Source organism: Candidatus Thalassolituus haligoni (genome assembly GCF_041222825.1).
Taxonomy (GTDB): Bacteria; Pseudomonadota; Gammaproteobacteria; order Pseudomonadales; family Oceanobacteraceae; genus Oceanobacter; species Oceanobacter antarcticus.
The window spans coordinates 3,649,834-3,765,176 of record NZ_CP139482.1 but is presented as its reverse complement, the minus strand read 5'-3'; the positions used below and the strand labels follow the sequence as shown (position 1 = coordinate 3,765,176).

Sequence of the window (115,343 nt, the reverse complement as noted above, 5' to 3'; positions counted from 1 at the left end):
TACGGCAGTTAAAAGTGAAGGGGCTGGAGAAGGTCAACAGCGCTCTTGAGATGACCATGATGGCTTACAACCTGGTGCGAATGGCAAAGTTACAGGGTCAATCTGTCTGATGAACGGAAACGGGATGGATAATCCCGTTTTAAATGGAAAACCTGGCTAGAAAACAACCAAATAAGTGTGATTGATAAGGCGGAAGAGCTTCTATCAGCGAATTAGATACGAATTTCAACGGCCTGCTAGTGAGCAAGCCAACAGTGATTTCTGACAAGCTGCGTAATAGTCGTGGGCAACTTGTACCGCCTTTATGGTTCAATACCGGCTTTTGCGCGGTGGAGTTGTGGTATGTCCAGCGGGGCCTGGCAGGTGACATTGATGTTGATGGTCGCGGGTGGTTTGTCGGCCTGCAGTCACTGGCCGGGGGCTGAGCACCGGGCGGTGACGCTGGAGGGTATTGAGGCGGTTGTTGTCCGTCATCGTCCTGATATTCAGTTGAGCTGTCCAGATATTGAAGCGGTTCTGGCGAATCAGCAAGAGCAGACGGTTCAGATGGTGGCGCTGCAGCAACAGTTACAACAGCTGGCAGATATCAACCCGGATCCGGGTCAGCCAAGTTGTCCGGCGGCTGATGCGGTCGCCGAACCTGTTGCAGACAAACTGGTGGTGGGGGCATCGGAGTGGATTTATCTGGTGCCGCCTGGGCATCACTATCGCGCCAGAGTCGACAGCGGAGCAGCGACGTCGTCGCTGAGTGCCCGTAATATCACCCGTTTTGAGCGTAATGGTCAGCGTTGGGTACGTTTTCTGTTGCAGCACGATGATGAAGCCGAGCCGCTGGAGATTGAAGCTCGACTGGTTCGTAATGTGTTGATCCGGCAAGCATCCACCAACGAAATCGATCGTCGGCCCGTGGTGGCGTTGACGGTTCATCTCGGTCAGCAGTTACAGCAGCAAGCCGAATTTTCTCTGGCCGATCGTTCCCAGATGACCTATCCGATTTTACTGGGGCGTGCGTTCTTGCGTGATGTCACCCTGATTGATGTGGGGAAAAAATTTCTGCTCGGGAAATATCAACCCGATGCGCAAGCGCCAACTGTGAGTGATGACGAATGAGTGAACATCGTTGGCCTTATGTTGCGTTGATCCTGTTGTTGCTGAGCGCCGGGATTGCCCAGATTCTGCATCGGCACTGGGTGTATGATGTACCGCTGTTACCGGGTGAGTCACAAACCGTCTGGTCGGTTGAAGCAAGAGTAGAGCTGACCGCTGATGCACAACCGGTGCGTGCCGTTCTGGCGCGGCCATCGAATCAACCCGGATTTATGTTGCTGCGTGAAAGTGGCGCGTCTCCCGGTTACGGGCTGAATTTTATCGACGGCGGTAATCCGGTGGCGGAGTGGACCAAGCGCACGGCCAGCGGCCGCCAGATGTTGTTTTATCGCGCGGATGTGTTGGAAAGCGACGCCTACGAATTGATGCCGGAACCGGAACCGGCGCTGACGGTGACCAGCTGGCCGGAACCTTACGCCAGTGCGGTGGGGCAGTTGTTGGCGTTGGCGCATCGTACGTCGGCAGATAACTTCAGTCTGACGCGGGAGTTATTAAAGGCATTTTCAGCCGTACCTCGTGCCCAGCATGTGGAGCTGCTGATCAGCGAATTCAGTCAGACTCTGCCACCGTTACTGGTGAATATGCTGAACAAGGCGGGGGTGCCTGCACGTCTGGTGTACGGCTTGCGGTTACAGGATGGTCGTCGGCAACAGCAATTGTTGCCTTATATCCGGGTATGGCAAGACGATCAGAGTCAGGTCTTTGACATTCCGCTGCAGGCCCGTAATCCGGCGCTGTTTGATCGGGATGCGCCGTTGTTATTGTGGGAGCAGCGTGGTGAGCCGGTGCTGGAGGTGTCGGGTGGCCGTGATTCACAGGTACGCTTTGCCATGATCCGGCGGGAAGAATCGACTTTTGCCAGTGTTGCCAACCGCTTGTCAGATCAACACGAGTTATTGAATTTTTCCATTCACAGTCTGCCGGTGGAAGAGCAGGCGATGTTCAAAACCATTCTGTTGTTACCCATCGGCGCGTTGGTGGTATGCCTGCTGCGGATTCTGGTGGGGATTCGTACCTCGGGCACCTTTATGCCGGTGCTGATTGCGGTGGCATTTATTCAGACTTCGCTGATCACTGGGCTGGTGGGCTTTCTGTTCGTTGTGGCAACCGGCCTGGTTATTCGCAGCTATTTATCGCGTCTCAATCTGTTACTGGTGGCGAGAATCTCGGCGGTGATTATTACAGTGATTGCGATTATCGGGCTGTTCAGTGTGGCGTCCTACAAACTGGGCCTGACGGAGGGTTTAAAAATCACATTCTTCCCGATGATCATTTTGTCATGGACCATCGAACGTATGTCGATTCTGTGGGAAGAAGAAGGTGGCCGTGAGGTGATGCGCCAGGGCGGCGGCAGCTTGTTGACGGCGGTAGTGGCGTATTGGGCCATGAGTGATCCGCTGATACGACATCTGACATTTAACTACATCGGTGTACAGTTGGTGATTCTGGCGCTGGTGCTGATGCTGGGAACGTACACCGGTTATCGGTTGCTGGAGCTACGCCGTTTTGTGTCGCTGCGTCAGGATGGATCATGAATAGCCGCGATCCTGGTGCTCATGGTCTGGCAGGAATGGGTCATCTCTGGCAGTCGTTATCGCAGCAGTTGCTGTTGCCGTTACGGTTGCAGCAAGCTGGAGTACTGGGTATGAACGCCCGTAACCGGTTGTATATCGGGCGTTATAATCCGCGCAAGCTGTATCCGCTGGTGGATAACAAACTGAAAACCAAACGACTGGCAGAACGTGCCGGAATTGCGGTGCCCGAACTGATAGGTACGATTCAGTCACAGCATGAAGTTGAGGCGTTGGGGCAACAGCTGTCTGACATTCCGGCATTTGTGATCAAACCGGCCAAAGGCTCCGGTGGTAAAGGAATTGTGGTTGTTCAGAGCCGGGAAGGCGATTATTGGCTGCGAGCCAATGGCAGCCCGGTGACTCTGAGCGATCTCAAACGTCATGCGTCGAACATTCTTGCCGGACTTTATAGCCTGGGTGGTACGCCGGATATCGCTATTATTGAGCGATGTATTGAGTTTGACGAGTCGCTGGCGCATTTCTCTTACGAAGGGGTGCCCGATGTTCGAGTGATCGTCTGTCGCGGTTATCCGGTGATGGCGATGACACGGTTGGCTACCCGAGCGTCGGATGGAAAGGCGAATCTGCATCAGGGTGCTGTCGGTGTGGGGTTGTCGCTGGCAAATGGACAAGCGTTACACGGGGTGCAGGATGGCATTCGTCTGACCCAGCACCCGGATACTGAGGTGACACTGTCGGAGCTGGTTATTCCCCAATGGCAGCCATTACTGGTTTTGGCGGCCCGCTGTTATGACATGACCGGATTAGGCTATCTGGGAGCTGATATTGTGATTGATCGCCAGCATGGCCCGCTGTTACTGGAATTGAACGCACGTCCAGGGTTAGCCATACAGTTGGCGAATGGTGCCGGGCTGTTGCCCCGACTGAGAGTGATCGACCGGCTGTCGCCCGCAGACCTCCGCCGTTCAGCGGAGGTGAGGGTGATGTTGAGTCAGCAATGGTTTGCCGGGGTCTGATCGCAATGGTGTCTTGTTAAATCGCCAAGCGTTTTCTGTGCATCATTGGAAGATCCTCTAATCGTTGAGAATGTCTTCAAAACCGGATTCCAGGTCGCGGCATTCTGCCAGTGCACTACGGATTTGACGCAGATCGAGACTGATACGGCGGGCAACCCGAACTGGAAATTTCGCCACCAGCTCTTCTTCGGTCAGATCGTTCTGATGGGCGGTATGCAAGTATTTGGCGATGTAGATCAGGCCACCGAGATTCGAGAAGGGTTGATCCAGATCCGGGTTGTTCTGGTCCTGGATTGCTTGCTGGATTTCTTCCGGGAATTTCCAGCGCTTGGCCAGTTCAGTGCCGACATCGGCAGAGGTAAAACCCAATCGTGCAGTTTCTGCGGTGTGACGATTGCCACCCAGATGTACGGATTCGTTAACATTGGCGGCATCGTCTGGCAGTACGATGTGAATCAGCATTAAACCGATGGAATGTAACATGCCGCAGGTAAAAGCAGTTTCTTTGTCGCCGTCTGGCATATAGCGAGCCAGCCATTTGGCTAGGGAGGCGACGGCAAAGGAGTCGCGCCAGAAAGTTTTTTGATCAAAACCGACAGGGGCTTTCATGGCGGATGTGACGCCGGAGGCCAGTACCATAGTGCGCAGTGTATTTAACCCCAACAGCACGACGGCATCCTGGGGGTTGGAAACGGTGCGTGACAGGCCATAGTGAGCTGAGTTGGCCAGCCGTAATACCTTGGCGGTAAGCGCCTGGTCGAGTGCTACCTTACGGCTGATATCGTCGGCATTGGCATTGTCATCCCGGAAACTTTCAATCAGCTCTTGTACAACTTTCGGGATATGCGGCAGCTGTTGGGACTCCGCAAAAATAGTGGCCATATTCATAAGACAGGTGTCCTCTGGCGGGTGGGTATTTTAAGAATAGGCCAGCTGGGAGCAAACGTCGGAAAACTTGGTTCAAAGTCAGTAAGTCTTTGATAGTATTGGCAGTTATTCTTCTCGAGGGCGGCACATTGACGATCGGATTTATCGGGATGGGCCTCATGGGAGTTCCCATGGTTATGCGTCTGCTGGACGCCGGCTACCCTGTCCGGGTCTGGAATCGTACGCCCGATAAAACCGCAGCGGTGGCGGCGGCAGGCGCTCAGCGGGCGGCATCGGTGGCAGAACTGACGCAGCAATGCGATGTGGTGATGGTGTGTGTCACCAACACTGAGGCCGTTCGTGATATTGTCTTTGGCCCTGAGGGCATCGCGACGGTTGGACATGAGGGTCAGGTACTGGTGGACTTCTCCAGTATTGAGCCGCAATCGACCCGACGGATGGCCTCTGAATTGCTAACCCGATGCGGTATGAGCTGGGTGGATGCTCCGGTATCGGGTGGCGTTACTGGCGCGGAACAAGGGACCCTGGCAATCATGGCAGGGGGCGATATATCTGTGATCGACCGGCTGAGGCCAGTGTTGGCAGCCCTGAGCCAGCGGGTTACCCATATGGGGCCAACGGGTGCTGGTCAGGTGACCAAGGTGTGCAACCAGATGTTGGTGAGTTGCAATGTTCTGGTAATGGCGGAGGTATTTGCGTTGGCTGAACGGGCAGGCGTTGATGCGCTGGCATTGCCTCAGGCACTTCGGGGTGGTTTCGCAGATTCCACGCCACTTCAGCTCACTGGCCCTAAAATGGCCGCGCGCGATTTCGAGGATATAAAGTGGCGGGTCAATACCTTGCTCAAGGATATGAATATGGCCAATGGTCTGGCGCAGTCTTTGGGCAGTGCAATTCCCATGGCAGGACTGGGTGTCGAGTTACTACGTCAACATGCTGGCCGTGGTTTTGGGGAGCAGGATCCTGCTACGTTGATTCACTTGTATATGGAGATGTTGTCAGGTGAAGGCGAGCGCTAATTTATCCACCTTATATACCGAGTTACCGTTTATGAAACGGTTTACGGCAGCCCGCCGAGACGGCTTTCATGCGGTCGAAATCCAGTTTCCCTACGCTTATCCGATCTCTGATATCAAGCGACAGCTGATCGACAATGACCTCAAATGCGTACTGATTAACGTGTCTGCTGGCGATCTGATGCAGGGCGGAGAAGGGCTGGCATGCGTACCGCGCAAGACCGCAGAATATGCCGCTGCAGTGGTGGAATGCCTGTCTTATGCGCGGGCATTAAAAATTCCCACGGTGAACGTATTACCGGGCTGCTGTCGCATTCCCGAGCGTCGCGAAGAGTATATGGCGACCTTTATTCGCAATCTGCAGGTAACCGCCGACAGTTTTGCCCCGTTTGGAATCACCACCACGTTTGAAGCGATTAATCGTTTTGATATGCCCGATTTTATGGTTTGCACCGGGCGGGAAATGTTGGCCATTATGGTGGAGCTACGTCATCCTCACATCAAGGCGCAGTTTGATGTTTATCATATGTCCCGTATGGGCGTGGATGTGATCGGGTTTATTCGCCGTCACGGTCGCAAGATCGGCCATATCCAGTTTGCCGATATGCCGGGCCGACACGAACCGGGAACCGGGCGGATCAAGTTTGATGAAGTGTTTGCCACGATCGAGAGCAGCCATTACGAGGGCTGGGTTGGGGCAGAGTACCACCCAAGCCGGGCAACTTCTGCGACGCTTGGCTGGATGAATGAATTCGAAGCAGTGCGTTTGCCTGGCTAGGAGCCTGTCGGATTTAGTCGTTCGTCGCGAGGGAAAGACTGGCTTGAGCGATTTTTGCGCAAATTTGAGGCGAATAGTGGTTCTATTTAACCAGAATTTGCTCAAAAAAGAGCCAGATTCAGCTTTTCCGCAGTAGCGCAGCCCTAAGCCCGACAGACTCCTAGTGGCCGTCTTGTTTTGAGTCAGGGTTTCCCTGGCTTTCAAACAGACCAATCTGGCTAGCTTGTTGTGGCGTTGTTCTCGATGCCGTATCCAGAGGTGGAGGCGTTGGCTCTTCTGGGGCTGATGTACGTGAGTTTTCCAGACTCTGATCCATTCTGTTGCGATCAGCAGCAAACAAATCCCCTTGTGGAATGTACTCTGGCAATGCGTCTTCGACGTGTTGTACCTGTCCTGCCTTTAACTTCAGGCGGCGGCGTTCACACAGATTGACGATCAGTTGTTTCTGGAAATTACTAAATTCGTTCCAGTGGAAGCGCTCCTGACGGCTGCGTAAACAACCTTTGCAGAACCCTTTGTTATTAACGGTACAAATTCCACGGCACGGATTGGGGATGTTAAACAGTTCGCCTTGGTCAATCATAGGGACGATACGTCGCTGAATGGCTGGGGAACGGAAATGGGCATGCAGATGCAAGAGATGGGTCTGCTGAAGCCAGAGGCTTCAGCGGACTTTTGGCCAGCGAATCTTGAAGGGTGACACGCCTGGTGAAAACACAAAGGGTGACCAAACAGATAACAGGGCCACGGCCGTAGAACGGCCCAGGATGTTACAGAGGGTTGACGTTTTCAGCCTGAGGACCTTTCTGGCCCATGGTTACTTCCATGGTCACTTTCTGGCCTTCCTGCAGTGACTTACGGCCTGCGCCGTTGATAGCACTGTAGTGAACAAAAACATCTTTACCAGATTCCTGCTCAATAAAGCCGAATCCTTTCTCATCGTTGAACCACTTAACAGTGCCCTGAACTTGATCTGCCATTTGTATTTCCTGAAATTGATGTTGGCCAAAGCCAATTTAATGCGATTTTGCTGGCACTGCGGTACTGGCCGGTCATCCGGTAAGCAATCAATGCCGATATCGACCAGTATCCTGCACACTTCGGGTGAATCTGGAGCACTCGCCAATAGAGCTTGAAACGACAAGCTCACTGCCATAGTAGCTCAGTAAGTTCTGGTGACCAAGGACTGATGCAAAATAGTTGGCCATGAATTGAGCCTGAGTGGGATGATTGTCTGTCGGCCTTATCGGATTGGCCCAATTTGCCTCAGACGGTTATTCATAAGGCAAAATAAATGCCAGTAGAACGGCAGAATTGTCTTATTTCTCGCTCTCCCATCATGGCTCAAGCTGATGCTGTTATGGTGATCGGCATACGGCTCTGTGAGTCCGTTCGTTTTAATGGTTTTGTCTGGATAAATTGTACTCATGATTCCCGATTTTCGTCTGCCTGTGTCGTGTGAGGCTCAGCGGCTGTTTCATGGCCGGGGGCACAGTGAACCCGGCTTTGAACACGTTAATATTGATTGGTATACGCCACTGGTACTGATCACCCTGTATCAGGAGCCGGTAATGGGCTGGCTCGAGCAGTTATCAGCCTGGCTGATGGCGACCCTGGCTGAGGCCACGGTAGTGGCGGTGCAGTATCGCTGTCGACCCATGGCACCGATGGAAGCCCTGGTGGGTGAACTGCCGGCCCGGTTGGAAGTCACTGAGCATGGTCTGAATTATGAACTCAGTTTTGGCCAGTTCCAGAATACCGGCCTGTTTCTCGATATGGCCAATGGTCGCCGCTGGGTGCTGGAACATGGTGCCGGCAAGCGGGTGTTAAACCTGTTTGCCTATACCTGTGGCTTTTCCGTGGCGGCGATTGCGGGCGGAGCGGCACGGGTTGTGAATGTTGATATGAGCCGCAGAGCATTGGCTATCGGCAGGGATAACCACCGCCTTAATCAACACCAGCTCGATCGGGTTGTTTTTGAGGGGGTGGATATTTTTCGTTCATTTGGACGGCTGAAAAAACATGGCCCCTACGATCTGGTGATTGCTGATCCGCCAACCTTCCAGAAAGGCAGTGTTGATATTCGCAAGGATTACCCGAGGTTGTTGCGGCGCCTGCCGGAGATGCTGGCGCCTGGAGGGGAGTTGTTACTGTGTTTGAATGCGCCAGAGTTGGGGGAGCATTTTTTGCGCGAGCAAGTTGCCAACGAGTGTCCGGACTGGTGCTACATCGAGCGCTTGCCGAATCCGGATGCTTTTGTGGAAGTGGATGATACGGCAGGACTCAAGGTTTTGCGTTATCAGTCTTGCTGACCACACTGGCTGTTTGCAACTGGCGAATCCGGCGTCGGGTTTGCCAGCGCCACCAGGAGGCTAGCAGCGCGCCGCTGAGGTTATGCCAGACGCTGAACAGGGCGGCGGGCAGGGCAGTAAGGGGGGTAAAAAACTGCAACGCCAGCGCTGCCCCCAGTCCTGAATTTTGCATGCCTACTTCGATGGCAATGGTGCGACACTCGACTTCGGTAAAGCCGCGCCAGCGCGCCAACGTATAACCCAACGCAGTACCGAGCAGGTTGTGTAACGCCACCGCCAGTAATGTCATGACGCCCACCGTGGCAATCTCATCGGCATTCAGCGCAACGACGATGGCGATAATGGCCAATATGGCGACGGTTGCGGCGTTTGCCAGCTGTTTGTTGACTGCCTGGCGTAGTGCCGGGAGGTAATGATTGATGGCGATGCCAGCAATGATCGGCAGCACGACAATTTTTGCGGTCGTCAGCAGGATCGCGAGTATATCGACACTGACGCTTGCGGAGGCATAGAAGCTCAGTAGCCATGGGGTCAGGACAACGCCCCACAGGGTGGAAAGCAGAGTCATACTGATTGACAGGGCAACGTCACCCCCAGCCAGGTAGGTCATGACATTGGATGCCGTTCCACCGGCACATACGCCTACCAGAATGACACCTAACGCCACTTCGTCTGGCAGTGCCAACAGATGCACCAGCAACCAGCCAAGCAGTGGCATCAGCAGATATTGCAAGGTGACGCCCATAGCGACCGGTTCCGGTTTGCGCAAGATACGGCGGAAGTCTTGTGCCCGTAAAGTCAGGCCCATGCAAAACATAATAAACATCAGTAATGGAATAACAGCGACGTTCCAACCCAGTAGTGGTTGGGGGTCGTTCCACGCCAGCCAGCTCACCGCTATAGCAAGAAGAGGAAAGACGCTTTGTAATGACAGCATGGTATTTACCCGAATATCGCTAACTCTGAAGTCGCGACCATATCAGGAATCCTGGCGCTGGTCTCGGGGGCAGGGCCGCAGTACCGTGGCGGCACTCAGTTGTGCCTGTGCTGGCGTTATCTGTGCAGGAATACGTACACAGCGGGGTAGATCGGGATACAGCCATGCGCGCCAGAGCCAGCCAGGCATGGCATTCACTTCGCGGTTATAGTCCATGGCGGCGGTCAGTAACTGGCGCCATTGCTGGCGGCATTGTTGTTGATCGTATTGTTGTTGATCGTATTGTTGATAGTGTTTGGTGTTTTGGCAATTGGGCCACTGATTGACCTGCCAGTTTTCTCGTTTGCTGTTCCAGGCCTGCCAATAACCGGCGGTATTCTGGCTACCATTCAGCATTAATGTGATAACGACCAGGGCGGCGATGCCGCTATGGCGAATAAAGCTCCGGGAAAAAGGTATTTCGCTCATGAGCAAATCCGGCTGGCTTTGGATGCCTGTATTAGTCCTCTGGCAAATGACATTAGAATGACGTTTGTATGGCGGCGATGTGATGTGTTTGAGTGGGGCCAGCGAACTCAGGTGACAGGTCGCTGTCTTTGACAATCCCGGTTAACCGGCAGGAGATTTCATGATTGTTGATTTTGCAGAAATTGAAGCATCCCAACGCTATTTTTTAATGACCCAAGCAGTGCTGCCGCGTCCTATCGCCTGGATTCTGACAAGAAACCCGTCGGGCAGCCTGAACCTGGCACCGTATTCTTTTTTTGCCCCTGTCTGTTCCAATCCGCCCACACTGGTGGTGTCCATGGGACAGAAGTCGGCAGGAATGGAAAAAGACAGTTATGAAAACCTGCGCAGAACCGGAGAGTGCGTTGTCCATATTCCCCGTGTCGCGGATCTGGATGCGGTTAACACCAGCTCAGCTACTCTGGGGTTTGATGAGAGTGAAGTGGATCAACAGGGGCTGGCGGTTACAGAGTTTATCGCTGGAGGCTTACCGAGACTGACTGATTCGCCTCTGGCATTTGCCTGTCATTACCAGCAGCAAGTCGATCTGGGGCCAGCGCCACAGCATCTGGTGTTTCTGCAGATCGACCAGCTTTACGTGGCTGAAACGGTACTTGAGCCGGTTAAGCAGCGTCAGCAGATCAATGCCGAAGCGGTTGATCCTCTGGGGCGGCTGGGTGGCAAAGCCTATGCTGGCTTGGGAGAACTGCTCAGTCGAATCAGACCCGACTGAGCATACGGGCTTGGCGTCAGTTAAGCTGGACTATCGGTATCAATAACGCGTCGCGGCGTTTGCCATGACGCCGCATCAGCAGCAAACAGCCAGCGATAAAACCAACGCAGCCGAGCGACCAGACCCCGGAACTCAGTGGGTGGGCGGTGATGCTACCGAGCTGATACACCAGTACGGCGGTGGTGTAGGCCAGGCCAGTACTCCAGATGGCAACAAACATCATCCATTTGATGCCAGCTTCCCGCACCATAGCACCCAGAGTGGCAACACAGGGGGTGTATAACAGTACAAACACCAGGTAGGAAAAGGCCGCCAGCTGACTGCCAAACAACAATTCCATCGCACTGAATGTTCCAGAGTGCACACCTTGCTCTTCGCCTTGGTCGGCACCAATCAGATTCAGTCCCAGAGGATCGAGCAGATTATTCGCCACATTGGCAAGGTTATCCGGAATGGTCAGAAGGGATTCCAGTAATAAATTGGGCAGGTTGTATTGACGGTCATCGGCTATTACGTCCGGACTGTAGAGGGCGTCCAGTGTTCCCACAACGGCTTCCTTGGCAAAAATACCGGTAATGATGCCGACGGTTGCGGGCCAGTTGTCAGACTGTACTCCCATCGGTGCCAATACCGGGGTCGCCACTCTGGCAATGCCGGACAATACCGACTTCTCATTATTCTGGTTGCCAAAGGAACCGTCTGTTCCAATTGAATTCAAAAAGCTCAGTACAGTAACCACAATAATAATGGTTTTACCGGCTCGCATTGAAAACGACTTCAGTCGTTCCCAGGTTTTAATCAGTACACCCTTGACGGTCGGGATATGGTAAGCCGGTAGTTCCATAACAAACGGAGTTAACTCCGGTTTGAACAGCGTGTTCTTCAGCGCCAGACCGGTAAGCAGTGCCATGGCGATGCCAAGTATATAAAGTGCAAACACCATGGTGGCACCGTTGTCTGCAAAAAACGCAGCGGCGAACAGGGCAAATACAGACAGCCGGGCACCGCAGGACATAAACGGTGCCATAGCGATGGTTAATAAACGATCTTTATGGGTGTCCATTGTCCGGGCGGCCATTACCGCAGGAACGTTACAGCCGAATCCGACAATGAGTGGCACAAAAGACTTTCCTGGCAGCCCGACTGAACGCATCAGGCGATCCATAACAAAGGCTGCCCTGGCCATATAGCCAGAGTCTTCAATAATGGATAAAAACAGGTATAAACCACCAATAATCGGAATGAAGGTGGCGACCAGCTGAATGCCGCCACCCAATCCATCGGAGAGCAAGGTGATGAGCCATTCTGGTGCGGATATGGCGTTGAGCAGGTAACGACTGCCCTCAACAAAAATAGCCGATGACGACATGTCAAAGAAATCGATAAACGCGCCGCCAAAATTAATCGCAAAGGTAAACATCAAATACATGATGCCGAGAAAGAAGGGAATACCAAGGAAGCGGTTCAGTACCCAACTGTCGATACGCTCGGTGAGTGAGCGCCCGGTATGGTGCAGGCTGACGACCTGATGGGTCAGACGTCTTATTGATGTAAAGCGGGAGTTGGCAATCAGCACATCGATTGGCTGATGTTCCTGGCTTTCTATACGTTGACGCCAGTCGGCGGCAAGTTTTACATAGGCGCTGCGATAGGCTGGCCCAACATCGGCGGCGGCCTGGCGATCACTCTCCAGTGCCCGAGAAGCCATCCAGCGCGGATTGGACAGGGTTTGCCCGGAGGCAGCAATCAATTCTTCGAGTGCCGTATGAATGTTGCCGGATGCGCGCCACATGGGGGTCGGGACGGCAGAATGCTGCAGGGCATGGCCAACGACGCGGCGTAATTCTTCAATACCATCGCCGGTCGACGCAACAATTGGTACAACCGCTACACCCAGCAGGGTAGACAGCTGCTGAGTATCAATATGTATTCCTTCCCGCTCGGCAACGTCAAGCATATTGACTGCGCATACCATGGGCACGCCCATATCCAGCAGCTGGGAAGTGAGATAAAGATTGCGCTCCAGGTTCGAGCCATCAAGAATATTAATGACCAGATCGGACTCGCCGCCGATAACAAAGTCTCGGGCGATACGCTCATCCAGAGACACGTCGTCATCCTGGCTGTCGAGTGCGTAAGTGCCTGGCAAATCGACCAGAGTCAGATTCTGGTCGCGAATAACCACGACACCTTCTTTACGCTCGACGGTTACCCCAGGCCAATTGCCAACTTTCTGGCGGGCACCGGTCAGTTGGTTGAACAGAGTGGTCTTGCCACAGTTAGGATTGCCGATCAGGCCGATTACAGCAGGTTTCACGTAATACTCTCCACCAGCAGGATGGTGGCTTCCTGTTTGCGCAGGCTCACCGAGGTTCCACGTAGCTGGATCTGAATAGGATCGCCAAGGGGGGCGACGCGACGGATTTCAATTTCTGCACCCGGTACAACGCCCAGTGCCAGGAGCTTGCGGCGGAACTGGGCTTCCGTAGCGGCAAATCCGGTTACCCGTACATGCTCACCAATACGTGCCTGATCCAGTGTCATGGTCATAGAATTTTCAGTCCGAACGAAGCTCAAGGGAAAAAATGATAATGTTTATCATTTGGATGGGCAAGTGCTGTTTGCCTTGTTTGCCTTGTTTGCGGATGTGCCGCAGATCACATCTACTGAATTGTGAGGGAGTTTTAGCGGAACTTTCTGACTGTCGATAAAATCATTTGGTATTTTTCTCGGGATCCGCTAATAAATAAATATTGTACTTATTCGGATTAAATAGAATCTCTTGCCGGGTATTCTGTGTAGTGTTCTTCTAAAAGCAGGTCTATACTTGCGTTAACATTAACCCGAATACATAGAATGTACCGTGTGTTGCACCGGATTTTTAGTTTCCGGATCATGCTGGTCGAGGTTTCTATGTGTTTACATACTGTCGCAGAGGTGAAAGTGAGCATTCTGGATAACGATATCGATAAGCGGATTCAGCAGCATCAACAAAAAATTGTTGAGCTCGAACAGATGAAAAAGGAACATGAGAAAAAGCTCAAGGGACTGGAAGAGTTTGACGTAGAGATCAAACGCCTGTGCGAACAGAATAATTTGTCTGAGTCTGAACTATATGTATCCCGTTCCGAGCAAATCGAGAATTGGGTTCTGGAAATGTCCCGGCAAGAATCGCCATTACCTATCTACAATAGCTTGCGCAAGCATTTTGAGCGGGCAGGAGTGCGTAGTGGCAAGCGTGAAAAGAAAATCGTGCAGCCAAAACCCAAGCTGGAAGTCGGTACTTATCGTAATCCGAACACGAACGAGAGCGTTGACAAAATCAAACGTAATCCTCGTCAGCTGGATCAGTGGATTGCCGAATTCGGTATGGATACCGTAAAAACCTGGAAAGAATCCTGATATAAGGCGGTAGCGAACATATTCGCTACCGCTTTTTTTATTGCACTGCGTAATATCCCAATGGCACTTCAACTACGGATCGTAATCTGCCCGGCTCGGGCGGTTGAAGCCAGTCAATCATCGCTATAACTCTCTTTTTCTCCAGCGTTTCCTGCTTGTGTCGATTGTTGCCGGAGTATGCTCACAACGTGCGTGCTCCTGCTCCCGGCAGCGTCTCTGGTCACAATCCCGCCATTGTCATATCCCCTCCAATCGTTTTGTCTTGTCGTGTTTACTACACGGTTTTTTGGTTGAAAATTTAATTAAATCAATTGGTTACATGCTGGCCCCTGGTTTGCACCTTGTCTTTCAGAGTTTTTCAGACACCGAATTTCGCAGAGAGGGCAGAGCATGAAAGCCAAAGACATCGCCGAGTTGATGGACGAGCCAGCCTGTGAGCACAACAAAAAGGAAAAGTCCGGTTGTGCCAAGCCGACGCCTGGTGCCACCGACGGCGGCTGTGCGTTTGATGGTGCCCAGATTGCCTTGCTGCCTATCGCTGATGTTGCCCATATCGTGCATGGCCCGATCGCGTGTGCGGGCAGCTCCTGGGATAACCGGGGTACCCGTTCCAGTGGCCCGACCTTGTATCGCATTGGCATGACCACTGACCTGACAGAACAGGATGTGGTGATGGGACGTGGCGAGAAGCGCCTGTTTCATTCCATCAAACAAGCGGTAGAAGACTACAACCCGCCAGCGGTCTTTGTTTACAACACCTGTGTTCCGGCACTGGTGGGTGATGATGTTGATGCTATTTGCAAAGCCGCTGAAGCGCGCTGGGGAGTGCCGGTCGTGCCGGTCGATGCCGCTGGTTTTTACGGCACCAAAAATCTTGGCAACCGCATCGCGGGTGAAGCCATGGTCAAGTACGTGGTCGGGCATCGTGACCCCGAGCCGTTACCTGAGTCGGTACAACGCCCTGGCATCAAGGTGCATGACGTGAACCTGGTTGGCGAATACAACATTGCTGGCGAATTCTGGTACGTATTACCTCTGCTGGATGAACTGGGTATCCGGGTGCTTTGCACACTGTCAGGTGATGCCCGGTTCCACGAAGTGCAAACCATGCATCATGCTGAAGTGAACATGATGGTGTGTTCCAAGGCGATGCTGAACGTCGCGCGCAAGCTGCAGGATCGTTTTGGCACGCCCTGGTTTGAAGGCAGCTTTTACGGCATTACCGATACCTCGCAAGCGTTGCGGGATTTTGCCCGTTTTATTGGTGATGACGACCTGACCCAGCGCACCGAAGCCCTGATCGAACGGGAAGAGAAACGTATTCGTGAAGAGCTGGAACCATGGCGTAAGCGGTTGGCCGGTAAGCGAGTACTTCTTTATACCGGCGGAGTAAAGTCCTGGTCGGTGATTTCTGCGCTGCAGGATCTTGGTATGAAAGTGGTTGCCACCGGCACCAAAAAGTCGACTGAAGAAGACAAGGCCCGTATTCGTGAACTGATGGGTGATGACGTCAAGATGCTGGATGAAGGCAGCCCCAAAGCCCTGCTGCAAACCGTCAAGGATTATCAAGCCGATATCCTCATTGCCGGTGGTCGCAATATGTATACCGCCCTGAAAGCCCGTATTCCATTTCTGGATATTAACCAGGAGCGTGAATTTGGTTATGCCGGTTACGACGGCATGCTGGAGCTGGTACGGCAGTTGTCACTGACCATTGAAAGCCCGGTATGGGAAGCCGTACGTCGCTCGGCACCTTGGGAAACCCCCGCCCGCCAGGGCGATCTGTTGTCAGCACAGGGATAAGGGGCAGAATATGAATAACGTTGTCAATATGGAACCGGGCAAGACCGAAGTGATCAAGAAGCGCAAAAAAGCGTTGTCGGTCAGCCCGTTAAAAACCAGTCAGACCATAGGCGGAGCGCTGGCCGTATTGGGGGTCGCCCGAGCAGTGCCTTTGATGCATGGCTCGCAAGGCTGCACCGCCTTCGCCAAAGTATTTTTTGTGCGTCATTTTCGCGAGCCGGTGCCGTTGCAAACCACCGCGATGGATCAAGTCAGCTCGGTGATGGGGGCGGATGGCAATATTGTTGAAGCGCTGAAAGTGATCTGTGAAAAAAGTGCACCGGCGTTAATTGGTCTGGTGACCACCGGTCTGGCAGAAACCCAGGGAGCCGATATCAAACGTGCGGTGGGCGAGTTTCGACGTCAGTATCCGCAGTTTGTCAGCACTGCGGTGATGGCAGTGAATACGCCAGATTTCAGTGGTTCTTTTGAAAGCGGTTTTGCTATCGCGGTAAAAGGCTTGCTGCAAACCCTGGTGCCTGCGGCCGAAGCAGACAACCCCCGTGCCGGTCTGCGTCACAAACAGGTAAATGTACTTTGTGGTGCCAATCTGTCTCCGACCGACCTGGAGTTTGTTGCCGAAAGTATCGAGAGCTTTGGCTTGCGGCCGCTGCTGATACCTGATTTGTCCGGTTCTCTGGATGGACATCTGTCTGATGAACCCTTCAGTCCGGTCACCACTGGTGGTGTCAGTGTTGCTGATATCGCCACTGCCGGTGAAAGCCTGGCGACGCTGGCTGTGGGTGAAAGCCTGCACAATTGCGGTCAGTGGCTGGAAAAACACACGACGGTACCGACACATTGCTTTGGCCATTTGATGGGACTGGATGCCGTCGACCAATGGTTTCATACCCTGTCGCAGTTAAGCGGTCAGCCAGTGCCCAACCGCTGGATTCGTCAGCGTAAACAGCTGCAAGACGCGATGCTGGATACCCATTTTATGATCGGGCTGACACGCGTCGCCATTGCTTCGGATCCGGATATGCTGGCCGCTTTTACCCGGCTGTTACAGGGCATGGGAGCCGAAGTGGTGGCTGCGGTGGTGCCAACGCAAGGGCCAGCACTGAAGACACTGTCAGGCGTTCAGTTACAGATCGGTGATCTCGAAGACCTGGAAGCCGTGGCTGCGGCAGAAGATGCGCAGATTCTGCTGACCAACAGTCATGGTGTCGAAAGTGCCGAGCGGCTGGGTATTCCGCTGTTCCGTATCGGTTTTCCCCAATACGACGTGGTTGGTGGTTTCCAGCGCTGCTGGTTTGGTTATCGCGGTACCAGTCAGGCGCTGTTTGATCTGGCCAATATTGTGTTAAGCCAACACCACGAACTGGAGCCCTATCATTCCTGTTATTCGCAGAAGACAGATGGCGTGAAAGCCGGATTCCGCCCCAGCGACGCCTCGGCTCACTGAGTCAGCAATTTGTAGAGAGGACACACTCATGAGTATTACTCGCAAGTTGGAAGTGTTGGACGACAACGATGACGACAACACCTTGCTGAAAGTCGCTTTTGCGACGTCAAATCAGGTGGAAGTTGATCAGCACTTTGGCTCAGCTCATTCATTTTCTATTTACGGCGTCAATATTGATAACGCCTATTTACTCGCCGTCAGTGAATTTGGCGACCTCAAGCAGGATGGTAACGAAGACAAACTGGCCGAGAAGCTTGAGCTGCTCAGCGGTTGTGTTGCCGTGTATTGCCGAGCTTGCGGTGCCTCGGCAGTTCGACAGTTACTCGCTCAGGGCACCCAGCCGGTCAAGGTCAGTGATGGCACCGAGATCAGCGAGATGATTGCCAGTTTGCAACAGGAACTGCGAGAAGGGCCATCGGCCTGGTTAGCGAAGGCTATTCGCAGTCAACTCGTCGTTAATCCTACTCGTTTTGACGCCATGGAATCGGAAGGCTGGAGCGAATAATTCGCCCGCCACCACTACATCCTCAGGAGAAATACCATGAACGACACCGTCATTGATGCGGACAACGCCCAGCTTGCCAACCCGCTGGTTCGCCAGGTTGTGGTGCAATTACGCGCCATGGACAGCTATGGCACCTACGACACCTGGAGTGACGACAAGGTGCTGGATCCGATGATCCTGACCAAAGCTCGTCGTCGTGAAATTCCGGTGGTAGGCGACCCGGATGAGACCACTGTGGCGCGGATCAAGGCGTACTACAACGCCCTGTCCACCACCATTGAAAAAGAATCCGGACTGATGGCAGTGCCAGTCATCAACATTACGCACGAGGGTTTCGGCCGCGCCATGATTATCGTTGGCAAACTGGTGGTGCTGGATAAAGTCCTGCGTGATGTGCACCGCTTCGGGTTTGATTCGCTCGAAAAAATGATTGAAGAAATAGAAAAAGTCAGCAGCAAGGCAGTAGCCCTGATCAATGATCACCGGGTTGTTGCCGAAATGTAAGCCATCAAGGCCACGGCATGCCGTGGCCTAACATAAGCACTTTATTTAAGCATTTTATTAACGGAGGACAATCCATGACTCCCGAAGAAATCAAGGCGCTGAAAAAAGCCGCCAGTACTCAAAAACGTATCGCCACCGAAATTGCATCAAAAATCCATGACGTGGTTGAAGATACTTACTGGACTGAGTACGAGACATTGCCCGCCCTGGCTCAGGAAGCAATTGCTGCCTGCGAAGCCTGGAAGGCAGCCCAGGCGGCGTATGACGAGGTTGCAGAAACCGCATAAACACGAATGTGTTGCGGACGTACCCAGAACCAGAATCATCCGCGAGTTTAACGGGCCAGAGAGCCTGAACCTTGTCGGTAGCAGGATTGAAGCATGTGTTTGTCGCACATGTTTGCAGAGGCGTACCTCAGGGGCGTCGAAAAAAGAACAAACAACCGTGATTAGCCATTAACCAGAGGAGATCGGCCATGACTGACACCATCGTTGGCCGCACACGGGGCGGTGAAGAGTGGACGCCCGAATTTGTTACCGCACTGAACCCGATGACCTGCATCGGCTGTGGCCGTTGCTACAAGGTATGCCCGCGCGATGTCTTCGACCTCGTTGACCGCGCTGATGTGGTTGATGCTGAAGACGACGATGACTTTTACGATGATGACGACGAGATGAAGGTGATGACCATCGCCAATGCTGATGACTGCATTGGTTGTGTCTCCTGCGCTCGTGTTTGTCCCAAAAATTGTCACACACATGAACCGCTAGCGGGGTAACCACCATGCCAAAACCGGAATTCCACGTATTTGTTTGCAGCCAGCAGCGCCCGGCGGGGCACCCTCGATCCAGCTGTGGTGAAAAGGGCGCAGGCCCGATGATGCAGGCCTTTTCCGAACGACTGATCGCCAAGGGACTGTTCAATAAAGTGTCGCTGGTGGCTACCGGTTGCCTGGGGCCATGTCGGGCTGGAGCCAATGTGCTGGTGTACCCTGGTGGTACGCTGTATATGCAGATCACGCCAGCAGATGTTGATCAGATCATTGATCAGCATCTGGTTGCCGGGGAACCCTGGCTCGACAAGGTGGCTCCGGACGAGGTGTGGCAATGAGCCTGATGGCAAGCAAGAAAAGCCCCGGGACGATCACCGGGGTGGTGGCGGAACGGCTGGCCGAGGAGGCCGACCGTATTGCCGCCATGCAGCAGGCATTGCTGGCGGAGCTGGCCAAGATTGGCTTGAAGGAACAATGTTCGGGCATTCTGGATGCCTTTGATGCCGCTGAGGTTCGTATCGATCCATTTGATCAGACCGAATCGTTGCAGTGTTATTGGAAAACGCCGCTGGGCATGAATCAGGGAACCATGCAGTTACGGCCTGGTAGCCAGTTGTTTGCCGAATACGATGTGCTGTGTGTGCATCCACACAAACCAGCCTGGTTTATTGAAGCGGTGACTGGCTGGGGCCAGCCAGGTGCGATCAAGACGGAGTTGCGGCTGATTCCGGTACCCTGAGACAACAAACAAGTCGACCGCTTCAACGGCACCCGTCGGGACAATCTGCTGTGGTTGCCTACAGCGGCGAATCCTGTCTCCCCACGCTATCGTCAACGCGGTGCGCCTTGCCCCCGAATTTGGGAATAAAACCTGGCCTGACGACACCGCGATATATTCATCAAACCACTCGCTACTCCTCACTCAACCGTGTCACCGGGAATCACTCCCGGTTTGTCTGCAGCGGTGCAGTCTGTTTGTCCACGTCATCGTGATCGCCATCATTATCGCCGTTATCTCCAATGTTATTGGCAGGTCGTCTTGCACCATGGCTTGAGAACAAAACCAGGCCTGACAACATCGCGACAACCCATCAAACGGCTACGTATTCAACACCATTGGTCAGGAAAATCTACCGGGGTTATCTGTTGCGACAGAGTCTCTGGCGAGGGTCTTGGCATGGCGGATACAGAGTTCAGGTACTGGGTACTGTGGTGCAGTGCAAACCCAACATAAGGTCTTGTCGTAACTGCGACAAAGCCTTGCATACGTGGTGTTCGCTACATCATTTCAATCCCGACATTGTCTTTAACTATATGAATTTTAAATGTTTTTTATGTGTAATTTGCGTGGCATATCGATTGCACTTTCTCTTCAGGCAACCCTTATCGCCCAGCTCCAGTCTTCGCTGGGAGCGGCCGCAGCCACAGGAGGCAACATCTCATGATCACGATGACCGATAGCGCAATTTCCGCAGTTCGCCGTTTTATGCAGTCCACTGAGGCCCCGATGGCGGGACTTCGCATCAAGGTCGAAGGTGGCGGCTGTTCTGGCTTTCAATATGGCATGAAACTGGAAGAGAGTGTGACCCAGGGCGATGAGGTACTGGATTTTTCCGGCCTTACTGTGCTGGTAGACGAAAACAGCGCAGCGCTGCTGGACGGCGTTACGGTGGATTTTATTGATGGCTTTGAAGGCAGTGGCTTTAAGTTTGAAAACCCGAATGCATCCAACAGTTGTGGTTGCGGCAAATCATTCAGCGCCTGATTTCAGCCGCTGATCCATATCCGATCCAGACCAGCCGCAATCAGGCATCGATACCAGGAGCAGAATTATGTGGGATTACTCTGAAACCGTTAAAGAACATTTCTACAACCCCAAAAACGCCGGTTCGGTCGCCGAGGCGAACGCCGTTGGCGACGTGGGTTCCATCAGTTGTGGCGACGCCTTGCGTCTGACCCTGAAAGTCGAACCAGAGACCGAGATCATTCTGGAAGCTGGCTTCCAGACCTTTGGTTGTGGTTCTGCCATCGCATCATCTTCGGCACTGACCGAGATGGTAAAAGGCAAGACTCTGGATCAGGCGCTGGAAATCAGCAACCAGGATATCGCTGACTTTCTCGACGGCTTGCCGCCAGAAAAAATGCACTGCTCAGTCATGGGCCGCGAAGCCTTGCAAGCAGCGGTGGCCAATTATCGCGGAGAAGTGTGGGCCGATGATCACGAGGAAGGCGCGCTGGTATGCAAGTGCTTCGCCATTGATGACGTGATGATTCGCGACACCATCAAGGCCAACAATCTCAGTACGGTGGAAGAAGTTACCAACTACACCAAGGCCGGTGGTGGTTGTTCTTCTTGCCACGAAGGCATTGAGAACATTCTTTCGGAAGAATTGGCTGCCCGTGGTGAAAGCTTTACTCCCGGCGCGATCGGTAAAAAAGAAGGCATCGTTAACCTGGCGCCAAAAGCCGCTCCAGAACAGCCCGGCAAATTAAGCACCGTGCAGCGCATCCTGAAAATTCAGCAGGTGCTGGAAGGTCTGCGTCCAGCCTTACAGGCGGACGGTGGTGATGTGGAGTTGCTGGATGTGGAAGGCCGGAATATCTACGTCAAGCTGGTAGGAGCCTGCTCCGGTTGTCAGATGGCTGCCATGACGCTGGGCGGCGTACAGCAAAAGCTGATCGAAGAACTGGGTGAGTTTGTCAAAGTGATCCCTCACACCGAACGTCCCGTTGAAATTGCAGGAGTCTGATCATGGCTGATATTTACCTCGACAATAACGCTACCACCATGTGCGATCAGGAAGTGGTGGACGCTGTGATGCCGTATTTCAGCGAGCAGTTTGGCAACCCGTCATCCATGCACAGCTTTGGTAACAAGGTTGGATTCGCGATCAAAGCGGCCCGTAAAAGTGTTCAGAACATACTCGGTGCCGAGCACGATTCTGAAATCATTTTCACCTCTTGCGGCTCTGAGTCGGATTCCACTGCCATTCTGTCGGCATTAAAAGCTCAGCCAGAACGCAAGGAAATCATCACCACGGTGGTGGAGCATCCAGCGGTACTGAATCTGTGTGATTACCTGGCAACGGAAGGGTACACCGTGCACAAACTGGCAGTCGATGACAAAGGCCGGCTGGATCTGGATGAATACAAAAAGCTGCTGAGTGACCAGGTGGCGATTGTTTCAGTGATGTGGGCCAACAATGAAACCGGCACTATCTTCCCGGTACTGGAAATGGCGCAAATGGCGGATGACGCCGGGGTGCTGTTTCATACCGATGCTGTGCAAGCGGTTGGCAAGATCCCGATGAACCTGCAAGACACCTGCATTCACATGCTATCGCTGTCCGGGCACAAGTTACACGCCCCCAAAGGTGTTGGTGTGTTGTACCTGCGTCGCGGAGTGCGATTCCGTCCCTTGTTACGTGGTGGCCATCAGGAACGCGGTCGTCGTGCCGGTACGGAAAACACCGTTGGCATCGTGGGCCTGGGTAAGGCCTGTGAGTTGGCGATGGAGCACATGGAATATGAAAACACTGAGGTCGCGAAACTGCGTGACCGCTTGCAGGAAGGTATTCTGGCAGTTGTCCCGCACTCCTTCGTCACTGGTGATCCAACCAATCGCCTGCCCAACACGTTGAACATTGCCTTCGAGTACATCGAAGGGGAAGCCATCCTGTTGCTGATGAATAAGGCCGGTATTGCCGCGTCGTCTGGTTCCGCCTGTACCTCTGGTTCGCTGGAGCCTTCTCATGTGATGAAGGCGATGGGCATTCCTTATACCGCCGCCCACGGCACGGTGCGTTTTTCGCTCAGTCGTTACAACACACCGGAAGAAATCGAACGGGTGATCGAAGCAGTGCCTCCCATTGTGGCCAAGTTACGCAAATTGTCTCCTTATTGGAGTGATAACGGTCCGGTGGAAAATCCTGAGCAGGCATTTGCGCCTGTTTATGCCTGAGTCAAGTTGATAGCGGGAGCGACACCATGACCACAGCACCTCCAGCCATTGTAATAGATGACACCACCCTGCGTGATGGCGAGCAGAGCGCCGGGGTTGCCTTTACAGCTGATGAAAAGCTGGCGATTGCCAGTCATCTGGCGGCGATGGGGGTACAGGAACTGGAAATCGGGATTCCTGCTATGGGGGATGAAGAGCGGGAGGTGATGCAAGCCATTGCCGAGCTTCGACTTCCCTCACGGCTGTTAGCCTGGTGTCGCTTGTTTGATCAGGATCTGGAAGCTGTTCGTGGCCTGGATGTGGATATGGTGGATTTGTCGATTCCGGTATCGGATCAGCAGATTACCCACAAACTGGGCCGGGATCGTCGCTGGGTGGAGGGACAGGTAGAGCGCCTGGTGGCCAAAGCCAGAGACGAAGGTTTTGCAGTCTGTCTCGGCTGTGAGGATGCTTCACGGGCCGATGCCAATTTTATTGCCCGGCTGGCTGATATTGCCACGCGGGCCGGGGCTCAACGTCTGCGCTTTGCCGATACCGTCGGGATCATGCAGCCATTTTCTGTACTGGAGACCATGCGTACCCTGCGCAGCCGTACAGATCTGGAGCTGGAAATGCACGCCCACGACGACTATGGCCTGGCAACGGCCAATACCCTGGCCGCAGTGATGGGTGGTGCAACCCATATCAACACCACGGTGAATGGTCTGGGTGAGCGGGCGGGAAATGCTCCGTTGGAAGAATGTGTGCTGGCCTTGAAACACTTGCATCAGATCGACAGCGGTGTGAACACCCTGTTGATGCCAGGATTGTCAGCTCTGGTGGCGCAGGCATCCGGTCGCAGCGTCAGCTGGAATAAAAGCATCGTGGGGGCCGGGGTGTTTACCCATGAGGCTGGTATTCACGTTGATGGTCTGATCAAGGATCCCTTGAATTATCAGGGACTCGATCCACTAGAACTGGGTCGTCAGCATCAGATGGTGCTGGGTAAACACTCTGGCAAACATGGATTGATCCGGGCTTATCAGGACATTGGGATTGAGTTGCTGAGCTGGCAGGTGCCACTGCTGTTGCAGCAGCTGCGGATTCTGGTGACACGCTCCAAACAGGTACCATCGGCCAGTCAGCTGATGGAATTGTATCTCGCACTGGAACCGGTAATGAGTCACAGCCGTCCGGCCAGCGGCCAGACAGAGGAGGTCAATGTATGTCAGTTGCATCCGATAGCCAGCTAACCACATCACAATCGTTATGGTCACAGTGGCGTGAAGATATCGCCAGCGTTTTTGAGCGTGACCCGGCAGCCCGTACCACTTTTGAAGTGTTGACCACCTATCCCGGTGTTCACGCTCTGATTCTTCACCGTATTTCTCACCGGCTGTGGCTGCGAGGCTGGCGCTATGGTGCCCGTTGGTTGTCGTTTTTTGCCCGACTGGTCAGCAACGTTGATATTCATCCTGGAGCCACGATCGGGGCACGTTTTTTTATTGACCACGGTGCTGGTGTTGTTATCGGTGAAACCGCCGTCGTTGGCGATGACGTCACCCTCTACCACGGCGTTACCCTTGGCGGCACCAGCTGGAACAAGGGCAAGCGTCATCCAACGCTGGGTGATGGCGTCATGGTTGGTGCAGGCGCCAAGATTCTCGGCAATATTACCGTCGGTAATGGCAGTCGGGTGGGTGCTAACTCAGTGGTGGTGGAAGATGTTCCTGATCGCTGCACGGTGGTGGGCATTCCAGGAAAAATCGTCAAATTACGCGAAGCCGGGTTACTCAACCCTTATGGTATTGATCTTGACCATCACCTGATTCCTGATCCTGTTGGCAAGGCCATCAGTTGTCTGCTGAGCCGGATTGATCTGCTGGAGTCGCGCCTCGACAGTCGCGACGCCAGTGAGCGCTACAGCCAGTGCGAAACGGATAACCAGATTTGTGAACAGGACTGTCCCGGAGGCCAGGTCGTCAAGGTGCGGCAGTCGTTGGGAAGCGTGAGGTAAACAGGATGGATTTGCAGGATTTCAAAGGTCAGGGGATGTACTTCGACGAGCCGCTGAGTGCGGACGTTGAAGAGCTGATGAACCGCGCAGCACAGGCTTATGGCGACGGTGATGCGGAAGAATATTTGCAACAAGCTTACGCTTTGGCACCTGGTCATATGACCGTGTTGGTAGGACTGTACCGGTTTTATTACTACCAACACCGACTGCCGGAAGCGATTGAAGTCGCCTACAAAGTCATGGCAGGCATTGCTCCAGGAATCGGTTTTCCGGATCACTGGGAAAAGCTGACTTTTACCCACCTGGCGAATGGCGTGCTGGAGTCCTTTACACGGGTACGCTTTTACCTGTTGGCACTGAAAGGAGCGGCTTACCTGACGCTGCGTCTGGGTGATATGGCGGAAGGTGTGCGGATGTTGAACAAGGTGGTGGAGTTTGATACCAGCGACCGGCTGGGCGCACGCTCACTGTTGCAATCCATCGGCCCGGCTGTGGTGGTGAATAACACCTCAGCAGCGACAACAGAGACAGAAGAACACGCAGCAAGCGACTGACTCGCTGTGATAACCGTTGGACATTCCTGATCCGTCAGGACAGGAGCGTTCAATCCATGCTGATTGATGATGAGAGCTACCTAACAGAGGGGTAACGCTATGGAACTGCAAGACGAACTGAGCCTGGATGACGCATTGGATGAGTTGGTGTCGGCCGAGGATTTTCTGGAGTACTTCGGCGTACCTTTTGATTCAACCGTAGTGCATGTGAACCGGCTGCACATCATGCAGCGTTATCACGATTATCTGAGTCAGAGTGAAGACTCGATGGCAACGCACCTGGGTAACGACGAGGCGTTACGCTCTGTCTACCGGACGTTACTTGAGCGCGCCTATTCGGATTTTGTTGAGTCCGATGCGCTGACGGAAAAAGTGTTCAAGGTATTCCGCATGCATGAACCGCAAACCGGCTTTGTACCATTGGACAGCCTGCTGTAATCCAAGCAGAAGGAGGGGCCTGTGAAACCTGCCTATGAATATGGCGATGAAGTAAGGCTGATTCGCAACGTCCGTAACGATGGAACCTACCCCGGCAAGGAGGTCGGGGAGATGTTGATCCAACGAGGTGCCATCGGTTGTGTTTATGACGTTGGCACTTACTTGCAAGATCAGCTGATTTATCGGGTGCACTTTCTGGACACCGGCACGACCGTCGGCTGTCGTGAGGAAGAACTGATCGCGGCCGCCGCACCCTGGATCAGTAATCGCTTTGAATTTCGTGATGCCGTTATTTCCACCGTATCGATGTCAAGTCAGGGAGAGACCATCGTGCAGCCTGGTGATCTGGGTGAGGTAGAAAAGGTGATTCGTGAAGAGGGCGCGCTGTTTTATCACGCCCGCTTTCATAGTCGTACTTTTCGGGTGCCGGAAGAGGCACTTGAAGCGCCCGAGCAGGAGCGGAGTGCAGATACTGCCGACCCACAACAGGCTGGAGGTGGAGCATGAGTGCACTGGCCCGATCTCCCCAAAACGATGGCGTAACGCTAAACGGCTATCGTGAACTGCGTATTGCGGGTGAGCAGTTTGGCTGCTCGCCACATCAACTGACTCAGGTTCAGACCCAGCAGTTACAACGTATTGCCAGCAACGAAATGGCGTTGGAACAGCTGGTACTGACCAGCCCGGAAGCAGCGCAGGTGAGTGTCCCTGCCTCACAACTTGAGGCAGCGCTGGATCAGATTCGTCAACGTTATGAATCCGATGCCCAGTTTGAAGAAGCGCTGGAACAGAACGGTTTGGCAACGGCCGATTTACGTGACGGGCTATTGCGCGAACTCACCGTCGAGGCCGTGATGGAACTGGTGGGCAGCCGTGGTGTACACGTTGATGATACCGAAGCAACGCTGTTTTATTACCTGCATCCTGAACGCTTCGAAAAACCCGAGACCCGCACCGCCCGGCATATTCTGATCACGGTGAATGACGGTTTTGCCGAGAACGAACGCGGTGCTGCTTATCAGCGTTTGCAAGATATTACCCGCCGAGTGCAACGTTCTCCCAAGCGTTTTGCCGAGCAAGCCTTAAAACATTCCGAGTGCCCTACCAGCCTGAATGGCGGTTTGCTGGGAGAAATCCGGACAGGAACCTTGTTTCCTGAACTCGACAGCGCCTTGTTTTCGATGGCGGAAGATGAGCTGCGGGGACCGATTGAAAGCGAACTGGGCTGGCACCTGTTGTGGTGTGAAAAGATACATCCCGCCACGCTGATGCCGCTGGATGAGGTACTGCCTCGTCTGCAAGAAGAATTGCAGCAGCGCCAGAACAAGCGTACCCAGAAACTCTGGCTGAAACAGCGCGCCGCCAGCGTCTGAGTCGATTACCTGCCGCTCCGGGCATTGTCGGCGCGGCGCACTGATCCAGGAGGTCACCATGGCAGACAGCCCAAGTTCCAGCTCCGCCCAACCCACATGCTCATTCTGCGGGATTGAGAAATCCCCCCAGATTCCTCTGATTGCCGGTAACTATGGCCATATTTGCGAGCAATGCGTGAAGCTGGCCTACCAGGTCGTCAGTAGCTGGGGACGGCGTACCAACAACCCGTCCGAGCCAGAATTAAAAACGCCGCTGGCGATCAAGGATTTTCTTGATGAATACATCATTGGCCAGGATGAGGCCAAAAAGACGCTGTCAGTGGCGGTCTACAACCATTACCTGCGGTTGAAATTCCAGGATGGTCAATCCGAATCCAGGATTCCGCTCAATGGCGGCAACGACATGGTGGAGTTGGAAAAGTCCAATATCCTGCTGGCAGGGCCGTCCGGTACGGGTAAAACCCTGCTGGTAAAAACTCTGGCGCGGATCATTGGCGTGCCCTTTGTCATTGGCGATGCAACCACTCTGACCCAGGCTGGCTACGTGGGGGAAGACGTTGACAGCTTGCTCAAGCGTTTACTGGAAGCGGCAGAAGGTGATGTTCAACAGGCCCAGTGGGGCATTGTCTATATTGATGAGATCGACAAGATTGCCCGTCGTGGCGGCGGTGGTGCCAGCGCTCGCGATGTGTCTGGTGAAGGAGTGCAGCAGGCGCTACTGAAAATGGTCGAAGGCAGCGAAGTACGTATTTCTAAATCCGGCCGCCGGGAAGGTGGGGAGGAAGTGGTACTGAACACCCAGAATATTCTGTTTATCGTCGGCGGAGCCTTCCCTGGACTGGCTGAATTGATCAGCAAGCGCTTGCAACCCCCCAAATCCGGTATCGGCTTCAGCGCGCCCATCAATACCGCCACCGCCATCAGTAATGAACAGTTACTGGCGGCGTTGCAGCCAGATGATCTGCTGCAGTTTGGGCTGATCCCTGAGTTTATCGGTCGTTTTCCTGTGATTACTTTCCTGCAGGATCTGGACGTAGACAGCCTGAAACGCATCCTCACGGAACCAAGAAATGCCCTGACCAAACAATACCGTCAGCTGTTTGCATTCCAGAATGTCGGTCTGGAATTTACCGATGATTCTCTGACCTTTATCGCCAAGGAAGCGGTCAAGCGTGGCACGGGTGCCAGGGGCTTGAGAGGGATGATGGAATCCATGCTGCTTTCAACCATGTTTGATCTGCCATCCCGCGCCAATCTGAAATCCTGTACTGTACAGATCTCGGGTGAGGAAGAGGCGGCGCAACTGAGCGTGCGGGAAGAGTTTGGTGATGGTGAAGTACTGCAAGAGCCGTTGCCAACGCCGGTCGTACCCGCTGAAGCCGAAGAGTTGGCTGAGCCATCAGCATCCCGTAGTGGGCAAGCGTTATCCTGAGCAGCAGTTCCGCTTCCCGTTATTTTCAGTCTGTATGCACTGGTACGGATGGGGCGTTATCCCCAGCCGTACCGGTAGCCCTCTAGCGACAAGCCCCGTCTCCTTCAAGGCAGCCTCTTATTTCTGTAATAGTAACTACAAAAAGTAACTACAAAATAGCAACTCAGATCAACTCGGTCATGGGAACTTGGCCACAGGAGAAACCAGCAATGCGGTTGCCGAGGGGAAGCAGAGAGCAGCAGGGGGTAGGCAGGGAATAGAATCGTGAGGGGATAAAGGGAATGTAAAAAGGCACGGCCAGTGGGGATTACTGACCATGCAAGGCTTCGAGGAAGGAAAGCAAACTTACAGTGGCAAGCCAAACTCAGGAGCAATCTGGCTTAACCAGGCATTCAGTCGGTCTTCGGTTAATCCGGCCTGATTATCCAGATCGAGTGCGAGACCAACAAACTTGTCATCGATGACAGCCGCAGATTGTTCAAACTCGTAGCCGTCGGTCGGCCAACTACCAACCAATTTAGCGCCACGCTCGGTGAAAAACTCGTGTAGCTCACCCATTGCGTCAAGGAACTCATCCGGGTAACCGACCTGATCACCAAGACCATAGATCGCTATGGTTTTGCCGCTGAAATCCATCTCTTCGATTTTGGGTAAAAATTCTTCCCAGCTTTCTGCATCACAGTCTGAAGACAGGCCCGGTAACTCGCCGTCACCCAGGGTCGGAGTGCCGATCAAGAGATATTCGTAACTGGCAAACGCATCCGCTTCGGATTTGTTGACGTTGAGCGGTGCGGCCATTATTTCGTCGTCGAATTTCTTTTTGATCATCTTGGCAACCTTGCGGGTTTTACCTGTGTTGCTGCCGAAAAATAGCCCGATTTTGGCCATGCGTTTTCTCCTGTTGGGACGGTAAATAGGCGCTTGCCGTTGGCCGCTTCAGATGTACAAAACGGCTGTCGCTAATAACGAGGTTTTTGCAGGCGTTGTGCCAATTTGTTGGTGCTGTAAGTAGCTGAATTTATAAGAGTTTTTTATTGGGTCTAAGTGGTTGTTGGGAATGCTACAGGCTCAGCGAGTGAATCTTCCCGGCTTTGTTGCTTTTCTTACAAATGCCCACCAGACGAGTAACGGTCAATATTGGCATCAGATATACAGAGTTATAAGGCTCTGATCCTCAAGTTAATCAGTGGTTATCCACAGATGTTGTGTATAAGTTTTAAAAGATGGCACGTTTTTTGGTAGAAAATAAGCCGATGTTAGCCGTGTTAGATAGAACGGTTATATCACTGCTTTGATCATATAAAGTATAATAAAAACAATAGGTTAATGGTTGTTTTTCAGATGTTTCTGGTAGCTTTTAAAGATTATGGAATAAGCCTGATTACGATATAACCAATGAATATTGGTATTTTGTGTTTCAGGTAGAATGGGTTTTATGAAAATAATGTTGCAGACTATCCACAGTTTTTGTGGATAACTTTGGGTGTAAGTTGACAAAAAATCCGCTCAGGCGTGATGGGAGGCCGCACAATGTCAGATTGTGCAAATTTTGATCATTTCCAGTCGGGTAACCTGTTGCCGCATATCATCGTCAGCGTTCGGTCATGCTCCTCGGCAATATGGGCTGTTGGCCGACATTGCCGAGGAGCCGTCTGGGCTCCCGGATTTTGGGCTGGGATTACGAAGGCTGCTGTTGTTTGAGAGTGGCTTTTAATGGTTCGTGCTGGCTGGCATCAAGGCGGGGTCCAAACTGGCTAACCACTTGTGCGGAAGCCGCTGCTGCCAGACGACCTGCGGCCGCAAAATCATGTCCATGGGTCAGGGCATAGAGAAAGGCTCCGGCAAACATGTCACCCGCCCCATTGGTATCGACTGCAGTGACACTGTGCGGCGTAATACGGTGCAGCTGTTCCCCATCCCAGGCCAGGGCACCATCTTTGCCACAGGTAACGGCAAAGGCATGGGCTGTGGCTTTTAGCGCCTCAATGGCTGCATCCAGCGTTGTGGTTTCAGTCAGCAATTGGGCTTCTTGTTCGTTGCAGAACAACAGGTCGACGCCGTCGCCGAGAATTTCCAGTATGCCGCTGCGGAAGTATTGCACCATGGCTGGGTCGGAGCAGGTCATGGCAACCTTGACACCGTGTTTGCGGGCCAGTTCGCGTACCTGGATGGCAGCGGCGCGGGAGGTGTCACCAGTGACCAGATAGCCTTCTATATATACGTAGTCCGAACTGGCAATAGCCTCTTCATTGATGTGGCGGGCGTGGAGATCGGAGGTGATGCCGAGGTAGGTGTTCATGGTGCGTTCGGCATCCGGGGTTACCATGACCAGACACTTGCCGGTGGTGCCGCTCTCGCGGTCGCTGCCGAGGTTGGTCGCAACACCGGCGGCCTTGAGGTCGGTGGCATAAAAATCACCGGATTCGTCGTTGGCAACGTTGCAGGTATAGAAGGTTTTGGCACCGAAGTAGCTGGCACCAATAATGGTGTTGGCGGCGCTGCCACCACAGGCGCGTTTTTTTAGCCCATAGGCTTCTGTCAGTAGCCCCAGCAACTCGGCCAGTTGCTCTTCGTCGATCAGGGTCATCAGACCTTTTTCGATGCCTGCCTTGGCAAAAAAGGCATCATCGACTTCGAATTCTTTGTCGACCAGTGCGTTGCCTATGCCGTAAATGTGATATCCCATGGTGTGTCTCATGTTGTGTCAAAGAGGCGTTCAGTGTAACAAATGCCTGGGGTGACGGGTGACGGGGCACTGTTTGCGGCGGCAACAAGATATCCGGGCCGGTGTTATTGTGGGCAAGACAAGCGTGCCGACTCCCGCCTTCCATGGTTTACGTTTATGATGCTGCGATGAATTCCGTTACCCGTTTCATTCGCCATCATCAACGCATTCGTCATGCGGTGTATCAGACCGAAGCCAATATTTTTCGGGCCATGCTCCGCACCTCATCGATTTTGTTGCTGTTTGTTGGTATCCACACCCTGGCGATGGTCTGGCTGGAGCATATGCCGCTATGGCAGGCCTTCTGGCTAACGCTGACCACACTGGCAACGGTTGGCTACGGGGATGTTGCAGCACGGACACCGATGGGACAGCTGACGACGATTGTGCTGATGTATGGTTGTGGCATCACGCTGATGACGTTTTTGATCAGTGATTATGTCGATTTTCGAATTGCACGGCGGGAGCGTATCCGCACTGGACACTGGGACTGGAACATGGCTGAACATATTCTGATTATTAACGCCCCGAAGTATAACCACGAAGCCTATTTTCTGCGGATGGTGAACCAGATTCGCGAAAGTGGCGAATATACCGATATGCCCATCATGTTGCTGAATCAGGACTTTGCCGATGGCTTGCCAGACAGTCTGCGTCGACTGGGAGTGGTGCATGTGACGGGTCTGGCGAGTCGGCCGGATGACCTGGCGCAGGCGGGAGTTGAGCGGGCGCGGCATATTGTTGTGCTGTCGCGGGATGAATATTCGTCTGACAGTGACAGCTACACCTTTGATGTTTGTTATCGCCTGTATGAACGCCATCTCGGCCCACGGGTGATTGCTGAAGTGGTGGATGATGCCAACCGGCCACGTTTGCGTGATCTGCACATCAAAACGCTGTTGCGTCCGATCCGCTCGTATCCGGAAATTATTGTCCGGGCGATGGTGGCGCCGGGAGTGGAGCTGATTATTGAAGACATGTTTACCCACGCCAATGACCATGCGGTGCGTTATCCTGTTTGGCTGGAGGGCGAACGTTGGGCCGATGTGGTGAATGCGATTGTGCAGAGTAATCTGGGTACACCGCTGGCGTTTGTGTCAAAAGATGGCGAGGTATTCACTCACCCGGATGGCGATGAGCGCATCCATGCACAGTCGATCATTGTCTTGGTTCATACCGAAAAAACCCCCTCTGTGCGTGATATTCAGCGCGCGATTGAAGTTCACTTCAATATCAAACTGGCAACTCTGGAGTAGTCGAGACGTTTGGACAGCACCTGCTGCTGGCTGTTTACAACGTGGGCCGTATTCGGCAGACTATACGAACTTTGTGATCTTATAACATTTCATTCTATTGGCCTGGCCGTGGAGGCATGTTGTTGTTTTCTAGGTCAGTCATGCCGCGTTTCCGCCGTTCATCACGATTAGCCTTGTTGCTCAGCCTGTTGGTGCTGCTGCTGGCCAGTGCCCAGAGCGTGCACGAATTGTTGCTGCACCACGCCCCGGGGGAGCAGTGTGATCTTTGTCGTCTGACTCCAGACGTCAATAGTCCATTGCCTCCCGCAGCGTTGTTTGTTCCGGCGCTGACAAGTAATCCTGCACCAGATGTGGTCATGCCACACTGGCTGCCCGCTCCTCCACCTCCTGTCGGCTCTGCCCGCGCCCCGCCTGTTGTGTGATGTCTTCTCGCAAGCGTTGTTGGAATAACCCGCAGCGCAGCTAACACCAATTCAGATTTTGTCACGCGCCAGGTGCGGTGGCATGGCTATCTCTGTGCCATCTCGATGGCACAACAACAGGAATGGGAAATGCAAAAATATCATCTTGCACGAGCGATAGTCGTCGCTTGTGGTGCGGGAGCGGGTTTGGTCACGGTGCCGTCTGCGGCAGACGAGCAGGCAAATGGCATGAATAGCATGAGTGGTGTCACTGAAGAAATCGTCGTCAAGGCCTCGCCATTACAAAAAAGCCCGGCGGAGTTGGCGCAGTCATCCCTGGTCTTGTCGGAACAGGCGTTACAACGACAGCGAGAAGCAACACTGGGAGCAACTCTGGCGAATCAGCCTGGCATCAGTGCCAGCAGCTTTGGGGCGGCGGTCAGTCGTCCGGTAATTCGTGGGCTGGGAGGATCGCGGGTACAGATACTGGAAGATGGTATGGCGGCGGTGGATGCGTCGACCATCAGCCCGGATCATGCCGTCGCTGTACATATGCACGGCGCCCAGCAGGTGGAAGTGTTGCGTGGCCCAGCGGCGCTGTTGTATGGCAGCGGTGCACTGGGTGGTGTGGTCAATGTGGTGGGTGAGGTTGCGCACGATCCGTCGCAGGATAGCGAGACCCGACTCAACGTCGATTACAGTACCGTTAACCATGGCAAAACGGTGGGGCTGGAGCACCATCAGTACTCTGAATCCCTGGACTGGCATATCGACGCTAGTCAAATGTCGGCAGATGAATACCGGGTGCCATCCGATGGTGGCGAAGTTCATCAGGAAGAGGATGGATCGCTGGAATATCACCGGGCTGAAGCGGCCACTCTGGATAACTCGGATATTGATCATAGTCGTGAACTGGGGCTGGGTGGGCAGTATCGCTTTGATAATGGCCATGTGGGTGTCTCCGTCGGGTATCTGGATTCCGCTTTTGGTTTGCCTGGGCATAGCCATGACGACGAGGATGCTGAAGAAGCAGATACCGCAGCCGAAGAAGAGGGGGATGCCAGGGTGGATCTGGAACAGTGGCGTTTGCATCTGGAGGGCTACTGGGAAAGCCCGATTGCCGCAGTCAAGTCGATCAGTACCCATCTTGCCTATACCGATTATCAGCACAGTGAAGGACACACCGGTGGTCACGATCATGATGAGGCTGATACGGGCGCGTCAGAAGAAACACCTGAGCACGGCATGACCACCTTTAAGCGCAAGGTAACGGATGTTCGTATTGAGCTGACGCTGGAGGAGCTTGCGGGTTGGCAGCAGGTTGTTGGCGGACAAGGCAGCAGCCAGGATTTTTCAGCCTTGGGAGACGAAGCGCTGGTACCGGAAACTGCGACACAAACGCTGGCACTGTTCTGGATGGGCGAGCGTATGCTGGGTGACTGGTCGGTGGAGCTGGGCAGTCGTCTGGACTATACCCGTATTGATCCGGAAGGTGGGCTGGCCTTGCAAGAGGACGATACCTCTTCGGTCTGTGGCATGACCGCTACTGACTATCAGCGTCAGGAGTTTTCGGATGTATCGCTGTCGCTGGGGTTGATCCGTGATTTCATGCTGGGCAACTCCGAAGGTTGGCAGTTTGCCAGTTCATTGACCTCGGCACGTCGTGCCCCAGCAGCTGAGGAACTGTATTCTTGCGGTGCCCATGACTCGACACTGGCTTATGAAATCGGCAACCCTGAACTGACCTCAGAGCAAGCACTGAATGTTGATCTGGGAATTCGCAAGGGGGACGGTGACTGGCAAGGCAGCTTGAGTGTCTACCGCAATCGCATCAATCATTATATTTACAGTGATGCCCAGACCGATGCTGCGGGTTGGTTGCTGGTGGATGATTTGCAGGCTTATCGTTTCGAACAGGCGGATGCCGTGTTGCAAGGTGCGGAGTTGCAAGTGTTCTGGCAGCTACAGGAGAGCCTGCGCTGGTCGTGGCTGGCTGACCGGGTGCGTGGTGAATTCCGTGCAGGCGGCTATCTGCCCAGAATGCCCGCCGATCGTTTGGGTACCGGGCTGGATTGGCAGCAAGATGCTATTAACGGTGACGGCTGGAATGGTTTTGTTTTGCTGACCCGCAACTTCCGTCAGGATCGTCTGGCGCAGTATGAAACGGAGAGCAGTGGTCTCAGTGAAACCCCTACCGCTGCCTTTACCTTGTTGAATGCCGGTGTTGGTTATGCTGCACAACTAACAGACTGGCGCTGGCAAGTGGATCTGAAGGGTAGCAACCTGTTGGATGAAACGGTTCGCTACCATACCTCCTATGTGAAAGACAAATTCCCTCAGCCCGGCAGAGGCGCGTCGCTGGGACTTACGGTTTCGTTCTGAGTCGTTGTTTCTCCTGTCACCAGGCCGATTCCGGCCTGGTTCTGTTTTTCTGCTTGTCCGTCTTGCTTCTCTGTGTGGGTCAGCGTTCTGGCGCTGCGAATCTTCTGGGATCATCTATTACTCGTGCGGAGCTGTGCAGGATTAAATAGATGATCCCTTCTGCTATAGTCGCTGCGTTATTTAGCCGGAGTTCGTGCCAATGCTCAGTCAGTTACTGGCATTACTGTCCGATGGTCGTTTTCATTCCGGGGACGATCTGGGGCAAGTGCTGGGGGTCAGTCGGGCCGCCATATGGAAACAGATGAAGAAACTGGATGAACTGGATATTCCATATTCTTCCGTCAAGGGCAAGGGCTACCGCCTGCAGGATGCCATCGAATTACTCGATCAGGCTGCGATTGAAGCCCAGCTTGCTGCCCGACTGGATCGTCTTGATATCTTGCTGGATGTGGATTCCACCAATAGCTGGTTATTTGAACGAGCGCCCGACCATCTGGGTAAACGTTATGCCGTACTGGCCGAAAAACAGCACAATGGTCGCGGCCGGCGTGGCCGTCATTGGGTGAGTCCATTTGGCAAAAATATCTATCTGTCGTTGCTGGTGACCTTGCCTGGCACTTTGGCGGAGCAGGAAGGACTCAGCCTGATGGTTGCCATTGCGCTGGAAAAGGTATTGGTGACTCTGGGCATTAATGGTGCTGGGCTGAAATGGCCTAACGATGTGTATATCGATGGCAAGAAGGTTGCCGGTATCTTGCTGGAAGGGCGTCAGACGCAACCCGGGTTTTGCCAGATTGTTATCGGCATCGGCCTTAACCTGGCATTGAGTGAGCAGGATGCCGAACGTATCGAACAGCCCTGGACGGCGTTGCATCAATATCACCCCAATTTGTCGCGTAACACCGTTGCCGCCACTCTGCTGCAACAGCTGAACTGGGCGGTGGATGAATTCCAGCGTGAAGGCTTTGGCCCATGGATGGCTTATTGGGCTGAGCGAGATATTTTTTATCGCAAGGATGTTGTGTTGAGCGGAATTGCCGAACCCCGCCACGGTGTGGTCAAGGGTGTGAATCGCAAAGGGGAATTGCTGCTGCAAACCACGCGCGGTATTGAAGTGGTCATCGCAGGAGAGTTGAGTGTCCGTCCTGTTAATTGATGCGGGGAATACCCGTATAAAATGGCGCTATCAAGGCGATGATGGCGCTGTTCATCGTGGCGGCTGTGCCCATGCCGATGTCGCTGCCCAGCAATGGCCGGCCGTTGATCGGGCATTGGTTGCCAGTGTTCATGATAATCCCGGATTGCACCGACAACTGCATCAGCAGTTTGCTGAGCGGCTGGTCTGGCTGTCGCACCCTCTGCTTGACCATGACCACTTTCGGCATTGTTACTCCCATCCTGAGCGTCTTGGCGTCGACCGCTGGTTGGCGATGCTGGGAGCTCGCAAGCACAGTGATGCCGATTTGTTGGTCGTTGATGCGGGGACTGCCCTGACCGTTGATTTTCTGTCGTCAGACAATCAGCATGAAGGTGGTTTTATTGTGCCGGGACTCACATTGGCACAGCAGGCACTCTGGCAAAATACCGAACGCGTACGCCCTTATCAGGACGAGGTTGCCAGCGAACAACTGCAACCAGGCCGTGATACTGTGCAATGTGTCACCGCCGGGATCCGGCGTCAGCAGATTGCTTTTGTTCGTAGTGTGCTGGATGACTTTACCGGCTATGTCCCCTTGTTTACCGGTGGTGATGGCGAGTGGCTGGCTGTAGCAATGGACGTGCCTTATTGGCCTGAGCTTATCTTTGACGGACTGGATACCTTATGCGCTGGATATTTTTCTGCCTGGTAGCAGGCAACTTGCTGGCTCTGATTGTTTACTGGCAACAGCAATCACCAACGCCGGTTAATACGTCTGCAGACCTTGAAATTGCGTCAGGGCAACGACTGACGCTGGTGTCGGAGGCGGCGGTCACACTGCCCAAGGCGAAGGACTCACAGAGCCGGATGAGCAAGGGTAACAAACGCTGTTTTGTGCTCGGCCCTTATCAGGATGAGCTGGATGCACGCCATGCTCGGGCTCGGGCTGAAGCGCTGGGGATGGCCGGTAGAACGACCAAAACAGAATTGCCCGGCGGGGAACCGCGTGAATTCTGGGTGCATGTACCACCGCGTGCCAGCCGGGATGCGGCAATCCGGGTGCTGAAGGAATTACAGCGCCGTGGCATCGATAGTTACATCATCACCAAGGGTGAGCTGTCCGAAGGGGTTTCGCTGGGACTGTTCCGCCAGCGTGAGTCTGCGGAACAGCTGGTGGAGCGGGTGAAAAAATACGCTATCCCGGTTGCTGTTCGGGAGGTTCGGGACATCGCAGAAGAGTTCTGGTTTGAAGTCCCGGTGACGGATGAATTTGGTGAGCGCTTGCGGCAGCGAGTCATGGCGGATGATCGCGGTGTCTCCTGGCAAATGAGCCAGTGCGAGTGATAACGCTCGCCCGTCATAACCGGAATCAACAAAAAAAATGATGTAAATAACAAAAAGTGTTGACAGGTCTGGGGTGCAGTCATATATTACGCGCCACTTCGGTGGGGTTCCCGAGCGGCCAAAGGGATCAGACTGTAAATCTGACGCGAAAGCTTCGCTGGTTCGAATCCAGCCCCCACCACCAATATTCAGAATCAACGCAATGTCGATGATTTGACAGGAGCGAGGCCTGTGGTTCCGGCTTCGGCCTGAAGGTTCGCGGGTATGGTACAATGGTAGAACCTCAGCCTTCCAAGCTGATGATGCGGGTTCGATTCCCGCTACCCGCTCCAGATTACTAGTTTTGCTGATATAGCTCAGGCGGTAGAGCGCATCCTTGGTAAGGATGAGGTCCCCAGTTCGATTCTGGGTATCAGCACCATTGAATTAAATTGCAGAAAGGTGGGCTGATGCCTGCCTTTTTGTGCATCTGTCGGTCTGAAATCTACTACCACGTAAGAGAGAGAAGGTCATGGCTAAGGCAACGTTTGAACGTTCCAAACCCCACGTAAACGTAGGTACTATTGGTCACGTTGACCATGGTAAAACCACTCTGACTGCGGCTCTGACTCGCGTATGTGCTGAAGTATGGGGCGGCGCAGCCGTTGCATTCGACGGTATCGACAACGCACCAGAAGAGCGTGAGCGCGGTATCACCATCTCAACTTCTCACGTTGAGTACGAATCTCCAAACCGTCACTACGCGCACGTAGATTGCCCAGGACACGCGGATTATGTGAAAAACATGATCACCGGTGCTGCGCAGATGGACGGTGCGATCCTGGTATGTGGTTCGACTGACGGCCCAATGCCGCAGACTCGTGAACACATCCTGCTGTCCCGTCAGGTGGGTGTCCCTTACATCCTGGTATTCCTGAACAAGGCCGACCTGCTGGCTGAAGACTGCGGTGGCGCAGACTCAGAAGAATACGCAGAGATGCTGGAACTGGTCGAAATGGAACTGCGTGACCTGCTGTCCGAATACGACTTCCCCGGTGACGACACCCCCATCATCCCAGGTTCAGCGCTGATGGCCCTGAATGGAGAAGATGACAACGAAATGGGAACTACCGCAGTACGTAAGCTGGTAGAAACCCTGGACAGCTACATTCCTGAGCCAGAGCGTGCGATTGACGGTGCTTTCATTATGCCGATCGAAGACGTTTTCTCGATTCAGGGTCGTGGTACCGTTGTTACCGGTCGTGTTGAGCGCGGTATCGTCCGTACTGGTGAAGAAGTCGCCATTATCGGCATCAAGGACACCATCAAGACCATCTGTACCGGTGTTGAAATGTTCCGCAAGATTCTGGACGAAGGCCGTGCGGGTGAAAACGTCGGCGTTCTGCTGCGTGGTACCAAGCGTGACGAAGTCGAACGTGGGCAGGTACTGGCGAAGCCAGGTTCTATCACCCCTCACACCAAGTTCGAATCCGAAGTTTACGTACTGGGTAAAGATGAAGGTGGTCGTCATACCCCATTCTTCAAAGGTTACCGTCCCCAGTTCTACTTCCGTACCACCGACGTCACCGGTGCGTGTGAACTGCCAGAAGGCGTGGAAATGGTCATGCCAGGTGACAACGTTCAGCTGACCATTACCCTGATCGCGCCGATTGCGATGGATGAAGGTCTGCGCTTCGCGATTCGTGAAGGTGGCCGTACCGTTGGTGCTGGCGTTGTAGCCAAGATCGTCGAGTAAGACCAAACGTCGGGGCTGAGTTATTCGGCCCAGATCAAAAAAAGCCCCGCTCCGTCGGGGCTTTTTTTGTGCCTGAGAAAAGCCGACAGGGTGGTTATTCAGGGCTGATTGGTGGCTATGATTATAGTGCAGGATCTATTACGACGAGACAGGACAGCTGCAGGCTGTTGGCAGTGCCGTTGTAAACAGTGCTCGTCGGGTTTTGTATGGTCTGGCCCCGTATGGTTTGCTTTCGGCTGATCTGGCTGTAACCTGCTGCTCTACTTGGCTGCGTGTTTACAGGGATTGTATGAAATCGATTACCTTTATCTGCTTGCTTGTTTCTTGCTCTCTGGCTGTTGCGGATGCGTCTGACGACAGCTATTCCCTTTTATCGCTGCTTTTTAATGACTCGGATTTTGAGCAGCGGCATGTTGATCACCTGCAGAAAATCTGGCGTAGCCAGATCGAAAACGACGCCTTGACCGGTGAAAACATTACTGATCAGTATTATACCAATGCTTTGAATATACGTGCTTATGCCAATCTTGAAGGTGGTTTTCTGCTGGATGGCTGGCGCTTGTATGGTTTTCGCTGTGGCCCTGATGGGACACATGGCAGCTGTGACAGTGCCTCAAGATCAAATGTCAGTAATCGTGACCTCAAACTGGTGACCTACGGCTACAGTATGGGTCACAAGATGTACACCCCGTATCAGCATGCCGGTGAAGGAGAGATGACTCCGGCAGGTTTTCAGTACAAGGCCAATGCTGAATATTTTGATCGTCCGTTTGCAGCCTGGGCAAATATTGCCCGTAATATCACTATTCGTGGTTTGGATGGTTATACCGAGCATGAAATGTCTGTTGGTGTCGTCGGTCCTGCGGCGGCGGGGCGGTGGGTGCAAGAAAATGCTCATCAGTATCCTTTCAAGGGAGCTTATCCGATAGATGGCTGGGAAACCCAGGTAGAAAACCGTTTAGCCTTACAGTACACCGGTAAGTACGCCAGACATCTGTTGCAGGGGGATATGTTATGGGGACATCTGGCGATCAGCCATTTTGCCAAGGCTGAACTGGGAACGATTATCGGTCGGGTGGGTTATGGGGCGGAGTTGGCGATGGTTTGGCCTCAGGCTCGCCGTTGCGAACGTTTTGCTGCCAGTAAAATGCTGTTTGTCAGTACGGTAGCTGAGCAGGGAATTCCTCTCGCGGAGAAGTTTGACGTGTATACCCGCGAGCTGCAGGCGTATTTGTCGGGTGATAACTATATTCCGAATCGTATCTATCTGCGCATCCAAACCTTGTTGGTAGCGTTGGAGAGTGTGAATGATCAGGATATGGCGGATGTTTACCGGGTATTGGAGCAAGCCCAGGCAGAGTTGCAGGCGTTAAATAGCGAGATGCAGAACCTTGCCCTGACCAGCTGCAATCCGGCCGGGTTCTATACTGAAATTAACGGTAATGTCAGCGGTCATTATGTCGCCTATAACTACCTGATCGACGATGGCATCCATGTACCTGCCGGGAGTAATCCGAACAGTACAAACCCGGTGATGCAGCAGGGTGGCACCCTCAAGGTACATCGTAATCCCTGGATTGCGTCGGCATCGTTCGGGGTCATGGTTGGCTGGAGAGATAGTTGGGGATTTGGTGCCCGCTACAATTACCGCACAGAAGAAACGCTGGAGCAAAAAGAACAGCATGCCTGGGCTGAGTTGCTGGTAGAAGGGAAGTCGGACTGGGCGGCGGCATTTATTCCGGCGCTGCTGCTTGTGGCGACCTATCACAATCGCGACAACTGGCCTGACTGATATAGCTCCGGTCGGACAATAAAAACCCCCGCACAGCGTGTACTGTGCGGGGGTTTTTAGTGTGTGCGAAGATTAACCTTCGGCTTTGCGAGCCTTGGTTTCTGCAATGACCTTCTCGGCTACCTGTGCCGGGCAAGGCATGTAGTGAGAGAATTCCATTGAGAACTGACCGCGACCAGAAGTGATGGTCCGCAGGTGTCCGATGTAGCCAAACATCTCGGATAGCGGAACGTCTGCCTTGATGCGAACGCCGGTGGTGCCTGCTTCCTGATCCTTGATCATGCCGCGACGACGGTTCAGGTCGCCAATAACATCACCCACGTTGTCATCGGGGGAGAATACATCCACTTTCATGATCGGTTCGATCAGCTGTGGACCGGCCTTCGGCATGGATTGACGGAAAGCGCCTTTTGCTGCGATTTCGAATGCGATCGCAGAGGAGTCAACGGCGTGGTAAGAACCATCATACAGTTCAACTTCAACATCCAGCACCGGGAAGCCTGCCAGGGTGCCTTCGTTCATCATGGACTTGAAGCCCTTCTCGACGGCTGGCCAGAATTCCTTCGGAACGTTACCGCCAACAACGGCTGACTTGAACTGGTAGCCAGTACCTGGTTCGCCAGGCTTGATGCGGTAATCGATCTTGCCGTATTGACCGGAACCACCAGACTGTTTCTTGTGGGTGTAGGTGTCTTCAATCGGCAGGGTGATGGTTTCGCGGTAGGCAACCTGCGGCTGACCAACGACCAATTCAACGCCGTAGGTACGCTTGAGGATGTCGACTTTAATATCCAGGTGCAGCTCGCCCATGCCTTTCAGAATGGTTTCGCCGGAGTCAATGTCCGTTTCAACCTGGAAAGTAGGATCTTCTGCCACCATCTTGCCGATGGCGATACCCATCTTGTCAACGCCACCCTTGTCTTTCGGGCTTACGGCGATGGAAATTACCGGCTCAGGGAACACCATGGCTTCCAGAGTACATTCATGCTTGGGATCACACAGGGTATGACCAGTCTGAACGTTTTTCATGCCAACGATGGCGAGAATGTCACCCGCCTGGGCACTGCTGATTTCCTTGCGGTCATCAGCCTGCATCTCAACCATACGGCCAACACGCTCGGTTTTGCCGGTGAAGCTGTTCAGGATGGTGTCACCCTTGTTCAGCGTGCCGGAGTAAACACGTATGAAAGTCAGGGCGCCGAAACGGTCATCCATGATCTTGAAGGCCAGTGCGCGGAATGGCTCGTCTGCCGATACGATGGCTTTTGCGCCAGTCGGGTTGCCTTCTTCATCGGTCAGGTCTTGTGGATCGACCTCATCCGGTGATGGCAGGTAGTCAACCACGGCATCCAGAACCAGTTGAACGCCTTTGTTCTTGAAGGCAGAACCACAATAAGTCGGGAAGAACTGCAGGGTACGAGTACCTTCACGAATACAACGCTTGATGTCTTCCATAGAAGGCTCGGTGCCTTCTTCCAGGTATTCCATCAGCAAGTCTTCGTCGACTTCCAGCGCAGTTTCGATCAGCTCGGTGCGATAGGCTTCAACGTCGTCCAGCATGTCTGCTGGCACGTCAGTGATTTCGTAATTTTCTGGCAGGCCAGAGTCATCCCATACGTAGGCTTTTTGGCTCAGCAGGTCAACAACACCAACAAATTCGTCTTCGGTGCCGATGGGCAGAACCATAACCAGCGGGCGGGCGGCCAGTACATTTTTGACCTGGTCGACAACGCGGAAGAAGTCGGCACCGAGGCGGTCCAGCTTGTTCACGAAGATAACACGGGCGACTTCGGAGTCGTTGGCGTAGCGCCAGTTGGTCTCAGACTGTGGCTCAACACCACCGGAACCGCAGAATACGCCGATACCGCCATCCAGTACTTTCAGTGAACGGTATACTTCGACGGTGAAGTCAACGTGTCCAGGAGTATCGATGACGTTAAAGCGGTGATCCTTCCAGAAGCAGGTAACAGCGGCCGACTGAATGGTAATACCACGTTCTGCCTCCTGTTCCATGAAGTCTGTGGTGGACTCGCCATCGTGTACTTCACCGGTTTTGTGAATCATGCCGGTCAGCTTCAGGATACGTTCGGTTGTAGTGGTCTTACCAGCGTCAACGTGAGCGAAGATGCCGATGTTTCTGTATTTGGATAAGTCAGTCATAGCGCACTCGATAAGCAAAGTGAAAATCGGTCGCCAATTTACAGGTTTTTCAGTCGTTTTTGATCACCCCAGGCAAAGAAATCGTAATAAAAAGCCGTTTTAGCCATTATTTTTTGTAAAAGCCGCCTGAGTTTGGTGTTTCGGGGTTTGAAATGCCGTTGGTGTTGGTCAAGCGTTGCTGTTTTGGCTAATATTGATAGTAATGATTCTTGTTTGTCTGGCAGCTGATTGCGGATGATCGTGGATAAGATCGTGGATAAGAGGTACCAGTAAAATGACGATAACAGCAGCAAGTGAAAAATAGCTCTGGTGTATCTGTGGTTGCCTATGTATTATCTGCCCTCGTCTGAAACGGACATCTTTTCGTCTCGCGTTCGCGCAGGCGTTCAGTCGTGAATTGCAAGTTTTGAACCATGTTGGGTTGCAATCTGCAGAAGGTGCTGTATAGTGCAGCGCCCTTATAAAGTGTATTAGGCCAGTAGTTCAATTGGTAGAGCGTCGGTCTCCAAAACCGAAAGTTGTGGGTTCGAGTCCCTCCTGGCCTGCCAAATATCCTGATGGTAGCTTCGGCTGCCATTTTTGGCTTCAGGGAATTGTAATGAGTACCGATAGCAAAACAGCAGGTTCGTCGATGGATGTTGTCAAGTGGTTGTTGGCTGTTGCTTTTTTGGCGGCGGCTGTAGTTGGCAATTATATGTATGCCGATGCGCCTTTTCTGTATCGGATTCTCGCTGTCGTTGTCTTGATGTTGGTGAGCGCAGCTGCTGCACTGACAACTTTTCAGGGCAAGGCATTTATGCAGCTTCTCAAAGAAGCCAACGTCGAACGTCGCAAGGTGGTTTGGCCGACACGCCAGGAAACAACTCAGATGACATTGATGGTCGTGGTGGTTGTGGTTGTTATGGCACTGGTGTTGTGGGGTCTGGATTCGTTGCTCGGTTGGGCAATTTCCGCGCTGATTGGTTGAGGTAGAGTATGGCAATGCGTTGGTATGTGGTTCACGCCTACTCCGGTTATGAGAAGCGTGTGCAGGGTGCTTTGTTGGAACGTATCGAGCGCCTGGGAATGCAGGATCAGTTTGGGGACGTGTTGGTTCCTACTGAAGAAGTGGTTGAAGTCCGCGATGGCAAGAAGCGCAAGAGTCAGCGTCGCTTCTATCCTGGTTATGTCCTCGTGCAGATGGAAATGAATGATGATACCTGGCATCTGGTAAAACAGACTGACCGGGTGATGGGCTTTATTGGTGGTACGGCAGACAAGCCTGCGCCGATCTCCCCGAAAGAGGCAGACGCCATTTTGCGTCGTGTTGAAGAAGGTGTTGATCGTCCAACACACAAGACCATCTACGAGCCGGGTGAAGTGGTCCGTGTTACCGAAGGTCCCTTTGCAGACTTTAATGGTGTGGTCGAGAGTGTTGATTACGACAAGTCTCGCGTTCAGGTTGCTGTGACTATTTTTGGTCGTTCAACCCCGGTCGAGCTCGAATTTACGCAGATCGAAAAGTCGGTCTGATTTCAGGTGATCTTCAGCGTTGCTGAAGCACAGGGGAGCCCGCAAGGGCGATACTACCCATTTGGAGTAAAACATGGCTAAGAAAGTAGAGGGCTATATCAAGTTGCAGGTTGCAGCTGGTAAAGCAAACCCAAGTCCGCCGGTTGGTCCGGCGCTGGGTCAGAAAGGTTTGAACATTATGGAATTCTGTAAGGCATTTAATGCCCAGACTTCCAGTATGGAACCTGGTGCGCCGGTACCGGTCATTATCACTGCCTACAGTGATCGTTCCTTTACCTTTGAACTGAAGACGCCTCCTGCGTCCTTCTTGCTGAAAAAAGCGGCTGGTATTACCAGTGGTTCGCCGCGTCCGAATACCCAAAAAGTGGGTACGGTCAATCGCGCTCAGCTGGAAGAAATTGCTACCACCAAAATGGCTGACCTGACGGCAGCTGATATGGATGCGGCAGTTCGTACAATTGCTGGTTCTGCCCGTGCGATGGGTTTGAATGTAGAGGGAGTTGAGTAATGGCCAAGCTGACCAAACGTCAAAAGCTGATTGCGGAAAAAGTAGAAGCTGGCAAGGTTTACTCTTTTGAAGATGCCGTGTCTGTACTGTCTTCACTGCCTGCTGCCAAGTTCCGTGAATCTCTAGATGTTGCTGTGAATCTCGGCATCGATGCCCGTAAATCAGATCAGAACGTGCGCAGCTCCACTGTACTGCCAAACGGTACTGGCAAGACCATGCGTGTTGCTGTATTCACCCAGGGTGCCAATGCGGAAGCCGCCACGGCTGCCGGTGCTGATGAAGTGGGTATGGAAGATCTGGCAGCAAAGATCAAAGGCGGCGACTTGGCCTTTGATGTTGTGATTGCTTCCCCGGATGCGATGCGTGTTGTTGGCCAGTTGGGTCAGGTTCTGGGCCCTCGTGGTCTGATGCCGAACCCGAAGGTTGGTACTGTAACACCCGATGTTGCCACTGCTGTGAAGAACGCCAAGGCTGGTCAGGTGCGTTACCGCAACGACAAGAACGGTATTATTCACACCACTATTGGCAAGGTCGATTTTGACGCCGACGCGTTGAAAGAAAACCTGACTGTGCTGCTGGCAGACCTGAAAAAGGTCAAGCCAACATCCGCCAAAGGTGTCTACATGAAGAAGGTAACCATCAGTACCACTATGGGTCCTGGTCTGGTTGTCGATCATTCTGCGCTGGACATCTAGGCCAAGAATTCGGGGTGTGTTGCACACCCCAAACCATCTTTGGGGTTGTCGCTTTTGCGGCAGCTGTCAAAGACCGCAGGAGTCGCCTGACCTTCTGGTTTTGCTACTTAATATTTCCTGCGTAGATAGTGTGTGGCCCCGTTCAGTTTTCTGAATTGTCACACCGAGACTGGCTCAGCTGAGCCCAACTTAACTTGTTAGGAGTTAATCGTGGCCTTAGGACTCGAAGATAAGAAGGCGATTGTCGCCGAGGTCCAGGAAGCAGCTCAAGGTGCTCTGTCTGCCGTTGTCGCGGATTCTCGCGGCGTTACTGTAGGCGCCATGACCGCTCTGCGTAAAGAAGCGCGTGAAGCCGGTGTCTGGATGAAAATTGTCCGTAACACCTTGGCTCGTCGTGCTATCGAAGGTACCCAATACGAGTGTCTCACCGAGACGCTGGTAGGTCCTAGTCTGATTGCATTCTCTAGCGAACATCCAGGTGCGGCTGCCCGTATCTTCAAGGATTTCGCCAAGAAGAATGACAAGTTCGAGATTAAGGGTGGTGCATTCGAAGGTAACGTAGTTTCCGTTGATATGCTGGCAACACTGCCAACTTACAACGAAGCAATTGCGAAGCTGATGAGCGTCATGAAAGAAGCTGCCGCAGGCAAATTGGTTCGTACCATTGATGCTATCCGCGACCAGAAAGAACAAGAAGCTGCCTGATCCCTGGCAGATATTACCAAGATTTAACGGGCGTAATCGTCCAATTATTTCAGGAAAAGTCTCATGTCTCTGACAAAAGAAGATATCATCAACGCTATCGCTGACATGTCTGTAATGGACGTTGTAGAACTGGTTTCTGCGATGGAAGAAAAGTTCGGTGTTTCCGCCGCTGCCGCGACTGCTGCTCCTGCTGCTGCTGAAGCTGCTGCCGAAGTTCAGACTGAATTCGACGTAATTCTGTCTGCCATTGGTGACAAGAAAGTGAACGTGATCAAGGCAGTTCGCGAAATCACCGGGCTGGGTCTGAAAGAAGCCAAAGGTCTGGTTGATGGTGCTCCTTCTTCCATTAAGGAAGGTGTATCGAAGGAAGATGCAGAAGAAGCAAAAGCCAAGCTGGAAGCAGCTGGCGCTATCGTAGAAGTTAAGTAATTAATATTACTTCACTTCTGCTGTCGTGCTTTTTCTGAAGCACGACACAGGGCTGACGGGATTTTTCCGTCGGCCTTTTTCGCGTTATGGAAGGCGTGTCTAAACTGGCTTCGTGCCGGGTTCAATTGCAAGGCAAGTCCTCTAGTTTCGGGTTTGGCGACCTGATCGAGGAAACAGTCCGGGGATAACTGATGGCTTACTCATATACTGAGAAAAAACGTATCCGTAAGGATTTCGGTAAACTACCGAGTGTCATGGATGTGCCATATTTGCTGGCCATTCAAATCGACTCATACCATAAGTTCCTGCAAGAAGGGAGCAACGCTGAAGACAGGATTGATATTGGTCTTCATGCGGCCTTTAAGTCTGTTTTCCCGATTGTCAGCTATTCCGGGAATGCTGCTCTGGAGTACGTGAGCTATCGCCTGGGTACGCCGAGTTTTGACGAAAAAGAATGTATGCTGCGTGGCGTTACCTACGCTGCGCCATTACGGGTCAAAGTACGCCTGATCGTTTACGATAAGGAATCTTCGACCAAAGCAATCAAGGACATCAAGGAACAGGAAGTCTACATGGGCGAAATGCCCCTGATGACTGATAACGGAACCTTTATTGTCAACGGTACTGAGCGTGTCATCGTGTCTCAGTTACACCGTTCTCCTGGTGTGTTCTTCGACCACGACAAGGGTAAAACCCATTCATCCGGCAAGTTGCTGTATAACGCTCGCGTGATTCCTTACCGCGGCTCATGGCTGGATTTTGAGTTTGATCCGAAGGACCTGGTTTACGTACGTATTGACCGTCGTCGTAAACTGCCAGCGTCCATTTTGTTACGGGCTCTGAAGTTTACTACACAAGAAATTCTCGAAACTTTCTACGATAACGACAACTACCGTATTGTTGGTGGTGGATTGAAGCTGAAGCTGATCCCATCCCGTCTGCGTGGTGAAACCGCAGCCTTCGATATCATGGATAACGATGGCAATGTCATTGTTGAAGGCAGTCGTCGTATTACCGCTCGTCACATTCGCCAGCTGGAAAAGGCCAATGTGGAAGAGTTGGTGGTGCCAACAGAATACGTATTGGGTAAAGCGGTCGCCAAGGACGTCATTGATAGCCGTACTGGCGAAGTATTGGCTACGGCCAACGCCGAAATTACGGCGGAAATATTGGCGCAGATAGAAGCTTCCGGCATCGCCGAGTTTGAAACTATCTACACCAACGAAATTGATTGTGGTCCGTTCATCTCCGACACTCTGCGTATCGACCCGACCAGCAATCAGCTGGAAGCTCTGGTCGAGATTTACCGCATGATGCGTCCTGGCGAGCCGCCAACAAAAGAAAGTGCAGAGGCGCTGTTCGACAATTTGTTCTTCAGCGAAGAGCGTTACGACCTGTCCGCAGTGGGTCGCATGAAGTTTAACCGTCGTATCGGTCGTGAAGAAATACTCGGTTCCGGTGTGCTGGATAACAGCGACATCGTTGAAGTGCTGAGAACCCTGATCGATATTCGTAACGGTAAAGGCATTGTCGACGACATTGACCACCTGGGTAACCGTCGTATTCGTTCTGTGGGCGAGATGGCTGAAAACCAGTTCCGTGTCGGCTTGGTACGGGTAGAGCGTGCGGTGCGTGAACGTCTGTCGATGGCAGAATCTGAAGGCTTGATGCCGCAGGATCTGATCAACGCCAAGCCGGTTGCTGCGGCAGTGAAGGAATTTTTCGGTTCCTCCCAGCTGTCCCAGTTTATGGATCAGAACAACCCGCTGTCAGAAGTGACGCACAAGCGCCGTATTTCCGCCCTGGGGCCAGGTGGTCTGACCCGTGAACGTGCAGGCTTCGAGGTGCGTGACGTACACGCCACCCACTACGGTCGTGTTTGTCCTATTGAAACACCTGAAGGTCCGAACATTGGTCTGATCAACTCGCTGGCTTCCTATGCCCGTACCAACGAATACGGTTTTCTGGAAACGCCTTATCGTATCGTCAATGACGGTGTGGTAACCGACGAGATCATCTATGTGTCGGCGATTGAAGAAGCGGATTATGTTATTGCCCAGGCATCTGTGCCTGTGGATGAAAATGGCCGCTTGCAGGGTGATCTGATTTCGGTTCGTCACAAGAACGAATTCACCATCATGTCGCCCGATAACGTGACGCTGAAAGACGTATCACCTCAACAGGTAGTATCAATCGCTGCATCGCTGATTCCATTCCTGGAGCACGATGATGCTAACCGGGCCTTGATGGGTTCCAACATGCAGCGGCAGGCGGTTCCTACCTTGCGCGCTGAAAAGCCGCTGGTTGGTACCGGTATTGAGCGCGCGGTTGCGGCTGACTCTGGTGTCTGTGTGGTTGCCAGACGCGGCGGTGTGATCGATTCGGTTGACGCATCACGAGTCGTGGTCAAAGTGAATGATGACGAGACCGTGGCCGGTGAGGCCGGTGTTGATATCTATAATCTGACCAAATACACCCGTTCGAACCAGAACACCTGCATCAACCAGCGTCCGTTGGTAAAAGCGGGTGATATGGTACAGCGTGGCGATATCATGGCCGATGGTCCTTCCGTTGACCTGGGTGAGCTGGCGTTGGGGCAGAATTTCCGTATCGCCTTTATGCCATGGAATGGTTACAACTTCGAAGACTCGATCATGCTGTCTGAGCGTGTCGCTCAGGAAGATCGTCTGACGACGATTCACATTCAGGAATTGACCTGCGTTGCCCGTGACACCAAGCTGGGTGCGGAAGAAATTACTTCCGACATTCCTAACGTCGGTGAAGCGGCACTGGGCAAGCTGGATGAATCCGGTATCGTTTATATCGGTGCTGAAGTCAAAGCCGGTGATATTCTGGTAGGCAAGGTAACACCGAAAGGTGAAACCCAGCTGACGCCAGAAGAAAAGCTGCTGCGTGCGATCTTCGGTGAGAAGGCGTCTGATGTTAAAGACACCTCCCTGCGCGTTAAAACCGGTACCACGGGTACGGTTATTGACGTTCAGGTGTTTACTCGTGATGGTGTTGAAAAAGACGATCGTGCCAAATCGATTGAACGTCAGCAGCTGGATGAGATTCGCAAGGATCTGAACGAAGAGATGCGCATCGTCAAGGGCGCAACCTTCGAACGTCTGACCCGTGCGCTGACTGGCCAGGCAATTAATGTGGCTCCAGGTTTGCGCAAAGGTGACGTCCTGACAGAAGAATACTTGTCAGGTCTGACTGTGGATGACTGGTTCCGCATCATTCCCCAGGATGAAGAGCTGGCTGCTACGCTGGAAAAAGCCGAGCAGTCTCTGGCTGAGCGTCGACAGCAACTGGATGACAAGTTCGAAGACAAGAAACGCAAGCTACAAACTGGCGACGATCTGGCTCCGGGTGTACTGAAAATCGTCAAGGTCTATCTGGCGATCAAACGTAAGATCCAGCCGGGTGACAAGATGGCGGGTCGCCACGGTAACAAGGGTGTTATTTCAACCATCAAGCCGATTGAAGATATGCCCTACGATGCCAACGGTGTGACCGTTGATATCTGTCTGAACCCATTGGGTGTGCCGTCGCGAATGAACGTCGGTCAGATCATGGAAATCCACCTTGGTATGGCTGCCAAGGGACTGGGTGACAAGATCGACCGGATGCTGCGCGAGCAGCGTGAAGTGTTGAAATTGCGTGAATTGCTGGATGAAATTTACAATGCGGGCGACGGTCGTATTGAAGACCTCGACAGCTACAGCGATGCCGAGATTCTTGAACTGGCCAATAACTTGCGTGGTGGTGTGCCGATGGCGACCCCTGCATTTGACGGCGCCAAAGAATCTGAAATCAAGCGTATGCTGGAGTTGGCTGGTATACCGGAGTCTGGTCAGGTGACCTTGTATGATGGCCGTACCGGCGAAGCATTTGATCGCCAGGTGACGGTTGGCTACATGTACATGCTGAAACTGAACCACCTGGTTGATGACAAGATGCACGCGCGTTCTACCGGCTCCTACAGTCTGGTTACCCAACAGCCGTTGGGTGGTAAGGCTCAGTTTGGTGGTCAGCGCTTTGGTGAGATGGAAGTGTGGGCACTGGAAGCATACGGTGCTGCTTATACCCTGCAGGAAATGCTTACCGTCAAGTCCGATGACGTGGCAGGCCGTACCAAGATGTACAAGAACATCGTGGATGGCGACCACCGGATGGAAGCAGGTATGCCGGAGTCCTTTAACGTACTGGTTAAAGAGATCCGTTCCCTGGGTATCGACATCGAACTGGAAAACGAATAATCGGTCTAGCAGCGCGCTCTGTAACCCCAGTCTGAAAAGGCTGGCGGTTATGGAGCACTCGCTCACGCCAAGTGGAGCACACTTTATATGAAAGACTTAGTCAATTTTCTGCGTAGCCAGAACAATGCTGACGAGTTCGATGCCATTCGAATTGGCCTTGCCTCGCCAGACATGATCCGCTCCTGGTCCTTCGGTGAAGTCAAAAAGCCGGAGACCATCAACTACCGTACCTTCAAGCCAGAGCGTGATGGCCTGTTCTGTGCCCGTATCTTTGGCCCGATCAAAGATTTCGAGTGCCTGTGCGGTAAGTACAAGCGTCTGAAGCACCGTGGTGTGATCTGTGAAAAGTGTGGCGTAGAAGTCACACAGGCCAAGGTGCGTCGTGAACGCATGGGCCACATCGAGCTGGCTTCTCCGGTTGCACACATCTGGTTCCTGAAGTCACTGCCTTCCCGCATCGGTCTGATGCTGGATATGACGCTGCGTGATATCGAACGGATTCTGTATTACGAATCCTTTGTTGTTACCGAGCCAGGTATGACCACGCTGGATCTGGGTCAGCTGCTGAACGATGAGCAGTATTACGAAGCCATCGAAGAATTTGGTGATGAATTTGAAGCCAAGATGGGTGCTGAAGCAATTCAGGCACTGTTGGGTCATATTGACCTGCCTGAAGAAGTTCAGCGTCTGCGCGAAGAAATTCCGGCGACTAACTCGGAAACCAAGATCAAGAAGCTGTCCAAACGTCTGAAGATTCTTGAGGCCTTCCACTTCTCCGGTAACGATCCGAAGTGGATGATCATGTCGGTGCTGCCAGTACTGCCACCGGATCTGCGTCCATTGGTACCGCTGGATGGTGGCCGTTTTGCCACCTCCGACCTGAACGATCTGTATCGTCGCGTTATTAACCGTAACAACCGTCTCAAGCGCCTGCTGGAGCTGAATGCTCCTGACATCATTGTGCGCAACGAAAAGCGCATGTTGCAGGAAGCGGTGGATGCGTTGCTGGATAACGGCCGTCGTGGTCGTGCGATTACCGGCTCCAACAAGCGTCCGCTGAAGTCCCTGGCCGATATGATCAAGGGTAAGCAGGGGCGTTTCCGTCAGAACCTGCTGGGCAAACGGGTTGATTATTCCGGTCGTTCGGTGATTACCGTGGGTCCGCAGCTGCGTCTGCACCAGTGTGGTCTGCCGAAGAAAATGGCGCTGGAACTGTTCAAGCCGTTTATCTTCTCCAAACTGGAACACCGTGGTTTGGCAACAACCATTAAAGCTGCCAAGAAAATGGTTGAGCGCGAAACACCGGAAGTGTGGGATATCCTCGCTGACGTGATTCGTGAACACCCGGTGATGCTGAACCGTGCACCAACCCTGCACCGTTTGGGCATCCAGGCGTTCGAACCACAGCTGATTGAAGGCAAGGCGATTCAGTTGCACCCGTTGGTGTGTGCCGCGTACAACGCTGACTTCGACGGTGACCAGATGGCCGTTCACGTGCCGCTGACCATTGAAGCCCAGCTCGAAGCCCGCGCTCTGATGATGGCGACCAACAACGTATTGTCGCCAGCCAACGGTGAGCCAATCATTGTACCGTCTCAGGACGTGGTACTGGGCTTGTACTGGATGACCCGTGATCGTATCAACGCCAAGGGCGAAGGTATGGTGTTGGCCGATCTGGACGAAGTGACCCGTGCCTATCAAAGTGGTGCCGCTCACCTGCAGGCTCGCGTCAAGGTGCGTATCACCGAAACCGTGATCGATGAAGATGGTTTCAGCGAAACCAATACCAAGGTGGTTGATACCACTATTGGTCGTGCTTTGCTGTTCCGTATCGTGCCAAAAGGCTTGGCGTTTGAGCTGGTTAACCAGCCGATGAAGAAAAAGGCGATTTCCCGTCTGATTAACACGGCTTACCGTCGTGTTGGTTTGAAAGATACCGTTATCTTTGCCGACCAGGTGATGTATACCGGTTTCGAATACGCCACCCGTTCCGGTTCCTCAATTGGTGTTAACGATTTCGAAATTCCGGCTGCCAAGGCCGAAATTGTTGCCAACGCCGATGCGGAAGTAAAAGAGATCGAAAGCCAGTTCGCCTCCGGTCTGGTAACTCACGGCGAAAAATACAACAAGGTTATCGACATCTGGTCCCGCGCCAACGAACTGGTGGCCAAGGCGATGATGGAAAACCTGGGTACAGAAAAGGTCATTGACCGCGACGGTAACGAAGTGGATCAGGAATCTTTCAACTCGGTTTACATGATGGCCGACTCCGGTGCTCGTGGTAGCCCGGCACAGATTCGTCAGTTGGCGGGTATGCGTGGTCTGATGGCCAAGCCAGACGGTTCTATCATTGAAACGCCAATTGTGGCGAACTTCCGTGAAGGTCTGAACGTACTGCAGTACTTTACCTCGACGCACGGTGCTCGTAAGGGTCTGGCCGATACGGCATTGAAGACCGCCAACTCCGGTTACCTGACACGTCGTCTGGTTGACGTGGCGCAGGATCTGGTCGTCACCGAGCAGGATTGTGGCACCAAAGAAGGCCTGATCATGACGCCGCTGATTGAAGGTGGCGACGTGGTTGTGGCATTGGGTGACCGTATTCTGGGTCGTGTCATTGCCGAAGATGTTTACAAGCCGAATCAGCCAGGCGAGCTGGTTATTCCAGCGGGTACTCTGGTTGATGAAAAATGGGTTAAAACCATTGAGGCCGAAGGTATCGACGAAGTGTTGGTGCGTTCTGCCATTACCTGTGAGTCTCGCTCCGGTATCTGTTCCAAGTGTTACGGTCGTGACCTTGGTCGTGGTCATCAGGTGAATGTCGGTGAAGCGGTGGGTGTTATCGCGGCTCAATCGATTGGTGAGCCTGGTACCCAGTTGACCATGCGTACCTTCCACATTGGTGGTGCGGCATCGCGTTCCTCTGCGGCGGACAGTGTCCAGGTCAAGAACAAGGGTACCTTGCGGCTGCATAACCTCAAGACGGTTGCGCGTGAGAACGGTGATCTGGTGGCCGTATCCCGCTCTGGCTCGATTGCCATTGCCGATGTGAACGGTCGTGAGCGTGAGCTTTACAAACTGCCTTATGGTGCGGTAATCAGCTCAAAAGATGGTGCTGAAGTCGAAGCCGGGCAGAAAGTTGCCAGCTGGGATCCTCACACTCACCCGATCGTGACGGAAGTGACGGGGCGGATTGAATTCGTTGGTATGGATGAAGGCATTACCATCAATCGTCAGACCGACGAATTGACGGGCTTGTCCAATATCGAAGTGATTGATCCGAAAGATCGTCCGGCAGCGGGTAAAGATATCCGTCCAATGGTGAAACTGGTGGATACCACGTCAGGTAACGATATTTTCCTGCCTGGCACGAATGTTCCTGCCCAGTACATGCTGCCGCCTAATGCGCTGGTTAACCATGAAAATGGTACCGTGGTTGCTGTTGGTGACATTATTGCCCGTATTCCTCAGGAAACATCGGGTAACAAGGACATCACCGGTGGTCTGCCACGGGTTGCTGACTTGTTTGAAGCACGTAAGCCGAAAGAGCCTGCGATTCTGGCGGAAATCTCCGGTACCGTCAGCTTCGGTAAGGAAACCAAAGGCAAGAAGCGTCTGGTGATTACACCGAAAGATGGTGGTGAGCCGTATGAAGAGCTGATTCACAAATGGCGTCACCTGAACGTATTCGAAGGTGAAAACGTCGAAAAGGGTGAGATCGTTTCTGATGGCCCGTTAAATCCGCATGATATCCTGCGCCTCAAAAGCGTTGGCGATCTGGCCATGTACATCACCAACGAAGTGCAGGAAGTGTATCGCCTGCAAGGCGTTGGTATCGACGACAAGCACATTGAAGTGATTGTGCGTCAGATGCTGCGTAAGGTTCTGATCCATGATGCCAACGATACGACGTTTATTCCGGGTGATCAGGTAGAGTTTTCTTCCTTCCTCGAAGAAAACGAACGCATCGATACATCCGGTAAGATCCCGGCCAAGGGTGAGCGTGTGCTGCTGGGTATTACCAAAGCGTCGCTGGCGACGGAATCCTTTATCTCTGCGGCTTCCTTCCAGGAAACCACACGAGTGCTGACTGAAGGGGCTGTTACCGGCAAGGTGGATAGTCTGCGCGGTCTGAAGGAAAACGTGGTGGTGGGTCGTCTGATCCCGGCAGGTACCGGTCTGGCGTATCACGCCGAGCGCAAGCGTAAGCGCACCGTTCGTGATAACGAACGTCAGCGTTCAATGCCTGAAGTTCTGAGTGTGTCCGCAGAAGACATGGAAGCCAAGTTGAGCGAAGCGTTCAGTGACAAATAAGTCACCAGAGTGCTGAACTGTTTGAAAAAGAGCCCCTCGGGGTTCTTTTTTTTGCGTTGGGTTTTCTACAACCAATTTGCCCAGCTGGCCACGGCTGCTTTTCGGCATACCTTCCTGGTGGATTCGTTCTGGGTTCTGCCAAGCCAACTGCTTCAATTGTTAAAAATCGCACAGAAAAAGTTAATAAATGTAAATACAGTACCGCCTTCACGGAACTTTCTCTCATAACTTTACATTTAGGCTTGCAGGGATGCGTCTGATTAATCGTTTTTACTGGGTGTTTTTCATCGTCTTGCTGACAGGCTGTATGTCAGAGGATGACAAGTCTTCCAGTGTATTGTTGCTGAACATCACTTCAGGTGCCTCTGCGGCCGACCTGTCACTGGTTGATATCAGTCCGCAGGGTGAGGTATGTGAAGACCCGGCCGGGCTCTGTTATCGCTATGACAAGGGCGACAGGGTGGTACTGACCGCACAGCCAACCGAACGCCTTGTATTTGTGCGTTGGGAAGGCAGCGACGGCTGTGGCACCGCGCCGCAATGTCGTCTGGTGATGTCGCAAGACCGTCAGCTGACAGCGGTGTTGGAAGCCGCCGAAGTGACCGACCGCGACGGTGATGGTGTCGATGATATTGACGACGCCTTTCCGGATGATCCTGCCGAGAGTTCCGACCTCGATGGCGACGGCATTGGTGACAACAGTGATCCTGATGTTGACGGTGACGGTGTCGGCAACAACGACGACGCATTTCCTTTCGATGGCACTGAAACTTCCGATCTGGATGGCGACGGTACGGGTGACAATGCCGATCCTGACCGTGACGGCGATGGCGTCGACAACCAGTTAGATGCCTTCCCAGCAGATCCGTCAGAAAGCGCCGACCTCGACGGTGATGGTACGGGCGATAACGCCGACACTGACCGCGATGGTGATGGTTACAGTAACGATTCCGAAATTGCTGCGGGCAGCAGCCCCAATGATGCTGGCTCGGTGCCGTCCGACCTTGATGGCGATTTTATTCCTGACAACCAGGATGCCGACCGTGATGGTGACGGCGTGGCCAACGACGACGACCGCTTTCCGGATGATGGCTCCGAAAGTGCGGATCTCGACGGCGACGGCATCGGCGACAACACCGACCGCGACCGCGACGGCGATGGTTACAGCAATGCTTCCGAAACCACGTCAGGCAGCAATCCGAACGATGCCGAATCGGTACCGGCCGACCTCGACGGCGACTTTATTCCGGACGACCAAGACGAAGACCGTGACGGCGACGGGGTGCTGAACGACGTCGACTTGTTCCCCAATGATCCGGCCGAAAGCAGCGACCTTGACGGCGATGGTGTTGGTGACAACGGCGACCCTGATCGTGACGGCGATGGTTTTACCAATACGGCAGAAGTGACTTCAGGCACCAATCCGAACGATGCCGGCTCTGTACCTGCCGACCTTGACAGCGACTTTATTCCGGACGACCAGGATGAGGATCGCGATGGCGACGGTGTGCTTAATGAGCTCGATGCGTTCCCGGATGATGGCGCTGAAACACGCGATACCGACGGTGATGGCATGGGCGATAACGCCGACCCGGATGCCGACAACGATGGCTACAACGATGACGTTGAATTGGCCGAAGGCAGCGATCCGCTGCTGGACAGCTCGGTGCCAGCGGATATGGACGGTGACTTTATTCCGGACTCCAGCGACGAAGACATCGATGGTGACGGTTACAGCAATGACGTTGAAGCCCAGCTGGGGACATCGATCACCAATGTCTACGATATCCCTGCCGATCTCGATGGCGACTTTATTCCCGATCAGCTCGATGACGATCGTGATGGCGACGGCGTACTGAACGACAACGATGCCCTGCCGGATGACGGCAATGAAACTGCCGACCTGGACGGCGACGGTATTGGTGACAACAGCGACACCGATATTGACGGCGATGGCTTTGAAAACGCAGTAGAGCAACAGCTTGGAACCGACCCGCGCGACTCAGACAGTGTGCCTGCCGACCTCGATGGCGACCTGATTGCAGATGCGCTGGATTCTGACCGCGATGGCGATGGTGTTGCCAACAACGAAGACGATTACCCGGATGACGCCTCTCGCTACCTGGTGGAAGTGGTGGTGATGATCGACACACCGGTCAGCGGCTATTTAACCCGTGACACCCAGGTGCTGGTCACCGGCCGTGTGGTTGGCCCTGTCGATTCAGTGCGGGTCGAAGACGTTGATGCCACCCTGTCCGGCAATACCTTTACTGCGGAAGTGCTATTGGTGGAAGGCACTAACAAGCTCACCGCCGTGGGGCAGTTCAGCAGTGTGACCGGCGTGCGGGCAACCACCGCTACCCGCAATGTCATTCTTGATACCACTGCCCCCAATATCATTGTTTCCAGTCTCTCGGACGGCATGGTGACCACCGAGTCCAGCATTACCGTGGCAGGCAGTCTCGATGACTTGCGCTCCAATCTCAGTGGTGTGATTGAGCCGGTCGTGACCGTCAATGGCATTACTGTACCGGTGGTAGACCGTACTTTTGAGCTGCCATCCTACAACCTGCGCCCGGGCTCCAACGTGCTGACGATTCAGGCCACCGACGCCATGGGTAACTCCCGCCAGCTGACCCGTACCGTGGTGTATCTGAAGGATGCCGGTCAACGCATACTGGAGTTGTCGGGTAACAACCAGAGCGCTCAGGTAGAGGGCACACTTGGCGATCCGTTGACCGTGAAACTGGTGGACCGCAACAACCTGCCGATCAGCGACCGTGCGGTGACTTTCCGGGTAACCGAAGGTGACGGCGAGTTGCAGTCCGGTGCCCGTAGCGGACGGGACTTGCTGGTGCTGACCAACGAGCTTGGCATTGCCAATATCGAATTTACCCTGGGCAAGCGCTCCGGGGCAGGCAAGCACCAGGTTACTACCAGTGCCATTGGCTTCCCTGGCGTGGTGGTCTTTTCAGCCTCAGCCCAGGCCGCTTCTCCGGCCAGCATCAACGTTGCTCGCGGTAGCCAGCAAACCGGCATGATGGGCGCGGTGTTGCCTGAGCCGTTGATCGCCAAGGTGACGGATACCAATGGCAATGCCCTGGCTGGGGTCGATGTGGTGTTCCGGGTGGTGAAAGGCTCTGGTCAGGTGTACGCCGAGGACGCCGCTGCAGCTAACGAGGTGACGGTATCGACCGACCTTGATGGCAATGCCAGTGTCGATTTTGTGCTGGGTGCCACCCTTGCAGAGCTGGGGACCGCCAGCCAGATTGTGGTTGCCGAGGTCTACGGTCGTTCGGAACTGAAAACCGACTTTGTCGCTAATAACCTGCGTCCGGGCAACGTCCAGGACACGCTTATCACGGGGCTGGTGCTGGATAACAGCAACCTGCCGCTGCAAGGTGTGGAAGTCAAAATCAAAGGCAACGCCTTCAGTACCCGTACCGAAGTCACGGATGCCCAGGGCAAGCTCCGCTTCACCAATGCGCCGGTTGGCACTGTGCATCTGGTGCTGGACGGCAGTACCACCAGTCGGGATGGCGAGTGGCCACACCTGATGTTCGAAATGGTGACGATCAGTGGCCAGAACAACACCGTTGGCATGCCGATCTACTTCCCGAAAGTGGACTACGACGGCGGCAAGATTGCTGGCAATGACGAAGAAGTGGTGATTCCGATGCGTGGGGTGGCGGGTGCCCAGGTCATTATTCCGGCCAACTCGATGACCTTCCCTGACGGCCGTAAGTCTGGCCGCGTGATGTTCACCCAGGTGCAGACCGACAAGGTTCCCATGCCTGCACCAAACGGCAGTGTGTTTGACGTTGCCTGGACCTTGCAGCCTGCCGGTATTGAATTTGATCCGCCAGCACGGGTTTCCTTGCCAAACACCTTCAACGGTGCGCCGGGTGAAGAGCTGGAAATGTTCTCGTTCGACCACGACCTGATGGAATGGGTCAGCATCGGACCAGGGGTGGTGTCTGACGACGGTGCCACTATTACCTCCCGCGAAGGCCATGGTATTCGTCATTCCGGTTGGGGTGGTGTACCGCCTGAGCCGGAAGATACCTGCAACATTTCCTGCGACAGCGACGATGAGTGTGTTGCCCGCTCGAAGAATCCGGATTCCTGCAGTTGTGACTCTGAACGGCTCGACGACAAGGTCAAGTCAGAACAGGACAACAAGGACTGCAAGACCCTGAAATGTACCGGTTGGGACCCGGCGGATGAAACACCGGATGACAGCACCACCGATGGGGACTGTAAAACCACCCGGTGTGTTGCTGGTTCACCCTCGGCAGAAGCAGACGACAGCGATATTCCCGACCCGAGCAAACGTGATGACAACAAGTGCAAAACCTGCAGTGAAGGGGAAGTGGTACCGGCCAATGAAGAAACATCCTGCTCGGATGATCCTGAGAAAGCCTGCTTTGTCTGTATCGACGGCACCTGTAAGCGGCCAGACTGTGGCGCCAGTAATGAGAAAAAAACTCGCGCATTGGGAGGTAGCAACGATATTTCGACGAGCTTCGATGAAGCTATTTCTGCTTGGTCTAGAAGTCCTTATATCAATATTTCGCAGCTGAGTTGGGAAAACAAAGGCTCTATTGAGACGGGTGAAGAGTGTTGCAATTGCGACGAAGGGCCAGAGCCCAAGGCTTATGAAAAGTTGTCCCTCAATAGCTCCGTATCGATCAAGGCAACCGCTGCACTTCCCGGGTTCGGATTGGCAATGCAGTTTCCAGCTAAGCATGTTGGATTAGGCGTTTGGGCAAGTGCAACGTTGGAAGTGGGAGCTGTCGCAAGGGGGAGTGCCAGTTTGGCCGCTTCTGTTGAACATAAAAATACAGAGTGCAATACCGATGAGCCTTGCTCCGAATTCTCGGCAGGGGGCGAACTCACATTGTTTGGTGGTGCTACCTTTACCGCTGAAGGAAAGATAGAGAGCTGCGGGTTCTCCGACCCTGACGATGGGGACTGCAATGATTTGCTTGCATTGGGCGCTGCTACCGACGTCGGCATTGAAGCGAAAGGTGGCTTACGCGCTCTCGGCTATATTGGTGAAAACTGCCCGAGTGGATGTGCCGGATTCTATCTGGAAGAAACCAAGGCTGTTGCGAGGCTCGAATTGAAATTTGTCGCTGGCGGCGTTTATGAGGGCAGCTATCAAATTGAATCTACCCAAACCATCTTTGAAAAAAACAGTTACGGGTCGTGTGATTAATGATGACATTTGATTCCACCGAAGGGGTGTTGACCATCAACACTCGCAATGCAGAGGGGGCTCGCCAGTTTGGCAAGATATTACTGGCCATTGCTTCTGTGTGTCTGTTCGCCGCTTTTTTTGAGCCTGTGGTGCACTGGGCTTTGGGCTTGTTTATATTTTTTTTATTCGCACTTGGTGCGGCGATGATCACTTATCAACAGCAGGTCGTGATTACCTCTGAAAAGCTGGTGGATAGACGATATCAGTGGTTTCGGCACAAGGAAAAGGTGTTGGAATTTTCTGATGTTGATCGGATATGTATTGGGTTTGATATTGCCCGAGGTACAGCCCCAACGATCAAATCGAAATATTTTATATTTCCGATCTTGGTCATTAAAAAATCAGCTTTTAGTAGGCATGGTGAGGAATTTAATCTGCTGGGGATACTTACCTATAAAAACTTTAATACCAGGCCGGAATTCTACGACTTTATGGTTGTTCTCTCAGAGTTAACTGGGCTTGATGTTTTCGCAGAGAAAAATTGTCCGCCCGAAATAATAGAGCGGTTTGGCAAGGATCGGTGGCGTTGATATGAGTGGCAATTTAGTTGGCAAGCAGTGTTTGATACTCTTGGGTATTTGCAAAGCATTCATGGTATCGGGGTCTATGTACTAATGATTAATATCAACCGGACTCTGGGGGTGATTGATATCGACTCACCATTAGCAAAAATTTTTCGCTCTTTGGGGAAAGGAGCACTCTGGATTGGTGTTTTGGCACTGGTGTTTCTGACGATTGGTCCAGGGTTGAGGTGGCAGGCCATTGTAGTGGTGTCAGTACTGTTTTTCATCCCGGGTTGGTTACTGCTGCGATACAAGCTTCATGTTCTGATTACCAAAGAAAAGCTGCTGGAAAGGAAAATCCGCTTTTCAAAAGAAAAACGAATCGAAATCCGTTTTGACGATGTGAACAGAATTTGCCTGATGTTCAGAATCGCAACTGCCTCCAGTGCGGGAAACCGGAGCTCGTTTATGGTTTACCCGATGCTGGTACTAAATAGTCAGGGTATTGCTCGTTATGGCGACGATTACTATTCGTTGCTGGGCAATTTCAGTTTGGACGAATTTGCCAACCGCAAGGAATTTTTTTGATGCGCTGGACGATTTTTCAGAAATCACCGGGTTACAAGTAACCGCAAGTAAACACTGCCCGCCAGAAGTACTTGAACGATTTGAAAAAGATAAATGGAGGTAATATGGCTGTTTTAATAACCACGGTAATCCGGCGGGTGCTGCGCTGGGCGATGGCAATTTCCTCTGTGTCTTTGGCATGTCAGGCGACGGCGGCAAACGTACCACTGGTTCACAACTGTTTGGCGTTTGATGGTCAGAATTGCAGCGTTTCTGTATCGGTTCGTAAAAAGTCGGTGTCAATGTGGCTTGACCAACCGGATGCCAGTGTTCCCGAAGCTGTAACATCTGTATTGAAAGAGTATTACGCCGCTGCCCGCAATAATGATACCGCTAAAATTGCCGATACCTTTTCGGTCGCGGATAAAAGCCGCTCGAAGATCCTGGAGGAAATGCGTAAAAACCCTGGCAAGTACGCGCGCTTCTATCAGGTCAAGGCCGTCAAGCTCAATATGCTGGCGAGCATTGGTCTCTATTACCTGGTTGGCGTCGAATGGTACGGTGAGGGCAGCAAGCGTTTGGCTGGCTGGTCAGAGCTGGTGCATTGTGCCGATGACTGTAAAATGAGTGCGCAGATGATGTCTGCCTCTGACCCACTGATTAATTTCGCAAATGTGGTGGTGTATCCGGGTGAATCCATTCAACAACCTGTCGGTGGCCATGTTATCGAATACCCGCAGTCTTCGGATCGTTCGGGTATTTTTGGCTATCAGGCCAGCGGTAATAACGCGCAATTAAAAGCGAAGTTCGCTGCGGTCAAAGAGTTGCGTCAGGCATTCCTGGATAATCAGGATATCATCGCCAACGCTGGTGATGACATTGTGGCAAAAATCGTTGCCACCATGTCTCCCTATTGGAATAACCCAAACTCCACCGACGTTACCTACTTGCCTCGGCCAAACTCGACCGGGATGCACGCGCTGAATGTTATTTCCTTGAATGCCGTTCTGGCCAATGTTCAGGAGATATCTCCTTTGCTTCTGATTCAAGGCAATTATGTCGATTTCGTATTTTTCAAAATGAAATTCTCGGATACCGACCAACGACTGGCCTTTCTTGCCGTTGGCGATAACGGAAAAATCGTACCGCAAATCCAGTTGGAACGGACGGATGGGGTCATTGCCCAGGCATTTCAAACCAGTGTTGTGTATCGGGATATACAGCAGCGTTTGATGCCGTGAGCTAGCTCGTAAGGGTTGTTGAATACGCTATGTCAGGGTTTATGGCGGGGTGAATGCTGCACCCCGGAGGAATAGTTATGACTGTGAATCGAATATCAAAAGGTGTTTCGGTGGGTTTTGTTCGAAATATAACAGGGCTGTTATTTGCAGCCCTGATAGCGTCGGTATGCCATGCCGATTATCAGATTGATGGTATGACGGTGAATTACACCGCCAATACCGATGGCCAATACCTGATCGACAGCAAGTCCGAAAGCAGCCGGGATCTTGCCGAGGGCGAATCCATCCAGTTTGCAATCAACCAGTCGTTTTCGGTGCGTGGTGAAACCTTCAAGGAATCTTTCACACCGGCCGCTCAGGTAGCCAATCTGAACCGCTTGCCGGGCTTCAGTCTGCCTCCTTCGGTGCATGCCCAAACCCTGTTTTACCAGTATTTCAATGGTGCTGTTGGCGTTCCTGTATGTCGTGCACTGGTCGTTGATCCGGGCCTGGCTCCGGCGTCGGCCGTACCGGCAACCATGAAACGTTTGCTCAAATCCCTGCAAGCCAATTCGGTTGAGTATCAGCTGGCGACCGGCCATCTGGTGATCGACTGTCAATCCCGATAATGGATACCGCCATGAAGCTGATTTCCCTCACCCTGACCGCTGTACTGGCGTTGCTGCTGGCCGGTTGCCAAGACCAGCACAAGGCAGCAGACGTTGCTCCGGCCGCTGTCGCTGATTCGGCAAAAGACGCCCATCTGGAGCAGATCAATCAGCAGTTGCAACAGCTGACTGCCGAAGTCGTGCGACTGCAACAGCAGGTGGCCGCGATACCAGCCGCCGCCGCTGCTCCGCAGGCCCAGCAACCGCGCCGTCTGGCGCTGGGACTGAGCGACACCCGCCAGCGTCTGGGCAGTGACGATGTCGAGTACGCCATTGTTGAGTTTATGGACTACCAGTGCCCTTACTGCGTGCGTCACTCCAGCCAGACACTGCCAACGTTGAAGCGCAAATACATTGACAGCGGGCTGGTGCAGTACGTGGTCAAGGATTTCCCACTGGAATTTCATGCCCAGGCTGAGAATGCCGCCATCGCTGCCCGTTGCGCAGCAGAACAGGGCCAGTTTGAAGCCATGCATAACGCGCTGCTGGAAAACACCCGCAGCCTGTCGTCCTCCATTTATGACGGACTTGCCGCCGGGATCGGCTTGCAGGCCGACGCCTTTGAAAGCTGCTTCAACGAGCCGTCACAGCTGACGGATCTGCGCAAGGATGTTTCCGAAGCGGTGCGGCTGGGGGTTTCTGGCACACCTCGCTTTCTGATCGGACGGGTTGATGGTGATGATCTGGTCGATTTTGTTTCCGTTTCCGGTGCCCAGTCGCTGGCACGCTTCGACGAAGCCTTGCAGCAAGTGTTTAACCAGGGGGCCTGATCACGATGAAACGTGTGTTCGGTATTGCTGCCGTGCTGGTTGCCCTGGCTGCGCTTGTGGTGTTGCTGCGCTGCATCGGGCTGGCACAGCCGTTATCGGATCGCTGGCAGTGGCACGATGGCGAGCTGTCTGCGGGGCAGCTGGCGTCAGTCATTGGCGAGCTGCAACAACAGTCTCTGCCTGCGGAAGTGTTCGACAGCGAAGACCTGTCGGGCTGGCTGGCCGGGCGATTGGCTGAGGTGGATATCAACGGCCAGGCCGACGACAGCGCCATTGCGGAGACGCGGTTGATCCAGTACGCCGAACTGCTGGCTGCGGTACATGGCGTTGGCAATTGGCGCGACATTCCGGGCTGGTATCAGCACACCTATTTGGCCGCTGACGCCATGGCGAACGACTACCTGAACCTCTGCCGCTTGTGGTTCAAGCGTGGTGCTGCCTTGCAATGGCAGCTGACAGCACTTGAAGAACAGCTGCTGGCGGCGCTGGTCAGCGCCAGCACCACAGCCCCTGCCGCCTGTCAGTCAGAGCAGGATCTGCTGGCCATGTATCGCGGCGTACAACAGCAACAGAACGGCATTGGCTGGTTGGCTCCGGCGGCACTGCGACAGCTGTGGATACGGCAATTGCACGGCCGATATAGCGGCGAAGCGCCGTTGCAACAGCGACTGTCGACGGTATCGGATCTGATACGGATGCTGGCTGCGGGCCGCAGTGACGAGCAAATCGCCAGTGCCCGGGCGTTGGCTTTGCTGACTCCAGCAGAAGCCTTGCCTGCGTTGCGGTTCCAGCTGCTGATCCAGTCTGCGGAACCCTTGCAGCTGGCCATTGTGTCGGCCTTGTCCGGTTATGGATCGGCGCTTCGCCCGTATCTGCCGCAGCTCAAATTGCTGCAACGTCAAACTCCATCCGACGCGCTCAAGTCGGGTATTCAGCACCTTATTCAGAAAACCAATGGACACTAGTTTCGCCATCGCTCAGGAAGAGGTTAAGTCATGAACGTGATACACGGTTGGTCAACATCGCTGCGGTACTTGCTGGGCGTGTTGCTGTTATTGGCGGGCTTTGCTTCGCCATGGCTGCAGGCAGCAGAAGAGGGCACTGATAGCGAAGGCAATGCTTTCACCTACATCAGTGTGATCCCCCAGCTGGATGAACGCTGCACCATTAATATTCTCAATGGCTCGGCACAGGTGCAGGAAGATGGCTCTTTCACCTTGCTGACGCCGTTGTCGACCAATGTGCCCTACCGGGCGCGGGCAATTTGCGATTACGACGGCGATATTGTTTATGGCGAGTCGGCACTGCTATACGGCGTGCCCAATGGTGAAACCGCGGTCGGGGAAATTTTCTTTGACCAGTTCCACCCGATTCCGGTATCGCTCGATTTGCAGGTCAGCACCACCCAGCTCGACGTTAACACTCCGGTGGTGTCGCTGACCGCGCTGGCGCAATTGCCGGATGGCACGCAATCCAATCTGACGGCCGCCAGTCAGGGCACCGTGTATGCCACGACCTCAGACGTTGTGTCGGTGTCGGAAGATGGCGTCGTGACCGCCAATCGTTCCGGTCATGTGATTGTATCGGCCCGTCACGAAGGGGTGATGGCGTCGACTGAGTTTGATGTGTTCTTCCCGGTCGACACCGATTCTGACGGTATGCCGGACGAATATGAAATCCGCAACGGCCTCGACCCGGCTTCGGCTGCCGATGGTCAGGCTGACCGCGATGGCGATGGCCTCAGCAACTATGAAGAGTATCTGCTTGGTACTTCGCCGCTGCATGCCGATACCGATGGCGACACCATCAACGACGGTGACGAGGGCGCACTGGGCACCGACCCGTTGAATCCGGACAGTGATTCCGATGGTCTGGTTGACGGTGAGGAAGTGTTGCGTGGCACCGATCCACTGTCTGCCGATACCGATAACGACGGCATTCCGGATGCGGTCGAGGTGCACTTTGGCCTTGATCCGACGGTACAGAATGCAACCATTGATATCCATGGCCGGGTGATTGACAGCGCCGGTGAAGCGGTGATGTCGGCCTCGGTGGTTGCCTTTGATACCTTCTCGGCGCTGTCCGCTGCGGACGGCCGTTTCACTATCCACAATGTGCCGGTAGTTAATGGCTCGATCGTGCTGAATGCCCGGGTGGTGCGTGCCGGTGTGATTGAAGACGGCGTGTCACTGTCGCTGACACCGGTTGAGGGCGAAGACCTCGACGCCGGTGACATTGAAGTGGCTGCCATTTTTGGCCAGGTGTATGGCACCGTCACCAATCCTCGTGGCGAGGTGGTCGTCAATGCGCGCCTGAGCATTGGGCTTGGCGACAGTGACGAGGTGCGTTATCGTAATGCCGATTATCAGGGCATGTTCCAGCTTGCAGACCTGCCAGCGGGAACCATTTCGATCGTGGCGCAAGACCCGCGCACCGGTCTGTACGGTGTTGGAGAAGGGCAGCTGCTTGATGGCGGTAACCTTGAACTGAATATCCAGTTGCGCGCCTACGGAACGATCAAGGGCAAGGTGCTGCTGGCCGATGGACTGACCAGTGCTGGCGAGGCCCGTCAGGTTACCCTCAGCCGCTCAGGCGGTGGCTATGTCTCCAGTACCACCACCAATGCCTTTGGTGAGTATCAGTTTGAATTTGTACCGCTTGGCGAATACACCATCGAAGCCTTTGGCGACGGTTTGCAACGGGCCCGTTCTACCGTGGTGCTGTCTGGTACAACCCAGGTTAACAATGCTGACCTGGTGTTCCTTGGCATTGGCAGTGTGAGCGGATTTGTGGAGTCGTCTGCGGGCACGCGGATGGTCGAAATGGCGGTCAAGCTGAGTGGTTCCTCCTTGTTTGACCAGTCCCTGACCACAGTTACCGACAGCCAGGGGGTGTTCCATTTTGCCAATGTCTATGTGGGTGACTTCCAGGTGTCGGTGCGTGACAGCGCCACCGGGCTGGCAGGCAGCGCCCAGGGCGCCATTGATCTGGATGGCGAGGAGCGGCAGGCCAATATGACCCTGACGCCGACCAGCTCGGTGACCGGTGTGGTGTACAACCACGACGCCAGCATCGCTGCTGCGGCCAGCGTCAGTCTTGATGACCAGCAAACCACTGCTGCCGCCGACGGCAGCTATCGCTTCGACAATGTGCTGGTGGGCAAACGTACGGTCAAGGTAACTACCGCCAATGGTGATATTGGTTCGGCCGCCGTCAACGTCGATGCTGCCAACGCCACCTTCACTGCTGACGTGGTATTGAACGGTCTGGGTCAGGTCGATGTGCAGGTGAAATCGTTCAACGGCAAACCTGTGCCCGGTGTCGATGTGACCATCTCGGGCGCGGCAACCTACCAGCTGGTCACCAACGACAGTGGTGTTGCCTCGTTTGCCAACGTACTGGCGGGGTCGTTGCACATCTCCGCCTTTGATGCCATTGGTCGTCTTGGTGGCAATCTCAGTACCCAGCTGAACGCCGGGGAAGACATTGATGCCGTGGTGACGCTGGAAGCGGCTGCAGATATTCGCGGTACCGTGTACCAGGCCGATACGGTGACGCCAGCGTCCAATGTGACCGTCAGGTTGCTGCCTGCAAACCTTGAGGTGGTGACCGGTTCGGATGGCAAATACCAGTTCAACATGCAGCCGCTGGGCATGTCGCCGTACCGTCTGCGAGTGATGGATTCATCCAATGTCCAGCGTGCCAGCGCCAGCGATATTGAGCTGCACCAGAACGGAGAAATTGTGGTGGTCGACATGACCATGATTGGCAATGGTTCGGTCAGCGGTCAGGTGTATACGCCGTCGGGGTCACTGGCGGCCGGTATTCCGGTATCGATCACCAGTTCGGCGGGCGGTGATGCTGACTCCACCGCCACCGATGCCTACGGCAACTATCTGCTGCGCGACATTCCACTGGCCGGTTTCAGTGTTGAAGCTGTCGACAGTACCAACCGCTTTGCCGGTACTGCCAGCGGCACCCTGACGGAGGATATCACCGAGGTCAGCGCCGACATTGGGATGCTGGAAAACCAGTTGCCGGGTTCCACCTCGCAGCTGGAGAACTTCTTCGACGGCAACGGATTCTCGTACGGTGTTCGCCGGGATGGCAGTGTTGGTGATGGCACCCGCAATGTGTTCCGTGGTGACGGCGATGTATTCCGTGGCGCCGGTCGTCTGGATGTGCTGATCGACGGTGAACGGTTTGCCTTCGACAGTGGTGTGCCAAGCGTCATCAGTGACGGCCGGGAAACCTCGATCCGCAAGGTGTTCGATGCTGGCATGACGGTTACCCGCCGTTTGTTTGTGCCGCGCGATGGCTATTTTGCCCGTGCCATTGAAACTGTCGCCAACAATACCGAGGAAGTGCAACTCGTCGAGTTGCAACTCGACAGCCACTACCAGATTTCCAATTACGACCGCGACGTCAGCGGCACTACCCGTCGGGTGGCTGTGCCAATGGCGGTGGTGACCTCGTCCTCCGGCGACAGTTTCCTCAACATCAGCAGTGGTGAAGCAGACCGCTGGGTGCTGGTCGATGACGACATGGATCAGGACCCGTTTGAATCCGGCAACCAGCCTGCGGTGGTACACATTCTGGATGGTGAAAGTGCCGGTGTGCAGGCGGTGTCGGGCGAATTTCTGACCGGTTCTTCCGGCGGTGTGAACCGCATGCGGCTGTCATGGATGGTGGTGGTGAATCCGGGCGAATCCCGCTCCATCATGCACTTTATCTCGCAGCAGACCGATCGCGCCGCAGCGCTGGCGACCGTTGATCGCCTCAGCCAGTTGCCACCTGAGGCGCTGCGTTGGTTGTCGCCACAAGAGTCTGCACAAATCGTTAACTTCAATGTGCCGGAGGTGTCTGCACTGGCACCGCTGCCAGCACTGCTCAACCACATCAGTGGTCAGGTGCAGGAGTTTGATGGCGCTGAAGTCGTTGCCAACGCCAGTGTCCGCTACCAGAGTGAACATCCGCTGTTCCGCCGACTGCGGGACGTGCGCTCCAACAGCTACGGCGAGTTTGCCTTTGCGAGTCAGTACCGCAACGATGCCTCGGCAGGATACATCCCGGATGCGGATTTCAGCCTGACGGCATCGCACCCGCAAACCAGTACCCGAATGCAGTTTGATTTCCCGGCCAGTGCGTTCGACAGTGAAGGTCATGCTGTCGCCAACCTGATCTTTTCGGATACCGGCAAGATCAGCGGTACGGTGCGCCGTTACGACGGCGTGGTGGCCAGTTACGGCTACGTCGAGCTGATGGGGGAAACCCTTAACAGTGCCATCAAGACCGGCATTGACGAAGACGGCCAGTTTGTTTTCAACGGCCTGTTGCCTGGCGCCTATAACCTGATCGCGACCTTGCCAGACCCCAACGGCACGTCCATTGGTGGCTCGGTGGATGTACAACTGGTTGCCAACCAGCAACTGGTGCGCGACATCACCCTGGCCCAGGTGAACTCGGTATCGGGCGTTGTCACCAACGGTGCCGGCACAGTGGAGGCGGGTGTCACCGTGAATCTGTTGAGCGCTGGCTTCGAGCGCCAGATTCGCACCGATTCCGCAGGCTACTACGAGTTCCTCGACGTGCCGCTGGGGGATTATCAGGTGACCATGACGGACCCGAACGTTGGCAATACGATTGAATACGCCATCACTGTTGGTGACGGCGAAGGTGTAGTTCAGAACTTCGGGCTGACGCCGGTTGGCCAGTTACTGGTTACGGTGGGCTACGATGACGAAACCATTGGCAGTCTGGTCCGGGTGCGCTATCAGACCGAGCTACGCGGCACTCGCTGGCTCAGCGCTGGTAGCACCTCCGGCCAAGGCTGGGTGCAGATTAATAATGTGCCAGTGGGAGACTGGCAGGTTGAGGTTACCAACCCCAACAACGCCGAACTGCAAAGCATTGAGCAAGGCACTCTGGCCAGCCACGACCAGCAGCAAGCCGTCAATGTCACCCTGGCCCGCGACATGGCGCCCACGGCAACGATGACAGCACCGGTCGACAATGCCAGCTTTATTGAAGGCAGCTCGGTCACCACGGCGCTGGAGATCAGTGATGACTACGGCATCAAGCAGGTCGACTTCTATCTGGCTGGCAACTATCTCGGTCGCGACTACAGTGCGCCGTTCCAGTTCACTTTCCTGGCAGACCATGAGCCGGGTGAGGTCGTGGTTGCTGCCGAAGTGCTCGACAAGGGCGCCAACCGGGTGACAGTGCAACGCACCATCACCATTGTTGACGACGAAGAACCACCGCAGGTCAGCTGGCTGACCCCAGCCAGTGGCAGCAGCTTTATTGAAGGCCAGTCCGTCAACTACAGATTTGAAGCGTCGGACAACACCGCCTTGCGCAAAATCGATCTGCTGGTCAATGGCGAGCTGATCAACAGCCACAGCGGCAGTGATTCCGGCAACTGGGCAATTGCCGATGACTATGCCGCCGGTGGCATAGCCGAAACGCTGATGCTACGGGCCGAAGACATTGCTGGCAACACCGCCAGTGCGACCCTGACGCTGCAAATTGAAGAAGACCAGGCTCCGACGGTGAGCTGGGCTGCCGATACTCCGGCGGCAGGCAGTGGTTTCCTGGAAGGAATGGCGGTCAGTGTGACGGTCGACGCCAGCGATGATATGGGACTGGCCAAGGTCGAGCTGTATGCCGATGGAGAGCTGCTGACCACCCGTTTTTCCTCGCCGTATCGCTTTGATTTCGATATGCCACTGCTCGACAGTGTTGAAAATCCGTTAACGCTGGTGGCGCGTGCCTACGATACCCTGGGGCAAACGTCTGACAGCGCCGCTCTGGACTTGCTGATCGAAGAAAATCTTCCTCCTGCCGTGAGCTGGAATGCGCCAGCCATGAACGACAACTGGGTTGAAGGTGAGCTGAAAACTCTGGCGGTCAATGCGGCCGACGATATCGCCCTACTGCGCGTCGATTTCTATCTCAATGGCAGCTTGATTGGCTCGGTCGACGCTGCCCCTTATGAACTGGAATACCGACTGCCATCCGGCAGTGGTGGCGAAACCATTCAATTGACGGCCACCGCCGTCGACAGCATCAACCAGTCCACCAGTGAGTTGCTGACACTCAACCGGGTCGACGACCTGATTGCACCACAAGTAGCGATTACCGCCCCCAATGATGGCAGCATCGTGACCCTGGGTGAAAGCGACGTGGTGATTGTGATCGACACCTCGGGTAGTGCAGGCAGCAGCTCCGGTGCCGACGTGGATGGTGATGGTTCGGCCGACAGCATTCTGGCAGCCGAGGTATTTGCTTCCAAGCAACTGCTGAACTTCCTCAACCCGCTGACCACCCGTGTTGCTGTTGTCGACTTCTCCAGCTCGGCGGTGGTGGTGTCTGGCCTGTCGGACGACTTTGAAGCCGTGGACCTGGCACTCGACCAGATTCTGGCCTCTGGTGCCTCCGGTGGCACCAATTTCACCAACGCCATGAATGCCTCCATAACCGAAGTCATGGGTGCCCGCTCACGACCCAAGGCCTCGGCGGTGCTGCTGTTCATGTCGGACGGCTCGGCCGCTTACCCGACCGCAAGCGTCAGCACCGCCATTAACGCCGGTATCATCGTCAATACCTTTGCGGTAGGTGGTGGCGCCGATGGCACAGTGCTGGAGCAAATTGCCGATGCTACTAGTGGTGTTGCAACAGAGGTTTCGGACGCCAGCAAGGTGGTCGAAATCCTACCCAAAACCGTGCTGTTCGGCCTCGACTCACTGATCTCCCTGGCAGAGGCCAGCGACGACGTTGCCGTGCGTGACGTCACCCTGCGTACCAGTCTCGCCGATGGCACTGTGCTGGATGAGCAGCTGGATAGCGAAGCGCCATACAGTCTGGCCTCAGCGCTGCCAAGCGTGGATGAGGCGGTCGAGGTGATCGTGCAGGCGGTGGCAACCGACTATGGCGACAACAGCACTGATTCGGCAGCGGTCAGCGTGACGCTGTTGCCAGCCGAAACCGAACCTGTGCTGGTGGAGCTGAATCCGCAAAACGCAGCCAGTGGCTCCAACGTGCGAGTCTATGGTCGTTATCTGATTGCCGATGGCACCGATATTCCGTCAGCGAGTGACAGCGGTGAAATTGCCGTTAACACCGTGTACCTGAATGGCCAGCCGATCACACCAGTGTCTTCGACCAAGAGCGTCATCCTGATACAGCTGCCAGCCGGTTTCGCCAGTGGTGAGCTGTATATCGATGTTGACGGCTTCCAGACCAACAGCCTTGCGCTGACCATCGACGACGACCAGGACGGCCTCAGCAATGAGCAGGAAGCACTGCTTGGCACCAACCCGGCGGTGGCCGACAGCGATGGTGATGGCCTCAACGACGGCGATGAAGTCAATCTGCATGGCACTGACCCGTTACTGGCTGATACCGACGCCGATGGCATCAACGACCTGGTGGAAGTACAGCAGTCGCTGAATCCGCTGGACCCGACCGACGCCAACGGCGATGCCGACGGTGACGGCGTCAGCAATATTGATGAGCTGGGCCTGGGCACCGGTATCAACGATGCCGATAGCGACAACGACAACCTGTCGGACGGTGACGAAGTCAGCCTCGGTACCGACCCGCTGGACAGTGATAGCGACGACGATGGCCTTGCCGACGGCGCTGAAGCCGCGGTGGGCGCTGACCCGCTGTTGGCCGACACCGATGGTGACGGCATCAATGACGCAGACGAAGCCAACTATGGCCTTGATCCTGCCGATGCCAGCGATGCCAACATCGACAGTGACGGCGACGGCCTGATCAATATCGACGAAATTGCGCTGGGTTCCGACCCGGGCAATGTCGACAGCGATGGTGATGGTCTCAGCGATGGCGATGAGCACAACAGCTACAACACCTCGCCAACCAATGCCGATACCGATTACGACGGCGACAGCGATGGTGTTGAAGTCGCGGCCGGTACCGATCCGAACGATCCGCAATCGAGCGTGACCGTGGGACTGTCCGGCAGTCTGTTTGACAGTGACAGCAACGAGTGGAATGTCTCCAGTTACGGCACCATCAACTACGGCCACTATGTGTTCGATCCAGGCTTCTACCTCAAGCTGAACGGCTCGCTCTTCAACGACAGTGACTACCGTGCGGTGCGTGAGCGCGACGATTTGTGGCTGCTGGAAGACGACATCACCGTGAATGACGCCGTGACGTCAACGGCGGTTACCCTGCGGGTTGAGCGCCACATTCATGTGTCGACGCTGAAACCTATGATCCGCTACGTAGAACAGCTGCATAACAACAGCGACACTGACGTTACCCTGCAGGTGTGGCTGGATACCGACTTCAACTACGACAGCTCGTCGACACTGGTGAGCAAGTCGAGTGGAACCGATACCAGCACCCTCAGTGCTGCCGATCACTACGCTATCTTCGACGACAGCGATGGCTCGGGCCGCAAGGCCTCCGCTTTCCTGTGGTCGGATGACAGTGCGCCGGTGATGCCAGCGGATTCCACCTTTGCCGGTGACGACCTCGACTTCTATTGGGATGTCACTGTGCCTGCCCATTCGCAGGTATCCATCATGCACTTTGTTGCGCTGGGCACTACGCAGACGGACACAGCCAACCTGCTGGCTGAGATGGTGCAGCTGGACAGCAACTGGATTGGCGACCTCAGCCTGGAGAAGCTGTCGTCAGTGGTGAACCTGGGAATGGACGCCGACGGCGATGGTTTGCCTGACCCGATTGAAGTGGCGATTGGCACCAGCACCGCGTCGACCGATAGCGACAACGATGGCCTTGGTGATCGTTTCGAGTACGAATCCGGACTGGATCCGCTGCTGGCCAATTATCCAACCGCCGACTTTGACGGCGACGGCCTCAGCGCTGCCGATGAGATGCTGGCAGGTACGCTGGAGAACAATGCCGATACTGATGGCGACGGCCTGGACGATGGCGCTGAAATCAGCGCCGGCACAGACCCATTGCTGGGCGACAGCGATGGCGATGGCCTGTCCGACGGCTATGAAGTCGACACCTTTGGCAGTTCGCCACTGTTGGCAGATAGCGATGCCGATGGCCTCAATGACGGTGTGGAAGATTCCCTTGGGCTGAACCCGAATGCGGCCGACAGCGATGCCGATGGCTTGGATGACGCTACCGAAGTCAGCCTTGGATTCAATCCGTTGGACCCGGACGATGCCGCTGCCGATCCCGATGGTGACGGCTTGAGCAATCTTGAGGAGATCGCTCAGGGAACCGATTTCGACAATCTTGATACCGATGCCGATGGCCTCAATGACGGCGATGAAGTCAGCCTGGGTACCAATCCGCTGGACAGCGATAGCGATGGTGACGGCGATAGTGATGGCCTTGAAGTTGAGGGTGGTTCAGACCCGCTTGATGCCAACTCCAGTATCTCGGTGGCGTTGCCGTACACCCTGACGGACGGCGCTGGCAACAGCTGGACGTTTAATTCCGGTGGCTACGCCAACTCCATTGGAGAGGACGGCGGTCATACATCACGGCTGTTTAACGAATACTCCGATCTGCAATGGGATACGCGAGCGCTGCGCCTGAGTGACAGCCAGCTCGACTTTGTTGGCAGCTTCTTCTCCTGGGAAGAAACGACCAGCGTCGAGGTGAATCGTGCAGTGACGGTATCAGCGACCCGTGGTTATGTTCGTTACCTCGATACCTTTACCAACATTTCGACCAGCCAGCTGCTGCTGCCGGTGCGACTGCACTTCTATCTGCCATCCGCTTCCGCCACCGCGATGGTTGCTGACGATGGCAGTTCAGAGCTGGACCGGCAACACCAGTGGGCGCGCACCCAGATGCTTGCCAATGGTTATCAGGCGGCCTTTATGTGGCGCACGGCGGCAGGTCTGGAACCGGATGCGATCAGCCAGAGTTCGATGGAGTTCTATGTTGAATACAGGCTGACGCTGGCACCGGGCGAAACGGTCAACCTGATGCACCTGGTGGCGGCCGATACCGACGTCTCGGTACTGGAAGCCCTGATGCAGGATCTGGCGCAAAATCCGTCGGCCTTCTTTGACGGTATTTCTGCGGCGCAGCAACAAACCATGCCCAACATGGTGATCGACAGCGATAGCGACGGCCTGCCGGATTATGTCGAAGCCACACTGGGGACCGACTCGGCGCTGGCGGACTCTGACGGCGATGGCCTGCTCGACGGTTTTGAGGTGCAGTGGGGATTTGATCCGCTGGTTGCTGGTGATGAATCCGCAGATGCAGATGGCGACGGACTTGATAACCTCACCGAGCAGGGGCTTGGCAGTAATCCAACCCAGGCTGATAGTGATGCAGACGGACTCGATGATCAGCTGGAAGTCTCATTGGGTACGTCACCGGTCGCCGCCGACAGTGATGGTGACGGCCTGGCTGACGGTGAGGAAATCAACAGCCACGGCACCGACCCGCTGCTGTCCGACAGTGATGCTGATGGCCTCAGTGATGGTGAGGAAGTTGGCTTGGGCAGCAATCCGACCGTGGCGGACACCGATGCTGACGGCATGACCGACGGCTTTGAAGCCCTCTATGGCCTTGATCCCAACGATGCCCAGGATGCTGCAACGGATATCGACTCTGATGGCCTGACCAACCTGCAGGAATTTACCGTGGGCACACACCCAGGGCTGGCCGACAGCGACAACGATGGTTTGTCCGACCAACAAGAGCTGGATGTGACGCAAACCTCGCCAGTCAATAGCGACACTGACGGCGATGGCCTCGGCGACGGTTTTGAAGTCGACTATGGTTTCGATCCCAACCTGGCCGGCGAGCAAGTCCTTGACGGCGATGGTGACGGGCTGACCAACGCGCAGGAATTTGCGCTGGGCACAAACCCGACACTGGCCGATAGCGACGGGGATGGCGTTGACGATGCCAGCGATGAAATGCCGTTGGACCCGACCCGCACCGAACGCATTGACGTGCTGGTAGTGGTGGATGTTGGTGACGAAGAGGGCATTGAGCTGGCGTTGGTGAATGCCCTTACGGCGGCATCGCTGGACTATCAGGTGATGATGGGCAGTGAGCTGGAAACATCCATGCAATCCGGGTTGATCGATGATCTGCGCGACCAGCTGACGGCCTACAAGCTGGTGTTGTGGACCAATGGTACTTATGGCTATCTGAGTGATGATCAGGAATTACTGCTGGGCAGTTATCTGAACGGTGGCGGCTGTGCCTTGTTCAGCAGTCAGGATCATGTTTACTCGCAAGGTCTCACCTACCTGTTGACGGACTTCATGGGCGTCGCCGCAGTGGGGTCGGATATGGGTGACAGCGGCAGCAGCCTGACGGTGACGGCGACTGGCAGCCTGTATCCGCAAGAACAGTCGGTTTTGCTGCAATTCACCCGTCAGAACTACGGTGACACCATTACCCCGGCCAGCGCTGAAGTGATCTTCCGCTACAGTGAACACAATGCGGCGGTGATGTACGACAGCGGCACTCATCTGGGTGTCTTCACCGGCTTCCCGGTGGAGGCCATCAGTGACGATGCCGAGCGTGGGGACTTTATCCGCCGGGTCGTGGACGCCTGTCACTACCGTCACGATACCTCGGTGCGATACACGGCACCGGAGTCCGGCTCTGATCTGCCTGTGACTGATGAACCGGCCGGGGGTGGCGATGTATTCTGACTGTCTCCGGGGGATTGGCATCAGCGCTTTGCTGATGCTGCTGTGGGGGTGTGGTGAGCGCTCGCCAACACTCGACAGTCAGTTGCAGTACTGGATCGATTATCACGGCATCGAAGGGCAGCAATTCACGGCCGCGGTGGATATTCATTCAGCAGAAGCACGGCTGGGGAAATTGCTGTTTTTCTCGACCTCGTTGTCGGGCAGCGATGACGTTGCCTGTGTTACCTGCCATCACCCGATGATGGCAGGTGGTGATCAGCTGCCGTTGCCTATTGGAGTAGGGGCGATTGATCGCAACGTCCTTGGCAGGGAGCGCCAGGGAAACAGCAAGCCGCTGGTGCCACGTAACTCTCCCACCACCTTCAATTCCTCGCTGTGGCAACGACGGATGTTTTATGACGGCCGGATTGAACGCTTGCAGCACTCGACGGCGGCGCACACAACGTCGGGAATCAGTACGCCGGACGTGCGTTATGGCGATATCGACAGCACGGTATCCAGCCTGATTGGTGCCCAGGCGGGATTTCCGGTGACTTCCGAACATGAGATGCGCTCTACCTTTAACGAAACCGCCAGTAACCAGCGTATCCGTCGCGTACTGGTCGAGAACCTGGTGGCGGATGTTGAGCGGGATCGCCTTGCGGGTCGGGGTGACAACAGTTGGGATCAGCTGTTTCTGCAGTTGTATCCGCAGGAGGCCTCGCGCCCGCTGGACGAGCTGCTGGATTTCGAGCGGGTGCAAAACCTGCTGTCCGCCTACGAGCAAAGCCAGGTGTTTATGGACACGCCCTGGAATCGCTATCTGCTGGGGGATCAAGCGGCGCTGTCACAGCGGCAAAAAGCCGGTGCTGTGGTATTTCATACGCCGGTAGAGCAGGGCGGAGGCGGCTGTGTCGCTTGCCATCAGGGCGCCTTGCTGAGTGATGAGGAGTTCCATGTGCTGGCTGTGCCCCATGCGGGAATTGGCAAGGATATAAATGAAGAAGACACCGGGCGTTTCCTGCGCACCGGCATCTATGACGATCGTTACGCCTTCCGGACGCCATCCCTGATCAACATTGAACATACCGCTCCGTATGGTCACTCGGGCGTGTTTGACAGCTTGGAGGCCATGATTCGTCATCATCTTGATCCTCAACAGAGTGTCGCCAGCTTTGATTTTGATGCCCTGAGTCAACGTCAGTCCGGGTTGGTGCACCCGCACAGCCGGGAATTCAGCAATAATGCGCTGGCACAACTGACGATGTTGCGCCAGCAAGGTAATGCAATCCTGCAGGATGCTCGCCTGAGTGATCAGCAGATTGAGGATTTAATGGCATTCATGACCGCGCTGACCGATCCATGCGTTGAATCTTCCCGCTGCCTGAACCCCTGGCTACCCAATACCGGCGATGCCAATCCGGGCGGCAGTCTGATAGGGCTCGATATCAGCACCGCCGGGTAATATTGGGCTGTCTAATACTTGACCTGACCAGTGCGTGAGATTACTATCTCCGCCCCTTTTATTGTACCTCAATTGAAGGGGTATGTTTTCTATAACGTTTGGAGTTTGCTAAATGGCTACAATCAACCAGTTGGTTCGTAAGCCTCGTAAACGCAAAGTGGTTAAGAGTGATGTTCCTGCATTGCAGGCATGTCCTCAGCGTCGTGGCGTATGTACCCGTGTGTACACTACCACGCCGAAAAAACCAAACTCGGCACTGCGTAAAGTATGCCGTGTGCGTTTGACGAATGGTTTTGAAGTGACTTCCTACATTGGTGGTGAAGGTCACAACTTGCAAGAACACAGTGTTGTTCTGATTCGTGGCGGTCGTGTAAAGGATTTGCCAGGTGTGCGTTATCACACTGTACGTGGTTCTCTGGACACCTCCGGTGTTGCGAATCGTAAACAAGCACGTTCTAAGTACGGTGCCAAGCGTCCTAAGGGTTGATTCCAGCTGGAATAATCCTTGATGCTTACTCGTTTTAGATAAGAGTAAGGCTGTGCTCAACTTTGATGCACAGACTGACCTGAAGACCTAAGAGGGCTTATCATGCCAAGAAGACGCGTTGCTGCGAAGCGCGAAATCCTGCCAGATCCCAAGTTCGGGAATGTTACACTGGCTAAATTTATGAACCATGTCATGGTTAGTGGTAAAAAATCCGTCGCTGAAAAGATTGTTTACGGCGCTCTGGATTCCATGGCATCAAAGCAAGGTGGCGATCCGCTGGAGTTGTTCGAAAAAGCTCTGGAAGCCATCCAGCCTATGGTAGAAGTTAAAAGCCGCCGTGTGGGTGGTGCGACTTACCAGGTTCCTGTTGAAGTTCGTCCTGCCCGTCGTAATGCCCTGGCCATGCGCTGGCTGGTAGACGCTGCACGTTCCCGTGGTGAAAAATCCATGGCTCAGCGTCTGGCAAACGAAATGATGGACGCTGCTGAAGGTAAAGGTTCAGCGGTTAAAAAGCGTGAAGACGTGCATCGCATGGCAGAAGCCAACAAGGCTTTCTCTCACTATCGCTTTTAATTGATCCGAGGACGACGCAGTGGCACGCACAACCCCTATTGACCGTTATCGTAACATTGGCATCTGCGCACACGTGGATGCTGGTAAAACGACAACAACTGAGCGTGTACTTTTCTATACCGGCGTGTCTCACAAAATTGGTGAGGTGCACGACGGTGCAGCAACGATGGACTGGATGGAGCAGGAGCAGGAGCGAGGGATTACCATTACCTCGGCTGCTACGACCTGTTTCTGGTCAGGTATGGCGCAGCAATATGAGCAGCACCGTATCAACATTATTGATACCCCGGGGCACGTGGACTTTACCATTGAGGTAGAGCGTTCCTTGCGTGTACTCGACGGCGCTGTTGTCGTCCTTTGTGGCTCGTCCGGTGTGCAGCCACAAACAGAAACTGTATGGCGTCAAGCCAATAAATACGAAGTTCCTCGCATGGTGTTCGTCAATAAGATGGATCGTGCCGGGGCAGATTTTTTTATGGTAGTCGAGCAGCTGAAAAGCCGGCTCGGGGCCAATGCTGTGCCTATTCAGATAAATATAGGCAGTGAAGAAAACTTCAAAGGTGTTGTTGATCTGATCAAGATGAAAGCCATTATGTGGAACGAATCAGATCAGGGCATGACTTTCACCTATGAGGAGATTCCGTCGGAACTGGAAGAGAAAGCAGCTGAATGGCGCGAGCGGATGCTCGAAGCTGCAGCGGATGCTTCCGATGAATTGATGGATAAGTACCTGGAAGAAGGTGAATTATCTGAAGCCGACCTCAAGTCTGGTTTGCGAGCTGCGACGCTGGCGAACAAGGCTGTGCTGGTGACCTGCGGATCTGCCTTTAAAAACAAAGGTGTGCAGGCCGTTCTGGACGCCGTGATCGATTTTTTGCCGTCACCGACGGAAGTGAAAGCGATTGAAGGTGTGTTGGATGATGCCGAAGGCTCTGCCGGAGTTCGGCGTTCAGCCGATGACGAGCCATTTTCTGCGCTGGCATTCAAGATTGCTACCGACCCCTTTGTCGGCACGCTGACGTTTGTCAGGGTCTATTCCGGTGTATTGAATTCCGGTGATGGTGTGTACAACCCGGTCAAATCACGCCGCGAGCGTGTTGGTCGCATGGTGCAGATGCATGCCAATAGTCGGGAAGAGGTCAAAGAAGTCCGGGCAGGCGATATTGTTGCGCTGGTTGGTCTGAAAGATGTTACGACGGGGGAAACCCTGTGTGATATGAATAACATCATCACGCTGGAGCGCATGGAGTTTCCGGATCCCGTTATTTCTGTAGCGGTTGAGCCGAGATCCAAGGCGGATCAGGAAAAGATGGGTGTGGCGCTGGGCAAGCTGGCCCAGGAAGATCCGTCGTTTCGCGTTGAGACTGACGAAGAAACCGGGCAGACCATTATTTCCGGTATGGGTGAATTACACCTGGATATTATCGTCGATCGTATGCGCCGCGAATTTAACGTTGAATGTAATGTCGGTAAGCCACAGGTTGCTTATCGCGAAAAAATTACCGCTACCGTCGAAATCAATCACAAGTACGTCAAGCAGTCCGGCGGACGCGGACAGTATGGTCATGTCGTCATCCGCTTTGAGCCTGCGGCCGAGGCTGATGCTGATCAGCTTGAATTTGTGAATGATGTTGTTGGGGGTGCCATTCCGCGTGAATACATCCCGGCGGTACAGAAAGGTATCGAGGAGCAAATGAAGAACGGGGTGCTGGCGGGTTATCCGTTACTCGGTCTTAAGGCGACTCTTTACGATGGTTCTTTTCATGACGTTGACTCTAACGAGATGGCGTTTAAAATTGCCGCCTCACAAGCAACCAAACAACTTTCAGAAAAAGGCAGTGCAGTTTTGCTTGAGCCGACGATGAAAGTTGAAGTTGTTACCCCTGAAGATTATATGGGTGATGTGGTGGGCGACCTGAACCGTCGCCGAGGTCTGATTTCAGGAATGGACGACTCGCCATCTGGCAAGGTGGTGAATGCGTCTGTGCCACTGGCAGAAATGTTTGGTTATGCAACTGACCTGCGTTCTGCAACCCAGGGGCGTGCTACCTATTCCATGGAATTTGAGAAATATGCGGAAGCGCCTGCAAGTGTTGCTGAAGCAGTAATGAGAAAAGCTTAATCAGTTAAAGATATTGAACGAGGTGTTCTATGGCTAAGGCAACGTTTGAACGTTCCAAACCCCACGTAAACGTAGGTACTATTGGTCACGTTGACCATGGTAAAACCACTCTGACTGCGGCTCTGACTCGCGTATGTGCTGAAGTATGGGGCGGCGCAGCCGTTGCATTCGACGGTATCGACAACGCACCAGAAGAGCGTGAGCGCGGTATCACCATCTCAACTTCTCACGTTGAGTACGAATCTCCAAACCGTCACTACGCGCACGTAGATTGCCCAGGACACGCGGATTATGTGAAAAACATGATCACCGGTGCTGCGCAGATGGACGGTGCGATCCTGGTATGTGGTTCGACTGACGGCCCAATGCCGCAGACTCGTGAACACATCCTGCTGTCCCGTCAGGTGGGTGTCCCTTACATCCTGGTATTCCTGAACAAGGCCGACCTGCTGGCTGAAGACTGCGGTGGCGCAGACTCAGAAGAATACGCAGAGATGCTGGAACTGGTCGAAATGGAATTGCGTGACCTGCTGTCTGAATACGACTTCCCCGGTGACGACACCCCCATCATCCCAGGTTCAGCGCTGATGGCCCTGAATGGAGAAGATGACAACGAAATGGGAACTACCGCAGTACGTAAGCTGGTAGAAACCCTGGACAGCTACATTCCTGAGCCAGAGCGTGCGATTGACGGTGCTTTCATTATGCCGATCGAAGACGTTTTCTCGATTCAGGGTCGTGGTACCGTTGTTACCGGTCGTGTTGAGCGCGGTATCGTCCGTACTGGTGAAGAAGTCGCCATTATCGGCATCAAGGACACCATCAAGACCATCTGTACCGGTGTTGAAATGTTCCGCAAGATTCTGGACGAAGGCCGTGCGGGTGAAAACGTCGGCGTTCTGCTGCGTGGTACCAAGCGTGACGAAGTCGAACGTGGGCAGGTACTGGCGAAGCCAGGTTCTATCACCCCTCACACCAAGTTCGAATCCGAAGTTTACGTACTGGGTAAAGATGAAGGTGGTCGTCATACCCCATTCTTCAAAGGTTACCGTCCCCAGTTTTACTTCCGTACCACCGACGTCACCGGTGCGTGTGAACTGCCAGAAGGCGTGGAAATGGTCATGCCAGGTGACAACGTTCAGCTGACCATTACCCTGATCGCGCCGATTGCGATGGATGAAGGTCTGCGCTTCGCGATTCGTGAAGGTGGCCGTACCGTTGGTGCTGGCGTTGTAGCCAAGATCGTCGAGTAAGACCAAACGTCGGGGCTGAGTTATTCGGCCCAGATCAAAAAAGCCCCGCTCAGTCGGGGCTTTTTCTCCCTCCCAAAAAATATCCCTGTCTTCACCACAGCTTTGTGGCATTTTTATTTTTGTCGGTTGACACTTTTTGTACAGCCGCATACAATTCGCGTCCCCTTGAATTGGGGTGAAAGCGAGCTCTGGCACATAAATTTGGAGTTTGGTAATGAACCAACGAATCCGTATCCGTTTAAAGGCTTTCGACCATCGCCTGATCGATACATCGACTCAGGAAATTGTCGATACCGCCAAACGTACGGGCGCTCAGGTGCGTGGTCCTATTCCACTGCCCACCCGTAAAGAGCGTTTTACCGTCCTGGTCTCTCCGCACGTCAACAAAGACGCGCGCGATCAGTACGAAATCCGTACGCACAAGCGCATGCTCGACATTGTTGAGCCAACAGAAAAAACCGTTGATGCGCTGATGAAACTGGATCTGGCTGCCGGTGTGGAAGTTCAGATCAGTCTTGGTTAAGAGCGAACAGGCTTAACCTTACACAGTGCTCTGTGTAACGCCTAATGTCAGGCGGCCATAGTGGGTCCAAGCCCCGTACACGAGAGGTAAATAAAATGGCAATTGGTATTGTCGGTAAAAAAGCGGGCATGACCCGTATCTTTACCGAAGAAGGTCAATCTGTTGCTGTTACTGTCCTGGAAGTAACGCCAAACCGCGTCTCTCAGGTAAAAACCGTTGATACTGACGGTTACAGTGCAATTCAGGTTACTTTTGGCGCTAAAAAAGCGTCACGCGTTTCCAAGCCAGCATCTGGTCACTTTGCAAAAGCAAATATCGAAGCTGGACGAGGCGCTATCGAGTTCCGTACTGAAGAATCTTTCAGTGCCGGTGATGAACTATCTGTTACCCAGTTTGAAGCGGGCCAGAAAGTAGATGTTACTGGTACTACCAAAGGTAAAGGTTTCCAGGGTGGCGTCAAGCGCTGGAACTTCCGTACTCAGGATGCTACCCACGGTAACTCCCTGTCACATCGCGCACCTGGCTCTATCGGCCAGTGTCAGACTCCCGGTCGTGTCTGGAAAGGCAAGAAAATGGCTGGCCATATGGGTTCTGAACAACAGACCACCCAAAGCCTGGAAGTCGTACGCGTTGACGTGGAAAACAACCTGCTGCTGGTCAAGGGCGCAGTACCTGGTGCTCCAGGTTCTGACGTGATTGTGAAGCCAGCTGTTAAGGCGAAGGGGTAAGCGATGGAACTGAAAACTAACGCAGGCAATGCGGTAGCTGTTTCTGACGCTACCTTCGGCCGTGAATTTAATGAAGCCCTGGTTCACCAGGTGGTTACTGCCTATATGGCAGGTGGCCGTCAGGGTACCAAAGCACAAAAGACCCGTTCTGAAGTTGCCGGTGGTGGTATCAAGCCTTGGCGTCAGAAGGGAACTGGTCGTGCTCGTGCTGGTACTTCAAGTAGCCCGATCTGGCGTTCAGGTGGTGTTACGTTTGCTGCCAAGCCACGCGACTTCGACCAGAAGCTGAACAAGAAAATGTACCGCGCAGCCATGCAGGTCATCTTGTCTGAGCTGGTTCGTCAAGAGCGTTTGGTGGTTGCAGACTCCTTTGGCGTCGAAAGCCATAAGACCAAAGAGTTTGTTGCCAAATTGAACGAACTGGACCTGAGCAACGTATTGATCATCTCCGAGGATATCGACGAGAAGCTGTATCTGGCTGCTCGTAATGTTCCTCATGTCGGCGTGACCGAAGCATCAGCGATCGATCCTGTGAGCCTGATTGCATTCGAAAAAGTCCTGGTGACTGTGCAAGCCTTGAAACAACTTGAGGAGGCTTACGCATGATTCGTGAACGCCTTTACAAGGTGCTGATCGCACCTCAGATTTCTGAGAAAGCAACTTGGGTTGCCGAAAAACACGGACAGTATGTTTTCCGTGTGGCTCCTGATGCAACCAAGCCAGAAATCAAACAAGCCGTTGAAGCCCTGTTTGAAGTAAAAGTTCAGTCAGTGCAGGTTGTCAACATTAAAGGCAAGACCAAACGTACTGCTCGCGGTGTTGGCAAGCGTAATGATGTGCGTAAAGCATACGTTCGCCTGGTCGCCGGTCAGGACATCGACTTCGCTGACGCGGAATAGGAGCTTAAGTCATGGCATTGGTGAAAACTAAACCGACTTCAGCTGGCCGTCGCCATCTCGTTAAAGTCGTGAATAAAGAGCTGCACAAGGGTAAACCTTTTGCGCCTCTGCTTGAAAAGAACAGCAAGTCTGGCGGTCGTAACAATAACGGTCGGATTACCACTCGTCATATTGGCGGTGGTCACAAACATCACTATCGTGTCGTCGATTTCAAACGCAACAAAGATGGCATTCCAGCTGTTGTTGAGCGTCTGGAATACGATCCGAACCGCAGCGCCAACATTGCTCTGCTGAAGTACGCAGACGGTGAGCGTCGCTACATTCTTGCTGCCAAAGGCATGAGTGCAGGTGATGAAATCGTATCTGGCGAGCATGCTCCTATTAAAGTAGGTTCTGCGATGCCTTTGCGTAACGTGCCGGTTGGTAGCGTTATTCACAACATCGAGCTGAAGCCTGGTAAAGGTGGTCAGATCGCCCGTTCTGCGGGTACATCTGCACAGCTGGTTGCTCGTGAAGGCACTTACTGCACTTTGCGTTTGCGTTCCGGTGAGATGCGCAAGGTTTTGTCTGACTGTCGCGCCACCCTGGGCGAAGTGGGTAATGCTGAGCACGCTCTGCGTGAACTGGGTAAAGCTGGTGCTACGCGCTGGCGTGGTGTTCGTCCTACCGTTCGCGGTGTGGTGATGAACCCTGTGGACCACCCACATGGTGGTGGTGAAGGTCGTACCTCTGGTGGTCGCCATCCTGTTTCTCCTTGGGGTGTTCCAACCAAAGGCTACAAGACTCGTAAGAATAAGCGTACCGACCATCTGATCGTACGCCGTCGTTCTGCGAAATAACTAGAGAGGATTGAACTGTGCCACGTTCATTGAAAAAAGGTCCATTTATTGACCATCACTTGATGAAGAAGGTAGAGGCCGCTCTTGAGAAGAACGACAAGCGTCCGATCAAGACCTGGTCTCGCCGCTCCACTATCTTCCCGGATTTCGTGGGGCTGACCATCGCTGTACATAACGGTAAACAACACGTGCCTGTTTTCGTCACTGAAGACATGGTTGGACATAAACTGGGCGAATTCGCGCTGACTCGTACTTTTAAGGGTCACGTAGCGGATAAGAAAGCCAAACGCTAAGAAGGGGTGAAGTATGTCTGAAGTAGCCGCTGTTTTACGTGGTGCTCGCTTGTCCGCTCAAAAAGCGCGCCTGGTCGCAGACCAGATCCGCGGTAAAAAAGTGGATGAAGCTCTGGAAATCCTGACTTTCAGCACCAAAAAAGGCGCTGAACTGGTCAAGAAAGTTCTGGAATCTGCCATCGCCAACGCTGAGCACAATGATGGCGCTGACGTAGATGAGCTGAATGTCAGCACGATCTTCGTCGACGAAGGTATGACCATGAAGCGTATTCGCCCTCGTGCGAAAGGCCGTGCGGATCGTATCTTCAAGCGTACTTGTCACATCACTGTGAAAGTTTCAGAAAAATAGGAGTTGGTCAGATGGGTCAGAAAGTTCATCCAACCGGTATCCGCTTGGGCATTGTCAAAGATCACAATTCGATCTGGTATGCCGGTAAGGATAAGTACGCCGACAATCTGCTGACTGACATCGCTGTTCGATCCATGATCGAAAAGCGCCTGGAAAAGGCATCAGTCAGTAAGGTCGTCATTGAGCGTCCTGCGCAAAACGCCAAAGTCACCATCCACACTGCCCGCCCAGGTATTGTGATTGGCAAAAAAGGTGAAGACGTTGAGGTTCTGCGTAAGGACCTGAGCGAAGTGATGGGTATTCCGGTACACATCAACATTGAAGAAGTTCGCAAGCCTGATCTGGATGCCAAACTGGTTGCCCAGAGCGTTGCTAGCCAGCTGGAACGTCGAGTTATGTTCCGTCGTGCTATGAAACGCGCCGTTCAGAACGCCATGCGTGGCGGTGCTGAAGGTATCAAGATCCAGGTGAGCGGCCGATTGGGTGGAGCCGAGATTGCTCGTGCCGAGTGGTATCGTGAAGGACGTGTGCCATTGCACACACTGCGTGCCGACATCGACTACGCAACTTACGAAGCACACACTACCTATGGTGTTATTGGCGTTAAAGTCTGGATCTTCAAAGGTGAGATTCTGGGCGGTATCCAAGAGGTACGCGAACGCGCCAAGAGCCAGGGTAAGAAGAAATCCGGTCGTTCATAAGGGGATTGAGTTATGTTGTTACCAAAACGTACCAAATTCCGCAAAGTCCAGACCGGCCGTAACCGTGGCTTGGCCATTCGTGGCTCCAAGGTCAGCTTTGGCGAATATGCGCTGAAAGCTACCGGCCGTGGTCGTCTGACTTCGCGTCAAATTGAATCAGCACGTCGTGCGATGACCCGTAAGGTGAAACGTGGCGGCAAGATCTGGATTCGCGTGTTCCCGGACAAGCCTATTACAGAAAAACCTCTCGAGGTTCGTATGGGTAAAGGTAAGGGTAACGTTGAATACTGGGTATGCCAGATTCAGCCAGGTCGTGTTCTTTACGAGATGGAAGGTGTGCCTGAAGAGTTGGCGCGTGAAGCGTTTGCTCTGGCTGCGGCCAAGCTGCCTTTCGATACTGTATTCGTTAAACGGACGGTGCTGTGATGAAAGCAAGTGAACTGAAAGAAAAATCAGTGGCTGAGCTGAAATCTCAGCTGATAGAACTGTTGGGCGAACAATTTAAGTTGCGTATGCAAAAAGCGACTGGCCAGTTGGGACAGACTCACCTTGTGAGTCAGACCCGTCGCGACATCGCTCGCGTTAAAACTGAGCTGGCAAGCAAGGCAGGTGAATGATCATGACTGAGAACACAACATCCGTTCGTACCCTGAGTGGTCGTGTCGTGAGCAACAAGATGGACAAGTCCATCACTGTCCGGGTTGAGCGTTTTGTAAAGCATCCGATCTATAAAAAGTTCGTGAAGCGTTCTACCAAGATTATGGCGCACGACGCCAACAACGAATGCCAGATTGGCGATTTCGTTACAGTAAAAGAGTCACGCCCACTGTCTAAAAACAAGACATGGGCGTTGGTAAACATCGACGAGCGCGCCGCCAAGGTTTAACCACCAGGCGGAGTCAGTTAAGGAGCGAGAGGCATGATCCAAACTCAAACCATGCTAGACGTTGCCGATAACAGCGGCGCAAAGCGTGTTCAGTGCATTAAAGTACTGGGCGGTTCGCATCGTCGTTATGCCGGCATCGGTGATTTGATTAAAGTGTCCGTTAAGGAAGCAATTCCTCGCGGTAAAGTTAAAAAAGGCCAGGTAATGAACGCCGTGGTTGTACGTACCCGTAAAGGTGTGCGTCGTCCCGATGGTTCAATTATCCGCTTTGACGTCAACTCTGCGGTTCTTCTGAACGCATCCTTGTCGCCAATCGGTACTCGTATCTTTGGCCCTGTGACTCGTGAACTTCGCTCAGAGAAGTTTATGAAGATCATTTCCCTAGCACCTGAAGTGCTCTAAGGGAGGGAATGCAAATGTTGAAAATCCGTAGTAAAGACGAAGTGGTTGTTATCGCAGGTAAAGACAAGGGCAAACGCGGTACCGTTCAAAAGGTACAGCAGGATGGCCGTCTGATAGTTACCGGCGTTAACATGGTGAAAAAACACCAGAAGCCTAACCCGTACCTGCAGCAGCCAGGTGGCATCATCGAGCGTGAAGCTGGTATTCAAGCTTCCAACGTGGCCATTTGGAACCCTAAAACTGAAAAAGCTGATCGTGTTGGCTTCCAGGTTGACGGTGAAAAGAAGGTACGTATCTTCAAATCCACTGGCGATGTAATCGACGCCTAATTGGAGCTGGATACTGCTATGTCACGTTTAGAAGAACTGTATAAACAAGAAGTAGTAGCCAAGCTGCAAGAAGAGTTTGGTTACAAGAACATCATGGAAGTGCCAAAAATCACCAAAATCACCCTGAACATGGGTGTCGGTGAAGCATTGGGCGACAAGAAACTGATGGATAGCGCGGTTGCTGATATGCAACTGATTGCTGCCCAGAAAGTGGTTGTCACCAAGGCACGTAAATCTGTCGCGGGCTTCAAGGTTCGTGAAGGCTGGCCAATTGGTTGTAAAGTGACCCTGCGTCGCGAACGCATGTGGGATTTTATGGATCGTCTGATCGATATCTCCCTGCCTCGTGTACGTGACTTCCGTGGTATTAACGGCAAGTCATTTGATGGTCGCGGCAACTACAGCATGGGTGTGAAGGAACAAATCATCTTCCCGGAAATTGACTACGATAAAGTAGACAAGGTTCGCGGTATGGATGTGACCATCACCACCACAGCCAAAACCAACGAAGAAGGCCGTGCTTTGCTGAAAGCGCTGCAGTTCCCGTTCCGTAACTGAGGAGTTAGTCATGGCTAAAATCAGCATGAAGCAGCGTGAGTTGAAGCGTGAAAAACTGGTAGAGAAATATTCTGCCAAGCGTATTGAGCTCAAGGCAATCATTAGTAACCAGGATTCTTCTGATGAAGAACGCTGGGATGCACAACAAGCGTTGCAGAAACTACCTCGCGATTCATCCGCGAGCCGTCTGCGACGTCGTTGTCAAATAACGGGCCGTCCGCACGGTGTTTACCGCAAGTTCAAGCTGTCACGTATCAAACTGCGTGAAGAAGGAATGAAAGGTAACGTGCCAGGTCTGAAAAAGGCGAGTTGGTAAGCACACCCTTTGCGCAAGACCGGAACGTTATTGTTCAGGTCTTGCCTGAAGGCCGCTGCACAACAGAGGTAATATAAATGAGTATGCAAGACACGTTGGCGGACATGTTCACCCGCATTCGTAATGCCCAGCAAGCTGGTCATACGACTGTGAGCATGCCGTCTTCAAAAATGAAGGCGTCTGTTGCCCAGGTTCTGGAAGCAGAAGGCTACATCAGTGGTTTTTCAGTAGAAGAGTCAACCAAATCGGTTATGACTATTGATCTGAAATACTACGAAGGCAAGCCGGTTATTGAACGTATCCAGCGCGTATCACGCCCTGGTTTGCGTCAGTACAAGGGTTCCGCACAACTGCCGAAAGTAGAGGCAGGTTTAGGCGTAGCCATTGTATCCACCTCGAAAGGCGTCATGACTGACCGCGCTGCCCGTGCTGCGGGTGTCGGTGGTGAAGTTATCGCCACCGTATTCTAAGAGGGGATACCATGTCTCGTGTAGCTAAGGCTCCTGTACAGATCCCGACTGGTGTTGAAATCACACTGGCCGCTGACAAGATCTCCGTTAAGGGCAAACAAGGTTCCTTGGAACTGGCTATCCACACTGCTGTGGATATTCAGCAAGAAGAGAATGAACTGAAGTTCGCTCCGAAAAAGAATGACAAGCAATCTAATGCTTTGGCGGGAACGTTCCGCGCTCTGGTAAACAATATGGTTACCGGTGTGAGTGTTGGTTTTGAAAAGAAACTGGTTTTGCAAGGTGTTGGTTATCGTGCCAAGTCTTCCGGCAAAACTCTAAACCTGTCCCTGGGCTTCTCTCACCCGGTTGATTATGAACTGCCTGACGGTGTGACTTGTGAAACACCAAGCCAGACGGAAGTTGTGATCAAGGGTGTCGACAAACAAGTTGTCGGCCAGGTTGCCGCTGAAATTCGCGGTTACCGTCCTCCTGAGCCTTATAAAGGCAAGGGTGTTCGTTACGCTGACGAGATTGTTCGTCGTAAAGAAGCCAAGAAAAAGTAAGGTCTAGGCCATGAATGAGAAGAAAACAGCTCGTCTGCGCCGTGCCCAGAAAACCCGGATAAATATCCGTGAAAAAAGCGCGGTTCGTCTGTGTGTACACCGTACACCCCGACACATTTATGCTCAGATCATCGCTGCCAATGGCGCTAGCGTCCTTGCAACGGCTTCTACAGTAGAAGCAGATCTGCGTAACGATTTAACTGGTAACGTCAGTGCTGCCACGAAAGTGGGTCAGTTGATTGCTGAGCGTGCAAAAGCCGCCGGTATTACCAAGGTCGCTTTCGATCGTTCCGGTTTTAGATACCATGGTCGCATCAAGGCTCTGGCTGACGCGGCTCGTGAAAACGGCCTCGAATTCTAAGGGTAAAGATCATGGCAAATAACGAACGTAATAACGATCGCAACAACGATCGCTCAGAAAGTGAATTCCAGGAAAAACTGGTTCAGGTTAACCGTGTAGCCAAAGTAGTAAAAGGTGGTCGTATTTTCGCCTTCACTGCTCTGACTGTGGTTGGTGATGGCAATGGTCGTGTCGGCTTTGGTCGCGGTAAATCCCGCGAGGTTCCAATGGCAATTCAAAAAGCTATGGAACAAGCCAAACGCAACATGATCACTGTGCAGCTGGATGGCAACACGCTTCAGTATCCGATTAAAGCCCGTCACTCCGGTGCACAGGTTTATATGCAGCCAGCATCTGAAGGTACCGGTATTATTGCCGGTGGTGCGATGCGTGCAGTACTGGAGATGGTTGGTGTCAAGAACGTACTGGCCAAGTGCTACGGTTCTACTAACCCAAACAACGTGGTTCGTGCAACCTTTAATGGCCTGGCGCAAATGAAGTCACCTGAAGAGGTGGCGGCAAAACGCGGCAAGACTGTTGAAGAAATTCTGGGGTAATTCGATATGGAAAAGAAAACTGTAAAGGTTACCCAGACTCGCAGCACTATTGGCAAACTGCCAAAGCACCGCGAAACCATGAAAGGTCTGGGCCTGCGTCGGATTGGTCATACTGTTGAACTGGAAGATACTCCTTCCATTCGCGGCATGATCAACCAAGTTCAATACATGGTTAAGGTTGAAGGGGAGTAATATGCGCCTCAATGAATTGAGCCCTGCTCCTGGTTCCAAGCCATCGCGTAAGCGCGTTGGCCGTGGTATCGGTTCTGGTTTGGGTAAAACCGGTGGTCGTGGTCACAAGGGGATGAAATCCCGTTCTGGTGGCAGCGTTGCACCCGGTTTCGAAGGTGGTCAGATGCCTATCCACCGTCGTTTGCCAAAGTTTGGCTTTACTTCCCGTAAAGCCCAGTACGTTGCAGAGATTCGTCTCAACGAACTGTCTTTGGTAGAAGGCGATGTCGTAGATCTGGCAGCACTGAAAGCAGCAGACGTGATTGGCGACAAGTTTAAAGAAGGTCGCGTTATCCTGTCTGGCGAAATCAGCAAGGCTGTGACTGTTAAAGGTCTGAAAGTCACTAAAGGCGCTCGCGCTGCCATTGAAGCAGCAGGCGGTAAGGTCGAAGACTAATGGCTACTCAAGGCTCACTACCACAAGGAATGAACAAGGGTTTGGGAGAACTTTTCTCCCGGATCCGGTTTGTACTCCTGGCAATTGTTGTATATCGGATTGGTACCCATATTCCGGTACCAGGGATTAACCCGGAAGCGCTGGCACGGTTGTTTGAACAGAATCAGGGCACTATCCTGGAAATGTTCAACATGTTTTCCGGCGGCGCACTGGAGCGTATGAGTATTCTTGCGCTCGGGATCATGCCGTACATTTCCGCGTCCATTATCATGCAATTGCTGACGGCGGTGAGCCCTCAGCTTGAGCAGCTAAAGAAGGAAGGTGAATCGGGTCGTCGCAAGATTACCCAATACACCCGCTACGGCACTGTCTTGCTGGCCACCGTACAAGCGTTCGGTGTTTCAGCAGGACTGGCAGGGCAGGGTGTTACCTTCTCTTCTGGTATCGATTTTTATATCGCAGCAGTACCCTCCTTTGTGGCGGGTGCCGTCTTTATGATGTGGTTGGGCGAACAGGTAACCGAGCGTGGTATTGGTAATGGTATATCCATTCTGATTTTCGCCGGTATTGTTGCCGGTTTGCCCAGCGCGATTGGACAGGCCTTTGAATCTGCCCGCCAGGGCGATTTGAATATTCTGTTGTTGCTGGTGATTGCTGCTTTGGCAGTAGCGGTTATAGCTTTCGTTGTCTTTGTAGAACGGGGTCAACGCCGTATCACCATCAACTATGCCAAGCGCCAGATGGGTAACCGTCAGATGATGGGTGCCCAAAGCAGCCATCTTCCACTCAAGCTGAATATGGCGGGTGTTATTCCTGCGATTTTCGCATCAAGCTTGCTGTTGTTCCCGGCATCTCTGGGGCAATGGTTTGGCAAGGGCGAAGGCATGGAATGGCTCCAGGACATTAGCCTGGCTCTGGCACCTAGCCAGCCGCTTTATATCGTATTGTTTGCTGCCGGTATTATTTTCTTCTGCTATTTCTATACGGCGTTGATGTTTAACCCGAAAGATGTCGCAGAAAACCTGAAAAAATCCGGTGCTTTCATTCCAGGGATTCGTCCCGGAATCCAGACCGCCAAATATATTGACACCGTATTGGGTCGCCTGACCCTGTTTGGTTCTCTTTATATTGCGTCTGTCTGTTTGTTGCCCCAGTTTCTGGTGGTTGCAGCAGATGTGCCTTTCTACTTTGGCGGTACATCACTGCTGATCGTAGTGGTTGTGGTTATGGATTTTATGGCGCAGGTGCAATCACATCTGATGTCTCATCAGTATGAATCCCTGATGAAGAAAGCGAACTTGAAAAATATGGGCTCGGCTAATCGCTGAGGCCATTTTAGGAGACTGTCATGAAAGTACGTGCGTCTGTTAAAAAAATGTGCCGTGAATGCAAAATCATTCGTCGAAACGGCAGCGTGCGCGTGATCTGTACAGATCCCAAGCACAAACAACGTCAGGGTTAATTCTCCTGGCACGGCGGGTGTGGTTAACAAGTAGCTTGCATTTTATGCAAGCTACTTGTAGTATCTCGCGCCCTTTCATCAAGTAAGTGTAACGGAGTTAGACATGGCCCGTATTGCCGGTGTCAATATTCCTGACAACAAGCATGCAGTGATTTCTCTGACCTATGTTTTTGGCATTGGTAAGACCACTGCCCAGCAAATCTGTGCCGCTACAGGCATCGCAGAGAGCACCAAAATTGGTTCTCTGAGCGAAGATCAGCTGGACATTATCCGTAATGAAGTTGCTAAGTTTACGGTCGAAGGCGATCTGCGTCGTGAAGTACAAATGAACATCAAGCGTTTGATGGACATGGGTTGCTTCCGCGGTATTCGCCACCGTCGTAGCCTGCCTCTTCGCGGTCAGCGTACTAAAACAAATGCTCGTACCCGTAAGGGCCCGCGCAAGCCAATCCGTAAGTAATCACTGATTACCGGGTTGGACTTTTAGTGTAGCTGCATTCACTTGTTGCAGTGTTGATATTAAAAGCAGGATTGTAAAAAATGGCTAAGCCACAAAGATCAACCAAGAAAAAGGTTAAAAAGCAGGTAGTGGATGGCATTGCCCATATCCACGCCTCTTTTAACAACACCATTGTGACCATCACCGACCGTCAGGGCAATGCATTGTCCTGGGCTACTGCCGGTGGCTCTGGTTTCCGTGGTTCTCGTAAGAGCACTCCTTTTGCCGCTCAGGTGGCAGCAGAACGTGCTGGTGAAGCTGCCAAAGAGTATGGCCTGAAGAATCTGGACGTTGAAGTTAAAGGTCCAGGTCCTGGCCGTGAATCTGCAGTTCGCGCTCTGAATGCATGTGGATACAAAATATCCAACATCACAGACGTGACTCCGATTCCTCATAACGGCTGTCGTCCACCTAAGAAGCGTCGCGTATAAGGAGGCAGAATTATGGCACGTTATATTGGTCCCAAGTGTAAGCTGTCTCGTCGTGAAGGAACTGATCTGTTCCTGAAAAGCGGCATTCGCGCACTCGATACAAAATGCAAGCTTGAAACCAAGCCAGGTGTTCATGGCGCAGGTCGTGGTCGTCTGTCTGACTATGGTTTGCAGCTGCGTGAAAAGCAGAAAGTCCGCCGTTTGTACGGCATTCTGGAAAAGCAGTTCCGTAGCTACTACAAAGAAGCAGCGCGCCGTAAAGGTGCAACGGGTGAAAACCTGCTGCAATTGCTGGAATCCCGTCTGGACAACGTTGTTTACCGTATGGGGTTTGGTTCTACCCGTGCGGAATCGCGTCAGCTGGTTTCTCACAAGGCAGTAACCGTTAACGGACGTACTGTTAATATTCCGTCTTACCAGGTGCAAACTGGCGATGTGGTTGCGATTCGCGAAAAATCGAAAAACCAGGATCGTATCAAGACTGCTCTGGAACTGGCTGGTCAGCGCAGTGATTGCGCATGGATCCATGTCGATTCCGGCAAGATGGAAGGTACTTTTACCAATGTTCCGGAACGCGCTGATCTCCCTGCGGAAATCAACGAAAACCTGATCGTGGAACTTTACTCCAAATAATAGAGGAGCTTAAGGGCAGCTATGCAGCGTGCAGTTAATGAATTTTTGACACCTCGTAACATCCAGGTAGACGAAGTTAGCGGTACCCATGCCAAGGTCACTCTTGAGCCTCTGGAACGCGGATTTGGTCACACACTGGGCGCAGCCCTGCGTCGTATCCTGCTGTCATCAATGCCGGGTGCGGCCATTGTCGAGTGTGAAATCGACGGCGTATTGCACGAGTACAGCGCAATTGAAGGTATTCAACAGGATGTTATTGAAATCCTGCTGAACCTGAAAGGTGTTGCAGTCAAATTGCATGAGCGCGACGAAGCGAACCTGACTCTGGCCAAAACTGGCCCGGCGACGGTTACAGCTGCCGATATTCAACTGGATCATGGTGTTGATATTGTCAACCCGGACCACGTCATTGCCCATTTGGGTGAAGGTGCCGAGCTGAAGATGACCATTAAGGTCGCTTCAGGTCGCGGTTATGAAACCGTCGAATCTCGCTACCAGAATGACGAGGAAACCAAGGCAATTGGTAAACTTCAGCTGGATGCCACTTACAGCCCGGTCAAGCGGGTTTCATACAGCGTCGATAGCGCTCGTGTGGAACAACGTACAGACCTGGACAAGCTGGTTATCGATCTGGAAACCAATGGCACTATTGATCCGGAAGAAGCGATCCGTCGTTCCGCGACCATCTTGCAACAACAGCTGGCTATCTTCGTCAATCTTGAGAACGATGAGGTAGTTGAACAGGTACGCGAAGAAGAAGAGATTGATCCTATTCTGCTGCGTCCTGTCGACGATCTGGAGTTGACCGTCCGCTCCGCCAACTGTTTGAAAGCAGAAAATATTTACTACATCGGCGATCTGATCCAGCGCACTGAAGTTGAGCTGTTGAAGACTCCTAACCTGGGTAAAAAGTCTCTGACTGAAATCAAAGACGTTCTTGCTTCCCGTGGCCTGTCGTTGGGTATGCATCTGGAGAACTGGCCACCCGCCAGCCTCCGTAACGACGACAAAGTGCTCGCGTAAGCTGAGCGTTCAGTTAGTAAGGAATTAAACCATGCGTCATCGTAAAAGTGGTCGTCACTTCAATCGTACCAGCGCACACCGTCAAGCCATGTTGAAAAACATGGCGGTGAGCCTGTTCGAACATGAAGTCATTAAAACGACTCTGCCAAAAGCGAAAGAACTGCGCCGCGTTGCTGAGCCACTGATCACTCTGGCTAAAGAAGATTCAGTTGCAAACCGTCGTCTGGCGTTCTCTCGTACCCGCAGCAAAGAAGCTGTTGGTAAACTGTTTAACGAACTCGGTCCTCGTTACCAAGCTCGTCCAGGCGGTTATATCCGTATTTTAAAATGCGGTTTCCGTTCTGGTGATGCTGCGCCTATGGCGTATGTAGAGCTGGTCGATCGTCCGGTTGTTGATGCAGAAGACATTGTAGAAGTCGAGGATGATGCAGCTGAGTAATATTGGCTGCTCTTCCTGAAAACCCGCTTTCGAGCGGGTTTTTTTATGCCAGTAATTTGCTACTTGCTACGGACGCCTTATGCCGGAGAGGGGCAGAAAGGGGCATGAGCCACCAATCAGTCTGCGTGGCCGGAAATCCTTTTCCGGCGTAACGAACCATCCGGTTCAGGCGGCGACATGCGGTTTTAGCTGCGCTTCCAGACGATTTCCTGCCGCGCCGTGGGTCAATATCTGAATCGCTTTTTCGGCAATGACGGAACCGGCTTCGGTGGCTGGCAGCCCCTTCTGGTAAATATTGGAAATAACGCTGTATTCCCACTCGATGTCCGGGTTGCCACTGAATATGGCAGCCTGCTGCTGGTGTTCATCTGCAACGCGATAAGCCAGATAGGCCGACATGCTTCGGGACGCCATGGCATCACCACCAGGGCGTTCACCAATCAAATTGATGATCAGCCGTGACTGCAGTGCATTGCCAATATCTTCCGCCAGTTTGACCCTGCCATACTGACAAACAACGGCCTGGCCACAACGATAGCCCTGGCTTTGTAAACCGTCCTGAAGCACGGGTAGCAGTTGCTCAATATTGTGGTGGATGGCCTCGGCACTGAGTCCATCGGTCACCAGAATCTGGACATCGGTGAATTCTGGCACCAGGCTCAAACGGCAATGAGTGTCGAGATAAGCACCGGTTTCCGGGTTGGACAGATGCGTTTCCCTGGTGTTGGCGCGAGTGATCAACTGGCGGAATCCCAGTACGTCGGTGAGTTTATTGACATTGAGGTCGGCATAAATTGCCTCCCTGGCAACCGCCTGATTGCTTCTCAGGGTACGGGCAACCTGATTGCTTGGACGTGGCCCGGCATTGTCGAATCCATAAGCGGCTGGTACCGATTCCAGCAGACGCTGATAATCACTTTCTGAGGCACAAAATTGTTCTGGTTTGCCCCAGTTCGGCCCACGTTCCAGTTCTCCCTCTTCATTGCGTATGAAAATGCCTTTGGCCATTGCCCAGCTGAGGTATTCGGGTGCTGGTTCGAGGTTGTGAATCTCGCGCAAGGTCTGGTCGTCGTGGCCACTGGTATCGAAATAGGCCAGCATGCGGTCGTTACCGAGGTAAACGTCCATAAAAAAGTTGGCCCCGGCTGCGGCAAGCAGCTCAGTGGCCATTTGCTGGCCTTCGGCAGTCACCTGGGAATGCAGGGTAAAGCAGGGGGCCATGCCCATGGGTAATCCCATTAACTTGCCCATAAAATGATCCTGCAAACAGCTGTAGGTCATTTCAAAATTATCAAGATGGGTTTCAGGGCCAATAAATCCGGTGACGTTATTCACCATAAACGGGCGGTAGCGACGTGCCAGTCCGTAGCACAGGGCTTCACAGGTCGCCATATCCAGACCGTTGTGCTTGTTGTAGGTCAGTTCACTGCCTTGGCCGGTTTCGAAGTACATAACATTTTCTGCGCCAGAGTCTCGCAGTGGCCCGTGGTTTTGCATCAACTCATAGGCCTGATCCAGCAGCTCAACGGTGACATCAAATTCGTCGGTCAGAGTACGCTCTGTGCCCGCCAGGCTCTGGAACATGATTTCCACCGGCGCTCCGCCTTGCAGGCAGGCCATTTGGGTTTTGATATGAGACAGCACACAAATCTGGGTTGGAGCACCGGTTTCCCGCCGCAACCTGTCTAGGTGGTGTAATACCGCGCTGATGTTGTCGACGGTATCAATCGCCGGGTTGAGGCCCAGTAGTGCGTCTCCGGCTCCCATCGACAGTCCGGCATAGGTCAGCAGGCTGATCCCGGCGAGATTGTCGGTGGGGTGGTTTGGCTGCAACCGTGAGGACAAGGTGCCTGGCAGGCCAACACGGGTTCGTGCCTGAGCAGCCGCGCCATTTTTCAGGCGCTTGGCCAACAGAATCAGCTCATGGACGTCGAGTAGCTTGGTGACTGCCGCGACCATGACTCCGGTCAACGCCTGGCCAATCTCACGAATACGCGGCCCTTTACTGGCCAGCATAAGATCCTTTAATTCACCCAGAGTCAGTTGCCGCAAGGTATTGAAGGTGGCCGGATTTATGTCGTAATTGACCCGCATCACACTGTCGATACGGCCTTCAGCGTCGGTCAGCGGGGTATCGTAAAGATGCTGTAGTGTCTGTTGGGACAGCAGGGAACGGGCTGCTTCACGCTCAATTTCGTCGCTGGCAGCCAATCCGGCGATACGATCACCGGCCTTGCTGACATCCGCAGCCCCTAACAAGTGCGCCAGATTACGAAAGCGGTAATGCTTCTGCATTAGCAGAATGTCGTACGCTTTGGGATCTGTGCTGGCAGGGGTATCAATCTGTTGCAGTGGGGTTGGGCAAAAAATGGACATAGTCAGCTAGCCTCCTGACTCATACCGAAAAAAGAGACCGGTACGACCTGTTTGAGTGGTCGACCGACATGAATAAACTGGGCTTGTCGGTCGGGAATTTCGTCGATAACCAGCAAGGATTCCGGGCGTTGCCCCCAATTGCTGAGGTAGTTGCCAAGGGTCTTGCCAATATTGCTTTCGAGTAATAACACCAGTGGCGGTGCAGACAAGGCGGCACCGTCTCCGGTGGCACAGTCTCTGGCGCTATTCAGCCGCCGGGTAAACTGTTTAATGAGTAGCAAGGAGGCTGGCTGGGTATTCGTGTTGCCAACACCAATCCGAATGGCCGCCCCCCGCTGGCAACCCTGTGCCAATCGCATCACTTGTCTGATCTGATCCTGGCTGGCATCCAGATCCAGGTGCGATAACAGCGGCAAGTCAGTGAGTGGTAATAACTCTGGATTGCTGATGTAGAGGCTGGTGCCGGAAATATCCGAGCTGTGTAACGTCAGCCCCAGTACGGTGGCTCGACCGGCATTGTCCGGGCGTACCGATAGTGTGCGAGAAAGAATCGGGGACGCTACGATCGCCTGAGCCAGATCAATCCCCAGGTCGCCATACTCGGTGGTTCCTGGCCAGCGGCCACTATCCTGAAAACGATAGATCAGTTCGCCGACACCACCAGAGAAGGTCACCAGCGCCGCTTCCTGGCCGACCAGTCCGGCCTGGTTCTGCAGTGCCAACTGGCGAAAATAATCGTCAATTGCCGCTTCGTTGCCTGTAACGATTTGCTCCAGACTCCGCACCATCCACTGCACGATGCGCTGGCGCAGGCTGTTATCGAAAACCGCCGGTACTGCGGTGATGCCCAGTTGTCGCAATAATCGGGTTCCGTAAGATGAGATTCCGGTCAGGTGATAGCTGCCGGGTTCAAAACGGAAGTGGCGCGCACCAATGTAATAACAACCACAACTCTGCACATTCCCGGCCATACCCAAGGCTGGATTGGTGGTGCCACCACCGATATCGAGGTTCAGCACGGGCTGGTCATAGTAGTAACGGCTCAGCAGCTGGCAGCTGCCCATAAACGCCATCCACGACTCCAGCCCAGGGTCATCGGCAGTGGCAATCATGGCATCTCCAATCTGCTCACCAATGATGCGGCTAAGAATTCGGGCATTGTCACTGCGGGCTGCCAAACCGGTAATCAGTGCGGCACCGGTATGGGCTGGAAACACATCCAGTTGTGCTTGCTGCATCCAGACGGTTAGCTGCTGCAACAAGATTTCGGTATCGATTTGCTGGTTACGGAAGGGAGTAAAGCAGGGCGGAGAGCGATAAACCAGGGTAGGGTTGGTATAGCTCATCCGACCGTTGACGCTGTGTCTACCAAGGCTGACTTGCACCACCATCATGCTGGATGTCGTGGAGCCGAAGTCCAGTCCAAGCAAGCGAATGGAGTCCGATTGGGTAAACGCCATGAAGGATCCCAGTGTGGTTAGCGAGGGGAATTTTGTGAAATTAAATTTCCTGAAAGGAATATTCAATTCTCACGCCAAGTTCTCCATCTAATGAACGGAACCGAATGAAACGACAACACCAAGGTATGACCAATGTGGGATATAAGGGGTAACTGCTTGAATAGCGGCGGTTTTTGGATTGGCAGAAAGTCTGTATGGTCTCGGCGAGGCACTGACCCGCTTATGCCTAAATGTCGTGTGCTGTGGAACGCGTGCCATGACAGGAAGCAACGGGGATGTCAGCTGCTCCTTTTGAGGGCGTAAACAACACAACTGCGCGGTGGTAACGCTTGGGTCTGAGGTGTGTAGCGGGCAGATTGCCCGCTCCGATCACCCACTTCAACCAGTATCAAGAATAGCAGTCGCTCAGATATTGATAAACGGCGCGTACTCCCATAGCCTCACCACCGACCGGACGACCAGGCAACTTGCGCAGATTCCAGGCCATAATGTCGAAATGAACCCAGGGCGTGGTGTCGATAAAGGCCTCCAGATACAGCGCGGCGGTAATGGCACCGCCATAAGGGCTGGCGGCTCCGTTCACCAGATCGGCAATATCACTCTTCATAAATTCAAAATAAGGCTTATGCAGAGGTAATTGCCACACCGGTTCAGCGGCAGCTTCTCCCGCTTCAGCAAGCGCCAGAGCAACCCGTCGATTGTTGCAAAAAAAGCCAGGCAATTCGGTGCCCAGCGCCACCCGACAGGCACCGGTCAGGGTGGCGAAGTCGATAATCAATTCCGGCTGTTCCGACTCAGCTTCTGCCAGGGCATCACACAACACCAAACGGCCTTCCGCATCAGTATTGTCGATTTCAACCGTCAGGCCCTTGCGGGTGAGCAAGACATCGCCGGGGCGGAAGGCATTACCACTGACAGCATTCTCGACGGCCGGAATTAGCACCCGCAAGTTAATATTGAGGTTGGATGCCATGATCAGTCGCGCAAGGCCCAGCACATGGGCGGCACCTCCCATGTCTTTTTTCATCTGCCGCATATAGTTGCCAGGCTTGAGATTCAGGCCACCACTGTCGAAACACACACCTTTACCGACGAGGGTAATGCGCGGCGCTTCTGGCTGGCCCCAGCGCAGGTCGAGCAGCCGGGGTGAGTGCACACTGGCGCGCCCGACAGCATGAATCATCGGGTAGTTGTGTGTCAGTAAGTCATCACCAACAACCTCTTCAAAGCGGGCACCAAACTCGGTTGCCAGTGCACGGGTAACCTCAGATAGCTGGGCTGGCATCATGTCTTGTGCCGGGGTGTTCACCAAGTCGCGTACCAGCGTGATGGCATCAATGTGCTGGTTGGCCTTATCGACCAATGTGTCATCATCCAGCAGTAGTCGGGCTTGCGGTTTGGTGTTTTCCTTATAGCGGGTAAAGCGGTAGGCACCCACACCCCAGCCAAAGGCAATATTGAGCAGACGTTCTGCGCTGGCTACTTCGGTCAGGACGTAGTCGGTTGCTGGCAAACTGGCGGACAAATCACCGCAAGCAAACGGCTCATCCAGCGATTCACAGACGTACAATGCCTGATAGCCACGCCCATTGGCTTGCGGAATCAGTGTTGTACCACTGCCGCTGTAATGGCTGGCATCGAGCCAGGCTTTGGCAGCCGGTTGCTGTAGTAACCAGGGTTCGAGCTCTGATTTGGCCAGCAAGGTGAGTGGTGTAGTGGTGTGCTCTGGAGCAAGGGAGGAGAGCGAAGCAACAATCGACATGGCAACAACCTGTAAACAATAAACGTCCTTGCCAGACTAACCAGTATCGGACGGGAATTCGAGGGCTGTGATGTAGGTTGGAGCATTGTGGTAGCCATTTTGGATATGGCGAGGAAATGCCTTTCGAAAATACTTTTTTACAGCCTCGTTAGCAGCCGTTGGGTAGGCCATTTGCACTTTGCCTCGCTGATATGCAGACATCGACGGCGGCTATACGACTGTCGTGTTGCGCTCCCCGGTACCCTCGGTCGAACGCCCGAACGTGGTGGGATCAATCGGCGGTCGATGTTGGAAATACTGCTCGTCGCAGAAGTGCTGCCAGTAGGGGTTTTCTACCCAGTGGGCGATGCAGTGTTCATCCGATAGCGCGTAGATGTGTTTCAGAAGTGTCAGGCTGGGGTAATATGCCGCCAAAATCAAAAGGCGTAGGCAATGGTAGCAGAATTGACGGGTGGAACATTGATTGGTCTGGCGGCCGGTTTATTGTGGCTTGGCCATGGCCGTATCAGCGGTATGACGGGGGTGATATCGAGCCTGTTTTTACTGGCTCGACCGGGACAAGAGCGACGTTATTGGTCGTTGTGGTTTTTCCTTGGCCTGATTCTGGCCTGGCCGGTGTTGGTGATCATTGGCTTTGAGGCAGATGCCATTGTGATTACCGACAGTCCGTTGTTACTGATAGCGGCGGGGTTGCTGGTGGGGATAGGCACTTATATTGGCAATGGCTGTACCAGTGGCCATGGCGTTTGTGGCATCGGGCGGCTATCGGTACGGTCGATGGTGGCGACGCTGATATTTATGACGGCAGGTATTCTCACGGTGGCGCTGATGTCGGCCTTGAACCTGTTTATGGAAGGCGATGCGTTATGATTTCAGGACGTAATAGCGTGCCGACCGTTTTCGCTGCTGCAGTATTAGCATTGGTGTGTGGGCTGGTATTCGGTATTGGTTTGATTGTCGCTGGCATGCACAACCCGGAAAAAGTACGCGGTTTCCTGGATCTTTTTGGCCATTGGCAGCCGGCCTTGATTGCAGTGATGGGCAGCGCCATTCCGGTGTTTGCCCTGCTTTACTTCAGCAGCAAGCGTTGCCGTCGGCCTTGGTTTGCCGAGCGTTTTCATTACCCGACACTGGCTGGCGTTAGCGGGCGGTTAGTAACCGGGGCGACCCTGTTTGGTGTCGGCTGGGGTCTGGTTGGTTTGTGCCCTGGCCCGGCGCTGGTAGACATGTTCAGCCTGAATGGCAATGTCTGGATATTTCTGGTTGCGCTGCTGCTGGGCAATCGCATCGCCCATTATTTTTTTGGCCCTGCTGCGACGCCAGCTGCAAAGCCGTAACGTTTAAAGCGGCGCTAATCGTGGTGCTGCCGCTGTCATCTAACTGACGCTAAACTGCAATACTAACTTCAACCCCCGGCAACCGGACTGTCATGGGCTAACGGCTTAATCCCGGCTTATGTTATTAGTTGCGGATACAGCATGCCTCTGACTCGCCGGGAATTCCTGTTGGACAGTGCCGGTACCAGCCTGTTTGCACCAGCAATCAAGCCGGGTAGCGACCGTATGCGCTATCCGTTCCAGCATGGTATCGCCAGTGGCGATCCGCTCACCGACCGGGTGTTGCTGTGGACTCGGATTACTCCGCTCGACAGTACCTTCGGTATCTCCTATCGCTGGCTGATCACCACCGACCCACAGTTACAACAGGTGGTGAACCAGGGAATCGGCTTCACCGATGCCAGCCGTGATTTCACTGTCAAGGTGGATGCCGAAGGCCTGCTCCCGGCCACCACCTACTATTATGCCTTTGAAGCCGATGGCCATTACTCCGATGTGGGTCGAACCCGGACATTGCCAGAAGGCTCGGTAACGCATTTGCGGATTGCGTATACCTCCTGCTCCAACTTTGCCAAAGGCTACTTTAACGTCTACCGGGAGCTGGCCAAACGTGCAGATCTGGATGCGATTCTGCACCTGGGCGACTACATCTACGAATACGCCGATCTGGAAGACTGCGCGCGCACCGGGCGCATTAATACGCCGCTGCATGAGACCCAATCGCTGAAGGACTATCGTCAGCGCCATGCCTGTTACAAGCAGGACAAGGATTTGCAGGAAGTTCACCGTCAGCATCCATTTCTGGTGATCTGGGATGATCATGAAGTGGCCAACAACGCCTGGGTGGGCGGCGCAGACAATCACGATACCGCCAGTGAAGGTGACTGGCGCTTACGCCTGAGTGGTGCGGTGCAGGCCTATCTGGAGTGGATGCCGATTCGTGAGCCGTCCCGGCCGGATATGGGTATTTATCGCAGCTTCCGCTTTGGTGATCTGGTCGATCTGACCATGCTGGATACCCGTCTGGCCGGGCGCGATGCCCAGGCGGCAACGATGGAAGAGCGTAACCTGAGCGGACGCACGCTGTTGGGCTATCAGCAGGAAGAATGGTTATACAGCAACCTCGCCAATGCCCAGCAACAGGGCGTCACCTGGAAACTGAGTGGCCAGCAGGTCATGGTTGCCCAATTAGGCACCAATGATATGCCCTTCAATTACGACCAGTGGGATGGCTACCCGGCGGCGCGTCAACGACTGTTTGATGCCGTCAGTCGGGCGAATGTCGATAACTGGGTTGTCCTCACCGGCGATATTCACTCATCCTGGGCACTTGAGCTGTATCAGGATCCGTTCGCTGATGATCCAGGCAAGCCGCTCGGGGTCGAGTTTGTGACACCGGCAGTTACCTCGCCGGGCATTGAAAGTTACCCCCAGGCGCAGATGGCTGGAGCCTCCCTGGAAGCCCTGTTACCACACCTGAATTTTGTTGATTTCTACTTTCGTGGCTACGTGGTGCTGGATATCACCCACGAGCGCCTGCAAGCCGAGTGGTGGGTGGTCGATAACATCGATACCCATCGCTACAGCACCGAGTGCTTGCGTGCCTTGCAGGTGCAGCCAGGCAGTAGCCAGCTGCGGCCCGCTGCCGGTTTGAGCCAGGCCAAGGCGTCGGCACCACTGGCACCGGCATTCGCCGACGATCTGGCCTTTCTGCGCGACTGGAAACAGCAATACAGCAGTCGGCTGGAAGGCGTACTGGCAGCTCATACCGAACGTCCATCGCTTTAAGGGTACGTCTATCAATTACAGCGCTCGACATTAGGGTGTTAATAATCGACTCAAAATGCCCATTTATCACTCTTATTTAACGTAACAACCATTCGCTCAGAAAAGAGCCAAATCCAGCTTTTCCGCAGTAGAACAGCCCTGCGCACGACAGGCACCAGGGTTCTGCAAGCGGTTCTTTAGTGACATCCTGCTCTGACGGCAACCGCTTCGCTTGCACCAAGGTAGCGAATCAGACACATTGCAGCTTCAGAATGATCCTACTTCCCATACAGGATGACCTATCATGGATTCAATTATCTCCCTGCTGTTTTCGGTCGAAGCCGTTGCGCTGGTGTTTGTGCTGGTACTGGTGCGTAGCAGCATTAAATTTGTACCGCAAAACCGCGCCTGGCTGATTGAACGATTTGGCAAATACCACTCCACCAAAGAAGCCGGTCTCAACTTTATTGTGCCCTTTATCGACCGGATTGCGGCGGATCGCAGCCTCAAGGAACAGGCCCAGGATGTACCCAGCCAGTCGGCCATTACCCGTGACAACATTACCCTGAGTGTTGATGGCGTGTTGTATTTCCGGGTACTGGATCCTTACAAGGCGACCTACGGTGTTGATAACTACGTGTTCGCCGTAACTCAGCTGGCACAAACCACCATGCGTTCCGAGTTGGGCAAGATGGAACTCGACCGCACCTTTGAAGAGCGCAACCTGCTGAACATCAATATTGTCACCTCGATTAACGAAGCCGCCGAACCCTGGGGAATCCAGGTGCTGCGCTACGAAATCAAAGACATCGTGCCGCCGCAATCGGTGATGCAATCGATGGAAGCCCAGATGAAAGCCGAGCGGGTCAAACGCGCCCAGATTCTGGAATCGGAAGGTGATCGCCAGTCTGCCATTAACGTCGCAGAAGGTCAGAAACAGTCACGGGTACTGGCAGCAGAAGCCGACAAGGCGGAGCAGGTATTGAAGGCAGAAGGTGAGGCGCAGGCCATTGTTGCCGTCGCCAAGGCGAAAGCACTGGCATTAAAAATGGTCGGGGATATTGCCAATACCGACGATGGTCAGAAAGCCATTCAGCTGGAACTGGCCTCCAAGGCGATTGAAGCCAAACACGCGATTGCCAAGGAATCTTCCGTCGTCTTGCTGCCAGACAGCGGTACCGATGCCAGCAGCATGGTGGCCATGGCGACCTCGATTATCAGTACCTTGAACAAGGGTTAGATAACATCTGGCTGCGACAGGGAAGTCGGCGTTATACCCCAATACGGGATAGCGCCGTTCTTACCGTTCTTACCCCCATGTTCGTTCCATTATCATCGTTGAAAATCCGCCCATGACACTTGCCCTGAACGCTCTTTGCCGACACCATCGCCACTCGGACTCGTTATGACGACTGCGGTAATTTATCTTGCCGGGCCAGAAGTCTTTCTGCCCAATGCCGTTGCACTGGGAGCCGCCAAAAAAGCCCTTTGCCAACGCTACGGGTTTACCGGGTTATTTCCACTCGATGCGGAACTGGAGGCGGGTGATACCACGGAACTGGCGTGGGCCATCAGTCGTGGCAATGAAGCGCTGATCCGTCAGGCCGATAGGGTCATCGCCAACCTGACGCCATTCCGTGGCCCCAGCGCAGATGTGGGTACCGTTTATGAATTGGGTTTTGCCCGAGGGTTGGGCAAACAGCTGATGGGTTACAGTAACGATCCGACCCCGTTTGCAAACCGTACCTGGGCCCAGTTTGGGATAACGGGTGAGCCTGGCCCAGTGGGAGATATCCGTGATCGGGATGGTTTGAAAATTGAAGAATTCGGGTTGCACGATAACCTGATGATCGAAGGCGGCATCCGTCAGGCCGGTGGCCTATTTATCAGCCACAATGCCTCGGTTAACGACCGCTATACGGATCTGACGGCGTTTGAACGCTTGCTCCAGACACTGGTCTGACAGGGCCGTTGTCGGGGCACCGGCGTATGCTTCTTTCTGCTCCATCACCTAATTGTAAGGAAACTCGCTATGAGCTACCTGTTGTCACATCTGCCCCAATCATTGCTGGTGGCCGGTATTCTGGCACTGATTATTGAAGTTGCGATTCTGGGGTTTGCTTCCATCGTATTGTTTTTCCTCGGGCTGTCGTTGGTGCTATCTGGTTTGCTGATGCTGGTTGGTATCTTGCCGGAAACCCTGACCGCAGCATTATGGAGTAACGCATTGATTACTTGTGGCCTGGCACTGGCGCTGTGGAAGCCATTAAAACGGCTGCAGGACGAGCGACAACCAACACCGATCAATAGCGACTTTGCCCGCGATGCTTTTGTACTGGAGCAGGACGTCGATATCAGCGGTAAGGCCATCCATCGTTATTCCGGTGTTGAGTGGAAACTCAAAAGCCAGCAACCGCTCACTGCCGGAACCACCGTCAAGGTGTTACGGGCGGATGTAGGGGTGTTATGGGTTGAGGCACTGGAGCAGGATTCTTGATATTGCCCGACATGCGATTACTTGGCGGGACGGTTGACGGAGCATCAGTTGACGGAGCATCAGTTGAAAGGGACGGGTTCTGGTTGACTGGACAGCTGTTCGAGGATCAGCCTCTGGCCACCCTCTGGCAATACTGGTGTGAGCGACGAGACGGGCTGTCGTTTGAGGCATCCCTCAACAATGGCTGGATACACATTGATGAGCACTGCTGTCAGGACGCCTCGATACCGTTGCTAGCGGGGCAGGAATTTGCCTTCTGGTTGCCACAGCATCGGGAAGGCAAGGCCGACACCCAATGGCAATTACTGTGGCAAAGTAACGAATTGATGGCGGTGCACAAACCGCCCGGTTTACCGGTGTCACGTACCACCCGCAATCTCTACAACACCCTGATCAATCTGGTACGCCGCCAAAGTCCGGCGACCAACGCCCACCTGTTACACCGGCTGGATGCGGAGACATCAGGCATCCTTCTGTTGGCGAAACATTCTGCCGCCGACAAACGCTGGAAAAAACGGTTTAACACCCTGCTGCAGCGTAAATCTTATCTGGCGCTGGTGTATGGCAAGCCGGATTGGCAGCAGCTCGATTTTGAATGTCATCTGGCAGAGCGGCAAGACAGCGCCATTCGTTGTCAGATGTACGTGGTTGACCCCGAACAGCATCAGCCGTTGCTGTCCGGTTCTGCCAAACTCAGTCGCACACTGTTTCAGTGTCTGGCAGCAAAGGATGGGCTGACACTGGTTCAATGCGAATTGAAAACGGGTCGCAAACATCAGCTGCGGGCACAACTGGCCGCGTTGGGGCACCCTATTGTGGCAGACAAGATTTACGCCCACGGCGGTCGTTTTTATCTTCAGCGCCTGCAACAGGCGTTAACCTCGGAGGAAATCGCTGAATTGGGTGCTTCCCATCATCTGCTGCACGCCTGGCAGGTTGAATTAAGCGCCTATGGTCAGCAGTTTCACGTGCAAGATGACCAGTTATCCAATGAGTGGCCAACCTGGGTGCGGGATTGGCTGGCTGCCAGAAATTGATGAATATTTGATGATTATTGAATAAATACTTTCCAAATGAATAGATCATTATATTGGCGTATTTTTTCATATTTTTTATGAATATATATTTCCTGACAGGAGGGGTGGCCATTATTTATATAGAACAAATCCCTTTTTTGAGGCGAGTTTTTGCGCTTTTCTGGTGCGACCTATAGTCACCCAAATTTAATTTTAAAAGCTGACAAAGTGGACGTATAGTTCCTCTGCAAGGGAGTCCCCTTACCAGGCGTACAGCTTGAAAAATAACGTTAATTATCAGGAAGGACTATGATTGTGCCAGAAATCAACGCAGTCACACAGGCTGAACAGCCCATCTACTTCATTGGTAATACCGCCTTCAATATTGATCAAGGCCGTATTTATCTGAATATCGATGGTATTGCCAGCGACCGTTTTGCGGATAACATCAGCGGTACCTTGAATCTTGAACTGTGGGCTTTGCCACAGCGATATAACGGCTCTCTTGATCAGGGTGAACAATTGGCCGCCACCAGTATTGGTGAACTGTTTGGTCAGTGTTATCTGGAAAACTGTCAATATGACCTGATTTTTGTCGAACCGTCTATGGGTGAGTGGAATCTGGTACTGCTAGTGCGCGAATGGGATCTGGATGATTTTGTCACGCGTGATGTGGTTCAGTTTGATTTGCCCTACGTCGTTGCCGGTGAAAGTATCGTTGCCGATGATAGCGCGGCAGCGGTTGGTCAGGTAATAGAAGTAGCATTTGGCGAACCACGTGAAGCAGCCGTTGCTGAAGATGCAGCCGTTGCAGACGTTGAAAAAGCAGCAGACGTTGAAAAAGAAGCAGACGTTGTTAAGGAAGCGGTTGCCGCAAAAGTCGTTGCAAACGTGGTGGAAGAGAAAGAGGCCGCCTTGGCTGAAAAAGTCGCCGCTGAGAAAACCGCTGCCGAAAAAGCCGCCGCTGAGAAAACCGCTGCCGAAAAAGCCGCTGCTGAGAAAGCCGTTGCCGAAAAAGCCGCTGCCGAAAAAGCCGCTGCTGAGAAAGCCGCTGCCGAAAAAGCCGCTGCCGAAAAAGCCGCTGCTGAGAAAGCCGTTGCCGAAAAAGCCGCTGCCGAAAAAGCCGCTGCCGAAAAAGTCGCCGCTGAGAAAACCGCTGCCGAAAAAGCCGCTGCTGAAAAAGCCGCTGCTGAAAAAGCCGCTGCTGAAAAAGCCGCTGCCGAAAAAGCCACTGCTGAAAAAGCTGCTGCTGATAAGATTGCAGCCCTAAAAAAAAAATTAGTCCGCGTAAATATTAATACCGCTACCGAAGCCGAACTGGCTGCTGTCGGCGGTATTTCCAAAAAGCTGGCCCAAAGCCTGGTGGCAGAGCGCCCATTCAAAACGATGGATGAACTGGTCACGGTTAAGGGCATGGGAGTTCGGACACTCAAGAAAATTGAGCTGTTGGTCTCTCTGTGAGTGCTGTATCGGCAAGGCAGATGCCTTGTGAGTGGCTCACCTCAACGCCTGCTTGCTGCAGGCGTTTTGCTATCTGGCTGGCCGCCATAACGCCCTGCTGTATGATAGTCGCTATTGCTGTTTCCCCCGCCTGAATCACTGCGTGACAGGGCTGGCAACAACTGTCGGACAGAGGTCACTGTTGAATATTCTATTGGTTGAAGACGATCCCCAGCTGAGCCGGGATATTGGTCGTTACCTCACCGGAGCCGGTTATGGTGTCGAACAACTGGATCGTGGTGACTGGGCCGCCCGCTATTTGCCAGATCATCTTGATGTGATCGGTTGTGTGGTGCTCGACTTGGGGTTGCCGTACCTGTCGGGTCTGGAAGTACTGACCTGTTGGCGCAGTCAGGGCATCACCACCCCGGTACTGATTCTGACCGCTCGTAACAGTTGGCAGGAACGGGTGGATGGGCTGAATGCCGGAGCCGACGATTACCTGGGTAAACCGTTCCAGAGTGAAGAGCTGTTGGCGCGGCTGGAAGCGTTACGACGCCGGGTGGAGCAGCAGGGACAAACCCGTCTGGTCGTGGATGGTCTGACACTGGATGAAACCAAACAACAGGTCTCGAACGGGATGGGTGTGTGTGAAAGCCTGACTGTAACCGAATTCGCCATGCTGAGATTGCTGATGCAAAAAGCCGGACAAATTGTCTCCAAGCAGCAATTGCTGGATGCCACCTACGACTGGCAGGAAGAAAAAAATGAAAATCTGGTGGAAGTCTATATCCGCCGATTGCGCAAAAAAATTGGGCAGGAACGCATCCGTACCTTTCGTGGCCAGGGCTACCTGATGGGAGATCGCTGATGTGGTCCTTAGCGGCACGCCTGTTTCGTTCCCTGTTGGGCGGTCAGCTGGTACTGATGGTGCTGGTTACCACGGCTGCGGCGATTGCCCTGCTGGTGTCGGCGACCGACTATTTCAAAACCCGGCTGGAACACGACAGCGATTTGCTGTTGCAGGAAATCCATTGGCACCGCGACACCATGGATATTGATGAACACATACTACCGCCCATTTTTGTAATGCCGCAATCCGGCCATTATTACCAGGTGATGTGGAATGGCCAGCAACTGAAGTCGCCATCACTGGGAACTCTGGCGCTGCGGATGGAAAGCCGGGAAGGCAGTCTGTCATGGAGCTGGCAGCAAGCTGTGCCAGAGCAAAGCCTGTACGTGATGACTCAGACGCTGATGGTGCACAATCACCAGGTGGTGATTCAGATTGCCGAGGATTTTCGTCCTATTCTGGCGGTGTTTACCCGAGCTTTTTTAACCTTGATGGTGTTACTGGGTCTGGTGATGGCGGCTATTTTTATCTGGCAACGGCGCATGCTCAATAATGCCTTGTTGCCCTTCAATCAGGTGCAGCAGCAACTGCGTCAGCTGGCGCGGCAGGAGCGTGACCATCTGGATGCCCCGGATATGCAGGAGCTGGAGCCACTGGTGGATGAAATCAACCGGCTTGGGGAACGTACCCGTGAGCGTTTGCTGCGTGCCCGTATGGCCAGTGGCAATCTGTCACACTCGCTGAAGACGCCGCTGGCGGTGTTGAACAATCGTTTGCATGATGTTGCGTTGTCGCAGCCAGAGGGCGACTGGCAAACCTCGCTGCAGCAGATTGAACGCATGAACCAGATGATCGATAACGAAATGAAGCGGGCCAGAATCGCGGGCTTGATGAGCCGGGCACCACAGATCGATCTGGCTGAACTGATACGGCAACTCTGTCTGAGTATGGCCAAACTGTATCCTGGGGTGGTCATCCGCCAGCAGTTACCTGCGACGCTGCCATTTCCTGGTGATCGGGAAGATATGTTTGAGCTGATGGGGAATCTGGTCGACAACGCCTGTAAGTGGGCGGTTGCTAGCGTCGCTATCGAAGCCACACAGCAACAGGATGGACAGATTCATCTGCTGGTGGCCGACGATGGCCCTGGTGTGGATCCGGAGAAACTGGCGGGCTTGCACCAGCCTGGTGTTCGGGGTGATGAAAGTGGTGCAGGTTACGGACTGGGGTTGGCGATTGTGGCAGATATTGTCGAACAGTATCAGGGCCGTATCCTGTTTGAAAACGGCCCTGACGCCGGTTTGCGAGTGTGTCTGTCGTTGCCATTAAATCCGGACTACTGACTGTTCAGGCTGCCACTGGCAAGCAGCGCTTCCACCCAGTAGTGAATATCAAAACCGCTAAAAGCCAGATGCAGGTTTTCAATCACTTCACGACACTGGCTATCGCTCAGGTGCAGGCTGACAAAGGTACGGTTCTGTTTACCCTGAATCTGCTCACTGATCGACAGATGACCGATGCGATTGCTATGGCCCCAGCCGGTCCAGGAACTGAATCCGGGCAGGCCCTGCTCCAGCAGCCAGTCGGTAATGGCATCGGCTTGCCTGGGTGGCAGTGACAGGGTGAGCAGGGTCAGTGACGAATTATTGAGAGTGACCGGAGAAGTACCGGTATCGGTAGTGTTCATTTGTCTGCCTCCAGAATGAAGCGGCGATAAAGCAGCGGTAATACATACAAGGTCAGTAGCGTCGAGGTCACCAGCCCGCCGATCACAACGATAGCCAGTGGCTTCTGGATTTCACTGCCTGGCCCGGTGGCAAACAGTAACGGCAGCAAACCAACCGCACCGGTACTGGCGGTCATCAGTACCGGTCGCAGTCGTCCGGCGGCACCTGCCAGAATCATCTCCAGACCCCGTTGTCCCAGTGCCTGCAAATGCCGGAACTGGTCAACCAATACTACGCCGTTCATCACTGCCACACCCAATAATGCAATAAAACCGATTGAAGCGGGCACCGACAAATATTCGCCACTGATCCAGAGTGCCAGCACACCGCCTATCAGGGCAAAAGGAATATTACACAGAATCAGCAGCGCCTCGTTGATACGGCCGAAGGTGGTAAACAGCACCAGCAACACCAGTGCGATGGCCACCGGCACCATAATGGCAAGGCGGGCGTTGGCCCGTTGCTGGTTTTCAAACTCACCCCCCCAGTTCAGATGGTAGCCACCAGGCAGGTCGATATTCTTGCTGACCGCCTGTTGTGCGGCGGCGACATAGTCGCTCAGTGCCACGCCCTCGACATTGACGGTGACGACGGCAAAGCGCTGGCCGTTTTCCCGTTTCACCAGTACTGGCCCTGGCGTTTCACTGGCGTTGACCAGTTCCGCCAGCGGTACGGTGTCACCGGAGGCGGTGACCAGCCAGTGTTCGTTCAACAGGGCACTGATTTGTACCGGGCGTGAGTGTCTGAGCACCAGCGGTAGCTGCCGATCCGGGTACACCACGTCCCCTGCACGAATACCTTCAAGGGCTGCCCGCAAGGCGTTTTGTACGGCACTCACCGTCAGTCCCAGCTGCAGGATCCGGGTCGCATCTGGAGCAACGGTCAGGTAGTGCATGCCATCGGCTTGATTAAGCATGACTTCTGCCGTACCGGGCAGGGTTTTCATCAGCGTCGCAATTTGCTCGGACACGGATTGCAGCTGTTGCAGGTCGGTACCAAACAGTTTGATGGCGAGATCGCCCCGCGAGCCGGAAATCATCTCCGATACCCGCATATCAATCGGCTGGGTAAAGCCATAATTTAAACCGGGGAACTGTTCCAGAATGGCCCGGATCTGCTCCCGCAGCTCACTTTTGCTGCCTGCCTGCCATTGTTCCTCAGGCTTGAGCTGCAAAAACATATCGGTTTCGTTGAGACCCATCGGATCCATACCCAGGTCGTCGGAACCGGCGCGAGCGATAATGCGCTGGATGTCCGGCACCGCTGCCAGCAAGGCTTTTTCCACCTGCAGATCAATCGCCAACGATGCTTCCAGATTGATGGTGGGGATTTTTTCCAGCTGTACAATCAGGTCACCTTCG

Annotated in this window: 108 protein-coding genes, 4 tRNA genes and 2 pseudogenes (2 of these 114 only partly in view); 98 read left to right on the top strand and 16 right to left on the bottom strand. The window is 53.6% G+C overall.

Features of this window, described 5'->3' with window-relative positions:
- From SOJ49_RS16950 to SOJ49_RS16935, 4 genes are all read left to right on the top strand, one after another.
- Positions 1-110: the 3' portion of a hypothetical protein gene (locus SOJ49_RS16950; protein ID WP_369855664.1), read on the top strand. 19 nt of this gene lie to the left of the window's left edge; the window shows 110 of its 129 coding nt (coding positions 20-129); the start codon falls outside the window, past its left edge; it ends in the stop codon at positions 108-110.
- Between the two features lie 232 nt (positions 111-342).
- Positions 343-1,110 (top strand): ATP-dependent zinc protease, encoded by a 768-nt coding sequence (locus SOJ49_RS16945; RefSeq protein ID WP_369855663.1) that lies wholly within the window; start codon positions 343-345, stop codon positions 1,108-1,110.
- Positions 1,107-2,642, top strand: a complete 1,536-nt coding sequence (locus tag SOJ49_RS16940; RefSeq protein WP_369855662.1) for an inactive transglutaminase family protein — start codon at positions 1,107-1,109, stop codon at positions 2,640-2,642. The genes SOJ49_RS16945 and SOJ49_RS16940 overlap by 4 nt, the downstream gene beginning before the upstream one ends.
- A gap of 35 nt (positions 2,643-2,677) precedes the next feature.
- Positions 2,678-3,658 (top strand): alpha-L-glutamate ligase-like protein, encoded by a 981-nt coding sequence (locus SOJ49_RS16935; protein WP_369858083.1) that lies wholly within the window; start codon positions 2,678-2,680, stop codon positions 3,656-3,658.
- A gap of 57 nt (positions 3,659-3,715) precedes the next feature.
- On the opposite strand, the gene SOJ49_RS16930 is transcribed toward SOJ49_RS16935, so the two are convergent.
- Entirely contained in the window at positions 3,716-4,546 is an 831-nt protein-coding gene (locus tag SOJ49_RS16930; RefSeq protein ID WP_369855661.1) for an HDOD domain-containing protein, read from the bottom strand.
- 170 nt (positions 4,547-4,716) lie between these two features.
- On the opposite strand from SOJ49_RS16930, the gene SOJ49_RS16925 reads away from it, so the two are divergent.
- Both SOJ49_RS16925 and SOJ49_RS16920 read left to right on the top strand, forming a co-directional pair.
- On the top strand, positions 4,717-5,565 hold the full coding sequence (locus SOJ49_RS16925; RefSeq protein ID WP_369855660.1) for an NAD(P)-dependent oxidoreductase: 849 nt from the start codon (positions 4,717-4,719) through the stop codon (positions 5,563-5,565).
- A 31-nt stretch (positions 5,566-5,596) separates the two neighbouring features.
- A complete protein-coding gene (locus tag SOJ49_RS16920) occupies positions 5,597-6,340 on the top strand; it encodes a hydroxypyruvate isomerase family protein (RefSeq protein WP_369855659.1) in 744 nt (247 codons plus the stop codon).
- Positions 6,341-6,500: 160 nt separating this feature from the next.
- Here SOJ49_RS16920 and SOJ49_RS16915 read toward each other — a convergent pair whose 3' ends face one another.
- The gene (locus tag SOJ49_RS16915; protein ID WP_369855658.1) at positions 6,501-6,923 is read right to left on the bottom strand and encodes a DUF1289 domain-containing protein; all 423 of its coding nucleotides are present in this window, start codon (positions 6,921-6,923) and stop codon (positions 6,501-6,503) included.
- Positions 6,924-7,110: 187 nt separating this feature from the next.
- Complete coding sequence (locus tag SOJ49_RS16910) at positions 7,111-7,320, bottom strand: cold-shock protein (protein WP_303433637.1); 210 nt, start codon at positions 7,318-7,320, stop codon at positions 7,111-7,113.
- Positions 7,321-7,767: 447 nt separating this feature from the next.
- On the opposite strand from SOJ49_RS16910, the gene SOJ49_RS16905 reads away from it, so the two are divergent.
- Positions 7,768-8,652, top strand: a complete 885-nt coding sequence (locus tag SOJ49_RS16905) for a class I SAM-dependent methyltransferase (protein WP_369855657.1) — start codon at positions 7,768-7,770, stop codon at positions 8,650-8,652.
- Here the strand turns inward: SOJ49_RS16905 and SOJ49_RS16900 are convergent.
- Both SOJ49_RS16900 and SOJ49_RS16895 read right to left on the bottom strand, forming a co-directional pair.
- Positions 8,624-9,589 carry a bile acid:sodium symporter family protein gene (locus SOJ49_RS16900; protein ID WP_369855656.1) on the bottom strand — a complete coding sequence of 322 codons (966 nt, stop codon included), beginning with the start codon at positions 9,587-9,589 and terminating at the stop codon, positions 8,624-8,626. The two genes, SOJ49_RS16905 and SOJ49_RS16900, sit on opposite strands and share 29 nt — an antisense overlap.
- A 42-nt stretch (positions 9,590-9,631) precedes the next feature.
- A complete protein-coding gene (locus SOJ49_RS16895) occupies positions 9,632-10,057 on the bottom strand; it encodes a hypothetical protein (protein WP_369855655.1) in 426 nt (141 codons plus the stop codon).
- Between the two features lie 160 nt (positions 10,058-10,217).
- On the opposite strand from SOJ49_RS16895, the gene SOJ49_RS16890 reads away from it, so the two are divergent.
- Positions 10,218-10,829 carry a flavin reductase family protein gene (locus SOJ49_RS16890; RefSeq protein ID WP_369855654.1) on the top strand — a complete coding sequence of 204 codons (612 nt, stop codon included), beginning with the start codon at positions 10,218-10,220 and terminating at the stop codon, positions 10,827-10,829.
- A gap of 16 nt (positions 10,830-10,845) precedes the next feature.
- Here SOJ49_RS16890 and feoB read toward each other — a convergent pair whose 3' ends face one another.
- Positions 10,846-13,146, bottom strand: coding sequence for a Fe(2+) transporter permease subunit FeoB (gene feoB / locus SOJ49_RS16885; protein WP_369855653.1), 2,301 nt, complete (start codon positions 13,144-13,146; stop codon positions 10,846-10,848).
- Positions 13,143-13,379 carry a ferrous iron transport protein A gene (locus SOJ49_RS16880; protein ID WP_369855652.1) on the bottom strand — a complete coding sequence of 79 codons (237 nt, stop codon included), beginning with the start codon at positions 13,377-13,379 and terminating at the stop codon, positions 13,143-13,145. The genes feoB and SOJ49_RS16880 overlap by 4 nt, the downstream gene beginning before the upstream one ends.
- Positions 13,380-13,742: 363 nt before the next feature.
- Here SOJ49_RS16880 and SOJ49_RS16875 point away from each other — a divergent pair, with 363 nt between their 5' ends.
- From SOJ49_RS16875 to clpX, 19 genes and pseudogenes are all read left to right on the top strand, one after another.
- On the top strand, positions 13,743-14,231 hold the full coding sequence (locus tag SOJ49_RS16875) for a hypothetical protein (RefSeq protein WP_369855651.1): 489 nt from the start codon (positions 13,743-13,745) through the stop codon (positions 14,229-14,231).
- Between the two features lie 390 nt (positions 14,232-14,621).
- The gene (gene nifE, locus SOJ49_RS16870) at positions 14,622-16,034 is read left to right on the top strand and encodes a nitrogenase iron-molybdenum cofactor biosynthesis protein NifE (protein WP_369855650.1); all 1,413 of its coding nucleotides are present in this window, start codon (positions 14,622-14,624) and stop codon (positions 16,032-16,034) included.
- Positions 16,035-16,044: 10 nt separating this feature from the next.
- The gene (nifN, locus tag SOJ49_RS16865; protein WP_369855649.1) at positions 16,045-17,481 is read left to right on the top strand and encodes a nitrogenase iron-molybdenum cofactor biosynthesis protein NifN; all 1,437 of its coding nucleotides are present in this window, start codon (positions 16,045-16,047) and stop codon (positions 17,479-17,481) included.
- A 28-nt stretch (positions 17,482-17,509) separates the two neighbouring features.
- The gene (locus tag SOJ49_RS16860) at positions 17,510-17,986 is read left to right on the top strand and encodes a NifB/NifX family molybdenum-iron cluster-binding protein (RefSeq protein ID WP_369855648.1); all 477 of its coding nucleotides are present in this window, start codon (positions 17,510-17,512) and stop codon (positions 17,984-17,986) included.
- Between the two features lie 36 nt (positions 17,987-18,022).
- Positions 18,023-18,490, top strand: coding sequence for a NifX-associated nitrogen fixation protein (locus tag SOJ49_RS16855; protein WP_369855647.1), 468 nt, complete (start codon positions 18,023-18,025; stop codon positions 18,488-18,490).
- Positions 18,491-18,564: 74 nt separating this feature from the next.
- Entirely contained in the window at positions 18,565-18,777 is a 213-nt protein-coding gene (locus tag SOJ49_RS16850; RefSeq protein ID WP_369855646.1) for a CCE_0567 family metalloprotein, read from the top strand.
- A gap of 188 nt (positions 18,778-18,965) precedes the next feature.
- Positions 18,966-19,268: a ferredoxin III, nif-specific gene (fdxB, locus tag SOJ49_RS16845; protein ID WP_369855645.1), complete on the top strand. Its 303-nt coding sequence runs from the start codon at positions 18,966-18,968 to the stop codon at positions 19,266-19,268.
- Between the two features lie 5 nt (positions 19,269-19,273).
- On the top strand, positions 19,274-19,600 hold the full coding sequence (locus SOJ49_RS16840) for a ferredoxin (protein ID WP_369855644.1): 327 nt from the start codon (positions 19,274-19,276) through the stop codon (positions 19,598-19,600).
- The gene (locus tag SOJ49_RS16835; protein ID WP_369855643.1) at positions 19,597-20,001 is read left to right on the top strand and encodes a hypothetical protein; all 405 of its coding nucleotides are present in this window, start codon (positions 19,597-19,599) and stop codon (positions 19,999-20,001) included. The genes SOJ49_RS16840 and SOJ49_RS16835 overlap by 4 nt, the downstream gene beginning before the upstream one ends.
- 702 nt (positions 20,002-20,703) lie before the next feature.
- Positions 20,704-21,027 (top strand): HesB/IscA family protein, encoded by a 324-nt coding sequence (locus tag SOJ49_RS16830; RefSeq protein WP_369855642.1) that lies wholly within the window; start codon positions 20,704-20,706, stop codon positions 21,025-21,027.
- 67 nt (positions 21,028-21,094) lie between these two features.
- Positions 21,095-22,012: a Fe-S cluster assembly protein NifU gene (gene nifU, locus SOJ49_RS16825; protein WP_369855641.1), complete on the top strand. Its 918-nt coding sequence runs from the start codon at positions 21,095-21,097 to the stop codon at positions 22,010-22,012.
- Positions 22,013-22,014: 2 nt separating this feature from the next.
- Positions 22,015-23,223, top strand: coding sequence for a cysteine desulfurase NifS (gene nifS / locus SOJ49_RS16820; protein ID WP_369855640.1), 1,209 nt, complete (start codon positions 22,015-22,017; stop codon positions 23,221-23,223).
- 26 nt (positions 23,224-23,249) lie between these two features.
- The gene (nifV, locus tag SOJ49_RS16815; protein WP_369855639.1) at positions 23,250-24,455 is read left to right on the top strand and encodes a homocitrate synthase; all 1,206 of its coding nucleotides are present in this window, start codon (positions 23,250-23,252) and stop codon (positions 24,453-24,455) included.
- Positions 24,428-25,219, top strand: a complete 792-nt coding sequence (gene cysE / locus SOJ49_RS16810; RefSeq protein WP_369855638.1) for a serine O-acetyltransferase — start codon at positions 24,428-24,430, stop codon at positions 25,217-25,219. The genes nifV and cysE overlap by 28 nt, the downstream gene beginning before the upstream one ends.
- A 5-nt stretch (positions 25,220-25,224) precedes the next feature.
- Positions 25,225-25,773, top strand: a complete 549-nt coding sequence (locus SOJ49_RS16805) for a hypothetical protein (protein WP_369855637.1) — start codon at positions 25,225-25,227, stop codon at positions 25,771-25,773.
- A gap of 99 nt (positions 25,774-25,872) precedes the next feature.
- A complete protein-coding gene (gene nifW, locus SOJ49_RS16800) occupies positions 25,873-26,211 on the top strand; it encodes a nitrogenase-stabilizing/protective protein NifW (RefSeq protein ID WP_369855636.1) in 339 nt (112 codons plus the stop codon).
- A gap of 21 nt (positions 26,212-26,232) precedes the next feature.
- Complete coding sequence (locus SOJ49_RS16795) at positions 26,233-26,718, top strand: nitrogen fixation protein NifZ (RefSeq protein ID WP_369855635.1); 486 nt, start codon at positions 26,233-26,235, stop codon at positions 26,716-26,718.
- Positions 26,715-27,584 (top strand): nitrogen fixation protein NifM, encoded by an 870-nt coding sequence (gene nifM / locus SOJ49_RS16790; protein WP_369855634.1) that lies wholly within the window; start codon positions 26,715-26,717, stop codon positions 27,582-27,584. Before SOJ49_RS16795 ends, nifM begins: the two co-directional genes overlap by 4 nt.
- A gap of 58 nt (positions 27,585-27,642) precedes the next feature.
- Positions 27,643-28,878: pseudogene (gene clpX, locus SOJ49_RS16785) on the top strand (ATP-dependent Clp protease ATP-binding subunit ClpX); the annotation flags it as partial.
- A gap of 483 nt (positions 28,879-29,361) precedes the next feature.
- Here the strand turns inward: clpX and SOJ49_RS16780 are convergent.
- Positions 29,362-29,904, bottom strand: a complete 543-nt coding sequence (locus tag SOJ49_RS16780) for a flavodoxin (protein ID WP_369855633.1) — start codon at positions 29,902-29,904, stop codon at positions 29,362-29,364.
- 790 nt (positions 29,905-30,694) lie between these two features.
- Positions 30,695-31,702, bottom strand: a complete 1,008-nt coding sequence (locus SOJ49_RS16775; RefSeq protein ID WP_369855632.1) for an adenosine kinase — start codon at positions 31,700-31,702, stop codon at positions 30,695-30,697.
- Positions 31,703-31,869: 167 nt separating this feature from the next.
- On the opposite strand from SOJ49_RS16775, the gene SOJ49_RS16770 reads away from it, so the two are divergent.
- From SOJ49_RS16770 to SOJ49_RS16720, 11 genes are all read left to right on the top strand, one after another.
- On the top strand, positions 31,870-32,997 hold the full coding sequence (locus tag SOJ49_RS16770) for a potassium channel family protein (protein WP_369855631.1): 1,128 nt from the start codon (positions 31,870-31,872) through the stop codon (positions 32,995-32,997).
- 140 nt (positions 32,998-33,137) lie between these two features.
- Positions 33,138-33,419 (top strand): hypothetical protein, encoded by a 282-nt coding sequence (locus tag SOJ49_RS16765; protein WP_369855630.1) that lies wholly within the window; start codon positions 33,138-33,140, stop codon positions 33,417-33,419.
- Between the two features lie 129 nt (positions 33,420-33,548).
- Positions 33,549-35,780 carry a TonB-dependent receptor gene (locus SOJ49_RS16760; RefSeq protein WP_369855629.1) on the top strand — a complete coding sequence of 744 codons (2,232 nt, stop codon included), beginning with the start codon at positions 33,549-33,551 and terminating at the stop codon, positions 35,778-35,780.
- 199 nt (positions 35,781-35,979) lie between these two features.
- Positions 35,980-36,936: a bifunctional biotin--[acetyl-CoA-carboxylase] ligase/biotin operon repressor BirA gene (gene birA / locus SOJ49_RS16755; protein ID WP_369855628.1), complete on the top strand. Its 957-nt coding sequence runs from the start codon at positions 35,980-35,982 to the stop codon at positions 36,934-36,936.
- Complete coding sequence (locus SOJ49_RS16750) at positions 36,917-37,630, top strand: type III pantothenate kinase (protein WP_369855627.1); 714 nt, start codon at positions 36,917-36,919, stop codon at positions 37,628-37,630. Before birA ends, SOJ49_RS16750 begins: the two co-directional genes overlap by 20 nt.
- Positions 37,603-38,262: a hypothetical protein gene (locus SOJ49_RS16745; RefSeq protein ID WP_369855626.1), complete on the top strand. Its 660-nt coding sequence runs from the start codon at positions 37,603-37,605 to the stop codon at positions 38,260-38,262. Before SOJ49_RS16750 ends, SOJ49_RS16745 begins: the two co-directional genes overlap by 28 nt.
- A 100-nt stretch (positions 38,263-38,362) precedes the next feature.
- Positions 38,363-38,446, top strand: a tRNA-Tyr gene (locus tag SOJ49_RS16740).
- Between the two features lie 74 nt (positions 38,447-38,520).
- Positions 38,521-38,594 (top strand) — tRNA-Gly (locus SOJ49_RS16735).
- A 13-nt stretch (positions 38,595-38,607) separates the two neighbouring features.
- Positions 38,608-38,683 (top strand) — tRNA-Thr (locus SOJ49_RS16730).
- A 90-nt stretch (positions 38,684-38,773) separates the two neighbouring features.
- On the top strand, positions 38,774-39,997 hold the full coding sequence (gene tuf, locus SOJ49_RS16725) for an elongation factor Tu (protein WP_369855604.1): 1,224 nt from the start codon (positions 38,774-38,776) through the stop codon (positions 39,995-39,997).
- A gap of 289 nt (positions 39,998-40,286) precedes the next feature.
- Positions 40,287-41,789, top strand: a complete 1,503-nt coding sequence (locus SOJ49_RS16720; protein ID WP_369855625.1) for a lipid A-modifier LpxR family protein — start codon at positions 40,287-40,289, stop codon at positions 41,787-41,789.
- 72 nt (positions 41,790-41,861) lie between these two features.
- Here the strand turns inward: SOJ49_RS16720 and fusA (SOJ49_RS16715) are convergent, their stop codons facing one another.
- Positions 41,862-43,949 (bottom strand): elongation factor G, encoded by a 2,088-nt coding sequence (gene fusA, locus SOJ49_RS16715; RefSeq protein WP_369855624.1) that lies wholly within the window; start codon positions 43,947-43,949, stop codon positions 41,862-41,864.
- 472 nt (positions 43,950-44,421) lie between these two features.
- On the opposite strand from fusA (SOJ49_RS16715), the gene SOJ49_RS16710 reads away from it, so the two are divergent.
- From SOJ49_RS16710 to rplQ, 50 genes are all read left to right on the top strand, one after another.
- Positions 44,422-44,497 (top strand) — tRNA-Trp (locus tag SOJ49_RS16710).
- A gap of 50 nt (positions 44,498-44,547) precedes the next feature.
- The gene (secE, locus tag SOJ49_RS16705) at positions 44,548-44,916 is read left to right on the top strand and encodes a preprotein translocase subunit SecE (protein ID WP_369855623.1); all 369 of its coding nucleotides are present in this window, start codon (positions 44,548-44,550) and stop codon (positions 44,914-44,916) included.
- Between the two features lie 8 nt (positions 44,917-44,924).
- Positions 44,925-45,461 carry a transcription termination/antitermination protein NusG gene (nusG, locus tag SOJ49_RS16700; RefSeq protein WP_303434747.1) on the top strand — a complete coding sequence of 179 codons (537 nt, stop codon included), beginning with the start codon at positions 44,925-44,927 and terminating at the stop codon, positions 45,459-45,461.
- 73 nt (positions 45,462-45,534) lie between these two features.
- On the top strand, positions 45,535-45,969 hold the full coding sequence (gene rplK / locus SOJ49_RS16695) for a 50S ribosomal protein L11 (protein WP_369855622.1): 435 nt from the start codon (positions 45,535-45,537) through the stop codon (positions 45,967-45,969).
- Positions 45,969-46,664, top strand: a complete 696-nt coding sequence (gene rplA / locus SOJ49_RS16690; RefSeq protein ID WP_369855621.1) for a 50S ribosomal protein L1 — start codon at positions 45,969-45,971, stop codon at positions 46,662-46,664. The genes rplK and rplA overlap by 1 nt, the downstream gene beginning before the upstream one ends.
- A gap of 210 nt (positions 46,665-46,874) precedes the next feature.
- Positions 46,875-47,369, top strand: coding sequence for a 50S ribosomal protein L10 (gene rplJ / locus SOJ49_RS16685; protein ID WP_369855620.1), 495 nt, complete (start codon positions 46,875-46,877; stop codon positions 47,367-47,369).
- A 63-nt stretch (positions 47,370-47,432) separates the two neighbouring features.
- Complete coding sequence (gene rplL, locus SOJ49_RS16680; protein WP_369855619.1) at positions 47,433-47,798, top strand: 50S ribosomal protein L7/L12; 366 nt, start codon at positions 47,433-47,435, stop codon at positions 47,796-47,798.
- 191 nt (positions 47,799-47,989) lie between these two features.
- The gene (rpoB, locus tag SOJ49_RS16675) at positions 47,990-52,063 is read left to right on the top strand and encodes a DNA-directed RNA polymerase subunit beta (protein WP_369855618.1); all 4,074 of its coding nucleotides are present in this window, start codon (positions 47,990-47,992) and stop codon (positions 52,061-52,063) included.
- 87 nt (positions 52,064-52,150) lie between these two features.
- The gene (gene rpoC, locus SOJ49_RS16670) at positions 52,151-56,377 is read left to right on the top strand and encodes a DNA-directed RNA polymerase subunit beta' (RefSeq protein ID WP_369855617.1); all 4,227 of its coding nucleotides are present in this window, start codon (positions 52,151-52,153) and stop codon (positions 56,375-56,377) included.
- Positions 56,378-56,627: 250 nt separating this feature from the next.
- A complete protein-coding gene (locus SOJ49_RS16665) occupies positions 56,628-61,598 on the top strand; it encodes a hypothetical protein (RefSeq protein ID WP_369855616.1) in 4,971 nt (1,656 codons plus the stop codon).
- Positions 61,598-62,170, top strand: coding sequence for a hypothetical protein (locus SOJ49_RS16660; RefSeq protein WP_369855615.1), 573 nt, complete (start codon positions 61,598-61,600; stop codon positions 62,168-62,170). The genes SOJ49_RS16665 and SOJ49_RS16660 overlap by 1 nt, the downstream gene beginning before the upstream one ends.
- A gap of 84 nt (positions 62,171-62,254) precedes the next feature.
- Positions 62,255-62,731 carry a hypothetical protein gene (locus SOJ49_RS16655; RefSeq protein ID WP_369855614.1) on the top strand — a complete coding sequence of 159 codons (477 nt, stop codon included), beginning with the start codon at positions 62,255-62,257 and terminating at the stop codon, positions 62,729-62,731.
- Positions 62,732-62,835: 104 nt separating this feature from the next.
- Positions 62,836-63,951, top strand: a complete 1,116-nt coding sequence (locus tag SOJ49_RS16650) for a hypothetical protein (RefSeq protein WP_369855613.1) — start codon at positions 62,836-62,838, stop codon at positions 63,949-63,951.
- A 77-nt stretch (positions 63,952-64,028) separates the two neighbouring features.
- On the top strand, positions 64,029-64,559 hold the full coding sequence (locus SOJ49_RS16645) for a hypothetical protein (protein WP_369855612.1): 531 nt from the start codon (positions 64,029-64,031) through the stop codon (positions 64,557-64,559).
- Between the two features lie 11 nt (positions 64,560-64,570).
- Complete coding sequence (locus SOJ49_RS16640) at positions 64,571-65,368, top strand: DsbA family protein (protein WP_369855611.1); 798 nt, start codon at positions 64,571-64,573, stop codon at positions 65,366-65,368.
- 5 nt (positions 65,369-65,373) lie between these two features.
- A complete protein-coding gene (locus tag SOJ49_RS16635; RefSeq protein WP_369855610.1) occupies positions 65,374-66,333 on the top strand; it encodes a hypothetical protein in 960 nt (319 codons plus the stop codon).
- A 30-nt stretch (positions 66,334-66,363) separates the two neighbouring features.
- Positions 66,364-78,018 (top strand): carboxypeptidase regulatory-like domain-containing protein, encoded by an 11,655-nt coding sequence (locus SOJ49_RS16630; protein ID WP_369855609.1) that lies wholly within the window; start codon positions 66,364-66,366, stop codon positions 78,016-78,018.
- Positions 78,008-79,462 (top strand): cytochrome-c peroxidase, encoded by a 1,455-nt coding sequence (locus SOJ49_RS16625; protein ID WP_369855608.1) that lies wholly within the window; start codon positions 78,008-78,010, stop codon positions 79,460-79,462. Before SOJ49_RS16630 ends, SOJ49_RS16625 begins: the two co-directional genes overlap by 11 nt.
- Before the next feature lie 112 nt (positions 79,463-79,574).
- The gene (rpsL, locus tag SOJ49_RS16620; protein ID WP_369855607.1) at positions 79,575-79,949 is read left to right on the top strand and encodes a 30S ribosomal protein S12; all 375 of its coding nucleotides are present in this window, start codon (positions 79,575-79,577) and stop codon (positions 79,947-79,949) included.
- Positions 79,950-80,051: 102 nt separating this feature from the next.
- A complete protein-coding gene (gene rpsG, locus SOJ49_RS16615; protein ID WP_369855606.1) occupies positions 80,052-80,522 on the top strand; it encodes a 30S ribosomal protein S7 in 471 nt (156 codons plus the stop codon).
- 19 nt (positions 80,523-80,541) lie between these two features.
- Positions 80,542-82,644 (top strand): elongation factor G, encoded by a 2,103-nt coding sequence (gene fusA, locus SOJ49_RS16610; protein WP_369855605.1) that lies wholly within the window; start codon positions 80,542-80,544, stop codon positions 82,642-82,644.
- A gap of 29 nt (positions 82,645-82,673) precedes the next feature.
- Positions 82,674-83,897 (top strand): elongation factor Tu, encoded by a 1,224-nt coding sequence (gene tuf, locus SOJ49_RS16605; protein WP_369855604.1) that lies wholly within the window; start codon positions 82,674-82,676, stop codon positions 83,895-83,897.
- A gap of 214 nt (positions 83,898-84,111) precedes the next feature.
- The gene (gene rpsJ / locus SOJ49_RS16600) at positions 84,112-84,420 is read left to right on the top strand and encodes a 30S ribosomal protein S10 (RefSeq protein ID WP_036535225.1); all 309 of its coding nucleotides are present in this window, start codon (positions 84,112-84,114) and stop codon (positions 84,418-84,420) included.
- 95 nt (positions 84,421-84,515) lie between these two features.
- The gene (rplC, locus tag SOJ49_RS16595) at positions 84,516-85,148 is read left to right on the top strand and encodes a 50S ribosomal protein L3 (protein ID WP_369855603.1); all 633 of its coding nucleotides are present in this window, start codon (positions 84,516-84,518) and stop codon (positions 85,146-85,148) included.
- A 3-nt stretch (positions 85,149-85,151) separates the two neighbouring features.
- Entirely contained in the window at positions 85,152-85,754 is a 603-nt protein-coding gene (gene rplD, locus SOJ49_RS16590; protein ID WP_369855602.1) for a 50S ribosomal protein L4, read from the top strand.
- Complete coding sequence (gene rplW, locus SOJ49_RS16585) at positions 85,751-86,047, top strand: 50S ribosomal protein L23 (protein WP_369855601.1); 297 nt, start codon at positions 85,751-85,753, stop codon at positions 86,045-86,047. Before rplD ends, rplW begins: the two co-directional genes overlap by 4 nt.
- 11 nt (positions 86,048-86,058) lie before the next feature.
- Positions 86,059-86,886, top strand: a complete 828-nt coding sequence (gene rplB, locus SOJ49_RS16580) for a 50S ribosomal protein L2 (protein WP_369855600.1) — start codon at positions 86,059-86,061, stop codon at positions 86,884-86,886.
- A 17-nt stretch (positions 86,887-86,903) separates the two neighbouring features.
- Complete coding sequence (gene rpsS, locus SOJ49_RS16575; protein ID WP_369855599.1) at positions 86,904-87,179, top strand: 30S ribosomal protein S19; 276 nt, start codon at positions 86,904-86,906, stop codon at positions 87,177-87,179.
- Positions 87,180-87,192: 13 nt separating this feature from the next.
- The gene (rplV, locus tag SOJ49_RS16570; protein WP_303434720.1) at positions 87,193-87,528 is read left to right on the top strand and encodes a 50S ribosomal protein L22; all 336 of its coding nucleotides are present in this window, start codon (positions 87,193-87,195) and stop codon (positions 87,526-87,528) included.
- 11 nt (positions 87,529-87,539) lie between these two features.
- Positions 87,540-88,229, top strand: a complete 690-nt coding sequence (gene rpsC / locus SOJ49_RS16565) for a 30S ribosomal protein S3 (protein ID WP_303434721.1) — start codon at positions 87,540-87,542, stop codon at positions 88,227-88,229.
- 12 nt (positions 88,230-88,241) lie between these two features.
- Positions 88,242-88,655, top strand: a complete 414-nt coding sequence (gene rplP, locus SOJ49_RS16560; RefSeq protein WP_369855598.1) for a 50S ribosomal protein L16 — start codon at positions 88,242-88,244, stop codon at positions 88,653-88,655.
- Positions 88,655-88,846, top strand: a complete 192-nt coding sequence (rpmC, locus tag SOJ49_RS16555) for a 50S ribosomal protein L29 (protein WP_369855597.1) — start codon at positions 88,655-88,657, stop codon at positions 88,844-88,846. Before rplP ends, rpmC begins: the two co-directional genes overlap by 1 nt.
- A gap of 2 nt (positions 88,847-88,848) precedes the next feature.
- The gene (gene rpsQ / locus SOJ49_RS16550; RefSeq protein ID WP_369855596.1) at positions 88,849-89,115 is read left to right on the top strand and encodes a 30S ribosomal protein S17; all 267 of its coding nucleotides are present in this window, start codon (positions 88,849-88,851) and stop codon (positions 89,113-89,115) included.
- A 33-nt stretch (positions 89,116-89,148) separates the two neighbouring features.
- Positions 89,149-89,517 (top strand): 50S ribosomal protein L14, encoded by a 369-nt coding sequence (gene rplN, locus SOJ49_RS16545; RefSeq protein ID WP_369855595.1) that lies wholly within the window; start codon positions 89,149-89,151, stop codon positions 89,515-89,517.
- 14 nt (positions 89,518-89,531) lie between these two features.
- Complete coding sequence (rplX, locus tag SOJ49_RS16540) at positions 89,532-89,846, top strand: 50S ribosomal protein L24 (protein WP_369858082.1); 315 nt, start codon at positions 89,532-89,534, stop codon at positions 89,844-89,846.
- A gap of 18 nt (positions 89,847-89,864) precedes the next feature.
- Positions 89,865-90,404 (top strand): 50S ribosomal protein L5, encoded by a 540-nt coding sequence (gene rplE, locus SOJ49_RS16535; protein WP_369855594.1) that lies wholly within the window; start codon positions 89,865-89,867, stop codon positions 90,402-90,404.
- A gap of 10 nt (positions 90,405-90,414) precedes the next feature.
- The gene (gene rpsN / locus SOJ49_RS16530) at positions 90,415-90,720 is read left to right on the top strand and encodes a 30S ribosomal protein S14 (protein WP_369855593.1); all 306 of its coding nucleotides are present in this window, start codon (positions 90,415-90,417) and stop codon (positions 90,718-90,720) included.
- Between the two features lie 77 nt (positions 90,721-90,797).
- Positions 90,798-91,190, top strand: coding sequence for a 30S ribosomal protein S8 (gene rpsH / locus SOJ49_RS16525; RefSeq protein WP_369855592.1), 393 nt, complete (start codon positions 90,798-90,800; stop codon positions 91,188-91,190).
- A gap of 11 nt (positions 91,191-91,201) precedes the next feature.
- Positions 91,202-91,735: a 50S ribosomal protein L6 gene (rplF, locus tag SOJ49_RS16520; protein WP_369855591.1), complete on the top strand. Its 534-nt coding sequence runs from the start codon at positions 91,202-91,204 to the stop codon at positions 91,733-91,735.
- A gap of 10 nt (positions 91,736-91,745) precedes the next feature.
- Positions 91,746-92,096 carry a 50S ribosomal protein L18 gene (gene rplR, locus SOJ49_RS16515; RefSeq protein WP_369855590.1) on the top strand — a complete coding sequence of 117 codons (351 nt, stop codon included), beginning with the start codon at positions 91,746-91,748 and terminating at the stop codon, positions 92,094-92,096.
- Positions 92,097-92,107: 11 nt separating this feature from the next.
- Positions 92,108-92,632, top strand: coding sequence for a 30S ribosomal protein S5 (rpsE, locus tag SOJ49_RS16510; RefSeq protein ID WP_369855589.1), 525 nt, complete (start codon positions 92,108-92,110; stop codon positions 92,630-92,632).
- 6 nt (positions 92,633-92,638) lie between these two features.
- Positions 92,639-92,824 (top strand): 50S ribosomal protein L30, encoded by a 186-nt coding sequence (gene rpmD, locus SOJ49_RS16505; RefSeq protein WP_303434733.1) that lies wholly within the window; start codon positions 92,639-92,641, stop codon positions 92,822-92,824.
- A 1-nt stretch (position 92,825) separates the two neighbouring features.
- Complete coding sequence (gene rplO, locus SOJ49_RS16500; RefSeq protein ID WP_369855588.1) at positions 92,826-93,260, top strand: 50S ribosomal protein L15; 435 nt, start codon at positions 92,826-92,828, stop codon at positions 93,258-93,260.
- Positions 93,260-94,588, top strand: coding sequence for a preprotein translocase subunit SecY (secY, locus tag SOJ49_RS16495; RefSeq protein WP_369855587.1), 1,329 nt, complete (start codon positions 93,260-93,262; stop codon positions 94,586-94,588). Before rplO ends, secY begins: the two co-directional genes overlap by 1 nt.
- Before the next feature lie 20 nt (positions 94,589-94,608).
- Positions 94,609-94,722, top strand: a complete 114-nt coding sequence (gene rpmJ, locus SOJ49_RS16490) for a 50S ribosomal protein L36 (protein WP_084644941.1) — start codon at positions 94,609-94,611, stop codon at positions 94,720-94,722.
- Positions 94,723-94,825: 103 nt separating this feature from the next.
- Complete coding sequence (gene rpsM, locus SOJ49_RS16485) at positions 94,826-95,182, top strand: 30S ribosomal protein S13 (RefSeq protein WP_369855586.1); 357 nt, start codon at positions 94,826-94,828, stop codon at positions 95,180-95,182.
- 80 nt (positions 95,183-95,262) lie between these two features.
- Positions 95,263-95,652 carry a 30S ribosomal protein S11 gene (gene rpsK, locus SOJ49_RS16480; protein WP_094059483.1) on the top strand — a complete coding sequence of 130 codons (390 nt, stop codon included), beginning with the start codon at positions 95,263-95,265 and terminating at the stop codon, positions 95,650-95,652.
- Positions 95,653-95,664: 12 nt separating this feature from the next.
- Complete coding sequence (gene rpsD / locus SOJ49_RS16475; RefSeq protein ID WP_369855585.1) at positions 95,665-96,285, top strand: 30S ribosomal protein S4; 621 nt, start codon at positions 95,665-95,667, stop codon at positions 96,283-96,285.
- A gap of 21 nt (positions 96,286-96,306) precedes the next feature.
- The gene (gene rpoA / locus SOJ49_RS16470; protein ID WP_369855584.1) at positions 96,307-97,308 is read left to right on the top strand and encodes a DNA-directed RNA polymerase subunit alpha; all 1,002 of its coding nucleotides are present in this window, start codon (positions 96,307-96,309) and stop codon (positions 97,306-97,308) included.
- 31 nt (positions 97,309-97,339) lie between these two features.
- A complete protein-coding gene (gene rplQ / locus SOJ49_RS16465; RefSeq protein WP_369855583.1) occupies positions 97,340-97,747 on the top strand; it encodes a 50S ribosomal protein L17 in 408 nt (135 codons plus the stop codon).
- A 165-nt stretch (positions 97,748-97,912) separates the two neighbouring features.
- On the opposite strand, the gene eutB is transcribed toward rplQ, so the two are convergent.
- The 4 genes and pseudogenes from eutB to SOJ49_RS16445 form a co-directional block, all read right to left on the bottom strand.
- Positions 97,913-100,123 carry an ethanolamine ammonia-lyase subunit EutB gene (gene eutB / locus SOJ49_RS16460; RefSeq protein ID WP_369855582.1) on the bottom strand — a complete coding sequence of 737 codons (2,211 nt, stop codon included), beginning with the start codon at positions 100,121-100,123 and terminating at the stop codon, positions 97,913-97,915.
- Positions 100,124-100,125: 2 nt separating this feature from the next.
- Positions 100,126-101,583, bottom strand: a complete 1,458-nt coding sequence (locus SOJ49_RS16455; protein ID WP_369855581.1) for an ethanolamine ammonia-lyase reactivating factor EutA — start codon at positions 101,581-101,583, stop codon at positions 100,126-100,128.
- Between the two features lie 388 nt (positions 101,584-101,971).
- Positions 101,972-103,345, bottom strand: coding sequence for a M17 family metallopeptidase (locus SOJ49_RS16450; RefSeq protein WP_369855580.1), 1,374 nt, complete (start codon positions 103,343-103,345; stop codon positions 101,972-101,974).
- A 231-nt stretch (positions 103,346-103,576) separates the two neighbouring features.
- Positions 103,577-103,738: pseudogene (locus tag SOJ49_RS16445) on the bottom strand (transposase); the annotation flags it as partial.
- A 39-nt stretch (positions 103,739-103,777) separates the two neighbouring features.
- Between SOJ49_RS16445 and SOJ49_RS16440 the strand changes: the two are divergent.
- The 10 genes from SOJ49_RS16440 to SOJ49_RS16395 all read left to right on the top strand — a co-directional run bounded on the left by SOJ49_RS16440 (position 103,778) and on the right by SOJ49_RS16395 (position 113,598).
- The gene (locus SOJ49_RS16440) at positions 103,778-104,215 is read left to right on the top strand and encodes a YeeE/YedE family protein (RefSeq protein WP_369855579.1); all 438 of its coding nucleotides are present in this window, start codon (positions 103,778-103,780) and stop codon (positions 104,213-104,215) included.
- A gap of 17 nt (positions 104,216-104,232) precedes the next feature.
- Positions 104,233-104,682, top strand: a complete 450-nt coding sequence (locus SOJ49_RS16435) for a DUF6691 family protein (RefSeq protein WP_369855578.1) — start codon at positions 104,233-104,235, stop codon at positions 104,680-104,682.
- Between the two features lie 141 nt (positions 104,683-104,823).
- A complete protein-coding gene (locus SOJ49_RS16430) occupies positions 104,824-106,470 on the top strand; it encodes an alkaline phosphatase (protein WP_369855577.1) in 1,647 nt (548 codons plus the stop codon).
- A gap of 283 nt (positions 106,471-106,753) precedes the next feature.
- Positions 106,754-107,689: an SPFH domain-containing protein gene (locus SOJ49_RS16425; RefSeq protein WP_369855576.1), complete on the top strand. Its 936-nt coding sequence runs from the start codon at positions 106,754-106,756 to the stop codon at positions 107,687-107,689.
- A 165-nt stretch (positions 107,690-107,854) separates the two neighbouring features.
- Complete coding sequence (locus SOJ49_RS16420) at positions 107,855-108,412, top strand: nucleoside 2-deoxyribosyltransferase (protein ID WP_369855575.1); 558 nt, start codon at positions 107,855-107,857, stop codon at positions 108,410-108,412.
- 69 nt (positions 108,413-108,481) lie between these two features.
- Positions 108,482-108,946 carry an NfeD family protein gene (locus SOJ49_RS16415; RefSeq protein WP_369855574.1) on the top strand — a complete coding sequence of 155 codons (465 nt, stop codon included), beginning with the start codon at positions 108,482-108,484 and terminating at the stop codon, positions 108,944-108,946.
- 83 nt (positions 108,947-109,029) lie between these two features.
- A complete protein-coding gene (locus tag SOJ49_RS16410) occupies positions 109,030-109,983 on the top strand; it encodes an RluA family pseudouridine synthase (RefSeq protein ID WP_369855573.1) in 954 nt (317 codons plus the stop codon).
- Positions 109,984-110,271: 288 nt separating this feature from the next.
- Positions 110,272-111,423 (top strand): ComEA family DNA-binding protein, encoded by a 1,152-nt coding sequence (locus SOJ49_RS16405; RefSeq protein ID WP_369855572.1) that lies wholly within the window; start codon positions 110,272-110,274, stop codon positions 111,421-111,423.
- 181 nt (positions 111,424-111,604) lie between these two features.
- The gene (locus SOJ49_RS16400) at positions 111,605-112,273 is read left to right on the top strand and encodes a response regulator (RefSeq protein WP_369855571.1); all 669 of its coding nucleotides are present in this window, start codon (positions 111,605-111,607) and stop codon (positions 112,271-112,273) included.
- Entirely contained in the window at positions 112,273-113,598 is a 1,326-nt protein-coding gene (locus SOJ49_RS16395) for an ATP-binding protein (RefSeq protein ID WP_369855570.1), read from the top strand. Before SOJ49_RS16400 ends, SOJ49_RS16395 begins: the two co-directional genes overlap by 1 nt.
- Here the strand turns inward: SOJ49_RS16395 and SOJ49_RS16390 are convergent.
- Together SOJ49_RS16390 and SOJ49_RS16385 are read right to left on the bottom strand one after the other, a co-directional pair.
- Positions 113,592-113,942 carry a DUF3240 family protein gene (locus tag SOJ49_RS16390; protein WP_369855569.1) on the bottom strand — a complete coding sequence of 117 codons (351 nt, stop codon included), beginning with the start codon at positions 113,940-113,942 and terminating at the stop codon, positions 113,592-113,594. The two genes, SOJ49_RS16395 and SOJ49_RS16390, sit on opposite strands and share 7 nt — an antisense overlap.
- A protein-coding gene (locus SOJ49_RS16385) for an efflux RND transporter permease subunit (RefSeq protein ID WP_369855568.1) crosses the window boundary here: on the bottom strand, positions 113,939-115,343 show its 3' portion. The gene runs 1,649 nt beyond the window's last position; 1,405 of the gene's 3,054 nt are visible here — the last part of the coding sequence; its start codon lies off the right edge, out of view; its stop codon occupies positions 113,939-113,941. Before SOJ49_RS16385 ends, SOJ49_RS16390 begins: the two co-directional genes overlap by 4 nt.

What these genes read in the sequence shown, in the direction of transcription:
- rplW (WP_369855601.1), top strand. Translation starts at nt 85,751, where the DNA reads ATGATTCGTGAACGCCTTTACAAGGTGCTGATCGCACCTCAGATTTCT.
- SOJ49_RS16905 (WP_369855657.1), top strand. Translation starts at nt 7,768, where the DNA reads ATGATTCCCGATTTTCGTCTGCCTGTGTCGTGTGAGGCTCAGCGGCTG.
- rpmJ (WP_084644941.1), top strand. Translation starts at nt 94,609, where the DNA reads ATGAAAGTACGTGCGTCTGTTAAAAAAATGTGCCGTGAATGCAAAATC.
- SOJ49_RS16775 (WP_369855632.1), bottom strand. Translation starts at nt 31,702, where the DNA reads ATGGGATATCACATTTACGGCATAGGCAACGCACTGGTCGACAAAGAA.
- SOJ49_RS16655 (WP_369855614.1), top strand. Translation starts at nt 62,255, where the DNA reads ATGATTAATATCAACCGGACTCTGGGGGTGATTGATATCGACTCACCA.
- nifV (WP_369855639.1), top strand. Translation starts at nt 23,250, where the DNA reads ATGACCACAGCACCTCCAGCCATTGTAATAGATGACACCACCCTGCGT.
- SOJ49_RS16880 (WP_369855652.1), bottom strand. Translation starts at nt 13,379, where the DNA reads ATGACCATGACACTGGATCAGGCACGTATTGGTGAGCATGTACGGGTA.
- SOJ49_RS16850 (WP_369855646.1), top strand. Translation starts at nt 18,565, where the DNA reads ATGACTCCCGAAGAAATCAAGGCGCTGAAAAAAGCCGCCAGTACTCAA.
- rplE (WP_369855594.1), top strand. Translation starts at nt 89,865, where the DNA reads ATGTCACGTTTAGAAGAACTGTATAAACAAGAAGTAGTAGCCAAGCTG.
- rpsG (WP_369855606.1), top strand. Translation starts at nt 80,052, where the DNA reads ATGCCAAGAAGACGCGTTGCTGCGAAGCGCGAAATCCTGCCAGATCCC.
- SOJ49_RS16940 (WP_369855662.1), top strand. Translation starts at nt 1,107, where the DNA reads ATGAGTGAACATCGTTGGCCTTATGTTGCGTTGATCCTGTTGTTGCTG.
- nifM (WP_369855634.1), top strand. Translation starts at nt 26,715, where the DNA reads ATGAGTGCACTGGCCCGATCTCCCCAAAACGATGGCGTAACGCTAAAC.
- SOJ49_RS16745 (WP_369855626.1), top strand. Translation starts at nt 37,603, where the DNA reads ATGCGCTGGATATTTTTCTGCCTGGTAGCAGGCAACTTGCTGGCTCTG.
- SOJ49_RS16765 (WP_369855630.1), top strand. Translation starts at nt 33,138, where the DNA reads ATGCCGCGTTTCCGCCGTTCATCACGATTAGCCTTGTTGCTCAGCCTG.
- rplC (WP_369855603.1), top strand. Translation starts at nt 84,516, where the DNA reads ATGGCAATTGGTATTGTCGGTAAAAAAGCGGGCATGACCCGTATCTTT.
- SOJ49_RS16405 (WP_369855572.1), top strand. Translation starts at nt 110,272, where the DNA reads ATGATTGTGCCAGAAATCAACGCAGTCACACAGGCTGAACAGCCCATC.
- rpoB (WP_369855618.1), top strand. Translation starts at nt 47,990, where the DNA reads ATGGCTTACTCATATACTGAGAAAAAACGTATCCGTAAGGATTTCGGT.
- SOJ49_RS16860 (WP_369855648.1), top strand. Translation starts at nt 17,510, where the DNA reads ATGAGTATTACTCGCAAGTTGGAAGTGTTGGACGACAACGATGACGAC.
- SOJ49_RS16390 (WP_369855569.1), bottom strand. Translation starts at nt 113,942, where the DNA reads ATGAACACTACCGATACCGGTACTTCTCCGGTCACTCTCAATAATTCG.
- SOJ49_RS16920 (WP_369855659.1), top strand. Translation starts at nt 5,597, where the DNA reads ATGAAACGGTTTACGGCAGCCCGCCGAGACGGCTTTCATGCGGTCGAA.
- rpoA (WP_369855584.1), top strand. Translation starts at nt 96,307, where the DNA reads ATGCAGCGTGCAGTTAATGAATTTTTGACACCTCGTAACATCCAGGTA.
- rplX (WP_369858082.1), top strand. Translation starts at nt 89,532, where the DNA reads ATGTTGAAAATCCGTAGTAAAGACGAAGTGGTTGTTATCGCAGGTAAA.
- SOJ49_RS16780 (WP_369855633.1), bottom strand. Translation starts at nt 29,904, where the DNA reads ATGGCCAAAATCGGGCTATTTTTCGGCAGCAACACAGGTAAAACCCGC.
- SOJ49_RS16875 (WP_369855651.1), top strand. Translation starts at nt 13,743, where the DNA reads ATGTGTTTACATACTGTCGCAGAGGTGAAAGTGAGCATTCTGGATAAC.
- nifU (WP_369855641.1), top strand. Translation starts at nt 21,095, where the DNA reads ATGTGGGATTACTCTGAAACCGTTAAAGAACATTTCTACAACCCCAAA.
- SOJ49_RS16840 (WP_369855644.1), top strand. Translation starts at nt 19,274, where the DNA reads ATGCCAAAACCGGAATTCCACGTATTTGTTTGCAGCCAGCAGCGCCCG.
- SOJ49_RS16890 (WP_369855654.1), top strand. Translation starts at nt 10,218, where the DNA reads ATGATTGTTGATTTTGCAGAAATTGAAGCATCCCAACGCTATTTTTTA.
- rpsN (WP_369855593.1), top strand. Translation starts at nt 90,415, where the DNA reads ATGGCTAAAATCAGCATGAAGCAGCGTGAGTTGAAGCGTGAAAAACTG.
- rpsD (WP_369855585.1), top strand. Translation starts at nt 95,665, where the DNA reads ATGGCACGTTATATTGGTCCCAAGTGTAAGCTGTCTCGTCGTGAAGGA.
- SOJ49_RS16650 (WP_369855613.1), top strand. Translation starts at nt 62,836, where the DNA reads ATGGCTGTTTTAATAACCACGGTAATCCGGCGGGTGCTGCGCTGGGCG.
- rpsK (WP_094059483.1), top strand. Translation starts at nt 95,263, where the DNA reads ATGGCTAAGCCACAAAGATCAACCAAGAAAAAGGTTAAAAAGCAGGTA.
- rpsQ (WP_369855596.1), top strand. Translation starts at nt 88,849, where the DNA reads ATGACTGAGAACACAACATCCGTTCGTACCCTGAGTGGTCGTGTCGTG.
- rplB (WP_369855600.1), top strand. Translation starts at nt 86,059, where the DNA reads ATGGCATTGGTGAAAACTAAACCGACTTCAGCTGGCCGTCGCCATCTC.
- tuf (WP_369855604.1), top strand. Translation starts at nt 82,674, where the DNA reads ATGGCTAAGGCAACGTTTGAACGTTCCAAACCCCACGTAAACGTAGGT.
- SOJ49_RS16910 (WP_303433637.1), bottom strand. Translation starts at nt 7,320, where the DNA reads ATGGCAGATCAAGTTCAGGGCACTGTTAAGTGGTTCAACGATGAGAAA.
- SOJ49_RS16425 (WP_369855576.1), top strand. Translation starts at nt 106,754, where the DNA reads ATGGATTCAATTATCTCCCTGCTGTTTTCGGTCGAAGCCGTTGCGCTG.
- SOJ49_RS16665 (WP_369855616.1), top strand. Translation starts at nt 56,628, where the DNA reads ATGCGTCTGATTAATCGTTTTTACTGGGTGTTTTTCATCGTCTTGCTG.
- rpsH (WP_369855592.1), top strand. Translation starts at nt 90,798, where the DNA reads ATGAGTATGCAAGACACGTTGGCGGACATGTTCACCCGCATTCGTAAT.
- rpsJ (WP_036535225.1), top strand. Translation starts at nt 84,112, where the DNA reads ATGAACCAACGAATCCGTATCCGTTTAAAGGCTTTCGACCATCGCCTG.
- SOJ49_RS16930 (WP_369855661.1), bottom strand. Translation starts at nt 4,546, where the DNA reads ATGAATATGGCCACTATTTTTGCGGAGTCCCAACAGCTGCCGCATATC.
- rplD (WP_369855602.1), top strand. Translation starts at nt 85,152, where the DNA reads ATGGAACTGAAAACTAACGCAGGCAATGCGGTAGCTGTTTCTGACGCT.
- SOJ49_RS16395 (WP_369855570.1), top strand. Translation starts at nt 112,273, where the DNA reads ATGTGGTCCTTAGCGGCACGCCTGTTTCGTTCCCTGTTGGGCGGTCAG.
- rpsE (WP_369855589.1), top strand. Translation starts at nt 92,108, where the DNA reads ATGGCAAATAACGAACGTAATAACGATCGCAACAACGATCGCTCAGAA.
- SOJ49_RS16835 (WP_369855643.1), top strand. Translation starts at nt 19,597, where the DNA reads ATGAGCCTGATGGCAAGCAAGAAAAGCCCCGGGACGATCACCGGGGTG.
- cysE (WP_369855638.1), top strand. Translation starts at nt 24,428, where the DNA reads ATGTCAGTTGCATCCGATAGCCAGCTAACCACATCACAATCGTTATGG.
- fdxB (WP_369855645.1), top strand. Translation starts at nt 18,966, where the DNA reads ATGACTGACACCATCGTTGGCCGCACACGGGGCGGTGAAGAGTGGACG.
- SOJ49_RS16720 (WP_369855625.1), top strand. Translation starts at nt 40,287, where the DNA reads ATGAAATCGATTACCTTTATCTGCTTGCTTGTTTCTTGCTCTCTGGCT.
- SOJ49_RS16635 (WP_369855610.1), top strand. Translation starts at nt 65,374, where the DNA reads ATGAAACGTGTGTTCGGTATTGCTGCCGTGCTGGTTGCCCTGGCTGCG.
- nusG (WP_303434747.1), top strand. Translation starts at nt 44,925, where the DNA reads ATGGCAATGCGTTGGTATGTGGTTCACGCCTACTCCGGTTATGAGAAG.
- SOJ49_RS16925 (WP_369855660.1), top strand. Translation starts at nt 4,717, where the DNA reads ATGGTTATGCGTCTGCTGGACGCCGGCTACCCTGTCCGGGTCTGGAAT.
- SOJ49_RS16640 (WP_369855611.1), top strand. Translation starts at nt 64,571, where the DNA reads ATGAAGCTGATTTCCCTCACCCTGACCGCTGTACTGGCGTTGCTGCTG.
- SOJ49_RS16830 (WP_369855642.1), top strand. Translation starts at nt 20,704, where the DNA reads ATGATCACGATGACCGATAGCGCAATTTCCGCAGTTCGCCGTTTTATG.
- SOJ49_RS16430 (WP_369855577.1), top strand. Translation starts at nt 104,824, where the DNA reads ATGCCTCTGACTCGCCGGGAATTCCTGTTGGACAGTGCCGGTACCAGC.
- rplA (WP_369855621.1), top strand. Translation starts at nt 45,969, where the DNA reads ATGGCCAAGCTGACCAAACGTCAAAAGCTGATTGCGGAAAAAGTAGAA.
- rpsM (WP_369855586.1), top strand. Translation starts at nt 94,826, where the DNA reads ATGGCCCGTATTGCCGGTGTCAATATTCCTGACAACAAGCATGCAGTG.
- rplK (WP_369855622.1), top strand. Translation starts at nt 45,535, where the DNA reads ATGGCTAAGAAAGTAGAGGGCTATATCAAGTTGCAGGTTGCAGCTGGT.
- SOJ49_RS16935 (WP_369858083.1), top strand. Translation starts at nt 2,678, where the DNA reads ATGGGTCATCTCTGGCAGTCGTTATCGCAGCAGTTGCTGTTGCCGTTA.
- nifS (WP_369855640.1), top strand. Translation starts at nt 22,015, where the DNA reads ATGGCTGATATTTACCTCGACAATAACGCTACCACCATGTGCGATCAG.
- SOJ49_RS16455 (WP_369855581.1), bottom strand. Translation starts at nt 101,583, where the DNA reads ATGGCGTTTACCCAATCGGACTCCATTCGCTTGCTTGGACTGGACTTC.
- SOJ49_RS16660 (WP_369855615.1), top strand. Translation starts at nt 61,598, where the DNA reads ATGATGACATTTGATTCCACCGAAGGGGTGTTGACCATCAACACTCGC.
- SOJ49_RS16915 (WP_369855658.1), bottom strand. Translation starts at nt 6,923, where the DNA reads ATGATTGACCAAGGCGAACTGTTTAACATCCCCAATCCGTGCCGTGGA.
- nifN (WP_369855649.1), top strand. Translation starts at nt 16,045, where the DNA reads ATGAATAACGTTGTCAATATGGAACCGGGCAAGACCGAAGTGATCAAG.
- rplV (WP_303434720.1), top strand. Translation starts at nt 87,193, where the DNA reads ATGTCTGAAGTAGCCGCTGTTTTACGTGGTGCTCGCTTGTCCGCTCAA.
- SOJ49_RS16440 (WP_369855579.1), top strand. Translation starts at nt 103,778, where the DNA reads ATGGTAGCAGAATTGACGGGTGGAACATTGATTGGTCTGGCGGCCGGT.
- SOJ49_RS16625 (WP_369855608.1), top strand. Translation starts at nt 78,008, where the DNA reads ATGTATTCTGACTGTCTCCGGGGGATTGGCATCAGCGCTTTGCTGATG.
- birA (WP_369855628.1), top strand. Translation starts at nt 35,980, where the DNA reads ATGCTCAGTCAGTTACTGGCATTACTGTCCGATGGTCGTTTTCATTCC.
- rplO (WP_369855588.1), top strand. Translation starts at nt 92,826, where the DNA reads ATGCGCCTCAATGAATTGAGCCCTGCTCCTGGTTCCAAGCCATCGCGT.
- SOJ49_RS16420 (WP_369855575.1), top strand. Translation starts at nt 107,855, where the DNA reads ATGACGACTGCGGTAATTTATCTTGCCGGGCCAGAAGTCTTTCTGCCC.
- rpoC (WP_369855617.1), top strand. Translation starts at nt 52,151, where the DNA reads ATGAAAGACTTAGTCAATTTTCTGCGTAGCCAGAACAATGCTGACGAG.
- rplP (WP_369855598.1), top strand. Translation starts at nt 88,242, where the DNA reads ATGTTGTTACCAAAACGTACCAAATTCCGCAAAGTCCAGACCGGCCGT.
- nifE (WP_369855650.1), top strand. Translation starts at nt 14,622, where the DNA reads ATGAAAGCCAAAGACATCGCCGAGTTGATGGACGAGCCAGCCTGTGAG.
- SOJ49_RS16900 (WP_369855656.1), bottom strand. Translation starts at nt 9,589, where the DNA reads ATGCTGTCATTACAAAGCGTCTTTCCTCTTCTTGCTATAGCGGTGAGC.
- rplF (WP_369855591.1), top strand. Translation starts at nt 91,202, where the DNA reads ATGTCTCGTGTAGCTAAGGCTCCTGTACAGATCCCGACTGGTGTTGAA.
- SOJ49_RS16450 (WP_369855580.1), bottom strand. Translation starts at nt 103,345, where the DNA reads ATGTCGATTGTTGCTTCGCTCTCCTCCCTTGCTCCAGAGCACACCACT.
- rplR (WP_369855590.1), top strand. Translation starts at nt 91,746, where the DNA reads ATGAATGAGAAGAAAACAGCTCGTCTGCGCCGTGCCCAGAAAACCCGG.
- SOJ49_RS16895 (WP_369855655.1), bottom strand. Translation starts at nt 10,057, where the DNA reads ATGAGCGAAATACCTTTTTCCCGGAGCTTTATTCGCCATAGCGGCATC.
- SOJ49_RS16945 (WP_369855663.1), top strand. Translation starts at nt 343, where the DNA reads ATGTCCAGCGGGGCCTGGCAGGTGACATTGATGTTGATGGTCGCGGGT.
- rplQ (WP_369855583.1), top strand. Translation starts at nt 97,340, where the DNA reads ATGCGTCATCGTAAAAGTGGTCGTCACTTCAATCGTACCAGCGCACAC.
- fusA (WP_369855624.1), bottom strand. Translation starts at nt 43,949, where the DNA reads ATGACTGACTTATCCAAATACAGAAACATCGGCATCTTCGCTCACGTT.
- rpmC (WP_369855597.1), top strand. Translation starts at nt 88,655, where the DNA reads ATGAAAGCAAGTGAACTGAAAGAAAAATCAGTGGCTGAGCTGAAATCT.
- SOJ49_RS16855 (WP_369855647.1), top strand. Translation starts at nt 18,023, where the DNA reads ATGAACGACACCGTCATTGATGCGGACAACGCCCAGCTTGCCAACCCG.
- rplL (WP_369855619.1), top strand. Translation starts at nt 47,433, where the DNA reads ATGTCTCTGACAAAAGAAGATATCATCAACGCTATCGCTGACATGTCT.
- SOJ49_RS16415 (WP_369855574.1), top strand. Translation starts at nt 108,482, where the DNA reads ATGAGCTACCTGTTGTCACATCTGCCCCAATCATTGCTGGTGGCCGGT.
- rpmD (WP_303434733.1), top strand. Translation starts at nt 92,639, where the DNA reads ATGGAAAAGAAAACTGTAAAGGTTACCCAGACTCGCAGCACTATTGGC.
- nifW (WP_369855636.1), top strand. Translation starts at nt 25,873, where the DNA reads ATGGAACTGCAAGACGAACTGAGCCTGGATGACGCATTGGATGAGTTG.
- SOJ49_RS16760 (WP_369855629.1), top strand. Translation starts at nt 33,549, where the DNA reads ATGCAAAAATATCATCTTGCACGAGCGATAGTCGTCGCTTGTGGTGCG.
- SOJ49_RS16805 (WP_369855637.1), top strand. Translation starts at nt 25,225, where the DNA reads ATGGATTTGCAGGATTTCAAAGGTCAGGGGATGTACTTCGACGAGCCG.
- secY (WP_369855587.1), top strand. Translation starts at nt 93,260, where the DNA reads ATGGCTACTCAAGGCTCACTACCACAAGGAATGAACAAGGGTTTGGGA.
- rpsC (WP_303434721.1), top strand. Translation starts at nt 87,540, where the DNA reads ATGGGTCAGAAAGTTCATCCAACCGGTATCCGCTTGGGCATTGTCAAA.
- SOJ49_RS16630 (WP_369855609.1), top strand. Translation starts at nt 66,364, where the DNA reads ATGAACGTGATACACGGTTGGTCAACATCGCTGCGGTACTTGCTGGGC.
- rplN (WP_369855595.1), top strand. Translation starts at nt 89,149, where the DNA reads ATGATCCAAACTCAAACCATGCTAGACGTTGCCGATAACAGCGGCGCA.
- tuf (WP_369855604.1), top strand. Translation starts at nt 38,774, where the DNA reads ATGGCTAAGGCAACGTTTGAACGTTCCAAACCCCACGTAAACGTAGGT.
- rpsL (WP_369855607.1), top strand. Translation starts at nt 79,575, where the DNA reads ATGGCTACAATCAACCAGTTGGTTCGTAAGCCTCGTAAACGCAAAGTG.
- secE (WP_369855623.1), top strand. Translation starts at nt 44,548, where the DNA reads ATGAGTACCGATAGCAAAACAGCAGGTTCGTCGATGGATGTTGTCAAG.
- eutB (WP_369855582.1), bottom strand. Translation starts at nt 100,123, where the DNA reads ATGTCCATTTTTTGCCCAACCCCACTGCAACAGATTGATACCCCTGCC.
- SOJ49_RS16645 (WP_369855612.1), top strand. Translation starts at nt 64,029, where the DNA reads ATGACTGTGAATCGAATATCAAAAGGTGTTTCGGTGGGTTTTGTTCGA.
- SOJ49_RS16770 (WP_369855631.1), top strand. Translation starts at nt 31,870, where the DNA reads ATGAATTCCGTTACCCGTTTCATTCGCCATCATCAACGCATTCGTCAT.